Below are 114,021 nucleotides of genomic sequence, written 5' to 3'. Positions count from 1 at the left end.
CTGGCAGAAGGCGCGAAGCAGGAGGCCGGCGAGGGACGGTCGGTCCTCATCACCTTCCACTCGCCCTCCCTCGTCGACTTCTTCGGTCCGCGGATCGAGGGCAGGAACATCGACCTCGTTCCGTTCGCGGACCTGTCCGGCGACAAGCAGTACGACGTCGTCTTCGTCGACGAGGCACAGGACCTCATGAACGCCGAGGGCATGGACGCGCTGGACGCCGTGATCCGCGGCGGTCGCGAGGGCGGCCGGTGGCGGATGTTCCTCGACCCCAACAACCAGGCCCACGTCGACGGCGAGTTCGACCCGGACGTCTGCGAACTGGTCCGGCAGGAGGCGCTCCAGTACGACCTGGACCTGAACGTCCGCAACACCCGGGCGATCGTCCACGTCGTGCAGGAGTACCTCGGCGCCGACATCGGGGACCCGGGCATCGTCCACGGCGACCGGGTGGAATGGCGGTGGTCCGAGGGGCCGGCCGACGTCGCCGCAGCCGAGGCCGTGGCCCAGGACCTCGTCGCGAACGGGGCCCGCCGCCGGGACGTCTGGATCATCAGTGTCTCCGAGGACGCCGAGCCGCGCAGGAGCAGGGCCGGGTTCCTCGTGACGAGCCCGCGGTTCGCCAAGGGGCTGGAGGCGGAGCACGTCGTCGTCTGCAACCTTCCCCAGGAGTACGACGACCGGGGGCTGGCCGCGTTCTACGTGGCCGTCACAAGGGCACGGGTCACGCTCCACGTGGTCGCTTCCAAGGAGGACAAGAAGCGGCTTCAGGATCTTCTTCGAAAGCAGGTTGGCAAGTGAACCTCACAGCGGCCCAGAAAGAGGCTCTGCACCACCTCCGAGCCTCCTACATGGGACCCGAGGAAGGGGACGAGGAGGTCACGGCGAATCTGCCTCACCGGCAGTACGCCGTCGGCATGCTGTTCCCGGTCGAGGCCGTGGATCGCGGTCCTCGTGACGACAAGGACGCGGACGAGGAGATCTCCGCCGACGTCCCCGAGGGCGACGTCGAGGAGGAGGGCACCGGGATCCCCCTGGCCGAGGACTGGAGACCCTCGTCCGTCGCGATCTCCTTCGTCACCGACGGCGACTCCGTCGGGGTCGACTTCTCGTGCGGCACGTACGCCCCCGTCGAGGGGGACGGACCTCCGAGGTGGCGACGCACACCTTTCTCCGCCGACGACCTCGTCCTCCGGCGGGGGGAGGGCCCCGTGCCTCTGACCGCGGGCGACGTCCTGGTCGAGATCGGGGCACGATGGCGCGACTTCCGGGGCGACGCGTTGGTCACCGTGCACGCACGGGTCCTGACCGAGTCCACGGGGGACGACCGACTCGACATCCCCCGGATGCTCTTCCAGGTCCGCCTTGCCGTCACTCCCGCTGCCGGCGCGGAGATCCTGGAGTACGACACGACGCGCTCGTTCGACACCGATCCGGAGGCCGCCGAGCTGCGTCTGCGCTATCGCAACCGAAGGGTCTATGCGGTCGGGCACGGGATGGCCGCGGACTGGGAGTTCACGGAGGGCCGTTGCACCAAGGTCTTCCTCGATCCCGTACCGGCCTTCGTGGTGCCCGCCGTCGAGACCACGGGGTTCGACGAGGGGACGGCCGAGGCCAGTGCCCTGGAGCTGAGGCATCTCGAGCGGATCGACACGGACCCCGAGGCGGTCCTCCGGTCGCTGGACGCCTTCGTCGATGCATTCGCCGGCTGGACCGCCCGACAGATGGAACGTACGGAGGCCTTCGGCGACGACAAGGCCGTGGCCGTCCGAATCGTCAAGCGTTCGCAGGACGCCGTCGACCGGATGAGAGAGAGCGTCGACCTCCTTCGGGCCCCGGGACGGCAGGATCTTCGAACGGCCTTCTCGCTCGGCATGGCCGCCATGCGTCTCCAGATGAGGCAGAAGTCGCTCAACGAGGGAAAGCCGGAGGACCAGGTGACGGAGCCGCGGTGGCGCCCGTTCCAGCTCGGCTTTCTTCTTGTGGCGCTGGCGTCCACCGTCGAGGAGAGGCACAAGGACCGGAACCTCGTCGATCTCATCTGGTTTCCGACCGGTGGCGGCAAGACCGAGGCGTACCTGGGCCTTGCTGCGATCGAGATCTTCCGGCGACGGCTCGTTCATGGCCTGGCCGGCGGAGGAACCGCCGTCATCACCCGCTACACCCTGCGGCTCCTGACCGCCCAGCAGTTCCAGCGTGCTGCGGCGCTGATCTGCGCGATGGAGAGGCTGCGGGCCACGGACGACCGGGCGAGGGGGATGGCGCCGTTCTCGATCGGCCTGTGGGTGGGCAACGACGTCACCCCCGGCACGCGCGCAGAGGCACGCAACGCGCTCGACCGTCTTCGGAAGGCCGCGCGTCCGGAGGAGGCGAACGAGTTCCAGGTCGAGAGCTGCCCGTGGTGCTGGACGCCGCTGGTGCCGAGGCTCAGGAGCGACAAGCCCCGGGACTACGGCATGCGGCTGGTGGGCAAGGACGTCGTGCTCCATTGCGTCGACGAGACGTGCGAGTTCGCCGACGAGCTTCCGCTCGCGGTCGTCGACGAGGTGCTGTACGACGAACCGCCCACGATCCTGCTGGCCACCGTCGACAAGTTCGCACGTCTGCAGTTCAAGCCGGACGCCGGCAAGCTGCTCGGTATCGGGACCACCTTCAAACAGCCGTCCATGGTCATTCAGGACGAGCTGCACCTGCTCTCGGGGCCGCTCGGGACCACCGTCGCCGTCTTCGACGCAGTGATCCAGCTCCTGCTGAGCCGATCGGGCCCCAGCCCCAAGATCGTGGCTTCGACGGCGACCATCCGTGCGTCCGAGGAACAGGTGAAGGGACTGTACGGGCGTGAGGTCGCCCTGTATCCCCCGTCGGGGCTCGACGACGACCGGACGTTCTTCTCCCGTCCTGTGGAGAGCGGGGAAGGACGTCTCTACATCGGCCTGATGCCGCAGTCGGTCTCGCAGCCGTCGGCCGTCATCGCCGCCGTCACCCCCATGGTGGAGCTGCCGGAGGCTCTCGCCGCCCGTGCTCCGTCCGCCGCGTCACGGGACGCCTACTGGACGCTGGTGATGTACCACAACAGTCTCCGTGAGCTCGGGCGCACCGGGGCGCTGGTCGTCGACGACGTCAACGGCCGTCTGGAGCCCCGCGCCGAAAGGCTCGGCCTCCCCCTGCGCCCCGTCAGGGCGGGGAAGGTCCTGGAACTGACGAGTCGCCGCGGGGCCGAGGAACTGCCGAACGATCTTCGTGCGCTCCGGGTCAGGGCCGACGAGTCCCCGGAGGCCGTCGACGTGGTCCTCTCGTCGAACATGCTCTCCGTGGGCATCGACATCCCGAGGCTCGCGCTGATGCTCATGGTGGGGCAGCCGAAGACCACGGCCGAGTACATCCAGGCCACCAGCCGCGTCGGACGTGGGGACACGAAGGGCGTCGTCGTCACACTGTTCCGGTCGAGCAGGGCCCGTGACCGGTCGCACTTCGAGACCTTCCGCGGCTACCACGAGGCTCTCTATCGAAGCGTGGAGCCCACGAGTGTCACGCCGTGGTCGTTGGCCTCGCGCGACCGATCGCTGGCCGGCGCGCTCGTGGCGCTGATCAGGCAGTCGTTCGCCCAGCTCGCCCCGAACGACGCGGCAGGCCGGCTCGACCTCGGGAACGACAGGATCCGCGAGGCGGTCGAGCGACTCGTGGACAGGTTCCTCGACTACGTGGCGCGGGCCGACCGTCCCGAGGCGGAGGAGACGCGCTCCGCGGTGTGGAGCCTCCTGAAGGACTGGGACCGTCGGGCGGCACTGGCACGCGAGTCGGACGAATCTCTGTACTACCGGAGCACGAAGAAGGGGCAGGCAGCTCTGTTGAAGGAATTCGGTCAGTCCGGCGAGGGGTGGTCCGTCGGGGACTCGATGAGGTCCGTGGAGCCCAACGTGGCAGTCGAGGTCCAGGAGCCGCAGGAGGAGGTGCGCCGTGGAGAAGATCAGGCATGACCTGCGCCTCTCCGAGACGATCTCACCGTTCGGCGTGGGAGCGATCGTCGACGTCCGAGGCGAGTCCCTCATGGCGCCGGACACGTCCTGGTGGGACAAGAAGTACGCCCATGAGATCAGCTGCGAGCGTCTGGTGGCCCGCCTCCGGGGCGGTGTCCTCAGGCAGCCGCCGGCGCATGCGGGCCATGCCGGCAAGGAGACGCCCGCGCTGCCGTACTGGCGCTTTCCCGCCTGGCGGTTCTGCGAGCGCTGCGACAGGCTCTCGAAGCTGACCGGGAGGAAAAGAGGCAAGTGGAGCAACAGCTGCGAGTGCGGTGGCGCACTCGTACCGATGCGCTACATCGCCGTCTGCGAAAAGGGCAGCCACGCCCAGGACATCAACTGGTTCCAGTGGGCGCACAGGGGACGAGCGGTGATTCGGAACGAGTCGGTCCGCCACTGCCGTGACTACAAGTCGCTCAGGTTCCACAAGCTGGCGACCCGCGGTGAAGGTCTCGCTGCACTGGTGGTGAAGTGCTACGGATGCGGGAACGAACGCAAGCTCTCGGAACTCGTGACGAAGGGGGCCCTGCAGCGGGACGGGATCCGTTGCGCGGGGCGGCAGCCCTGGCAGCCGGAGGATTCTGTCACGGAGGCCTGCCCGTACGAGTTGGTCGCCGTGCAGCGCGGTGCCACGGGCAACTACATCGCCGACAGGATCTCGGCCCTCGACATACCGGAAGAACGTCCGCAGTCCGTGGAAGCAGCCGACAAGATCCGTAGTCACGATCTCTTCGGCAGAGTCGTGGCGGACAACGGCGGCCCTCAGTCCGAGATGTTGGCACAGTTGATCGCCCAAGAACTCGGGGTGACGACGGAAACCGTCCTCGGTGTCGCGGCAGGAGAGGAAACCCCTGCGAGCAAGATGTTGCTCGACCTCAAGGACGGCGAGTGGGCGGCGTTCCTGAAGAAACTCCAGGCAGGGCGCGATCGCACGGGAAGCGACTTCGTCGTCGACGGGCGAAGCCTCGAAGGCGTTGCAGGACCACGAAGCCTGCTCGACAAGATCAGTGGGGTCGGGCAGGTGCACCGCGTGAGGGAGGTCCGCGCTTTGCGGGGTTTCCGGCGCCACAGCCTGGAAGCGGCACTGATCGACGCCGATCTGGGAGCGAACCGGCGGTACCGGCCCACCTATCCGGCGATCGAACTGTTCGGTGAAGGGATCTTCCTGCGGTTCGACGAGGAGAGGATCGCCGCATGGGAGGCACGGCCGGAGGTACGGGCACGCGCCGACATCCTCAGGACACGCAGGGCCGAATCTCCCTGGGCCGGTCGTCTCGACGCGCCGGAGCCCAGGTACATCGCCCTGCACACACTGGCGCACCTGCTCATCCGACGGCTGGCGTTCGCAAGCGGCTACGCGTCCGCCGCGCTGCAGGAAAGGATCTACGCGAACTCCGACCGTGCGGACAGGACCGCCGGCATCCTGATCTACACCGCGGCAGGAGACGCCCAGGGGACCCTCGGAGGTCTTGTCAGGCTCGGCGAGCCCAGGAAATTGATTCCGCTCCTGGTGGCGGCCCTGGACGACGCGGACTTCTGCTCCAACGACCCAGTCTGCATCGAGAGCGACCGTCAGAGGGTCTCGCAGCTCAACCTCTCGGCCTGCCACGGATGTGCGTTGGTGAGCGAGACGTCCTGCGAAACCGGAAATCGACTGCTGGATCGACAACTGGTCCTGGGAGGAAGCGACGTGAGAGGACTGCTGGACGACGTCCTGCCGGAGGTCCGGCGGTCCGGGTGACGACTCCCGACGGCCGTTCCGTGGTCCGGAGCCGGACCGCTCCGGACCACGGAACGGCCGTTCCCGGCCGACGAATGGCACGATGGCCGCCTTTGTCCGAGGAGCGGGAACGGGCGGTCGAAGCACACGAGGGAGCGGATCCACGGAACTCCCACGCGGAGGACCTTCTCGTCGCGATCGCGGGCTCTCCCTTCGACCGAATCGTCCACGCGCGTCACGTCCATGGACCGGAACTCCTCGTGGGACGGGGAGTCATGGGGAGCCCGATGCCAGGGGCTTTTCCGGTGACAAACAAAATTGTCGTGATCTTCAGTCGTCAAATCGGTGATGTTAGCCTTGGCGCCCCGTGCGCACATTTGATCAAGGGGGCAGGGTTCGGCAGTGGGCGCAGGAGAGGACTTCGGTCCCTGGCTGACGAGTCAGTTGCAACGCGCGAACATGAACCAGGCCGACTTGGCGAAGCGCATCGGGCTCACCCGTGCCGCCGTCTCCGCCTGGACGGCCGGGCGAGCGGTTCCCCGGGACGAGACGATGCGTGCCATCGCCGAGGTTTTCGGTGTGGAGTACACGACCATGCACACCCGCACGACGGACATCGTGAACAGCGGTCGCCCTGTGAGCTGGTACCACCGCCCCGCCTACGTCGACGGCGGCCGTGACTTCGGCAACGCCGCGACGTTCGCCTTCGAGGCGGACATGGAGGTCCTGGCCCGCGAGGCCACGCAGAACAGCCTCGACGAACGGCTCGACCGCAGCAGCCCCGTGCGCGTCCGTTACACCGTCCATGAGCTGACCGGAGAGGCCCTCGCCCGATTCCGCGAGGCCATCCGCTGGGACGGCCTCCTCCCGCACTACGAGGCGGCTGCGGCGCAGGAGCAGAAGGTCGGACGTGTCATCGCCGAGGGACTGCGGGACATGTACGAGCGCGACCGTCTCGTGCTGTTGCGAGTCGACGACTACAACGCCTCGGGCCTCACCGGCGACGACTACGAGGACGGCCGCTTCGCCGCCGTCGTACGGCGGCAGCTCGACAGCCGGAAGTCCGACATGAGCGCGGGCGGTTCGTACGGCCTGGGCAAGGCCACCCTCTGGGCAACCAGTCGACTCGGCATGGTGCTCATCAACTCCACGCTTTCCGCACCGCACGAGGGGAGGACCGAGCGACGTCTCATAGGACGGCTGGACCTTCCGTGGCGGGTCGTGGACGGAAAGGCGTTCGCCGGACCGGCCTGGTTCGGTGAACCCGACACCGCACCCGGCAGCGAAGGAGTCGCCAGGTCGTGGTGGGCCGACGAGGACACGGTGGCACGGCTCCACCTCACTCGTGAAAGCCCCGAGCCGGGCACCTCCTTCCTGATCGTCGGGGCGTACGACGTGGCGAGCAGGGCGACCGATCCCGCGCAAGGTGCCGACGAGGCCGACGACGAGGAGACGGCGCAGGCGATGCACGAACGTCTCGTCGACGCGCTGGGGCGCAATTTCTGGGCAGCCATGACGGCCGGTCGCAACGCGACTCCCCTCCTCGAGGCCTCCGTGCGGACACTGCGCAACGGCCGTGTGCTGATCGACGAGGAACGCGTGGACCCCTACCGCGCGCAACCGTCCCGTACCAGGGCGCTCAAGGCGTACCTCGACGGAGAGACCGTCGACCGCCTGACGGAGACCGGGCAGGTCGCCCATGTGCGCGTGCCGTTGACCGTCCCCGCGCGGCGCGGGCAGCGCGGCACGGTCGAGCACGAGGCCGTGCTTCTCGTCACCTCGGCCGAGGACAGGGACGGCAAGCCCAACCAGATGGTCATGATGCGCGGCAACCGCATGGTGATCCGACAGGCACGGGTGCCGGACCTGCCGCTCGGCACCAATCCGTTCCAGGCCGTTCTGCTGGCCGGTCGCGCCGCGGGCGAGCATGCTCCCCATGCGGAGTCGGCGGAGGCGTTCCTCCGGGCGTCGGAGCCTCCGGAGCACGACAAGTGGGGGCAGACGGACGAACTGCGTGCGGTCTACTCGGCCGGAGCCCACCGCAGGATCCAGGAGTTCACGAGCGCGGCGTACCGGTCCGTGCGCGAACTCGTCGGTCGTTCCCAGGTGAAGAGCAAGGAAGGCCCGCAAGCGTTGCGCGATCTGCTGCGGCTCGACGGCGGACCGAGCCCGGGCGCACGGGGCGGAGGAGTACCGACGATCCGGGGGCTGGACGCTCGACTCGACGAGACGGGCGCCTGGCACGTGACGGCGGAGGTGCGGCTTCCCGCCGGTCGGGACCCCTGGCTCCTCGGCCCGGTGGCCAAGTTCGACGTCCGCTCCGGGCCACGGCCCTCCGTGGACTGGTCGGAGATCGTCGCAGGGAAGAACTGCAGGGTCGTGGGTGACAAGCTGCTCTTCGAGGCAGGTGCTCGCAGCGCGTCGTTCAGCGCAATCACCGATGTGTCCACCCACCCGGTTCGAGCGGAGCTCGCGGGACTGATCGTCGAGTTGCAGAAGGCCAGGGGGACCTCCGAGTGAAGATCTATCCGTACAAGAGGATCACAGGAGAGATCGACTTCGAGGTCACGAGCGTCCGGCAGGAGCGCGAGGGCTTCTATCAGCACGACCTGGAGACCTGGGCGTTCTCCACCCAGGAGCGGGTCGTCGCGCTGCACCAGGTGGAGCGCGACGACTGGGAGAGCGTGCGCCTCGGCCTCTCCGCGACCTTGCCCGCCAGGGAACTTGCCGAAGGGCCCTGGACCGACCTCTCGGTGATCGCCGTGCTCACCGAGAAGGCGACCAACTCCCGTACCACCGCTCGACTCGATCCGGTGGAGGGGAGGGACGGTGCGTGGAGCGGCCACCTGCGGTTCTGGAGGTCGTCCTATCGCAGTCGGGCCGACCTGTCCGTGGTCGTCGTCGCCACCGTCGACGGAGTGCGGGGCAGGATGATCGGCAGGGCGGAGGAGCCCTGGATCGTGGACCTGACTGCCCGTGCACCCGTACGGCAACGGGAAATGATCGTCAATCAGGTCGACTTCACCACCGGTCCCGAGTGGCTGCGCCCCTTCCGGGACGCACCTTGGCTCGTGGAGACATCGGGCGACCTCCCGACCGTGCACCTCAACACCGGGTTCGAGGGCGTGTCGGAACTCCTCGACTCGTCCGGAGGCCCGTTGGAGCGAGCCGTACGGGACATGCTTGCCGCCCAGATCGCGACCGATGTGTGGACGGCCGTCTTCCACTCCGCGGTCGGCGACCTGGAGGTGGACGAGCACGGGGATCCGCAGTGGCCGGGCGGATGGCGGGACGCGGTGTTGCGCGGAATGCTCGCCGACGTCCTGCCGGACCACTCGGAGGCCGACGCGCTGCGCGAGATCGACGCCCGGCGCAGGGAAGGCGCCGGATGGAACGAACTGCAGTCGCGCATCAACTACGCAGCCGGGAGGCGGGCGAAGGTGGCCAAGAACCTGGGTACGGCGATCCGGGCCCTCGACGCGGTGCAGAGGGAGAGCCGAGCATGACCGACAAGCCGGAGCATCTGCCGGAGCGTCTGGCCCTGCTCGCCGACGTCAATGCGGCGAGGTTTCTGACCACGGGAGTTCTCTCCGGGCACGAGGCGCCCCCCTGCGTCGCGTTGAACAGGATCACTGAGCCGGTGACCGCCACGGGTGCGCGTGCCGAGGTCGCCCCGATACGGGATCTCGTCGACCACGCGATGCACCTTTTCCGGGACGACGTCCGCACCAAGGCGGACGCATGGCTCGCGCCACGACTGCACGCCGCACTGCGGCTGAGTCGACGGGAGGCGGCCGACAGCAGGCTGTGGAACTTCCTGGCCCTGGCCGTCGCTCCGGACTACGTGGTGTGGCGTCACCTGCCGACCAAGGGCCGAAACGGGCTGCCTCCCATGGTCGCGGCGAGCAGATTCTCCGGTGCCCACTACACGCAGGTCTTCTCACGACTGTGGTGGGCCGCCGAGCTGTTCCGGGACGGCAGCGACTACGGGCCGGTGGAGGTGGCCTGCGGGAACCAGGACGTCCTGAACACCGTTCTGCGCCTCGACATCATCGATCACCGGCCCACGGCACAGGCGCTGATACGACTCGTGGCCAAAGGGACGGTGACCACGGGCCGCGAGGTCAACGCCCTCGCGGTGGTGGCGAACGCGGCTGCGAGCACGCTGATGTACGACGTGCTCGCCGAGGACGAGGACTGGGACGGCGGTGCATTCGACGCGTGGGTCGAGGAGGCGGACTCGGCTCCGCCGGTGCCGCGCACCGCTCTTCCGACAGGACCGGACGACGGTCCCGTGCCGCAGGCGGCCGTCGACGTCCTGGTCGATCTCTTCGAGGAACTTTTCAAGGAAGCCCGGGTCCGGGGCAGGGACGAGGACACGGAACGGTCCGAGGACTGACCCCGGGCGGACCGACCCGTGTCCGTTCGAAGCCGCGTCTTCACCGAAGAGGAGCCACAGGCGGATGCGGCGGCCTGGTCGGGCATTTGTCCTTGTCGCCGCAACCGATCTTGCGCAGACGCTCCCTTTCTTCCTCCGAGATCCTCGGCCACTCGTCCATTTTGTCGAGTGCCTCCGCCACACGGGCCTCTCCGAGGCCGAGTGCGGCTGCGAGCAGGTGCACGCCGAAGCGGGGCGGAACGGCGTTGCCCACCTGTTGCGCCTGGTCCCGTCCTCCCCACGGGAAGTTCGCGGGGAAAGTCTGGAGAATCCCTGCCTCGGGGATGGTGAACCGGGGAAGAGGACGGCCATCGGGGGTTTCCACGACGTTCCGTGAAATCTTTCCGGTGACGGTGAAGGCCGGTTGATCCGAAGTGCGGCGACCCCGGTTCTTCGGGTCTCCACCGGAACCGTAGTTCGAGACGACCACGTAGGGCTCGGGGCGTCCCAGTTCCCTGCTGGTCCCTCGCAGTGCCTCACCCATGGACACCCAGGGTTCACGCTCTTTTCTGCCCGAATGGGGTTTCTCGACGTGCCCGGCTTCTTCGCGGAGGGCCTCGTCGAAAGTGATCAGGCCGGCGGGTGCGATTTCGCCCTTCTGTCGGGTGAACGCCTTGTGGGTCTTCTGAGGCAGCGACACCTGACCGAATTCCGCGAGGCGTGCAATGAGCACCGCACGGCGGCGGGTCTGGGGGACTCCGTACTCCTCCGTGTGAAGCACCTTGCACTCGGCCCGGTACTTGATCCTCCCGGGAAGAACGCCGCTCTCCAGTACTTCCTTGTAGGCATTCCAGACGGGAAGAACCGCAGGGACCTGTTCGAGGACGATCGCCTCGTAGGGCTTGCCGTTCTCGATCGCCGCCATGACCCACCTGAGCGGTTCCAGCACCAGGGCGGTGCGCGGGTCTCCCAGGGCGGCCAGCTCTCTGTCGATCTCCTCGGAGCTCTCCTCGCGGGCCACCAGTCGTTTGATGAAGCTCTCCACCTCGGTCAAAGCACGGCGCCCGGCTCCGTTGCCCGCCACCGAGAACGTCTGGCACGGCGGGCCGCCGACCAGGACGTTGATGTCGTCCGGGAGTTCGTCGAAGCGTTCGGTGCGCATGGTGCGCACATCGGCGTGGATCGTCGGAAGGCCGGCCGAGTAGCGAGTCTCGCACGCGTTGGCGTCCCACTCGATGCCGATGCTCTCCCATCCGAGGAAGTGTGCGGCCACATCGAGCCCACCCGGCCCGGCGAAAAGGTCCAGGACATGTATTTTCTCCGTGTCACGAGAGCTGTTCGTGAATGCGGAGTCGGGTGTTGCCGGGCTGGTCATGGGGTCGAAGTGTAGCCGGCCGGGGACTTGTGCTCACTCTCCGAGTGCCTTGCGGACGGAGAGGCCCAGGGCCTTGCCGACCGGGGGCGGCGATGCATGGCCGATCTGGCGATAACGGGCGGTCTTGCCGCCGGCGAATCGCCAGTCCTCGGGAAAAGATTGGAGCAGGGCCGCCTGGCTGTTGGTGATCTTGACCATGCCCGCCGGGCCCAGCGACGGATCCCACACGAAGTCGGGGCCGGGGACGTCGTCACCGAGCGACCCTGCGTTGACCCCGATCCGAGCCCAGGCCTTCTTCGTTCCCGTCGGCCCCAGATCCGCTCCGCCCCGGTTCTCCGAGCCGCCGACCAGAGTCGGCGCGACGACGGCCGCCTGTTCTGCCCACGCATCCGCCTGGGGCCAGCCGCGTGACGCCATCGAGTCCCGCAGGGCCTGCCCCACGGTCACATGTTCGTGGACGGTGGGCGACGGAGGGCGGAAGGCGTCGAAACAGCGGCTCTTCAGTGCCACCAGAACACCCTGCCTGCGCTCCTGGGGGACGCCGAAGTCGGCCGCGTTGAGCACGAACCAGCAGAAACGGTACCCGAGATGCTCCAACTCGCTGCGGACGAAGCCTCTCACGTCCTCGAAGTCCGGGTGGTCGACCAGCTCGGGAACGTTCTCGATCAGCAGGGCGCGCGGCTGTACGGCGTGGACCAGATACACCGTTGCCCGAATCAGCTCGCATTCCTTGTCGCTGTCCGTCCGCTTGTGCGTCGCGGAGGACCGGACCCGGGGCAGGCCCGCCGACAGCAGGTCGACGTCGTAGCTCTCCGGGTGCTCGATCGGATCGAAGTCCCGCAGATCGGTGTTCAGGACGTTCCACCCGGGACGGTTCAGGCGGAGCGTCTCACATGCCACCGCCTTGTTGTCCAGGAGCAGGGTCGGTTCGAAACCCGCCTGTTCCAGACCCAGTGCCAGGCCGCCCGCGCCCGCGCACACGTCGACGAACCTGAGTGTCCTCATGGAGCCGTGCTCTTCCTCCGTCGAGCAGCGTGCTCGGCCTGCTTGCTCGCGACGACCTCCTGCACGCGCAGGGCGACCTTCAGCGGGTCCTCGTGCTCCCAGAAGCGCAGCACGGTCCAACCCGCTTCCGTGAGATGCCCGGTGGTCTCGATGTCCCGGCGCATGTTGCGGTCGAGCTTCCTTCGCCACCATTCCGAGTTCGCCTTGGGGTGCGTGGCGTGCTCGGGGCAGCCGTGCCAGAAGCAGCCGTCCATGAAGATCGCGACCCTGTACTTGCCGAAAGCGATGTCGATGGTGCGGCGGGACATCCCCGGCACCGGCACGTTCACGCGGTACCGCAGGCCTGCGGCGTGCAGGAGCCGCCGAACCGCGATCTCCGGAGCGGTGTCGCGGGAGCCCTGTCGGCTCATGCGGGCGGAGACGGCGGCGGAGGACGGGACGGCTTCGGACACGCTGCCATTCTGCCGGCGCGCTGCGTGACAAGGACCAAGTCCTTGCAGTCCTGTCGGAGCGACCCGCAGTCCTGTCGGAGCGACCCGGCGTCGGACACGAGCCACAGCGCTCCCGGCTTCGATTCACCTGCCCCGTCGCCCCTGCGAGGTCCGGCGCCTGGGCCTGTCCGACGGCTTCGAGATCAGCTCGGGCACCACTGCCCTTGTTCTCGCCGGCGTCGTCTGGGACGTGGTGACGACCCTGCTGCTGCCCGCCGGACTTGCCCTCAACCGGCACTGCAAGGCCAAGTACTCCTCCCTTCTGCAGGCCGTCGGATACACGCTGGTGACCGACCGGACGGGACGGATGCGGTATGTGCCGCCGGACGGGCGGCTTCCCGGGCACGGCAATCCGTTCGCCGGAGGGATGTAGAGCGCGGTGCGGGGTGCGTCTGCCACCGAGCTGTACGGGGGTTTCCAGCCGTTCCCGCTCTCGGCGGCACCTCTGGTCAGGGAGCCCGCCAGACCGTCAGGTCCGCCATGACGAAGCCGGCCTCCGGCAGCGCGGTCGACTTTGTCTCGATGACGAGCAGCGCGATGTCCCCCGAGGGGTGCTTGACACAGATCTCGCTGCCGCTTGCCGCTGCGGCCAGCTCGATGCGGTGGTCATCGGTGTGGGTGAGGGCGGAGCGGCACGAATCGAGGGTGGCTCCTGGCTTGTCGAACAGCAGGGCCATCACGCTGGTGTCGCTCTCCAGCTCGCAGCCGGTCAGCTTGCAGCCGAAACGGATGTCCCCCTTGCGGTCCTTGCGTGTGGCTCCCTCCTTGATGTCCAGGGAGTTCTCCCTGTCCAGGAACTGGGCGGGGTACGGCTCAGCCGGTGGCGGCTTGGGCGCGGTGGAGGAGGGGCGCGACGTTCCCAGTGCCTCGTCATCGGTCCCTGCGGTCGGCGATGAGGACGCCGACGACCGTGCGGACGCTTCCGGGCCGGACGTCGAGGGCGAGGCCGCGCTTCGGTGGCGGAGCCGGTCCGCTGTTTCCAGGACCGTCCACGTCAGGCCCGTCAGCAGCAGCCCGCCCGCTGCCACGGCGGCGGCCGTGATCAGCGCGATGCGTCGTCTGCGGGCCCGTCGTTCCTCCGGCCCCATCGGTTGCGGCTGCGGCGGCTGTGGCCACCCCGGTTGCAGCGGCGCGGGCTGGTGCCCCGCCGGCTGCGGCCATGTGGCCATCGGCAGGGTGTATGCCGGGGTGGGATCGGGCACCGGGGGCGGAACCTTCACCTCCGGTCCTGCGATCTCCCGCCAGACGGCCGGTCCTCCGCCTGCGTCGGCCTCCCCGCCCAGGCGCTGCCGGCACCACCTGACGACTTCCGCCGGGGTGGCGCGCTCCTCCGGGTCGGCGGCCAGGCACCGGGTGAGCAACGGACGGAGCTGTTCCGGCAGAAGGGACAGGTCGGGTTCGGAGTTCACGATCCGGTACAGCACACTGACCGCGGGGCCGTCCCCGTACAGCGGCTCGCCCAGCGCCGCGAACGCCGCTGTCTGACCGAGCGCGAAGATGTCGGTCGCCGCGGTGATCTCGCCCCCGGACGCCTGCTCGGGAGCCATGAACGAGGGCGTGCCGATGGTGGCGCCCGTGGCCGTGTGCGAGGTGACGTCGGAGGCCAGCGCGATGCCGAAGTCGATCACACGCGGACCGTCGGCGGCCAGCAGGACGTTCGACGGCTTCAGATCCCGGTGCACGACTCCCGCGTCGTGAATGGCCTGCAGCGCCTCGGCCACCCCCGCCATCAGCCACAGCACCGCCGGAACCGGCAGCGGTCCGCGCCGGGCGACGACCTCGGCCAGGGAGGGCCCGGGCACGTACACCGTGGCCAGCCAGGGCGGTACGCCGTCCACATCGGCGTCGATCAGCTCGGCGGTGTAGGCGCCCCGGACCCGCCGGGCTGCAGTGACCTCCCGGCGGAACCGCCGCCGGAAGTCCGGGTCGTCGGCCAGCTCCGGCCGTACCACCTTGATCGCCACCGGTCGGCCGCCCTGCGTGTGCGACAAGTAGACCCGGCCCATGCCCCCCGCGCCGAGCCGGGCGGCGAGACGGTAACCGCCCACCACAGGCGGATCGTCCGCCTGCAGCGGCTTGAACACCTCCGTCGCATCCGCGTTGTTCACCGGTCTCTGCCCCCTGATTCCCGACCCCGTGCTCTGACTGGTTGCCGACAAGCAGCACCCTAAAGGGTGTTGAAGAGGACATGATCATGCGGTCCGGAGTGAACGGCCGGTCCGGGCGGTCATGTTCCTCGTCTTCCGGTTCCTCTCCTTCCGGCGGCGGTCGTCAGGTCGGTCGGGAAAGAGGTGCGGTTTCTGCGTGTCTCAGTGATTCTCGCCCCAGCAGGTTGTCGATCCCATCGAATACGACGGCCCGTCAGGCGGCCTCGCCCGCGCGCAGGATGGTGGTGCGGAACTCCGCCACCAGGGGACGCAGGTCGACCCGGTGCCATGCGGCCCACAGTTGGACGCGGGTCTCGTGCCAGGGGAGTTCGCGCACCGCGACCTCCTCGGTGGTGGCGTGGGCCATGCTCTTTTGCACAAGGGCGAAGCCGAGTCCGGAGGCGACCAGGCCGAGCGCGGTCAGGGGCTCGGCGGCCTCCAGGCGGATGTCGGGCGTGAAGCCGGCGGCCGTGCAGGTGGCGATGAACGTGTCCCGCCAGGCGGGGTCCTGGGTGTTCTCGATGGCGATCCAGGGCCGGCCGTCGAGATCGCCGGGGGTCACCTTCTCCTGGTCGGCGAGTGGATGTCCCGCGGGCAGGGCGAGGAGCAGCGGGTCCTCGAGCAGGGGTGCGGCCAGCAGATCGGGGTCGTCCGCGCCCGGGGGCTCGTGGACGAGCGCGATGTCGAGGCTGCGCTGCCGCAGGCCCTCGAACTGCTCGGCGGGCGGAAGGTTGTACAGGGCGATGTGGACGCCGGGGCGTTCGCCGTGCAGGGTGCGCAGCGCGCTGGGCAGGATGCCGGTGTGCATGGCGTCCGCGACATAGCCGATGCACAGACCGCCTTCCTCTCCGCGGCCCAGTCGGCGGCCCAGGTTCTCCAGACGGTCCGCGTGCCGCAGCAGCGCGCGGGCCTCGGCCAGGAAGACCTAGCCGTCCCGGGTGAGCCGGATTCTCTGCTGACTGCGTTCGAACAGGGTGAGGCCCAGCTTCTGTTCGAGCTGCGCGATCTGCCGGCTGAGCGGCGACTGGGAGATGTGCAGCCGTTCGGCGGCCCGGCCGACGTGCTCGGTCTCGGCGACGGTGACGAAGTAGTGGAGTTGCCGCAGGTCAAGCATGGTAAGACCTTTGATGACTCAAGTATGTCCAAGTAAGTCTTGGACAGTCTCAACTGTAGCTCCTAGCGTCGAAGGCGTCAGGGCGACGGAGTGCGCGTAAGGCGCATAAGCCATGTAAGTCGCGCACGACCCAAAGAGGTCGCAGGTCATGTCCGTCGTCATCCGTACAGCAAGGAGCTGCACCCCATGTCCATTACGTCCTTCCTGCCCGGCCGTCTGGGCTTCGGTACCGCACCGCTGGGCAACATGTTCCGGGCCATCCCCGAGGAGGAGGCCGCGGCCACCGTGGAGGCCGCCTGGGACAAGGGCATCCGCTACTTCGACACCGCGCCCTTCTACGGTGCGGGCCTGTCCGAGATCCGGCTGGGCAAGGTACTGGCCGACCGCCCCCGCGACGAGTTCGTCCTGAGCACGAAGGTCGGCCGGGTCATCCTCGACGAGATCGAGGATCCCTCCGCCCGCGACCTGGGCGAGAAGGGCGGGCTCTTCGCGCACGGACGCCCCAACAAGATCGTCAACGACTACTCGGCCGACGCCACGCTGCGCTCCATCGAGGACAGCCTCAAGCGGCTGGGGACGGACCGTCTCGACATCGTGTGGGTGCACGACGTCGCGCAGGACTTCTACGGCGACGAGTGGCTTGCCGCGTACGAAAGCGCCCGCACCGGTGCGTTCCGGGTGCTGCAGCGGCTCCGTGACGAAGGCGTCATCAAGGCCTGGGGTCTTGGGGTCAACCGGGTCGAGCCCCTGGAGGTGACGCTGGACCTCGACGAGCCGAAGCCGGACGCGTTCCTCCTCGCCGGCCGCTACACCCTGCTCGACCACGAGCGCGCGCTGCAGCGGCTGCTGCCGGCCGCGCGGGAGCAGAACGTCGACATCGTCGTCGGCGGACCGTACAGCTCCGGTGTGCTGGCCGGGGGACAGCACTTCGAGTACCAGAAGGCCCCCGCGGAGGTCGTGACCAAGGTGGAGCGCGTCAAGGCGCTCGCACGGCAGCACGGCGTCGGCGTCAAGGCGGCAGCGCTGCAGTTCTCCCTGGCGCACCCCGCGGTCGCCGCGGTCATTCCCGGTGCCTCCCGGCCGAGCCGCATCGCGGAGGACGTCGCCGCACTCGAGGAGAAGATCCCGGCGGCCTTCTGGGCGGCTCTGCGGACGGAGGGGCTGATTGCTCAGGACGCTCCCGTACCCGGCGTCTGACTCCTGCCCCTGCCCTTCCTCCTCGGGTACCTCGCCCTACCTCTTCGGGTACCTCATCCCCCCTTTCCTTCATTTCCTTCAGGAGACGACAACCATGGCGACCACGACCGCGACCCTCGACATCCCCGTGCCCGCCGAGCGCGTCTGGGACCTCATCGGCGGCTTCGACTCCCTGCCCGACTGGCTGCCCTACATTCCCCAGAGCACCCTCAGCGAGGGCGGCCGTGTCCGCAGCCTCACGAACGAGGAGGGCGAGGTCATCGTCGAACGCCTCGAAGCCTTCGACAACCAGGCGCGCTCCTACAGCTACTCCATCCTCAAGGCGCCGTTCCCCGTCACCGGCTACCGTTCCACCCTCACCGTGCACGAGGTGTCCGACGGACACAGCCGTGTGGAGTGGACCGGCAGCTTCACCCCGGCAGGGGCGAGCGAAGAGGAAGTGATCGCCCTGTTCCACGGTATTTACACCGATGGACTGGCCGCGCTGAAGAAGACGCTCGGGGCGTGAGCACGGATCCGGGATGCCCGGTGACGCCGCCCGATTGGCCCGGTTGTGCATGACGGCGGCGACCGGCCCCACGGGGACGGCGGCGACCAACCCACGGGACGGGGCCTCGCAGGCTCCGTCCCGCTGGTCTCTTTGTTCTTGTGTCCCTGTGTTCCTGTGTCCCTGTGTTCCTCGGTGTCAGGGGTGGGCGAGCCGGTCGATCTCGGTGAGCACCGCCTCCACGTAGGGGCGCACCTGCGCCTTCAGTTCCCGGCTCCAGTGCTCCTCGGAGTAACGGCAGGTGAGGTACAGCGTTCTGGCGTGTTCCAGGACGGGGCGCCGTTGCGGGGGAAGCCGGGGGAGTGCCCAGTCGGCGGCGGCGTCCTTCGGCCGGATCTCGCCGGTGGCGAGCGTGGTCCAGACGCGTGCCAGGGTCAGGACGACATTGCGGGTGTCGCCGTCCAGGTCCTCGAGCAGGCCGGGGATGCCGGCCGCACTCGACCGGGCCAGGTCGGCGGGCGGGACGCGGTCCAGCACCTCGGCCGGAGGCGGGCCGCTGACGGGGCGGTCGCCGGCCAGCACCGTCGTGATCAGAAGCGCCAGGTCCGGCATCGGCTCCGGCTGCGGGAGCCCGCCCGCCTCGAACCGGTCGCGCAGCCACTCGCCGTAGAGGAAGTCACCGGTCGGGGGGAACCGCCACGGGCGGACGTCGGACTGGACGACGACCGTGAGCTCGACCGGGCGGGCCGCCTCCGTGGAACCGGAGCCGGAGATGCTCAGCAGCCCGTCGAGGAGCGCCCGTCGCTCCCGGCCGTTCATACGCCGCCGGGAGACGACCAGGACGTCCACGTCGCTGGCCGGTTTGAGGCCGCCGAGGACGAAGGACCCGTGGAGGTACGTTCCGATCGCGGTGGCCCCCAGCACCTCGTCGACCAGCTCCGCCACCTTCTGCACCTGATCCATCGCAGCAGCATGCCCTCCCGGTTCGTCCGGCCGCATTCGCGTTGCGCGGGCGGACGGCGGTTGTCGTCGCAGGGGACTCGCGAGTGAGCCGCAGGTGAACGGGAGGCGCCCGTCAGAGGGTTCCGGAGGGGTCGGCCGTTCCGTGGCACTCCCCGTACGTCCGGCCGGAGCCGCACCAGCACTCCGCTCCCCGCTGCGGCGGCCAGGCCACCGCCCGTCCGCGGGCCGCCAGCGTCGTCGCGTACTGCGGCAGCAGCGTCGCGTCGGACGGGCTCGCGCCCTCCGAGGCGGCGAAGGCCTCGTAGGAGGGGACCGTGCCGGTGACGATGCCCAGGTTCGAGGTGCCGGAGGAGGCCAGCTCGCGCAGGGAGGCCTCTGTCGTCGCCAGATGGATCTCGTGGGAGGGGTACTCCGCGGTCAGCTCGGGATAGGACGCGAGGAGTTCGGTCAGTTCCGCCTTCGGCCAGTGGAGGACCGCCACGGGGAAGGGGCGGGAGAGGGCGGCGCGGTAGGCGCCCAGTTCGGCGCGGAGGCGGGTGATCTCCGCTGCCAGTTCGTCCGGGTTCTCCGAGCCCAGGGACCAGACCCGTTTCGGGTCGTGCAGTTCGTCCAGGGAGACCGGGGAGGTGTGGAGGGTGTCGGCCAGCAGGTCCCAGGCGTCGTGGCCGGCGCCCAGCATGCGGCGTACGCGGTGACGGCCGAAGAGGAGGGGGTGGGTGTCGTACGGGGGGTCCGTGGCGTCCGTGCTGTCCTTCAGCAGCAGCTCCACTCCCTCCGTGAATGTCTCGTGGGCCGCCTCCAGCTCGTCGTGGGACTCCAGGGACTCCGCCACGATCACCCAGGGAGCCGGGTCCCGGGGCGCCGCGGAACGGATGCCCTCGATGATCGCTCTCGCCTCCGCCTCGTGCCCGTACTCCCAGAGGTTGGAGGCCTTCAGGGCCCGGACCAGGCAGGGGTTCTCCAGGGAGCCGGGGGAGGACAGCAGACGGTCGTAGAGGGCGGCCGCGGCGGGGCGGTCGCCGGACAGTTCCAGATGGGCCGCGGCGCGGAGGAGGAGGGCCTCGGCGTCCTCGGGATACAGGTCGGCGATCCGGCGGAGGCGGGCTGCCTCGGCGGCGTGGTCGACGTTCTCGGCGGGGGTGTCGGGGCGCATGGGGGACACCGTACTGCCCGACGACGGCCCACGGGATGGCTTCTCGCCTCGGTTTCCCCAGGGCCGGGCGGTTCTCCTCCCGTCGGCCCCCAAGGGGGTGAGCCGATCGAACGGCCCTGATATAACCGGAAGTCCACAGCCGTGCGCAGAGCAGTGAGGGAGGGGAGCCGGCATGACCCGCCGCCGGGTTGGTCCGCATCTCCTCGCCCCGCTGCTGCTTCTGCTGCTGCCGGCCGTTCTGCTCGACACCGGTGGTCTCTTCGCGACCGTCGCCGTCGCTCTCGCCACGACCGCCGCCGCCGGAGCCGCGCTGGTGGCCTGTGCGGCGCTGGCCGCGCGCTCCGTACCGGTCGTGACGCCCACTCGGGTGCGTACGGCCATACGTGACCGGGCCCTTCGTACGGCCTTCCTGCCGCAACGGGACCCCGACGCCGCGGGACGGCGCCGGCCCAGAGCGCCCGGACGTGCCCTTCCGGCGATCGCCGCGTAGGGCACACCACTCCATCCCCACCACGTCGTGTGACCCTGCGCGGGTCGTCATGCCGCCATCCCTGTACGCCACGCCGTACGTCCGGCACGACAAGACCCCCCGGAGGGCTCACCCATGTCCGTTTTCGCCCGTCTGGTGGAGCTGCTCGCCGAGCTGCTCCAGCCGCTGTTCCACGCTTCCGCGGCCGCCGCCGCGATCGTGCTGTTCACCGCGCTTGTACGCCTGCTCCTCCTTCCCCTCTCCCTGGCCGCCGCGCGCGGGCAGAAGGCGCGGGCCGCGCTCCAGCCGCAGGTCGACGCACTGCGGAGGAAGTACCGGAGGGACCCCGAGAGACTGCAGAAGGCCGTGCTGGAACTGCACGCCCGGGAGAAGGTGTCGCCGCTGTCGGGCTGCCTGCCCAGCCTGCTGCAACTGCCCGCCTTCTTCCTGCTCTACCACCTGTTCTCGAGCACGCCGGCGGACGGCGGGGGCGGGCTGCTCAGCCACCGGCTGCTGGCCGCGCCGCTCGACGGGCGGTGGACCGACGCCCTCGCGCAGGGCGGGGTGTTCGGGGCCGCGGGGACGGTGTATCTGGGGCTGTTCGCGGTCGTGGGCCTGGTGGCCGCCTTCGGTTTCCTTCAGTCGAGGCGGAGCCTGGCCGCTGCGGGGGCCGTCGGCAGGGTCGCACCGTTCCTGTCCTTCTTCACCCTGGTCACCGTGGCCGTGGTGCCGCTGGCCGCCGCTTTGTACGTGGTGACCAGTACGGCATGGAGTGTGGCCGAACGGGCCGTGCTCCACCGGTGAGCCGGCCGGCCCGGACCGCTCCTGCCGGCCGCCGGCAGGAGCGGGGCCACCGGGCGGGGGCCAGGAGCGGCACCACCAGGCGGGATCAGTCTCCGGAGGTCACTTCGAGGTCACCTCCAGCAGGGACGCCAGCCTGCGCCACTCCTGCCGCGGCAGGGCGTCACGGGGGCCGTCGGTGATCACCTGGAGGGCCACATGGTCCGCGCCCGCCGCATGGAACTCCTCGATGCGGTCGCGGATGCGGGACTCCTCGCCCCAGGCGAACAGCGCGTCGATCAGACGGTCGCTGCCGCCGCCGGCGAGGTCGGACTCGGTGAAGCCGAGACGCAGGAAGTTGGTGGTGTAGTTCGGCAGCTCGAGGTAGGGGGCGAGGGAGGAGCGGGCCACCGTGCGGGCGCGGGCCGGATCGGTCTCCAGGACGACCTTGAACTCCGGGGCCAGCAGGGTGGCCTCGCCCAGGAGGGTGCGGGCCCGCGCGGTGTGGTCCGGCGTGACCAGGTACGGGATCGCACCGGCCGCCCGGTCCCGGGACAGCTCCAGCATCCTCGGGCCGAGGGCGGCGAGCACCCGGCGCCCGGCGGGCACGCCGCCCCCGCCCGACCGGTCGAGCTCGTCGAGCCGGTCCAGGTAGCCGACCATCGACGCGTACGGCTTGTGGTACTGCTGCACGCGCGGACCGTGGCTCACGCCCAGGCCCAGCACGAAGCGGCCGGGGTGGGCGGCTTCCAGCTCGGTGAACTCCGCCGCGGTGGCGGCGGGATCCTGCTGCCAGATGTTCTGGATGCTGGTGGCGACGACGATCCGCCCGGTCGCCTCGATCAGCGGGGCGGCGTTGCGGGCGGTGCTGTTGCCGCCCAGCCAGACGGCTCCGTAGCCGAGCTCCTCTAACTCGGACGCGGCCTCGGCGAGTTCGCCGCGCCGGGCCGCGTCCTCCGAGCGGAGTCCGATGCTCCAGATGCCGTACCGGCCGATGGTCTCCCGCAGACGGCCCGTGGTGTCGCTCATCGGTTCGATCCCTCCGGACGGGGGTGGGTGCTGTCCTTGATCGTCACATGGTCCTTGATCACCACGCGTACGGCACCTTCCCACCGGAGGGCGTCCGGGAACCGGTCTCCGGCTTCCCTCGGGAGCACTAACGCCGTCGTGCCAGGAACCGCTCCAGCGCCTCGACCACCATCCGGTGGTCCTCCAGCTGCGGCAGGCCGGACACCGTCACCGCGCCGATCACGCCCGCGCCCTCGACATGGAGCGGGAACGAGCCGCCGTGGGCCGCGTAGCGGTCCGGGTCCAGGCGGGAGGACTCCTCGAAGGTCGTGCCCTTGGCGCGGAAACGGGCGCCCACCAGATAGGAGGAGGAGCCGTAGCGCTCCACCACCCGGCGTTTGCGGGCGATCCAGGCGTCGTTGTCGGGGGTGGAGCCGGGGAGGGCCGCGTGGAAGAGCTGCTGGCCGGCGCGATGGATGTCGACGGCGACCGGGGCCTGGCGCTCGCGGGCCATCTCCACCAGCAGACAGCCCAGCTCCCAGGCGTCGTCGTGGGTGAAGCGGGGGAGGACCAGGCGGCGTTCCTGGGCCTCCAGCTCCTCGATGCCCGGGGCCGGCCGGGGGGCGTCGGCCGTCGTGGTGCCGTCGGTCGTCACAGCGTCACCACCACACCGTCGCGGGCCGAGCGGCGGGCCGCCTCCAGGACGTCGAGCGCGGCAGCCGCCTCCAGGGCGGTCACCGGGTTCGGGGCGCCCTCGCGCAGGGCGGCGGCCACGGCCGCGTAGTACGCCGGGTAGTCGCCGGGCAGGGTCGGCACGGGACGGCCGCCGCCGGTCACCGGGGACTCGCCGGAGCCGATGCGGCCCCACAGTGCCTCGTCCTCCGTGCCCCAGCCCTCGGGCCCCGGGAGCTTCCCCTCCCGCAGCGCGTCCTCCTGCGGGTCCAGGCCGTACTTCACATAGCCCGCCTGTGAGCCCAGCACCCTGAAGCGCGGGCCGAGCTGGGCGGCCGTCGCGGAGACGTACAGGTGGGAGCGGACGCCGTTCGCGTGCGTGAGCGCGATGAACGTGTCGTCGTCGGTCTTTGCGCCCTCACGGCGGACCACCGTCTCGGCGTACACCCGGGTGACCGGACCGAACAGGACCAGGGCCTGGTCGACCACATGACTGCCGAGGTCGTACAGAAGGCCCCCGAGCTCCGCGGGGTCGCCCGACTCCCGCCAGCCGCCCTTCGGCTTCGGCCGCCAGCGCTCGAAGCGGGACTCGAACCGCCACACATCGCCCAGCTCGCCCTCGGCGATCAGCTTGCGGAGGGTGAGGAAGTCGTTGTCCCAGCGGCGGTTCTGGAAGACGGACAGCAGCAGGCCGCGCTCCTCGGCCAGGGCCGCGAGGTCCCGCGCCTCGGCCGCCGTACCGGAGACCGGCTTGTCCACGACCACCGGCAGACCCGCCTTCAGGGCGGTCGTGGCGAGCGGGACGTGGGTCTTGTTCGGGGAGGCGACGACGATCAGGTCCAGCTCGTCGGCGCGGGCGAACAGCTCGTCGGCGGTGGCGACGATCCGGGCGTCCGGGAACTGCGCCCGGGCCTGTTCCTGGCGCTGCGGGTTCGAGGTGACGACCGTGTCGAGGGTCAGACCCTCGGTCGTGGCGATCAGCGGGGCGTGGAAGACGGAGCCGGCGAGACCGTAGCCGACCAGGCCCACGCGGAGGGAGGTACCAGTCATGGCCCCTACTTTCGCAACGCTGTTGCTGAAGTGCAAGCGTGGGGTCAGAATGGGGACGTGAGCACGAGGACCAGCAAGACGGGCACAGTGACGGTCCCGAGAGGCACGGGCCGTGGAACCGCCGGGGCGAATCTGCTCGCCCTGCGCAGCCACAACACCGCGCTGGTGCTCGATCTGCTGCGCGAGGCGGGCACGGAGGGGATCAGCCGGCTGGAGCTCGCCGAGCGGACCGGGCTCACCCCGCAGGCGGTCAGCAAGATCACCGCGCGGGTGCGGGAGCAGGGGCTCGCCGCGGAGGCGGGGCGGCGGGCGTCCACCGGGGGAAAGCCGCGCACGGTGCTGCGCCTGGTGCCGGAGGCGGGGCACGCGGTGGGGGTGCGCATCGACCGGGACGAGGTACGGACGGTCGTCGTCGACCTGAACGGCACCGTGGTCGGGGAACGGAGCCGCCCGCTGGACCTGGGAGCGGGCGCGCAGGACGTCGTCGAGGCGGTGGCGCTGGAGGTGGAGGGGCTGGTGGAGGAGGTGTCCGGGGCGTTCGGCCACGGTTTCCTCGAGTCCCTCATCGGCGTCGGGATCGCGCTGCCCGGACCGCTCGACCACGGGCGCGGAGTGCTGCACCGGGTGACCGGATTCCCCGAGTGGGACGGATTTCCGCTGCGGGACGCGCTCGCACGGCGGCTCGGCCTGCCCGTGGTGGTCGACAAGGACACGAACGCCGCAGCCCTGGGGCTGTCGGTCGCGGGGGAGGGCGGGTCGTTCGCGTATCTGCATCTGGGCACCGGCCTGGGAGCCGGGCTCGTGATCGGGGGCCATGTGCACCGGGGGGCGCGGACCGGGGCCGGGGAGTTCGGGCACCAGGTGATCCAGCTGGACGGACCCGTGTGCGGGTGCGGGGACCGGGGGTGCATCGAGGTGCTGTGCCTGACGGCCGTGGAACGGGGGGAGCTGGGAGAGGCGGCACGGGTGCTGGGAGCCGGGGCCGCGAACCTCGTGGGACTGCTGGACATCGAGCTGGTGCTGCTCGGGGGACGGACGGTGGCCGCCGCTCCGGAGGTGTTCGTGAACGGGGTGAGCGCGATGGTCGCCGCACGGGCCCGGCGGGAGGGCATGCCGGGCGGAGCGGTGCCGGTGCGGGTCGCGCCGGGCGGGGAGCGGGGAGTCGCGGAGGGAGCGGCCCAGCTGCTTCTCGCGCCGATGTTCGGACGAGGGGACGGGTGACGACGGGCCCGCGTGCGCACCGGCTGCCCGCAGCGGTGCCGCGGGCGGTCGAGGTCAGAGGCCCGAAACCGGAGGACCGCCGTCGGCCGCGGTACATGCCCCACCCACACAGTGGCCCTTGTGCCATAGTGCGGACATGGGCCGATGAAGGCAGATGGGAGGGCATCCCATGAAGTTCGCGGTCATCGGCGGTACCGGGCTGATCGGATCGAAAGTCGTCAGGAAACTGAACGCCGCCGGGCACGAGGCGGTACCGCACGCGCAGTCCACCGGAGTCGACGTCATCGGCGGCCAGGGACTGGACGAGGCGATGGCGGAGGCCGGTGTCGTCGTCAACCTGACGAACTCCCCGACCTTCGACGAGGCCTCCGCGGCCTTCTTCCGGACCTCCATGGACAACCTCCTGGCCGCGGCCCGCAGGGGCGGCGCGGGCCACTTCGTCATCCTCTCGATCGTCGGCGCGGACCAGGTGCCGGAGCTGGACTACTACCGGGCCAAGGTGCTCCAGGAGCGCATCCTCGCGGCCGGGCCGATCCCCTACTCGATCGTCCGGGCGACGCAGTTCATGGAGTTCATGGACGCCGCTCTGTCCTGGACCACCGAAGGCGACACCGTCCGGCTGCCCGCCACGCCGATCCAACCGATCGCCGCCGAGGACGTGGCCGAGGCGGTGGCGGAGGTCGCCGCGGGCGCCCCGCTGAACGGTGTGCGCAATGTCGCCGGCCCCGAGGTCTTCCCCCTGGACGAGCTGGGCCGTATGACCCTGTCCCGCAGGGGCGACCGCCGTACCGTCGTCACCGACCCCACCGCCGGCATGTTCGCCCTCGTCAAGGGCGATGTCCTCACCGACCGGCACGCTCACCTCGCCCCCACTCGCTACGCCGACTGGCTCTCCTGAGAGCGGACGGGCTCTTTCCTGAGAGCACCTGTCGCTCTCCAAGCGGGAAGCCGAGCGCAGGCACTGTCCGCCGAACCGTTTCGGCAAGATCCGGACACTGGTTAGGCTGAGGATCGCCCACGCCCGCGCACGGCAGGAGACGCGCACATGGCAGACCGCAAGCCGATCGAGTCGTGGCTCACCGACATGGACGGCGTCCTCATCCACGAGGGCGTTCCGATCCCTGGTGCCGACGCCTTCCTGAAGAAGCTGCGGGAGTCGGGCCGGCCGTTCCTGGTGCTCACCAACAACTCCATCTACACCCCGCGCGATCTGCGCGCCCGGCTGGTGCGCATGGGGCTGGACGTGCCGGAGAAGAACATCTGGACCTCCGCCCTGGCCACGGCGCAGTTCCTCGACGACCAGCGGCCCGGCGGCAGCGCCTACGTCATCGGCGAGGCCGGTCTGACCACCGCTCTGCACGAGATCGGCTACGTCCTGACCGACCAGGACCCCGACTTCGTGATCCTCGGGGAGACCCGGACGTACTCCTTCGAGGCCATGACGAAGGCCGTGCGCCTGATCAACGACGGTGCCCGGTTCATCGCCACCAACCCGGACAACGTGGGTCCCTCCGCCGAGGGCGCCCTGCCCGCCACCGGCTCGGTCGCCGCCCTGATCACCGCGGCGACCCGCAAGAAGCCGTACTTCATCGGCAAGCCCAACCCGCTGATGATGCGCGCCGGACTGAACGCGATCGGCGCCCACTCGGAGACCTCCGCCATGATCGGCGACCGCATGGACACCGATGTGCTCGCGGGCCTGGAGGCCGGGATGCGGACGTTCCTGGTCCTGACCGGTGTCACTCAGGCGAAGGACATCGACAGCTATCCGTTCCGGCCCTCCCGCGTGGTCGACTCGATCGCGGATCTCGTCGAGCACATCTGACACTTCTGTCACATCTGACCGGACACACCGACCGGACACATCCGACCGGACACATCCGACCGGCCGGAGCGCGTCCGGCCGACGGAGGATCCCCGGTCCCTCGGCGCTCTGTTCACCCGTTCGGAGCAGTAGCGGGGCTGCAATGAGTGCGGGGCCGGGCCGCCGGGCGTCTCCTGGTGAACGGAGGTGTCACGATGGGTCCAGTACGTCTCACCCTGTGTGCGGGACTTCTGGTGGGGACCCTCCTGGTTCCCACGGCCGAGACCGCGAGAGGGCACACCGAGGTGTCCGGTCCCGCTCCCGCCGCCCTGGAGGCCCCCGCCGCCCCCGCCGGTCCCGGCACCGAGCACGCCGTGACCGGGCTGCTTCTCGCCGGTGCCGCCGCAGCGGCCGTCGCCCGCCGGAGCCGCAGGCCGGCCGCCGACCGAGGACGTGATCACCATGACCGGCCCTGACCCCGCCCCCGACCGTGTCCCCTCCCCCTCTTCCCGCCCCTCTCCCTCCTCCCATGGCACCGGCCGTCTCCTGGCCGGCCTGGCCTGGGCCGTGCTGCTGCTCGGGGCGTGGCTGTGGGGGAGCAGCGGCCCGAGCGAGGTGCAGCAGCCGCCGGCCGCCCCGGTCACCGGGGACATGGCCGCGGCCGGCCGGCCCACCGGAACCGGCCGCTGAGCCCGCTGAACAACCTCCCGGGTCCCGCCGAACCATCTCCCGGGCCTCGTCGCACCGGGCGATCGGCCGGCTTCGCCACAGTGCGTGAGCGCCGCACCACACTGTGACAGCATGGGGCGTGGCGTGGCTCGACGCACCAGGGGGGAAGATGTACGGCAAGAAGGGGGCTCTCTCGCGTGCCCGTGCGGCGGGAGTCCGGGCGTGTGCGGCGGTGCTGGGGGCGGCGTTGCTGACCGCCGGGTGTTCCCTGGGAGGAGGGGACGACCGGGACGACGGCGCCGGGACCGTCCGCCGGTCCCAGGACGTCACCCCGTTCTGGGTCAACCCGGACAGCCAGGCGGCCCGGCAGGTCGCCGCGTACGTCAAGGCCGGGAGGAAGGCCGACGCCGAGCTGATCCGGAGGATCGCCGAGCAGCCGACCGGCGAGTGGATCGGGCCGGAGAACCCCGAGCAGGAGGTCCGCGCTCTCACCGAGGCCGCCGACAAGGCGGACCGCATTGCGCTGCTCGTCCTCTACAACATCCCGCACCGCGACTGCGGCCAGTACTCCCAGGGAGGCGCCGCCGACGGTGCCGCCTACCGGGCGTGGGTGGACGGCGTCGCCCGGGGCATCGGGGACCGCGCGGCCGTGGTGATCCTGGAGCCGGACGCCGTGCTGCACCTGGTGGACGGCTGCACCCCCGAGGAGTTCCGGGACGAGCGCTACGAGCTGCTCAAGGGCGCGATCGAACGGCTCACGTCCCTGAAGAACACCAAGGTCTACCTGGACGCGGGCAACGCCGGCTGGGGCGACCCCGACCAGATCTTCGAGCCGCTGCGGAGGGCGGGCGTGGACCGGGCCGACGGCTTCGCGGTGAACGTCTCCAACTTCTACTCCACCCAGGACTCCATCGCCTACGGAAAGCGGCTGTCCGAGAAGATCGGCAACAAGCACTTCGTCATCGACACCAGCCGCAACGGCAACGGCCCCTACCACGGCGGCGATCCGGACGAGCGCTGGTGCAACCCGCCCGGCCGGGCGCTCGGCGAGACCCCCACGACCAGAACCGCCGACCCCCTGGTCGACGCCTATCTGTGGATCAAGCGGCCCGGCGAGTCCGACGGCACCTGCAAGGGCGGGCCCAAGGCGGGCGACTGGTGGCCCGAGTACGCGCTCGGGCTCGCCAAGGCCGGCACGTAGCCGGGGACGGAAGCGATGCGGGGCGCCCTCCCCAGCGATACGGGGCGCCCCCCGCCGCAGGGCGGAGGAGGACGCCCCCTGAAGCTGTCGGGCTACGGCACCTTCACCCACTGGGCCTTGCTCGGCGTCCCCTGGTCGTCGACCACGAAGAGCATGTACCACCCGGACTGCACCAGGTTCCGGTTCTTCGGCATCGTCACCGTGATCCTGTCACCGGAGGCGGTGAAGTCCAGCGCGATCGAGCGCTGGTCGACGTCCGTGACATGCGTCGAGGCGCTCGGCCGTATCAGCCGGACCTTTCTGATCGCCCCGGCGTGCTGCGAGGTGAAGGTGCCGGAGGCGCCCCGGGCGATGGTCTTCGGGCCGCCCGACAGGGAGGGCCGCGAGTCCCGGTAGAGGTACGGCGGCGAGTAGATCTCGATGCGCTGCTCGAACTTCCCGGGTTTGGTGTTGGCCTTGTCGCCGAAGAGCGAGTCGGAGCCGAAGAACATCACCCGGCCGTCCGGCAGGAGGATCGAGCCGGCGTGGTAGTTGCGGCCCACCAGGGGGTCGGCGACCCGTTGGAAGGTGTCGGTCCTCGGGTCGTAGAGCCGGGCCTGGAGGATGTCGGAGTCGCTGCGGCCCCGGTAGTCCTCCGAGCCGCCGGAGATCAGGACGGTGTCGTCGGGCAGGATCGAGGACTGCGGGTAGCGGGTGCCCTTCTCCAGCGACGGGCCGTCCCTGAAGCGCGGGTTCTCAGCCTTCAGGTCGATGATCCGGGTCTTCTTGCTGGACCGCCTGGACTCGCCGACCCCGCCGCCGCCGATCACCATGAACCGCTCGTCCTGCGCGGGCGGCAGCATGACCGTGCCGGAGGTCTCCATCAGATCGGGGTCGCTCAGACCGGGCAGCTTGGTGAACTCATTGGTGTCCACGTCCCAGATGCCCGGGTCGCGGCCCTTGTCGGCGGGGCCGTAGCCCGCGTTGGAGCCCGAGTAGAACAGCTTGCCGTTCTGCAGCAGGAACAGCGCCGGGTAGGTGGGGAACTGACGGATCTTCGGCGTGTACGACCACTTCTTGGTCCTGGGGTCGTAGATCTCGTTCTTGCCCGGGACCAGCTGGCCGATGTCGTCGAGGCCGGAGACGCTGAGGATCCTGCCGTCGCTCAGGGTGGCGAGCGTCGGGTACCAGCGGGCCTCGTGCATCGGGTCGACCTTGATGTACTTCTCGGCGACCGGGTCGAACTCGTAGGCGTCCCGGATCCCCTGGAAGTCCTTCTTGTCCAGGGCGAGCTTCTCCGCGATGCCGTAGGTGTTGCGGGCGTCGAGGCCGGTCAGGCCCTGGATCCGGTAGTTGTCCTGGGTGCCGGTCTCGTACGCGGCACCGCTCTTCTGCGCCTCGACGTAGACACGGCCCAGCCCCGGGGTGTTGCCGATGAACCGGCCGGTTTTGTCGAAGTTCTTCTTGGCGCGCGGCACCAGCACCGGGTCCTTGGAGACGAACGTCTTGCCGTTCTCCCGGCCGGTGAACTTCGTGCCCGCGGGCAGGGTGACCGGCTTGTCCGGATTCTCGTTGTGGACGATCATCAGGCCGCCGGCCTTGGTGACGTCGCCCTTGAGCTTCTCGTATCGCTTGGTGCCGCCGGCGATCAGGATCTTGCCGTCGGCGAGCTGGGTGTGCCCCGTGCAGAACAGGTCCTCGGGCGTGGGCACCTTCTTGATGGTGCCCTTGACCGGGTCCCACAGGCGGGTGTCGAACCGCCGGGCGTCGAAGTTCTTCTTGTTGTTGCCCGAGCCGGCGACCAGCAGCACCTTGCCGGTGTGCAGCAGTACGGCGTGGATGGTGTTCTGCCGGTACTTCTCCGGGAACTCGACGATCTCCCAGTGGCCGTTCTCGGCCTTGTACTCGGGTCTGTTGATCTTGTAGTGGTGGTAGCGCTCCGTGCCGAAGCGGTAGAGCCACGGTCCGTTCATCGCGGCCAGAGCGACTGCCACCACCGCGCCGACTCCGAGCCGTCGGGCGCGGCGGAGGCCGGCCTGGTCCCTCATTCCTTGTGTCCCCCCAGTCCACCGAGGGCGATCTGCAGGGTGTGCTCGCCCGTCGTGTCGTCCGTCGTGTCGTCCGTCATGTCGTCCGTCGGGCCGGCCGTCGGGCCGGCCATCGTGCTGGTTGTCGTACCGGCTGTCGCCGCGGTCGCTGTGCCGTGCGTGGTGCCGGCCGTCGTCTCAGCCGTCGTCGCGGTGGCCGTCGCGGTGGCCGTCCCGTCCATCGCGCGGTGTGCGGTGACGCCCGCCGCGGCCCATGCGGGGCGCCGTGACGCGGGGGCCGGGGCGGCGTCCTGCGGCTTCGGTGCGGCGGCCGGGCGCGCGCTCGCCTTCCGCTCCTGCCGCAGCGTCCACCGCCAGGCGAAGATCGGTGCGGCCGTGATGAGCAGGGCGAGCGCGGCCCAGGTGATCATCGCCGGGTGGGAGTGCCCGAGGACGAACCCGGCGGCGAGCGAGCCGCCGAAGACCGCGATGAAGAACCAGTGGACGCGGAACGTGCCGAACAGGGTGTCGGGGCTCGCCGACTCGCCCTTCGGGGTCACCACGAACCTGCTCTTGCGGCGCAGGACGGCGTCCATCAGTGAGCGCGCGTAGATCGGTGCCGACAGCGCCGACATCACCATGCCGGCCACCCCGCCGGAGCCCTCCGGCTCGTGCGGGGAGACGTTGTGCCGGCGGTTCCAGACGTACAGGCCGATCTGGAGCGCGGAGGCGTTGCCGTAGAGCATCAGCCAGACGGTCGGGTCGATGTTCACCCCCGAGGCGCCCAGGCCCAGGAACAGGGCGCAGCTCAGCGCCGCCAGGATCCAGTTGAGGGCGGACATCGGGTAGAAGATGATCATCATGGTGTAGTTGAAGAGCCGGCCCGGCGGCAGCGAGTACCAGCCCTTCCAGTACTGCTTGAGGATCGTCTCGTAGGTCCCCCGCGACCAGCGCAGCTGCTGGGTGAAGAAGTCCGTCCAGGCGCTCGGGCCCTCGCCCACCGCGAGCACGTCGGGGGTGTAGACCGACTTCCATCGGCGGCCGGTGGCCGGGTTCCTGGCCCGGTGCATCTCGAAGCCGGTGGCCATGTCCTCGGTGATCGAGTCGTACAGGCCGCCGATCTGCTGGAGCGCCTTGACGCGTACGGCGTTGGAGGTGCCGACGAACATGGGGGCGCCGTAGCGGTTGCCGGCGCGCTGGATGAGGGCGTGGAAGAGGAACTGCTGCGACTCGGCCGCCTTGGTGACGAAGGTGTCGTAGTTGCCGTAGACCTGCGGGCCGATGACGAAGCCGACGTCCGGGTCGCGGAAGTAGCCCAGCATCCGCTCCAGATAGTTGGGCAGCGGCACATGGTCGGTGTCGACGGAGGCGAAGAAGTCGTAGTCGTCGCCGTGCGCCTGGAGCCAGGCGTTGTAGTTGCCGTGCTTGGTCCTGGCGCGGTACGGGCCCTTGGGCTGGTTCCAGCGCTCGACGCCCTTGCGGCTGAAGTGGTGGACGCCCAGACGTGCGCAGACCGCCTTCACCTCGGGGTCGTCGCCCTCGTCGAGCAGCCAGACGTGCAGCAGGCCCCGGTGGCGCAGCCGGACGGCGGCCTCCAGGGTCCTGGTCACCATCTCCAGGGGTTCCTTGCCGGGGACGAAGGAGGTCAGGAAGGCGACCCTCGTGCCGGCCTCGGGCACCACGGGTACGGGATCGCGGGCGACCAGGGTGGCGTGCGCGTTGGACAGCACGTTCAGGCAGCGGAACAACTCGATCAGGCCGATCGAGACCAGCATCACCACGTCGAGGGCCGGCAGGAAGTCGTAGGCCGGGTGATCGCGCTCGGTCCAGTGGTCGGGCTGCAGCAGCCAGGCCAGCAGGACCAGCGACAGCAGCGGCGCGGCGGCCAGCATCAGGGCGACCCGGACACGGTGCGGCTCCTGGGAGAGCAGCGAGCGGTACCGCACCCGGTACGGCTTGTCCGGGTCGGGCCGGGTGAGGGGGCCGGCCAGCCGGCTGTAGTGCTCGTAGTCGTATCTCGGCAGCGTCCTCTTGATTCTGCTCAGGGCATCGGTGTCGCCGTCATGGTCCGCCGGCCTTCGGAGTCGAGTCGTCTGCGAAGGGCCGGAATGCTGCCGGACACCCTTCGACGCGGACGTCATGCGTCATCCCCCCCATGCGCACAGGTGCGCGGTGTATCGGTTCTCCCGCCCGCTTCAGACCCCCCTCGGCCTTCCGCGGGCGTATGCGTGCCGGGCCGCGGGCACCGCGTCGTCCCCCCCTGTGGACCCAGGGACACGGCACCGCGGCCGGCCGGTTGCACGACCGCCCCCTTGCAGGGCCGCTTTCCCGGCGGTATCGACGCCCAGGCCCCTCTTCCCCGTGGAGCGGGCAACCGGCCGCTCTGCCCCCCATCACCCCCAATGGCCTCAAGAACAGCGAACTGCCGCCCATGGGCAGCAGTTCGGCATACAGGGTTCTACGGTGCTCGGCATGATCGCAAGATGCGGCGAAAGCCGGAAAAATGGCGTGAAAGAAGCGGGAAGAGGCTGAGACGGAGGCCGGAGGAAACCGAGGCGGAAGCCGGAGGGAGCCGGGAGCCGGAGGAAACAGCGAGGGCGAGCCCGGTCCGCGCTTCCGCGGGCCTGGCTCGCCCTCGTCGTCGTACGCCGCCAGGGACTCGAACCCCGGACCCGCTGATTAAGAGTCAGCTGCTCTAACCAACTGAGCTAGCGGCGCCTGTCGACTCCTCCACTGTACCTGACGTCCGGGGGTGCTCCGGTCACCCCGGGGCTTCGGAGCCCGAGGGGCGTGGGGCCGGGAATCGGATTCGCGATTGGTATGGACATGTTCAACTAACGCCCATAGGCTGAGACTTGGTCTAGACCTGCACAGCTCACTTTCCCCCACACCTCCAGGAGCGGCAGTATGCGCGCCAGGACCAAGCTGCACGCGGCCGTGATCGGCCTGACGACCGTCGGAGCTCTCGTGCTCTCCACCGGCGGCGCCAGCAGCCATGGCTACACCGATCTCCCCATCAGCCGGCAGAAGCTCTGCGCCAATGGCACCGTGCCCAACTGCGGCGACATCCAGTGGGAGCCGCAGAGCGTCGAGGGCCCCAAGGGCTTCCCGGCGTCCGGCCCGGCCGACGGACGGATCTGTTCCGGCAACAACGCCCGGTTCAGCCAGCTCGACAGCCCCAGAACCCCCTCGGGCGCGGCCTGGCCGGCCACCAAGGTCAACGGCGGACAGAGCTACACCTTCCGGTGGCAGTTCACGGCCGCGCACGCCACGACCGACTTCAAGTACTACGTGACCAAGCAGGGCTGGAACCAGAACCGCGCCCTGACCCGCGCCGACTTCAACACGACTCCGTTCCTGACGGTCCCGTACAACGGTCAGCGCCCGCCGTCCACCCTCAGCCACAGCGGCACCCTGCCGACCGGGCTGAGCGGCCGCCATGTGATTCTCGCGGTCTGGACGATCGCCGACACGAACAACGCGTTCTACGCCTGCTCGGACGTCACGTTCTGAGCACCCCGGGCCACCGGGCCGGCCGGCGCGGGATCCGCCCCGTCGGCCGGCCCGGCACCACATCCGGCCACATGCCGAAGGGCCCCTCGTGATCACGAGAGGCCCTTCACCGGTACGCCGCCAGGGACTCGAACCCCGGACCCGCTGATTAAGAGTCAGCTGCTCTAACCAACTGAGCTAGCGGCGCATGATTCCCGCCGTCCGCCTTCCACGTCCGGCGACAGGGAAAATATTACCTGCTTTTCCGGGGTGCTTCCGACCACCCCGACGTGATACTCCCCACCATGACGGCCGGCCCCGGTGGCCGGTCCCGGTGGCCGGTCCCGGTGGCCGGTCCCGGTGGCCGGTCCCGGTGGCCGGTCCCGGTGGCCGGTCCCGGTGGCCGGTCCCGGTGGCCGGTCCTGGGGGCCGGTCCTGGGGGCCGGTCTGGTGGCCGGTCTGGTGGCCGATCCCGGTGGTCGGCCCGGTGACCGGCCCCTCAGAGCACCGAGCGCAGGCACTCCTGGGTGAGCTCGTGGTCCGGGTCGCCGAAGAGCTTCTCCGGCGGACCGGACTCGGTGATCCGGCCCGCGCCGGACATCAGCACCTGGTCGGAGATGTCCCGGGCGAACCCCGTCCCATGGGTCACGCACAGCAGGGTGATGCCGGTGCTGCGGACGATGTCCCGCAGCAGATCGAGCACGCCCGCGACCAGCTCCGGGGCCAGTGCCGAGGCCACCTCGTCCGGCAGCAGCACCCGTGGCCGCCTCCCACTGGCCGGATGGCACGGCGAGGACGAAGTGCACGACGAGGACCACCGTGCAGACGGGGGCGCTCCGGCCGGTGGCGCTGCGCACCAGCCGGGCCGCGAAGGTGAGGTCGCCCACTCCGGGCACGGACACCAGGGCAGTGCCTTTGAGCAGCTCGGTCAGCAGGTTGTTGAACGGCGGAACCATCTCCGGCCAGGCCTGCGGCGGCACGATCATGCGCAGCCGCCGGGCCGGGATGAAGCCCAGGGTGGCACCGGCCTCGCGCTGTGCCCGCGGCACCGCGGCTACCGCACCCCGGACGACTTCCGAGCCGCAGGCGCCGTAGGTGCACCCCAGCGTCAGTACGGCCGCCCATATCGGGTCCACCAGTGCACCGCCGCGGACACGGGCGAGGTCCGGTCCCGGCAGGCCCGGGCACAAGAGGGGCCGCGCCGCGCCGACGGGGTACCCGGACCGTGGGCGTGGGCCCAACCGGCCGCTCCCTTCGACCGCGGCGCAGCAGGGAGGCTGGACATGACCGCACTCGGACTCCTCTACCCGGGCCACTTCGCCGAGGACGACTACCCGCGCATCGAGCAGCTCCTGGGCAGCGACATCCGAGTGGACCTGGTCCACACCGACCCCGGCGAGGACATCCGCCGGGTGGGCACGCTGCTCGAGCTCGGTCTGCTCGAGCGGCTCGTCCAGGGCACGGAGCGGCTGCGCCTGGCCGGGGCGGAGACGGTGGTGTGGGCGTGCGACGGCGGCAGCTTCGTACGCGGCTGGCAGGGCGCGCACGAACAGGTCCGCGAGCTGGCCCTGGCCGCGGGCATGCCGGCCTCCTCCACCTCCTTCGGCTTTGTGCACGCGGCGGCCGAGATCGGTGTGCGCCGGGTGGCTCTCGCCGCGACCTACCCCGAGGACGTCACCGGCCTGCTCGTGGACTTCCTGCGCGTCGGAGAGATCGAGACGGTCGCCGCCCGCAGCGCCGGGGCCGTCACGGCGGCCGAGGTGGCCGGCTGGGGCGAGGCGGAGGTCCTGGCCCTGGCCCGGGAGGCGGACGTCTCCCGGGCGGAGGCGGTCCTGCTGCCCGACACCGCCCTGCACACCGCGGCCCACATCCCGGCCCTGGAGAAGGACCTGGGCAAGCCGGTCCTCACGGCGAACCAGGTGAGCGTGTGGGAGGCCCTGCGCCTCGCCGACCGCCGGGTCAACGCCCCCGCGCTGGGCGCGCTGTTCACCCGGGAGCCGATTGTGCAGGTGTGAGCCGCCGCGGTTGCGGACCCTCTCGGGCGGGCTTTCCCTGGAAGTAGCGGCGGAGCAGCGAGAACGCCCGGGCCCACGGCACGGGGCGACCGACCTCGCCTGCGTGTACGTCCCTGGGAACGGCCCGTCGTTCCCGCCGTCCAGCGTCCGACGCGGAGGTGACCCAGGTGAAAGCCGTCGTCTATCAGAAGCCCTTCAACGTAGCGGTGAAGGAGGTCGACGATCCACAGATCCAGCACCCGAACGATGTGATCGTACGGGTCACGTCGACCGCGATCTGCGGATCCGACCTGCACATGTACGAGGGCCGTACGGCCGCCAAGCCGGGGATCGTCTTCGGTCACGAGAACCTCGGCATCATCGAGGAGGTCGGCAGCGGCGTGACCTCGCTGGCCGAGGGCGACCGGGTCGTGATGCCGTTCAATGTGGCCTGCGGGTTCTGCAAGAACTGCCTCGCCGGGAAGACCGGGTTCTGTCTGACGGTCAACCCCGGCTTCGCGGGCGGAGCCTACGGATACGTGGCCATGGGCCCGTACACCGGAGGCCAGGCGGAGCGACTGCGCGTGCCCTACGCCGACTTCAACTGTCTGAAGCTGCCGCCGGGCGACGAGTTCGAGAACGACTTCGTGCTGCTTGCCGACATCTTCCCGACCGGCTACCACGGCTGTGAACTCGCCCAGGTGAAGCCGGGCGAGTCCGTCGCCGTCTTCGGCGCGGGACCGGTGGGCCTGATGGCCGCCTACTCGGCGCTGCTGCGCGGCGCCTCCAAGGTGTTCTCGGTCGACCGGGTGCCCGAGCGGCTCGCCAAGGCGGAGGAGATCGGGGCCATCCCGATCGACTTCACCCAGGGCGACCCGGCCGAGCAGATCAAGGAGCAGACGAACGGAGAAGGCACCGACAAGGGTGTGGACGCCGTCGGCTACCAGGCCACGTCCCACAAGGACACCAGCCACGAGGAGCCCGCCGTCGTCCTGAACACGCTCGTCAACACGGTGCGGCCCACCGGCATGCTCGGTGTGCCGGGCCTGTACGTGCCCTCCGACCCGGGCGGCCCCGACGAGCACGCCAAGCACGGCCAACTGCTGGTCTCCATCGGCAAGATGTTCGAGAAGGGCCAGCAGATGGGCACCGGTCAGTGCAACGTCAAGCAGTACAACCGCCAGCTGCGCGATCTGATCATCGCCGGCCGCGCCAAGCCCAGCTTCGTGGTCTCCCACACCCTTCCGCTGGAGCAGGCGCCTCAGGCGTACGAGAAGTTCGACAAGCGGATCGAGGGCTACACCAAGGTGGTGCTGCGTCCGGGCCACGCACTGGCGGCGTGACGGAGCACTCATGACCGGACGTCCGTGACCGGACGCCCGTGACCGGTCACCGAGGGGAGCCGCCGTCCGGGGCGGCTCCCCTCGGCTGTCCGGGGCAGGAGGGCGGGCGGGAACCGGGCGGCCGGTGAGAAGGACGAGCGGGAAAAGAAACAAAAGCAAAAGGAACAAAAAGCAACGGTGCCCTGTTGACGCCGGTCGGAGAAGCGAACGGCGAGAACAGGAGGCACCGGTGACGGGAGACGAGATCAGGGGCAAGGCCCAGGGAACCGCCCCCGTACCCCTCTCCGTACTGGACCTGGTCACCGTGGGCGCGGGCCACACCGCGACCGACGCCCTCAGAACCAGCGTCGCCCTGTCGACCCTCGCGGAGTCCCGCGGCTATCACCGCTACTGGGTGGCCGAACACCACTCCATGCCCGGTGTGGCCTCCTCCTCACCGGCGGTGATCCTCGCCCACCTCGCCGCCCACACCCACCGCATCCGCCTCGGCTCCGGCGGCGTCATGCTCCCCAACCACGCGCCCCTGGTCGTCGCGGAGCAGTTCGGCACCCTGGAGGCCATGGCCCCCGGCCGCATCGACCTCGGCCTCGGCCGCGCCCCCGGAACGGACGGCGCCACCGCCGCCGCCCTGCGCCGCACGGACCGGCTGAACGAGAGCGTCGACGACTTCCCCCGGCAGCTCGTCGAGCTGATCCATTTCCTCGACGACGACTTCCCCGAGGGCCACCCCTACCACCGTGTCCACGCCGTCCCCGGCCCGGTCCAGGGCACCTCCCCGGGCGGGGTGCAGTCCCCGCACCGCCCGCCGATCTGGCTTTTGGGCTCCTCCGACTTCAGTGCCCGCCTCGCCGGCAGACTCGGTCTGCCCTTCGCCTTCGCCCACCACTTCTCCGCGCGGAACACCATCCCCGCGCTCGAGCTGTACCGCGAGTCCTTCCGGCCGAGCGAGGTGCTCGACGCCCCGTACACCCTGATCGGTGTCGCCGCACTCGCCGCCGACGAGGAGAGGGAGGCCCGCCGCCAGGTGCTGGCCGCCGCGCTGAGCATGATCCGGCTGCGCACCGGCCGCCCCGGCCTCGTGCCCACTCCGGAGGAGGCGGAGGCATACGAATTCAGCCCGATGGAGCGGGAGTTCGTCGAGTCCTGGAACGCCGACGTCGTGTACGGCACCCCCGACGAGGTCCGCGCCGGCCTCGACGAGCTGCACAAGCGCACCGGCGCCGACGAGTTGATGATCACAAGCACCGCGCCCAGCGGCGCCATACGCCTGCGCAGCTACGAACTCATCGCGGACGCCTACGGTTTCCCGAGGAACTGAGCGCGGCTCAGCACCGGCTGCCCAGCAGCTCGGAGATACGGTCCGGCGACACCGGCCGGGAGTACAGCCATCCCTGCCCGGTGTCGCAGCCGATCCGGCGCAGCCGGCTGGCCTGGTCGCAGGTCTCCACGCACTCGGCGGTGACGGTGAGCCCCAGCCGGTGGGCGAGCTGGACCATCGCCTCCACGATGACCTCGTCCGCGGGGCTCGGCCGTCCCGCCGCACCGTCGTGCTCCTCGTCGTGCTCCTCGCCGTGTTCCCCGGCGTTCTCCTTGGTGTTCCCCTCGTTCTGGAAGCCCCGTACGAAGGAGCCGTCCAGCTTCAGCGCCGACACCGGCAGCCGGCTGAGATAGGCGAGGTTGGAGTAGCCGGTGCCGAAGTCGTCGATGGCGATGCGCACGCCCATGTCGCTCAGCGCCCGCAGGGACTGGAGCGGCCGGCCGGCCGAGCCCATCACCGCCGACTCGGTCAGCTCCAGTTGCAGCAGATGCGGCGCCAGCCCGGTCTCGGCCAGCACTTCGGCCACGTCCGCGACCAGGTCGGAGTCCCAGACCTGACGGACCGCGACATTGACGCTGACGAAGATCGGCGGCTCGTCCGGGTGGTCCAGCTGCCAACGGCGGGCCTGGCGGCAGGCGGTGGCCAGGATCCAGCGGCCCAGCGGCACGATCGAGCCGTCCTCCTCCGCCAGCGCGATGAACCGATTCGGCGTCAGCGTGCCGAACTGCGGGTGCCGCCAGCGGACCAGGGCCTCCACTCCGCGCAGCCGGCCGTCGTCCATGCCGACCAGCGGCTGGTACTCCAGGGTGAACTCACCGCGTTCGACGGCCGTGCGCAGTGAGGAGACCAGGGCCTGGCGGGTCATGCGGTGCGCGTTGCGCTCCGGGTCGAACAGGGTCCAGCGGGCCTTGCCGTCCGCCTTCGCCCAGTACAGCGTCGTGTCGGCCGCCTGCATCAGCGCGGTGGCCGACGTACCGGCCGCGTGCCGCTCCACCACGCCGATGGACGCCGACACCGACAGCTGCCGGCCGGAGATCTCGAACGGTGCCTGCAGGGCCGTGAGCACCGACTCGGCCAGCTCCGCGAGCTGCTCGGTGCCGGTCGAGCCCTCCACGAGCAGTGCGAACTCGTCGCCGCCGAGCCGGGCCACCAGCGGGGCGCTCGTGCGGCCCTGGCCGGCCTCGTTCGCGCACCGGGTCAGCCGTTCGGCCACGGCCGCGAGCAGCCGGTCGCCGATCCGGTGGCCGAGGGTGTCGTTGACCGCCTTGAAACCGTCCAGGTCCAGGTAGCACAGCCCGATCCGGCCGCTTCCGCCGCTCTCGTACGACTCCGCCTCCAGCGCGGCCGACAGCCGCTCGAAGAACAGGGTGCGGTTGGGCAGCCGGGTCACCGGGTCGTGGTTCTGCAAGTGCCGCAGCCGGTCCTGGAGTTCGCGCCGGGCGCTGATGTCGGCGACGGACAGCAGCACATTCGGGGACTCCGGTGCCAGGGGAGCGACGGTGATCTGGACCCACAGGCGGTGGCCGTCGGGATGTTTGAGGCGGCGGGCGCAGCGCAGCCGGGCCCGCCGGCCCTCCAGCACCTGGTGGTAGGCGTGCCGGATCCGGGCGTCGGAGGTCAGGTCCACCAGGTCGGCGGCGACCTGCCCGGTGAACTCCTCGGGGCCGCCGCCGAGCAGCGCGCCGAAGGTGTCGTTGGCGCTGACCACCAGGCCGTCGCGGTCCACGACGGCCATGGCCAGCGGCGCGGCGGAGAAGGCGGAGCGGAAGGGGGGGTCCGCGAGGGGACGCTTCAAGGCGGCGGCGGACGGCTGTTGGTCCATGTCGGTGAATCCGGCGGGAGCGGGCGCGGACTCCGCCATCGGAGTGGGGCCGGCCGCGGGGAGGGGGTCGTCGGAGCCGCTGCCGGACGGCGCGGACGGGGCGGTGGCGACGGTCCGCCCGGCCGCGGGGACCACGACCGGCTCGGTGCCCGGACACGGCGTTGCGTCACTGTGCGTGACATTCGGCTGGATGAGGTCTGTCGCGGGCGTCGGCCCTTCGGACGTTCCGCTCACCGCTCGCTCCCGCAGTGCACTCGGTCTTCGTATCGGTCTCGTCGGGGGCCGGCCGGGGGACGAACGGCCCTGCGGCCCGTGTCCGCGCAGGGAAGTGCAAGGAAAGTGTGCCGATCATAGAGGCCGCCGGCGGACCCCTTCCAGCCACTTGCCGGCCTCGCCCCACGACCGACCCCGCGGGTGGATCGCTTCTGTCCACACCTGGACGGGTTCTTCAGTCGGCCGATCACTTGTGACGTTCCGTGAGCAGTCCGGGGCTGTCGCCTCCCCGGAGCCCGCGCCGGGCTGTCGCGTCGCGGTCTCAGGCCTCTCACCCTTCCGATGCAGGTAAACAGGACGTATGCCTACAAATTGGCACAAGCTGGGTTTGGTGTCCTGTGAACCGCCCGGAGGTCCTCGTGCCGCGTCAGCTCCCCCTGAAGGCGCTCGGCCACGACGCCCTCAGGGCGCTCGGCCGGGCGGGAGTGCGCGGGGCGGGCCCCCGACTGCGCAGCACCGCGGCCGTGTTCACCACCCTGTCGGCGGTCGCCGCCACCTCGATCCTGACCGGGCCGTCCGCCGCCGAACCGTTCGCGGCCTCCCCCTGCGCCCTGCGCCGCACGGACGTGCACCACTCGGAGGGCCTGGACACCTGGAACACCGCCTATCCGAGGCCCGTCCGGCCGCTCGACGCCGTCCTGGTGTTCCTGTCCTTCCCCGACTCGCCACCGCTCACCACCCCGGCCGAACTCGCCGCCGACCACTTCCCGGCCACCAGCCGGTTCTACGAGCAGGCGTCGTACGGCAGGTTCACCCTGCGCCCGCATCCGCTGCGGCACTGGGTCCAGATGCCCAAGCCCTCCACGGCGTACGGCCTGCACCGGGACTGGAGCGCCCGGGAACGGGCCGCCTATCTGGACGACGCGCTCGCCGCGGCCGACCCCGAGGTCGACTTCTCGCGCTACGACATCGTCTACTTCGTCGCCGACCCGGACGCGCCCGGCGTCGACTCGGACGCGACGAAGGTCGTCAATCTGGAAGCCCCGATGGGGGCCGACGGCACGGGGATCCGGCGGGTGGTGACGGTGTTCGAACGGCATCCGCCGGACCGGCTGGTGCTCGCCCATGAGACCGGACATGTCTTCGACCTGCCCGACCTGTACCGCCGGCCGGCGGACGGCAAGGGCGACTGGGACACCCATGTCGGGGACTGGGACCTGATGGGCAGCCAGTTCGCGCTCTCACCGGACCTGTTCGCCTGGCACAAGTGGAAGCTCGGGTGGCTGGAGCCGCGCCAGGTGACCTGTGTGCGGAGCATGGGGCCGACCCGGCTGACGCTGGAGCCGGTGGAGGCGGGGCCGGCGGGGGCGACGGGCGACGCCGGGGGGACACCGTTCGGGCTGGGCGGTGGGACGAAGCTGGCGGTGGTGCGCACCGGGAGCGACAGTGTGCTGGCCGTCGAGGCGCGGGCACAGCTCGGCAACGACGTGACCGGATGCCGGGCGGGGGTGCTGGTGTACCGGGTGCGCAACGGGGTGGAGTCGGGGCGCGGCCCCATCCAGGTGATCGACGCCCACCCGCGGACCGAGGCCTGCACGGCGACCTCCGTCCATCCGCCGCTCGCCGACGCTCCGATCGACGTCGGTGAGACCTTCACCGTGCCGGGGGACGGGGTCCGGGTGAAGGTGGAGGACCGCACGGCGTCCGGTGCCTACACGGTCGAGATCACACTCGGCTGACACCTCGATACGCAGGGTTGCGGGAGCAAAGGGAGGGTAAAGGGCAGAGTGAAGGGAAGAGCAAAGGGAGGCGCGGGGGCGGAGCTCCGGCACACGCGGTGAAGCCGCACGGAACGTCGTACAGGAACGTCGCACAGGAACAAGGAGCAGGAACAAGAAGGGCGAGCCTGGTCCACGTTCCCGCAGACCTGGACTCGCCCTCGTCGCTGTACGCCGCCAGGGACTCGAACCCCGGACCCGCTGATTAAGAGTCAGCTGCTCTAACCAACTGAGCTAGCGGCGCCCGCTGACGTCGTAGACCTTAGCACCCCGGTCGGCGGGAGGAGAAATCGATACCCGCGCGGCCGCCCGGGCCGCCCGTACGGCCGCCCACAGCAGGACGTCCGGGCCCGGCAGCCAGGGCTGACGGGTGTCCGGAGCGACCAGCCAGCGGGAGTCGGACCGGCCGGAGGAGGCGTCGTCGGCCAGGGGAGGGAGGGTCACCACATCGCCGTTGCCATGGCACAGCAGCGGCGGGATGCCCTCACCCCGGCCGGCCGTCCGGCCGCGGGAACCCCACTCCTCCCACTCCAGCAGCGAGGGCAGCCGGTGCGCGGTGCCCGGCGCGGCGAAGAGCAGCATCCGCCCCCGGTGGACGGCCACCGGACCCGAACCCGGGCCCTCCTCCCACAGCCGGTCCAGCATCCGGCGGCCGAAGACTGCGGGTGCGTTCACCACGTCGAAGGCGGTGCCGCAGGGCAGGACGACCGGTGACGCCGGCCGCTCCCACCACGGTGCACAGGTGCCGTACGGACGCGTCCCCGCCGAAGCGAGCCAGGCGGCACCGTCGGGGGTGACGCCGGAGGGGTGCGGATGGTCGAGAAGCGGCTCGTTCCCTGGACAACTCAGACGGCTCATGGCAGATACACCTACCGAACGTGATGATCTGCTCTCGCAGAGTTGTGAAAATCCGGGACAGGGACGGCGGGAGAGGGGTATCGTGCGCCCCCGGCATATGCCGGGCCGGTGCGGGCGGGCCGGAGGACCGGGGCGGGCCGATCAGAGCCGATCAGAGCCGATCAGAACGGAGCGTCCGGGTTGGCGTGTGCGCCGCCCTCGGCCCCCCTGAGCAGATCCCGGCCGAACTCCACCATCTTCTTGGCGTAGTCCTCGGTCCACTGGGCCCGCTCGGCGATGTCCGCCACGGTCAGCCGGTCGAAGCGCCGCGGGTCGGCGAGCTGCGCCGCCGCGATCGCCTGGAACTCCATCGCCCGGTCGGCTGCCGCGCGGAACGCCTGGGCCAGCTCCGTCGCCCGCGTGAGCAGCACGCGCGGGTCCTCGATCGACTCCAGGTCGAAGAAGTGCTCGGGGTCGGCACTCGCCGCGGCGGGCTCGAACAGCAGGGGCGCGGGGCGCAGCCGCGGTTCCTGGGGACGCGGCGTCGGCTCCGCCATGGTGTGTCCTCCTTGTAGGGTTCGGGGCGTAGGGTTCGGGGCCTCGGTCCTCGGGAGGACCACCTTTCATTGTCGCGCGCGCACGCAAGAGGGCGGCGGGGCGGCGACCGCCCGGAGTTCTCCCAGGGTTCTCAAGGTCTCCAGGCCACCCGGTGTTCCTGAAGCCGCGCGAGCACGGCGTGGTTCGCCTCCCAGCCGTCGGGAAACTTCACCGTCACCCCCAGCTGGACCGGCTCCGTCGACGGATGGTCGTCCAGGAGCTCGCTCACCCCGGCGCGGCAGATCACGATGCAGGCGTGGCGATGACGGGAGGTGAGGACGCACAGGCGGCCGGCCTCCAGGTGGAAGGCGGTGGCGTCGGGACGGCCGGAGAGGGGGTGGAGGACCACCGTGACATCGAACTCGCGGCCCTGGAGCCGGTTCGCCGTGTCCACGGTCACCTCCGTGACGCCCAGGCCGGCCAGGGCCGCCCGTACCGCCGCCGCCTGGTCGCGGTGCGCCGTGCCCACGGCGATCCGGTCGGCGGTCAGCGGCACCGGATCCGGTGACCGCTCCGAGACGGTGACGCCGCCCCGCTCCAGCAGCCGCCGGACGACCGCCGCCAGCGCGCGCACCGCCTCCGGATCCGTGCGCGGGGTGTACCGCGCGGGCAGCTCCAGCAGGCCCCAGCCGGACTCGGCGGCCTCGTCGATCACCCGGTCGGGGGCCGAGCCGTCGGAGGGGACGGCGAAGGCGAGCCGCCGGTCCTCGGCCTGTGTGCCGCTGCGGAACGGCGTGTACGGGTAGAACGCGTCCGACACCAGGGGCGCCGCCGAGGCCGGGAGCCGCCAGGACACCGGCAGCCGGTGCTGGGGCAGCCCGGGGTTGTGGGCCAGCAGGGTCGTCACCGCGGACGCCGACGGGTCGTAGGACAGGCCCGCCCACTGCTCGCCGCCGACGATCGAGAACGGGTCGAGCTGGCCCGGGTCGCCCACGAACAGCGCCCGTTCGAACAGCCCGGCCACCGCCAGCAGGGCGTCCGAGCGCATCTGGTACGCCTCGTCGACGATCGCGTGCCGCCACGGCTCGTCGGTGCGCACATGGGCCCACTTCGCGGCGGTCGACAGCACCACGTCCAGACCGGCGAGGTCGGCGGCCTTCGCGGAGGTGCGCACGTTCGGCAGGGCGTCGAGCGCCTTGTCGTACGGGTCGGCGTCACTGCTGTGCAGCCGGCCGACGGGCAGGTCGGGGTTCTTCTCCGCGAGCCGCACCACCAGGTCGTCGACCTGCGCGTTGGTCTGCGCGACCACCATGAGCGGCCGTCCGGCGGCGGCCAGCTCCAGCGCGGCGCGGACGACCAGCGTCGACTTGCCCGCGCCGGGCGGGGAGTCGACGACGACACCGCGGTGCGGGCCGTGCAGGGTGTCGCGGAGGATCGCGTCGGTGGCGCGGGCGGCGGCCTCCCGCGGGTCGAAGGCGGCCTTCCGGGCGGGGGCGGTCACAGCAGGTCCTCCTCGGTCACCGGGTCGGGGGCCTCCGGCACGCTCTCCTCGTCCGGCGGGCCGCCGTGCGTCCAGGGGGTCCGTTCCGGCTCGGGCAGCCTGGCGCCGCCGCGCGGCTCGTGCTCGAAGAGCGTGAAGCACACACGGTCGCCCTTCTCCGGGACGGAGCCGGCCGCCGGTTCCCTGCCGCGGCCCATCCGGTCCAGGATCCGGAGCACGATCAGCGTCCCCTCGGCCCCGCCCTCCTCGAGGGCGACGCACTCGGCCGTCTGCGGCTTGCCGTCCAGCGAGCGGTACACCCGGGTCCGCTCGTCCAGGTGCGGCAGGTCGTCCGTGCGGACGGTGACCAGCGGGCGCGGAGCGGGCCGCTTGCCCTCGCCGTACGCCATGACGACGTCCGTGACCTCGCCGGCGAACGCCTCCCCGGCCAGCCGCCGCCCCGCCATGACCAGCGGGTCGTCCAGCGCCTCCTGGGCCTCCAGGCGGGCCTGCTCGCGCTCGCGTGCGGCCAGCTTGTTCGCCGCGGTGACCGCGTCGTCGTGGCGCGGCTGCGGCGGCTCGCCCGCGCGCACCCGGTCGCGGTGGGAGGTGAACGACCAGCGGTCGCGCGTCCACCGCTCCTCCACATGCGCGCCCTCGGGCAGCGCCCGCAGCAGGTCCAGGCCCTGCCAGACCTTCTCCCAGGTGGGCAGGGCGCATCTCTCGATCAGTGTGCGGATCTCGTGCTCGGCGGCGGCGAGGGCGCCCAGCCGTGCGTCGGCCTGCAGACCGTCCTCCGCGGCGGCGAGGGCCGCACGCGCGCGGTCGTAGCGTTCGATGGCCGGCGCCAGCAGCCTGTTGTCGAACGCCGGATCGGTCGCCGGACCGGCCGGGGGGCACTCCAGCTGGCCGTCGGCGTCCCGTGCCAGCTCGGCCCGCAGCGCGGCCTGGGCACCCGAGACGCCCTCCGGCGGACTGATCCACGCCAGCAGTGCCCCCAGGTGCTGGTCCTCCAGGCTGGACTGGCCCGTGATCCAGTGCCGGGCCAGCAGATCGGTCAGCGCCAGCAGCAGCGAGGAGCCGGGCACCCGCGCCCGCTCCCCGAAGTGGGTCAGCCACCGCCCGAGCAGCGGCACCCTCGGCGGCGCCGGGTGCGGGGCCTGGGGGTCCTGCTCGGCGGTGCGCCGAAAACGCATGGAACGCCCGAGCAGCCGTACGAAGTGGATGCCCGCGCGGCTCGGCACGATCAGCTGGGGCGCGTCCGCGCACAGCTCCACCTCGACCTTGACCCGCTTGCCGGTCTCCGGGTCGGCCTCGGTGCGCTCGACGGTCTCCACGACGTCGGCGAAGGAGTCGATGTACGGCAGGATCACATCGGCCAGTTCGGCGAGGAACGCGAACCGCAGCTCCCGGTCGCGCGGCTGCGGCACGGTCAGCAGCCGGGGCGCGTGCCGGTCCGTGCCGACCAGCGCGCCGAGCGGGGCGCCCGCCTCACCGGCGGTGGTGAGCGGGACGAACACCAGGGGCCGCTCGGACAGATGCCGGTGCCGTACGGTCGTGGCGGGCTGGGCCCGCCCGGCGCGCACCGCCTCGAGCCGGGCGAGGGTGGTGATCAGCGACATGCCGCCTCCCGGCCGGCGAGCGCCAGGGCCTCGGCCCGCAGCGCGGCGGCCCTGCGCAGGGCCGCCACCGCCGGGTCGTCCGGGTCGCCCGCCTCGCCGTGGGCCGCCGCCAGCACCTCCTCGACCGTCGACAGTCCGCCCAGTTCGGCGCGCACCGAGCGGCCCAGTGCGGTCACCGAGCCCTGCGCCCGGGAGCGCGCCCGGCAGTGGAAGGCCAGCTCGCACGCGGCCAGGCACTCCGGCGCATACGCCGCCGGGACCGCCTCGACCGCCGCCGTCAGCTCCTCACGGGGCAGCTCGGGGGAGAAGCACACGCCCTCGGGGAGCGCGTCGGCGATGTCCTGGACACGGGTCAGCCGCGTCAGCTGCCGGGCGGTCGCCGCGCGCTGTCTGCGGATGTCGACGGCGGAGGCGGTGGGCAGGTTGGAGAAGTCCTTGGGACACACCAGAAGCATCCGGTGCCGCACCCGCGGGGCGGGGTCCAGACGGGCGGCGACCTCCTCCAGCGCCAGCACGTACACCGCCGCCTGCCGGGCCGCCGCGCCCACCTTCGCCGGATCCGCGGAACCGTCCAGCACCGGGAAGGACTTGATCTCCACGACCGTCCAGCTGCCGTCCGGGTGCACCACCACCGCGTCCGGCTCCAGGAAGGCGGGCGAGCCGGCCACCTCCAGGGCGAGCATCGGATGGTCCAGCAGGGTCCAGCCGCCCGCCTGGACGGCCTCGCGCAGCGCCAGTGCCGTACGCGCCGTACGCCCGTCGGGGCCCTGGGCGGTCAGGTCGGGAACGCAGGCCCGCTGCGGCGGCTCGGCGCCGGGATCCAGCGTCCGGTGCGCCAGCCGCAGCAGTTCCGCGCCGCCGTCCGCCTTGACCCGTGCCTCGAACGCGTTGCCCCGGGTGAGGGCGAACTGGGACTGGCCGAAGACCGGGGGTGCGCCCAGCGCGTTCGCGAGGGCCGCCTTGTCCACGCCCGCGCCGTCCAGGATCGCGCGCCGCCGGCAGCCCGGGTTCGCGGCGAGGGCCGCGAGGGCGCGGGCGTCCAGTGCCTTCGCCGGTACGCCGGGCCCGCGGAGTTCAGCGAGCCTTCCCCAGGCTCTCGACTTCGTCCGGGCGGGAAAGGCCCCGACCGGGAGCGCCGTTTCCCGCTTCGCCGGAAACGGCGTCTGGCGCGGCTGTGGAACCGAACCGCGCTGCGCGCTGCCGTGGAATTCGCTCACCCGCCGAAGTCTGACATCCGCTGCCGACAATGGGGGAACCCGCGTCGCCCGATTGCCTCTTGACTGTCGTGCCGGCTGTCGTGCCGGCTGTCGTGTCACGGACCGTCAGCAGCGCCCGGGCCCGGTCCGCACCGCGCATCACACGGGGAGTGAGCAGCAGTCCGGCGCCCATCACGGCCGTGCCCGCGACCGCGTCCAGGAGGTAGTGGTTCGCGGTGCCCAGCACCACCACGGCGGTCACCAGCGGATGGAGCACGGCGGCGGCCCTGGCCGTACGCGTGCCGCCGTGCCGCCACAGCATCACTCCGCACCACAGGGCCCAGCCCACATGCAGACTCGGCATGGCCGCGTACTGGTTGGTCAGCCCGCCGAGCCCGCGCGGCGCACTGGCCTCGCCGCCCCACCAGCCGTACGAGCTGTAGTGGGCCATCGTGTCCACGAAGCCGTGCTCCGGGGAGAGCAGGCGGGGCGGGCAGGTGGGCAGCAGGGTGAAGCCGATCAGGCCGATGAAGGTGGACGTCATCAGCCAGGTGCGGGCCGCCCGGTAGAACGTGGCGCGCGCCCGGAACAGCCACACCAGGATCGCCGGGGTCACCAGGTAGTGCAGGGACGCGTACCAGAAGTCCGCCGGGACACCGAGCCAGGGCTCGCGCGTGAAGAGGCGGTTGAGGGGATGCTCGGCGTTCAGGTGCAGCGCCTGCTCGACGCGGAGGATCGCCAGGCCGTGGTCGACGGCGGTGGAGACGTCCCCGCGGGCCAGCAGGCGGCCCGCCGAGTAGCAGCCGTACACCAGCAGGACCAGGGGCAGCTCGGTCCACCAGCGCGGCCGGGAATCCGAGGGTGCCTCGGTGCGCGGCGCCGGTGCTGATGCCTCGGTCTGCGGCATCCGATGCCCCTCCCCCTGTGACGTCGCTGCGGTGCCCTGTACCGGGCCGGGCCACCTTACGGTGTGCGTTCCGGTTTCCTCCAGGGCACCCCCGGCCCTGAGAGACGCGGGGGCCACTGTGAGGGTTGCGTCACAGGTGAGCACGGGGAGCGTCCCTCTGTTCGAGGCGCTCGTGTGCGAGGGGCTCGGAAAAGGACCTGCGTGATCTCTGTCTCACACCGCGCGCAGAGTGTCGGCGTGTCTTTCGAGGAAGGCCGACACCCCGCTCTCCCGCCGGTGCGGCAGCAGCACACGTGCCGTGCCCGCCAGCATCGTCTGGACCCGGGAGGACTGGACCTGCCCCAGAAGGTCCAGCACCCGCATGCCCGCGGCGGCGGCCTCGTCGGGCTGCCCCCCGCGCGCGAGGTCGTCGGCCAGCTCGGCCGTGTACAGCGCGATGTTCCGGGCGAAGTGCGGGTCCTGCAGCTGTGCGGCCCGCCGTGCGTGCCGGGCCGCCCGCGACCAGTCGCCCAGCGCCGACCAGCACTGCGCCTCCAGCCCCTCCAGCTCCGCCTCGCCGTAGAAGCTCATCCACTCGGGGTCGGCGTCCGAGGGCCCCCGCTCGTACAAGGCCTGCGCCCGGGCGAGCGCCTGCTCGCAGCCGGCGCGGTCGGCGAGCCCCGCCCAGCCGCCCGCCTCGCGCAGCGCCAGCAGCGACATCAGCCGTGCCGAGCCCAGCCCGCGCCCCACGCGCTGCGCGGCCTGCGCGGCCCGTACCGCCTCCCGCGGCCGTCCCGCGTCCCGTGCGAGGAACGCCGTGTTGCAGAAGGCGTGCGCCTCCAGGGCCGGGTCCCCGGTCATGCGCGCGGTGGCCAGCGCCTCCGCGTAGTGCGAGCGGGCGTCGTCGAAGCGCCCGGAGTCGTGGGCCAGCCAGCCCACCGAGATGGCCAGTTCACCGACGCCCGAGTACAGCCGGTCGGCGGTGGCCTGCCGGGTCGCGCCGGCGTCGAGCAACGCGTAGGCGGCGCGCAGCGGAGCCGCCGCGCGGCGGTAGAGGCTGTCCGCTCCGTGCCGGTCGTCGAGCAGCCGGATCCTGCGGACGGCTTCCTCGACGGCGTCGGCGTCACGCGCGTCGGCACGGTGCACGGGACGGTGTGCGGCCGGCGTGTCGAAGGCGAGCCCCAGAGGGCCCAGCGAGGCGGCGGCCACGGTGACGCCTCCACGGGTCATGAATGCGCGACGCAGCACGTCGCTCTCCTCGTCGTCCTTGTGATCTTCGTGATCTTCGTGCGGGTGGTACGGGGTCTGCGCGGGGACCTGCACGGCGGGGGACCGGTACGGCCGGTCCGTCTCCTGGGTCTTGCGGTCCGTCTCCTGTGTCTCGCGCCGTGTCTCGTGCGGGGGGCGGCGTGCCGCGCGTCCGCGGACGGCCGACCGGGGGACGAACCCCAGATCGGTGAGCGTCCGGCCGGGGAACATGTGCCTGAACACGCGTTCGTAGGCGTAGTTGGGACAGCGGATCTCGCCTGCCTCCACCCGGCCGATGTAGCGGGCGTCACAGCTGACCCGCTCGCCGATCTCCTCGGCGGCTCGCCGGACCATCGCGGCGAACTCGGCCGGCGAGTGCTGTCCGCGCAGTTGTCGGAAGATGAGATTCGGCCGTGGCGGCCGGGGGGATGGGGACGAGGTCACCGTCGACGACGTCATGGCCGGGCCCTCTCGTGCGAACCGTCGAACCATGCCGGGCTCAGGGAGAGTTGTCCGAGTCATCCATGTGACTCCCTGTTTCCGACGTGCAAGAAAGTACCGGTTGTGCCCGGTCCGCCACGCTGTGGTTGACCACAAAACGGATATCTCGTTCGTGATCTGCCATGAAGTGCCATCCTTTGCGGCGGACTTCGACCGTGCCCGTTGACACGTTGTCGCGTTGAACCCCGTGGACCGGGAGCCGCCCGACTCCCGGCCTGCTCGTCCACGAGAAGGGTGTTCACGATGGAGGCCGGGATGGAGATCCCGCAAGAACGCGATCCGTGTACGCAGCCGCCGCAGTCCTCGCCGGCCTCACCGTCTTCGCCGGCTTCGTCGGCCACGACGTCTCCGTTGTCCCCGTCGGCTCCGTTGGCTCCGTGCGACCTGGTGACGGTGCCGGCCCGTCAGGGACTGGAGGCGGTCGACATCCTGCGCCGCGGCGCGGAGGACGCGGTGGGGCCCGTTCTGCACGACGACGAGGACGACACCCTGGGCTTCGTGGTGCCGGCCGGCACGGCCGCGGCCTGGGACGTGCCCGGGAGCACCTGCACCAAGACCGACGGGCGGGGCCTGCGGCTCACCCCGGAGCCGCCCGTGGAGGGCGCCGACTGGCTGGTCCCGCCCGGCGAGGCCGGCCTCGCGACCGATCCCGCGGTGCTGCGCCGGGCGCTGGGGGAGGCGGCCCGGATCATCGAGGCGGCGGACAACTGCTGCTGACGCCGGCCGGTCGGGCACCCGTGGCCCGGCACACGCGTGCGTGCGGCCGTGCACGCCTTGCGACAATGAGCGCATGGGAAGGTCCACAAGGCCCCGCCGCGGACGAGGAGCCGCCGAGACCGTCGCCGAGCGGGTCGACGGCGGGCTCGCGCAGCTCGTGCCCGACCGGGAACGGGCGCGGGGCTGGACCCTGCTGATCGACGGGGCCCCGCAGTCGTACGTCGACCTCGACGACCCGGAGTACCTCTCCTTCGAGTACCAGCGAAGGCTCGGCCATGTGATCGACCTCGTCGCGCCGGCCGGCAGACCGGTGCACGCCGTGCACCTCGGCGGCGGGGCGCTCACGCTCGCCCGGTACGTCGCCGCCACCCGGCCCCGCTCCACCCAGCAGGTCGTCGAGCGGGACGCGGCTCTGGTCCAGCTGGTGCGGCGCGAGCTGCCGTGGGAGAAGAACGCCCGTATACGGGTGCGGTCGGCGGACGCACGCGAAGGGCTCGCCAAGATCCCGGACGGCTGGGCCGACCTGGTCGTCGTGGACGTCTTCAGCGACACCCGCACCCCCGCCCACCTCACCTCCACGGAGTTCCTCGACGAGGTCCGCAGAGCCCTGAAGCCGGGCGGGGTCTGCGCCGCCAACCTCGCCGACGGCCCGCCGCTGGCCCATCTGCGCGGTCAGATCGCCACCGCCGCCGCCCGGTTCGCCCACCTCGCGCTGATCGCCGACCCGGCCGTGCTGCGCGGCAAGCGGTTCGGCAACGCCGTGCTCGTCGCCGCCGACCTTCCGCTGCCGATCGCCGAACTGACCCGCCGGGCCGCCTCCGACCCCTACCCGGGCCGGGTCGAACACGGCCGCGCCCTCATCGACTTCACCGGAGGAGCCGCACCGGTCACGGACGCCGTGGCCGTCGCCTCACCGGCGCCACCGCCCTCGGTCTTCCGCTGAACTTTTCGCTGAACCTTTTGCTGGACCTTCCACTGAACCTTCCGCTGAACCGGACGCCCGACGGAGGGGTCCGGGCCGGAGGGGTGCGCCGGGAGGGGCGCCGGAAGACCTCAGCCCGAAGACGTCAGTAGGTGCCGATGTCCACGTGCGGCGGACCGTCGTGCCAGGCGCAGATGACCGACACCCGGTCGGTGTCCGAGGTGAACTCCACACGGATCCAGGTCTCGGTCTTCCACACCTGCATCGACCAGCCGGTGCTCGGAGTGGCGGAGACCAGGTTCGCCGAGGACTCGCCGAGGGAGAGGACCACCCGGCCGCCCCGGGTGTCATAGCTCTTGACCTGGCCGGAGGACGCGGGGGCGGGGGAGGGGGCGGGCGAGGAGGCCGGAGTGTTCGCGGGGGACGCCGGTGCGGAGGAGCCGGAGGTGGCCGGCCGTGTGCGGGGGGTGCGGCTCGGCGTGGGCGACGGGCTCGCGGACGGGGGCGGCCGGTAGGTGGAGGAGGCCTGCGGCCTCGGCTCCTGCGTGGTCGCGCCGGCCGCCGTGATGGGCAGGGCGCGGGGCGGGTCGTAGGCCGTGCCCGCCATCACCGTGTGGACACCCCACCACGACAACGTGGTCGCCGCACCGGTGGCGAGCGACCACGCCAGTACGTGAACGAGTCCTCTGTGCATCGCGGTCATACTGTCTCACTCGCGCCCTCTCTGTCGTCCCTGTCGCCCGGACGGGACCGGAGTGAGGTTGTCCACAGCAGGCGGCGGGACCGGGCCGAAGTTGTCCACAGGCGCGCACCGCTGGTGTGTCCATGGCGTACGGTGCGGCGCATGGCAAGTGTGCTCGTGGTCGAGGACGATCAGTTCGTACGATCGGCGCTCATCCGGCATCTGACCGAGGCTTCGCACACCGTGCGCAGTGTCGGTACGGCGCTGGAGGCACTGCGCGAGGTCGCTCATCACCGCTTCGACTTGGTGGTCCTGGATCTCGGACTGCCCGACTTGGACGGCTCCGAGGCTCTGAAGATGCTGCGCGGCATCACCGATGTGCCCGTCATCATCGCCACCGCCCGGGACGACGAGGCGGAGATCGTCCGGCTGCTCAACGCCGGGGCGGACGACTATCTGACCAAGCCGTTCTCGGTCGAGCATCTGTCGGCGCGCATGGCCGCCGTCCTGCGCCGGGCCCGCTCCGGCGCGGGGGAGGACACCTCGTCCACCGTGCTCCGCGTCGGCGGCCTGACCGTCGATCCGCTGCGCCGCCAGGCCGAACTGGACGGCGTGCGGCTGGACCTGACCCGGCGTGAGTTCGATCTGCTCGCCTTCCTCGCCCGGCGGCCCGGTGTGGTCGTGTCGCGCAGGGAGCTGCTGGCCGAGGTGTGGCAGCAGTCCTACGGCGACGACCAGACCATAGACGTCCATCTGTCCTGGCTGCGGCGCAAGCTGGGCGAGACGGCCGCCCGGCCCCGCTATCTGCACACCCTGCGGGGTGTGGGCGTGAAGCTGGAGCCGCCCGGGGCGGAGCCGCCGCGATGAGATGGGCCCTGGTCAAGGTCTGCCTGGCGGTCACCACCATGGTCGTGGTCGCCTTCGCCGTCCCGCTCGGGCTGGTCGTCAAGGAGATGGCCCGCGACCGCGCCTTCTCCAACGCCGAACGCCAGGCCGCGGCGGTCGCTCCCGCGCTGTCCATCACCACCGAGCGCGAGCAGCTGGAGCGGGTGGTCGCCTCGGCCGGCTCGGAGGCACGCATGGCCGTGCACATACCGGAGGCCGAGGGCACGGCGGCCGTCGACATCGGCCGCGGCCGGGCCGCCGGCGAGGACATCGCGACCGTACGGAGGGTGGGCCGTGTCTCCACCACCGAGGTGGACGGCGGGTTCGCGCTGCTTCAGCCGGTCGCGCTGAGCTCCGGCGCCATCGCGGTCGTCGAGGTCTACGTCCCCGAGGCCGAGGTCAGCAACGGCGTCGGCACGGCCTGGGCGGTGCTCGCCGGGGTGGGCGCGGCGCTCGTCGTCGGCTCGGTCGCCGTCGCCGACCGGCTCGGTGTGCGGATGGTGCAGCCCGCGCAGCGGCTCGTCGAGAGTGCGCGCGAACTGGGGGAGGGCCGGCTGGGCGCCCGGGTGCCCGAGGAGGGGCCGACCGAACTGCGGCTCGCCGCGGCCGCGTTCAACTCCATGGCCAATCAGGTCGTACAACTCCTGGCGAACGAGCGTGAGCTGGCGGCCGATCTGTCCCACCGGCTGCGGACGCCCCTGACCGTGCTGCGGCTGAACGCGGCCTCGCTCGGCGACGGACCGGCCGCCGAGCAGACCAGGGAGGCCGTCGCCCAGCTGGAGCGCGAGGTCGACACCATCATCCGTACCGCGCGGGAGGCCAAGCCGCAGACCGCGGCCGCCGGTCCGGGCGCCGGGTGCGACGCGGCCGAAGTGGTCCGTGAGCGGATGGAGTTCTGGTCGGCGCTCGCCGAGGACGAGGGCCGCACCTGGCGGCTGGCCGGTGTGGAGAAGCCGGCGCGCGTCCCCGTGGCCCGGGCCGACCTCGCCGCCGCGCTGGACGCCCTGCTCGGCAATGTCTTCCGGCACACCCCCGAGGGCACGGCCTTCTCGGTCGACGTGCACCACGCCGACGACGCGGTGATCGTGCTCGTCTCCGACGCGGGCCCCGGCATACCCGACCCCGAGGCGGCCATGGCGCGCGGCCGGGGCTCCGGCACCGAAGGCTCCACGGGGCTCGGCCTGGACATCGTGCGCCGGCTCGCGGAGTCGACCGGCGGGGACGTGAGGATCGGCTCCTCCGTGCTCGGCGGCACGGAGGTGCGCATCTGGCTCCAGCTCGACGGCCGCAAACCGGTGCGCAGGGGCCACCGGGGGGCCGTGCGCCGCCGCCGTGCGGGCGCACTGGTCTCGATCTTTAACCGTTCCCGATCCCTTCCTTAAGCGGACCCTAAGATTCCCAACGCCCGCCCGGATCAAGCGTTTTGCCGGATTCCGGATCGCTAGCGTGCTGCCGCACCCCTTTCCGCGACATCCCATTCCGCGAGCAGCAAAAGGCGGACGACAGCATGAGTACGCACCGGCGCAGGATCAGTGGCAGGAACAAGGCGATAGGCGGTCTGGTCGCCGCGGCCGTGGCCGGCGGCGGGGCACTGGTGTTCACCGGCATCGCGCAGGCCGCCGGTGTCGGCGCCGCCTACACCAAGACCACCGACTGGTCCACCGGGTACAGCGCGCAGTACGTCGTCACCAACAACAGCGGCCAGACGAAGAAGGACTGGAAGCTGGAGTTCGACCTGCTCGCCGGGGCGAAGCTCAGCTCGCTGTGGAACGCCGAGTCCCGGGTCAGCGGACAGCATGTCACCGTGACGCCGGCGAAGTGGGACACCGACGGGCTCGCCCCCGGAGAGTCGGTCACCGTCGGCTTCGTCGTCAACGGCACCGGCGACCCGACGGGCTGCCGCATCGACAACGGCAGCTGCTCGACGGACAACTCCGCCACCCCGGAGCCCGAGGGCCGCCCCACCGAGACCGCGACATCGGCCCCCACCGCGACGCCGACCGAGTCCAGGACGGCCGCTCCCACCGCGACGCCGACCACCACGGCCCCCCGGGACACCGGCAGCGGCGGCGGCACCGGCACCGGTACGAAGGCGAGCGCCGGCTTCGCACCGTACGTCGACACCTCCCTCTTCCCGGCCTTCGACCTGCTCGCCGCCGCGGACGCGACCGGTGTGAAGAACTACAACCTCGCCTTCGTCACCGACGGTGGCGGCTGCACCCCCAAGTGGGGCGGTGTCGGCGACCTCGCAAGCAACGGCGTGGCCTCCCAGATCGGCGCGCTGCGCGCCAAGGGCGGCGATGTGCGTGTCTCCTTCGGCGGTGCCGCCGGCTCCGAACTCGCCACCGCCTGCTCCTCGGTGGACGCGCTGGCCGCGGCGTACGGCAAGGTCGTCGACCAGTTCAAGCTCACCAAGGTCGACTTCGACGTCGAGGGCGGCGCGCTGCCCGACAAGGCCGCCAACACCCGTCGCGCCCAGGCCATCGCCAAGCTCCAGCAGAGCCACCCGGACCTGGACGTCTCCTTCACCCTGCCCGTCATGCCCGAGGGGCTGACCCAGGACGGCGTGAACCTGCTCGCCGACGCCAAGGCCAACGGGGTGAAGATCTCCACGGTCAACATCATGGCGATGGACTACGGCCCCGCGTTCAGCGACGACATGGGCGACTACGCCGAGCAGGCCGCCACCGCGACCCAGGCCCAGATCAAGGGCATCCTCGGGCTGTCCGAGAGCGAGGCCTGGAAGACGGTCGCCGTCACTCCGATGATCGGGGTCAACGACGTCGTCACCGAGGTCTTCAAGGTCGAGGACGCCACCCAGCTGGTGAACTTCGCCAAGTCCAAGGGAATCGGCTGGCTGTCCATGTGGTCCGCCACCCGTGACAAGCAGTGCCCCGGTGGCCCCAAGCAGGCCGCCGACGCGACCTGCAGCTCCATCAACCAGGGCGACTTCGCCTTCTCCAAGGCTTTCGCGGCCTTCAACTGATCCGACCGATCCGACTGATCCGACCGATCCGACTGGTCCGGCTGGTCCGACTGGTCCGGCTGATCCAGGCGGGTCCGTCCCGACAGACCATCATCGAACAACGGGGAACGCGCCCCGGCCGGCTTCACCCCCCACCCGGCCGGGGCGCACTGTTGTGCCCGTCCGTCCATGGACGCCGTCCGGCGGGCGGGCGGCGCGCGGTGCCGCGGATCCACGGGGCCGGACGGCTCGAGGCGGTGGGCGTCCTCGCGTCTCCTCCGCCGCTGCGCACACCGCGCCCGCAGCGACGGAATTCAGCCAATCGGCATGTGCGAAAGGCCGTTTCCCGTTGGCTGATTGACATGTAACCAGTCAGTTGGGCACGGTTCCGGGAGCGCTCCCATCACTGTTTGGCACCACCCCGTCTCCCTGCGAAGCGCTCCGTTCTTCGTTCGCCGATTCGGAAAGCGACGGCACCATGCCCGACAGCACGTCAGCTCAGTCCAGCACTTCTCTCGGCACCGCATTCGTGGAGCGCAATCTCGACCTGGTGGGCAAGCTCTACCAGCGTTCCGTGTACCCCTCCGTCCTCGACGTCGCCCACGGCAAGCGCCTGTCCGCGCCGCTCGTGGTCGATCTGGACCCCACGACCGTGTGCGACCTCGCCTGCCCGGAGTGCATCAGCTCCCAGGTGCTGCACCATGGCCAGATAGGCCAGGACCGCATCGTCCGCCTGGCGCACGAACTGGCCGAATCCGATGTGCGCGCGGTGATCCTCATCGGTGGCGGAGAACCGTTGCTGCACCGCTCCGTCGGAGAGATCATCGAGGTTCTGCACGGGGCCGGCATCAAGCTGGGCCTGGTCACCAACGGCACCCAGATCCACCGCCACCTCGACCGGCTCGCCGAGATGCTGTCCTGGGTGCGGGTCTCGCTCGACGCGGCCAGCGCCGAGACCTACCGGATCTTCCGCCCCAGCCGGGGCAAGCGCAGCGTCTTCCCGCAGGTCGTCGAGAACATGCGGCTGCTCGCCGCGCGCAAGAGGGGGCGGCTCGGCTACTCGTTCCTGCTGATGCAGCGCTTCGACGAGGCCGGGGAGGTCACCGCCTCCAACTACCACGAGGTGTACCAGGCCGGTGTGCTGGCCCGGGACATCGGCTGCGACTACTTCGAGGTCAAGGCGATGCTGGACCAGGACCACTACACGGTCAACCAGCGCGCCGAGCACATCGAGCTCGTCGAGGAGCAGATCGCCCGGCTGCGCGCCCTGGAGGACGACTCCTTCCACGTCCTGCACTCCTCCAACTGGCAGGCCGTGCGCCACCACGTCGACTCCGTGCAGCCGAAGGACTACCACCGCTGCGCGGTCGCCGAACTGCGGACCACCATCACCCCCACCGGCGTCTTCGTCTGCCCGTACCACAGGGGCAACCCCAAGGGCCGGATCGGCGACATCCGGGAGACGAGTTTCTCCGAGCTGTGGGCGTCGGCCGACACCACGGTGATCGACCCCAGCGAGGACTGCCGTTTCGTATGCGCCCGGCACGCCACCAACCAGGAGATCCGTCTGCTTCCCCGGCGCCCCGGACCGCCGGACCTGACGGAGGACTTCGACCCCTTCATCTGACGCCGCCCGATGCCCGCCCGCCCCGCCGGCGGCGTCCGCCCGACCCTTCGCCCTCTGCCCGACCAAGGCCAGGAGTCCGTCCATGCGTTTGGCTGTGATCGGAGCCGGTCCCGCGGGACTCACCTGCGTCAAGCAGGCCCTCGCGGACGGCCACGACGTCGTCTGCTTCGAGAAGCACCAGGCTCTCGGAGGCATCTGGAACCCCGCATCGGGCGGCGCGTACACCGGAGTCCGGATGCAGAGCTCACGGATGAGCATGCCGTTCTCCGACCACGCACCCGCCTTCACGGCCGACTTTCCCACGCAGACCGAGGTGCAGGAGTACCTCGTCTCGTACGCCGAGGCGTTCGGCCTGCTGGAGTCGGTGCGCTTCGGACAGGAGGTCGTCGGTGTCACGAAGGACGGCGCGCACTGGCGGGTGACGGCCCGTGACACCCACGACGGGACGACGTGTTCCGAGCAGGTCGAGGCGGTTCTCGTCGCCAACGGCGAACTGTGGCGGCCCCGGATGCCGGAGGGCGGCCTCCCGTCGCCCGACCGCGGCGTCCGGGTGCTCACCTCCCCCGAGTACCGCGGCCCGGACGAGTTCCGCGGCAAGCGCGTCCTGGTCGTCGGCGGCGGGGTGAGCGGCGCCGACATCGCCGCCGACCTCGCACCGCACGCCGCCCGGGTGGACTGGTCGATACGCCGCAAGGTGCTGTTCCTGCCCCGCAGGGTCGGCGACGCGTACAACGACGCGCTGTTCTCGTACGCCGGCCGGGTCGCCGTCGAGGACGTGCCGTACGCCGAGTACCTGGGCTGGCTGACCGAGTGGCTGCCGGAGTACATGGAGATGTACCGGGCCACCGGACTGCTGCCCGAGGACGGCTTCCACGGGGCGGTGCACATCAACGGGGAGATCATCCCGGCGGTCCACGGCGGAAGGGTGCACCCCGTGGCGGCCTTCTCCCGGTTCACCCCGGACGGCGGGACCGTCCTCACGGACGGCACGACCGGCCGGTACGACGCCGTGGTGCTGTGCCTCGGCTACGAGCCGCCCGACTACGGGTTCATCGACGGCCTGCGCCGCGAGGACCTGTACGAGCACCACTTCTGGCGGCACGACCCGACCCTGGCCGTGGTCAACACCCCTGTGGACACCGAGGCGTTCGGCACCGCCTGCCCGTACTTCGAGACGATCGCGGGCTGGGTGCTGAGCGTGCTCGGCGGCAAGACCGCGCTGCCGGGGCCCGAGGAGCGCGCCGAATGGTGCGCCCGCCACATGTCCGCGCTGCACGACCGGCGTTACCTCGACTGCTGGCTGGAGACGATCCGCCTCGGCCTGCTCAGCGGCGCGCTGCCCGACCCGGCGACCCGCTTCCGCGACTACTGGACCCTGGTCTCCAGCCAGGTCGACCCCGCCAACCTGCGCCCGGGACACATCCGTCCGATCCCCGCCGTCCACGACGGGCGCCTGGACCTGGCGGGCCTGCGGCACCGCGTCCTGGCCTCGCTGCCGGCCGAGGCCCGGGAGAGTCTGCTGGCCCGCGGCGAGATCGACGAGGCCGACCTGGCGGCCGCCGAGCGCGTCCCCGAGGACCGGGTCCTGCCGGCATGGCTGCCGTACCGGCAGCGCGAGACCGCGCCGGCACCGGGCGGAGCCGCGTGAACGCCCGGGGGACGAGCGGGAACAGGACCGGCGGCCGGTGGCGCCTGCTCCTCGACCCCGCGGTGCTCAACCTGATGGCCGCCACCGCGGCGGTCGGGCTGGCCGGTGCGTTCGTGGTGCCCACCACCAGCCTGTTCCTGAGGGAGGCGGTCACCGCCACTCCCCTGATGGTGGGGCTGTTCTTCGCCGCCCGGTCGATCGCGGAGATCGGTACGGACGTGGTGGTCGGCGCGGTCTCCGACCGGCTGCGCAGCCGCCGCGCCATCCTGGTCCTGACCGCGCTCTTCAACGCGGCCGGAGCGCTGTGCTACACGCTCCTGCGCGACTACTACCTGCTGCTCCTGGCGGGCATGGTCTGCTTCGGGCTCGGCGGCGCGTGCTTCGGGCAGCTCTTCGCCTACACCCGGGAACTCGCCGACGCGCGCGGTGTGGACGCCCCGTTCTTCAACGGCTTCCTGCGCTCGGTCACCTCACTGGCGTGGGTGGTGGGTCCCCCGCTCGCCTTCTGGGTGATCGCCGACTGGTCCTTCACCGCCCTGTACGCGACGACTGCCGCCCTGTCGTTGCTGGCGGCGGCACTGTGCGGGTGGGGGCTGCCCGATCCTCTGAAGCCCGGGGCCCGGAAGCCCGGCCCTCGTGGCTCCGCGGCCGTCGGGGCCGGCTCCGCGGGGGCCACCGCCGACGAGCCGGCCGACGAGCCCGCCGCCGGGTCCGCCTCCTCGGAGCCCTCCGCCGGGTCCGATCGTGCCGCGTCCGCCGCACCGGAGCCCGCCGACGGGCCGCCTCCCGGGCTGCTCGGCATGTTCAGGGGACTCGGCCCGCGGACGGTGCTGGTGCTGGGGGCGGTGGTGCTGCTGCTCGGCGCGAACTCGATGTACCAGATCGACCTCCCCCTCCACATCACCGAAGAGCTGGGCATGAGCCCGCGGTTCGCCGGGCTGCTGCTCGGGGTGAGCGCCGCCCTGGAGGTCCCGCTGATGGTGCTCGTCGGTGTCTGGGCGGACCGGGTCGGCAAGCAGCGGATGATGGTCGCGGCCACCGTCTGCGCCACCGTGTTCTTCGGCCTTCTCCCCCTCACGGACAGCCGGCTGCTTCTGCTCGCGCTGCAGCTGCTCAACGCGGCCTGGGTGGCGGTGGCCCTGAACATCCCCGTGGTCGTGCTCCAGGACAGCCTGCCCGGCCGGTTCGGCACCGCCTCCGCCCTGTACTCCAGCGCCTTCAAGGCCGGCATGTTCCTGGGCGGTCTGGCCGTCGGCACGGTGGCCACCTGGACGGGCTACCGCCAGGTCTTCTGGGTGTGTGCCGGGCTGACCGCCGTGGCCGGCGTGCTCGCGCTCCTGCTGCGCGCCGTCCCGCGGCCCCCCTCTCCCGCGCCCGTCCCGGTCCCCGCCCCCCACCCCCTGACCGACCCTCGTGAAGGGAGCAACCCGTGACCACGCCGGTCTGCACCGTCGTCGTCCCCACCTACAACCGGTCGGCGCTGCTCAGGCACACCCTCGACTCACTGTGCCGTCAGCGGCTGGACGGCTTTGACACCTTCGAGGTGATCGTCGCGGACGACGGTTCCCAGGACGACACCGCGCAGGTCGTCGCCGGCTACCGCGACCGGCTCGACGTGCGCTACTTCTTCCAGGAGGACGAGGGGTACCGCGTCGCGAAGGCCCGCAACACCGGCATCGAGCACGCCCGTGCCGGCGTCTGCGTGTTCGTGGACTCCGGTGTGATCCTGCGGTCGGGCGCGCTCGCCGCACACCTGGCCGCGCACCGGGAGACGTCCGCGCCCACGGCGGTCGTCGGCTATGTGCTCTGCTTCAACGAGGGCAACGAGGACGGCGAGGAGATCACCGCGGCCCTCGACTTCGCGAACCCCGAGGCGTCGTTCGCCGAGTTCCTCGCACAGGGCCGCTGGCCGGACATCCGCGAGGACTACTACGAGCGCTACGGCGAGGACCTCACCGCCCTGACGGCGCCCTGGCTGATGTGGTGGACGTGCAACGCGTCGGCGCACACCGGTCTGCTGCGCGAGGTCGGCGGCTTCGACGAGGCCTACCGCTCCTGGGGCGCGGAGGACGTCGACCTCGGCTACCGGCTGCACACGGCGGGCGCCCGCTTCGTGCTGCGCCGCGACGCCACCGCGATCCATGTGCCGCACCCCAAGAGCTACGAGGACAACATGCGGTCGGCCGCCGGCAACTACGCCTACTTCGCCGCGAAGTACGACACCCCGGTCGCCCGTCTGGTGGTCGACCACCACTTCCACGAGATCGAGGACATCCTGCGCTCCCGCGGACTGGCCGACGGCGAGGTCACCGACCGGTTCGGCACACAGAAGCGCCCCATCGACCTGATGAACGACACCGCGCGGACGGCCGGGGAGCCGGCCGGCACCGGATCCGAAGGAGACCCGACCATGACTCCGCCCGTGCTCGGCGTGTGGACCTGGAAGGACCGCGAGGCGCGCCGCGAAGCGCCCCGGGTGCTGGTCTTCTCCCCGCATCCGGACGACGAGGTGATCGCCTGCGGCGGCACCATCGCACGGTTCGCCGCCGAGGGCGCCCGGGTGCGGGTGGTGTTCGCCACCGACGGGGCGATGTCCCACTCGGCGGTGCTGGGCATCCACACCGACCCGACCCCCGCCGAACTGCGCGAGACACGCCGTGAGGAGGCGCGCTCGGCCGCCAAGGCGATGGGACTGGACAAGGACGCGGCGCTGTTCCTCGACTACCCCGACACCGCCCTCGCCGACCATCTGCCGGCGTTCCGCGAGGACGTGCTGAAGGTGCTGCGCGAGCACCGTGACGTCACCCATGTGTACCTCCCCCACGAGGTGCGCGAGCTCAACGCCGACCACCGGCTGACCGGCGAGACGGTGGTGTCCTGCCTGGCCGAACTGGGGCTCACCCCGCGGCTGTTCCGGTACGTGGTGTGGGACGAGCGCACCGAGGAGGAGTTCGGCTTCGTCAACCGCAACCCGGCGGCCGGCCGGGAGGCGGTCACCGAGCGGCTCGTGTCCTTCGACATCAGCGCCTACGCGGAGCGCAAGCACGCGGCGTTCCGCGAGCACCGCACCCAGGTCGAGCTGTACTCCAGGAGCCAGACGCGGCCGGTGGTGCCGCTGCCGTTCCAGGAACGGGTGTTCGCGGCACGGACGGAGGAATTCTGGGTCAGCGAACCGGCCGGCGACGGCGTCGACGGCCCGTCCGGCAACCCCCGTACGGAACCGGCCACCGCGACCGGCACGGAACCGGCCACCGCGTCCCCCACCGGTCCGAAGTCCCCCACCGGCACGAAGGAGTGACGACCGCCATGACGACCGTGACGGACGGCGGCCGAAAGCCCCCAGGCACCCCTCTGCCCGCCCTGCGGCCGCTGACCGAGTGGCCCCGCCTCGCCTCCGCGATCCCCCGCGACGCGGAGGTGGAGCGCCGGGTGGCCGAGATCCTCGGGCAGCTCACCCTGGAAGAGAAGGTCGGCCAGATGATCCAGCCCGAGCTGGCCGAGCTGACCTGCGAGGACGTGCGCGAGTACCGGATCGGCTCCGCGCTCAACGGCGCCGGGATCTGGCCCGGCGGCAAACGGCACGCGAGCGTGGCGGACTGGGTGGACACGGTCGACCGCTTCTGGACGGCGGCGGAGGAGACCTGGCGGGACCGGCCCTTCCGCATCCCGTTCATGTGGGCGACCGACGCGGTGCACGGGCACAACAACGTGCACGGCGCCACCATCTTCCCGCACAACATCGGCCTCGGCGCGGCCGGTGACCCGGACCTGGTGCGGCGCATCGGCGAGGCCACCGCCCGCGAGGTCGCCGCGACCGGCATGGACTGGATCTTCGCCCCCACCGTCACCACACCGCGCGACCGCCGCTGGGGCCGCTACTACGAGGGCTACAGCGAGGACCCGGTCGTGGTGCACGCCTACGGGCGTGCCATGGTCGAGGGTCTCCAGGGCGACGTGGCGGCGCTGCGCACCGACGGAAAGGTGCTGGCCACCCTCAAGCACTGGATCGCGGACGGCGGCACCGAGAACGGCAGCGACCGGGGGATCGCACGCTGCTCCGAGGACGTGCTGAGGAACATCCACGCCCAGGGCTTCCTGGCCGGCATCGAGGCCGGGGCGCAGTGCGTGATGGGCTCCTTCAGCAGCTGGGAGAACCCCGCCAACTACGACCACACCCCGGGCCGTGCGCAGCCGTACAACCACAAGGTGCACGGCAGCCGTTACCTGATCACCGATGTGCTCAAGAACGCCCTCGGCTTCGACGGCGTCGTGATCAGCGACTGGGACGCGCACGCCGAGGTCGCCGGCTGCTCCCCCGGGGACGCCGGATACGCGATCAACGCCGGGCTGGACGTGCTGATGATCGCCGGGCGCGAGGACTGGCAGAGCGTGTACCGCACCACCATCCGGCAGGTGCGCGACGGGGTCGTCCCGACGGCACGCGTCGACGACGCCGTCACCCGGATCCTGCGCGTGAAGATGCGCGCCGGTCTGTGGGACAAGCCCCGTCCCCGGGACCGCGCGCTCACGGCCCCGGGAACGGGGATCGTCGGCTGCGCCGAGCACCGGGCCCTCGCACGCGAGGCCGCCCGCGCCTCCCTGGTCCTGCTCAAGAACAGCCCCGGCCTGCTGCCGCTGCCGCGCACCGCGCGGGTGCTGGTGACCGGCAGCGCGGCCGACGACCTGAGCAAGCAGTGCGGCGGCTGGACCCTGAGCTGGCAGGGCGACGACGTGGACCGCGCCGACCTGCCGGACGGCACCACCCTGGCGGACGCGGTCCGCCTGGTCGTCGGTGCCGAACGGTGCGTGGTGGACCCGGCGCTGGAACACGCCGACCCCGCCGGTTTCGACGTGGCCCTGGTCGCCCTGGGCGAGGACGCGTACGCGGAGATGCGCGGCACGATCAAGCCCTGGCGGTCGATCGGCTACGCCGACCTGAAGCTCTCCTACGCCCGCGACCTCGAAGTGCTGCGCCGGCTGGACGCCGCGAACCTTCCCGTCGTCTCGGTCCTCTTTACCGGCCGTCCGCTCTACTGCACGGAGGAGATCAACCTCTCCGACGCCTTCGTCGTCGCCTGGCTGCCGGGCCCGTACGCACAGGGCCTGACCGATGTGCTGTTCGCCGCCGAACCCGGCGCGCCCTCCTACGACTTCCAGGGCCGGCTGCCGTCCTCCTGGCCGCGGACACGGGACTCCGCCGCCGTCAACCGGATCCCCCCGCACCTGCCGGACTACCGGGTACCCGCCGAGGAGACGGCGCCCGAGGGCCGCTGCACCCCGCTGTTCGAGGTGGGGTACGGCCTGTCGCTGCGGGACGAGGCCCCGGCCACCGGACCCCTGCCGCTCGACGAACCCCCGGCGCCCCCTCCCGCGCCCGCGGTGGACGGCCCGCTCCGTGTGCTGGACGCGGCGGGCACGCCGTACCGGCTGCGGGTGGGCGGTCACAACACCTGGTCGCGCAGGGACGTCCCGCTCACCGGGCCGATGCGGTGCCTCGTCCTGCACTCGGACCCGGTGCCCGCACCCTCCGGCGCCGGCCACGCCCCGGACGGGAGCACCCGGAAGAGCGGGGACGGCACCGGGCTGCGGCTGCGTTTTTGGGGCCATCCGGCCTTCTTCTACGCGGAGTCGCCCACCGGTGAGCCCGCCGACCTGCGCGGTCACCTGGAGGCCGGGGCCCATGTGCGGTTCCTCGCGCGGGTGATCGAGCCGCCGTCGTCCGCGTTGTACCTGGCGTGCCACGACGACTATCCCGCCCAGCCGGGCGTGGATCTGGCACCGCTGCTCCGTCAGGCACCGCCACAGCAGTGGACGGTGGTGTCCGTGCCGCTGGCCGAACTGGACGCGGCGGGGATGGACCTGCGCCACGTCGATGTGCCGTTCATGCTGTACACCGAGGGAACGGCGCTGCTGGAGATCGCCGACATCGGCTGGCGCGTTCCCTGACACGCGAAGGTCCGGCGCCCGCCCCGCGGCCGGGGCGGGCGCCGGACCCCGGTGCGCACGACACCCCTCAGGGGGGGCGCCGCGCGGCGCCTCAGACGGCTTCGTCGAGGACCTCGCGCAGCTCCTCGGGAAGCTCCAGGTCGGCGGCGGCGAGGCACTCGTCCAGCTGGGCCACCGAGCTGACGCCGATGACCGGCACCACGGCGGGCTCACCGCCGGTCAGCCAGGCCAGGACCGTCTGCAGGGGGGTGACGCCCAGTTCGCCGGAGACCTTCGCCAGCGCCTGGAGCCGGCGCTCGGTGCCGGGGTGCGCGTAGTGCTCCGGCAGCGGCTTGTCCGGGCGGTTGTAGGCGCCCCACAGGAGACTGGTGTACGCGAACAGGGTCAGGCCGCGGCTGCTCACATAGTCCAGCAGCTCGTCGCTCGCGTGGACATGGCCGCCCTCGGGCAGCACGGTCTTCGGCCGGGGCTGGAGATAGGAGTAGCGCTGCTGCACCGCGGTGTACGGCGTCCAGCCGCGCTGCTCGGCCAGAGCACGGGTCTCGGCCAGCCGCCATGCGGTGTGGTTGCTCGCGCCCAGCACCCGGACCTTCCCGTCGGTCACCGCCTGGTGGAAGGCGGCGAGGGTCTCCTCGTCGGGAGTGGACCGGTCCTCGCGGTGGGCGTAGTACAGGTCCAGGTGGTCGGTGCCGAGCCTGCGCAGGCTTCCCTCCAGCTGCTCCCTGATCACGGCCGGCGCGAGCCCCTCCGCCTGTCCGTCGGGTCCCGGCCCCGAACCGACCTTGGAGGCGAGGGTCACACGGTCCCGTGTCCTCCGGGCCTTCAGCCAGCGGCCCAGCACGGTCTCGCTCTCGCCGCCGGAGCCGCCCGGCACCCAGAACGAGTAGCAGTTGGCGGTGTCGATCGTGGTCCCGCCGGCCTCCACGAACCGGTCCAGGATGGCGAACGAGGTCTTCTCGTCGACCGTGGTGCCGAACGGCAGGGCGCCCAGACACAGCGTGCTGACCTTGGTTCCGGTGGCGGCGTCGAGCGTGCGCTGCTGCATCGTTCCTCCGAACTCGTGTGTCGTGGGCAGGCAGTCGTGGGGGACAGCCGTGGGCAGGGGAGAGCGCACACCCCCGTGGCCCGTGGCGGACTCTCCCTCGCGGCCGTGGACGAACGGGGGTGCGGAGCGGGGCACTTCGCGGTGAGCCGTGCGCTTCGGACAGGCCGTCGTACGGCGCGAGCCGTACGCGCCGGTCGTGCGCGCCGGTTCCGGACCGGCGCCGGGAACCGCTCGCCGGTGTGCGCGAGGACTCCCGGCCGGCGCGGCACGGGCACGGCACCCCCTCGAGGCGCCGTGCCCGCGCCGTGCCCGGGTCAGGCCGCCGGCACCTCGGGAAGGACGCCGGTCCGCGCCACCTGCCCGTACCACCGCGCGCTCGACTTGAGCGTCCGCTTCAGGGTCGCGTAGTCGATGTGGATCACGCCGAACCGCTTGGCATAGCCGTACGCCCACTCGAAGTTGTCCATCAGCGACCACAGGAAGTACCCGCGGACGTCCGCCCCGTCCGCGATGGCCCGGTGCACCGCCGTCAGATGGCTGTGCAGATAGGCGATGCGCTCCGGGTCGTGCACCCGGCCGTCCGCGTCCACCTTGTCCTCGTAGGCCGCGCCGTTCTCCGTGATGTACAGCGGCAGCCCCGGCGCCTCCCGGGAATACCGCATGATCAGCTCGTGCATGCCGTCCGGGTCGACCGTCCAGCCCATGCGCGTGCGCTCGCCCGGCGTCTGGTGGAACGCCACGTCGTCCGCCCCGGGCCACGGCGAGTACTCGCTCTCCCCGTGACCGTCGGCGCGGGGACCCTTCACCGCCCCGTCCGCCGCCGACACCAGCGTCGATGTGTAGTAGTTGAGCCCGAGCGCGTCCAGCCGCTGGTTGATGGTCCGCAGATCGCCGTCGAGGACGTACGACCAGTCGGTGATCGACGAGGTCGCCTCCAGCAGCGTGGCCGGGTACTCCCCGTGCAGCATGGGGCCGTGGAAGACGCCGTTGGCCAGGTCGTCGATCTTCTGTGCGGCCGCCAGGTCCGCCGGGTCCTGCGACACCGTGCGGACCACCGAGGAGTTGAGGCTGACGGCGATCGTGTTGCGGGCGGGCATCACCGACCGCAGTGCCTGGATGCCCAGCCCGTGCGCCAGGTTCAGGTGGTGGGCCGCGCGCAGCGAGGCCAGGTGGTCGGTACGGCCCGGGGCGTGCACACCGGAGCCGTAGCCGAGGAAGGCGCAGCACCACGGCTCGTTGAGCGTGATCCAGTGCTCCACCCGGTCGCCGAGCGCCTCGCCGACGATCCGGGCGTACTCCGCGAAACGCAGCGCGGTGTCCCGCTCCGGCCAGCCGCCCGCGTCCTCCAGCTCCTGCGGCAGGTCCCAGTGGTACAGGGTGACCACCGGCTTGATGCCGTGGGACAGCAGCTCGTCGACCAGGCGGCGGTAGAAGTCCAGGCCCACCTGGACGGCGGGGCCCCGGCCGGTCGGCTGCACACGCGGCCAGGAGACCGAGAAGCGGTAGGCGTTCAGGCCCAGGTCCGCCATCAGGGCCACGTCGTCGCGGTAGCGGTGGTAGTGGTCGACGGCGATGTCACCGGTGTCGCCGTCGGCCGTCTTGCCGGGGGTGTGGCTGAAGGTGTCCCAGATCGAGGGTGTACGGCCGCCCTCCCGCACCGCTCCCTCGATCTGATACGCGGAGGTCGCGGTGCCCCAGAGGAAGGAGGACGGGAAGGTCACCGGGGTCACCGGCTGTGCGGACTCGGACATGGAAGCGCTCCCATGAGACGTTGAGAAGACCGACGGACAGATGAGAGGGATCAGCAGGAAAACAGCAAGGGGAGGGCCGGAACGGCGGTGGTCCGGCCCCCCGCAGGACATGCGCCGGCGTGCACCGGCGTCCGAGGGCGGGTTCGGGGATCAGCCCTTGACCGCGCCCTGCATGATGCCGCCCACGATCTGCTTGCCGAAGATCGCGAAGACCAGCAGCAGCGGCAGCGTGCCGAGCAGCGCTCCCGCCATGATCAGGGATTGATCGGGAGTGTAACCGCGGCCCAGGCCCGCGATCGCGACCTGCACGGTCGGGTTGCCGGTCTGGGTCAGCACCAGGAACGGCCACAGGAAGTCGTTCCAGGCCTGCACGAACATCAGCATGCCCAGCACGGCCATCGCGGGCCGCGCGGCCGGGAACACCACGTGCCAGACCACGCGCCAGCTGCTCGCGCCGTCCACCCGGGCCGCCTCGATGAGCTCGTCCGGCAGGGCCTGGAGCAGGTACTGCCGCATGAAGAACACGCCGAACGCGCTGACCAGCGACGGCAGGATCACCGCCTGCAGCTGGTCGGTCCAGTCCAGCTTGGCGACCATCATGTACAGCGGGATCACACTGAGCTGCGGCGGCACCATCATCGTGCCGACCACCACCAGCATCAGGATGTTGCGGCCCTTGAAGCGCAGCTTGGCGAAGGCGAATCCGGCGATGGTGGACAGGAACACGATGGTCAGCGCGGACACACCCGCCACGATGGTGGTGTTGAGGAACGCCTTGCCCAGGTTGGCGTCCTTCCAGGCGACCTCGATGTTGTGCGGGAGGTTCGAGCCGAACCAGAACGGCGGCGGCGTCTGCGCCAGCCGGTTGTTGTTGCGGGACGCGGCGATCGCCGTCCACACCAGGGGGAACAGCGAACCGATGGTGAACAGGACCAGGATCGCGTAGGCGACCGGGCCGCCGTGCAACTGCCCGCCCGCCCGCGCGGACCGGGGCCGGCGCGTACGCCGGGACTTCTCGGTGTCCGGGTCGGCGGGCGCCGTCAGGGTTGTCGTCGTCACGGCCGGAACTCCTTACTGACTGGCGCGCAGCCGGCGCGAGATGACGTAGTTGACCACGCCGATCAGGATCAGGATCAGGAACATCGTCCAGGCGATCGCCGAGGCCCGGCCGAGGTGCTGGTTCACCCAGCCCTGCTCGTACAGGTACAGGCCCAGCGTCTGGAACTGGTGCTCGGCGCCGCCGGAGGCACCGCGGTTGGCGTCGAACAGCAGCGGCTCGCCGAAGACCTGACTGGCGCCGATGGTCGACACGACGCAGGTGAACAGGATGGTCGGCCGCAGCGACGGCAGTGTCACATGGAAGAACTGCTGCCACCGGTTGGCCCCGTCCAGGGCCGCCGACTCGTACAGGTCGTGCGGGATGGCCTGCATCGCCGCCAGGTAGATCAGCGCGTTGTAGCCGGTCCAGCGCCAGATGATGATGGTCGAGACGGCGATCTGCGACGGCCACTTGTCGTTCTGCCAGTCGACCTTGTCGATGCCGACCTGGTCCAGCACCCAGTTGATCATCCCGTAGTCGCGGCCGAAGAGCAGGGCGAACACCAGCGAGGCCGCGGCGATCGACGTCGCGTACGGGGCGAGCATCACGACCCGGTAGAAGGTCGAGGCGCGCAGCTTGTAGTTGAGGATGTGGGCCAGGCCCAGCGCCGTCAGCAGCTGCGGGACCGTGGAGATGATGCCGATGGTCAGGGTGTTCTTCGCCGCGTTCCAGAAGAAGTCGTCGTCGAAGAGACGGGTGTAGTTGCGCAGCCCGACCCAGTTCATGTCGGTGGGCGCCGTCAGTTCCACCTGGTGCAGCGAGGCCCAGCCCGTGTAGAGCAGCGGGAACAGGCCGAAGGCCAGGAACAGCAGGAAGAACGGCGAGACGAAGGCATACGGGCTCCAGCGCATGTCCCGCTGCCAGCGGCGGGACAGCCGGGCCCGGCGGCGCTCGTCCGCGGGGGCGGACGCCTTGCGCGCGGTCGGACGGGCCGGGGCCGCGCCCCCCTCCTCGGCGGGGGGCGCGGCGGTGTCGTGCCGGGTGGCCATGCTGGTCACTGTCCCAGGTTGTTGTCGATGGTCTTGGTGGCCGTCTCCCAGGCCTTCTCGGGCGACCGGCCCTTGGTGACGAGGATGAGACCGTTGTCGTTCAGGGTCGACCCGATGATCTGGTCCTTGGGGCCGATGATCTGGACCGGGCTCTCCTTGGCCGCCTTGGCGAAGATCTCACCGATCGGGGCGTCCGCGGTCATCTTGTTCTTCGCGTTCTTCACCGCGGGCGTGTCGTAGGCGGCGGGCGTGCTGGGGAAGCTGCCGCGCTTCTCGAACAGCTTCGCCTGCTGCTCCGGCGCGGTCAGCCAGGCGGCCAGCTTCGCGGCCTCCTTCACGTGCTTGCCGCTCTTCGGCACGGTGAGGAAGGAGCCGCCCCAGTTGCCGGCCTTGGGCGCGGGGGCCACGTCCCACTTGCCCGCGGCCTCCGGCTTCGACTTGCTCTCGATGTACCCGAGCATCCACGGCGGGCAGGACATCGCCGCGAACTTGCTGTTGGCGATCATCGAGTCCCAGGCCGGCTGGAACTGGGTCTGGGAACCGACCAGGCCCTCCTGGGCGGCCTTCGCGGTCATCATGAAGGCGTCCTTGACGACCGGGTTCGTCTTGTAGATGACCTTGCCGGACTCGTCGTAGAACCGTACCCGCTCACTGCCGAGGACGGCGCTCATCAAGCCGCCGGGGGAGTCCAGGAAGGTGGTGCCCGCGGGGGCCTTCTTCTGGTACTGCCGGCCCACGTCGATGAACTTCTTCCAGTCGCCCGCCCACATCTTCGCCAGCGTGTCCCGGTCGGTGGGCAGCCCGGCCTTCTGGAAGAGGTCCTTGCGGTAACAGATCGCCATCGGGCCCACGTCGGTGCCGAGGCCGATGGTGCGGCCGTCCTTCGTGGTGGCCTGCTGCCACTTCCAGGGCAGCCAGTCGCTCTTGTTCACGCCCGGAACCTTCGAGAGGTCCTCGAGCTTGTCCGCCTGGGTGTTCACGATTTCGGCGATGTTGCCCACCTCCACGCCCTGAATGTCCATCAGGCCGCTGTTGGTGGTGAGGTGGTTGACGAGCGCCGGGTAGTAGTTCTCGTTCCGCTCGGTGACGTTCTCCTGGATCTTGATGTTCGGGTGCAGCTTCTCGTACTCGGCGTACAGGCCGGCCTCCTTGAAGCCGAACGTGCCGAAGAGACCGAGCGTGATGACGATCTTGCCGTCGGAGCCGCCCGACGAATCGGACCGGTCGTTGCCGTCGTCGGCGCAGCCGGTCAGCAGCCCGGCGCCCAGCGATACGGCTGCCGCCAGGACCGCCGCCTTGCGGGCGGTGGAAACTCGTGCTCGCATTGCGTCCTCCTGTTGCCCTGACGTGCCGACCCCCGGCCAACGTGCGTGGTTGGGCTCGTTGTGTGTGCGCTGCGGCTCGGGTGGGGAACGTGCGGGTTGTGTAGTGTCAGATAGTGTGGGAGCGCTCCCACGGATGGTGTGTTGAAGGGTTGCGGCTCCGGGCAGGGGTGTCAAGGGCATGAGCAAGGACAAATTCGTTCGGTTATCGGCCTGTTAACTAATACGGCGAATCGGGAAGTTGTCGTTCCGGAAGAGGGACCGGCCCGTCCGGACGGCCGCGCGAGGCCGTCCGCCGGGGCGGGGCGACGGTGCCCCGGAGGAAGGCGGCACCCGTTCCGGGAGGACTGTTAGATTCCAGGCCAAGGTGGTGCGACAGCGGAAGGGCGGAGCCAATGGCAGGCCACGGAACTCGGGGTCGGAGCGGCGGTCGGCCGACTCTGGAGGAGGTCGCCGCACGGGCCGGTGTCGGTCGCGGCACCGTCTCCCGGGTGATCAACGGCTCGCCCCGGGTCAGCGATGCCACCCGCGCCGCGGTGGAGGCGGCGGTCGCCGAACTCGGCTACGTCCCCAACACGGCCGCCCGCGCCCTGGCCGCCAACCGCACCGACGCGGTCGCCCTCGTCGTCCCCGAGCCGGAGACCCGCTTCTTCGCCGAGCCGTACTTCTCGGACATGCTGCGCGGTGTGGGCGCCGGGCTCTCCGACACCGAGATGCAGCTGCTGCTGATCTTCGCCGGCAACGACCGGAAGCGGCAGCGGCTGGCCCAGTACCTGGCGGCCCACCGGGTGGACGGGGTCCTGCTGGTCTCGGTGCACGCGGACGACCCCCTGCCGGACATGCTGACCCAGCTGGACATCCCGGCGGTGATCAGCGGCCCGCGCTCGGCGGACGAGCCCCTGCCCTCGGTGGACTCCGACAACTACGGCGGCGCCCGCTCGGCGGTGGAGCATCTGCTGGCCCAGGGGCGCCGGACCATCGCCCACATCACCGGCCGCATGGACGTCTACGGCGCCCAGCGCCGTGTGGACGGCTACCGCGACGCGCTCCGGGCCGCGGGCCGGGAGGCCGACGACCTTCTCGTGGCCGAGGGCGACTTCACCGAGGAGGGCGGCCGTCGCGCGATGACCCGTCTGCTCGCCCACCGTCCCGACCTGGACGCCGTCTTCGCCGCCTCGGACGTCACGGCGGCCGGTGCCCGCCAGGTGCTGCGCGAGGCCGGCCGCCGCATCCCCGACGACGTGTCCCTCGTCGGGTACGACGACTCCGTCATCGCCCGCCACATGGAACCGCCCCTGACCAGCGTCCGCCAGCCCATCGAGGAGATGGGCCGCACGATGATCGACCTTCTTCTGGCGGAGATCGCGGACCGCCGCCCCGCGGCGTCCCGGAAGCCTGAGCGGCGGAAGATGGTGCTGCCCACGGAACTGGTGGTGCGGTCCTCGTCGTGACGGACCCCGGCCCGCCGCCCGGGCCCCGGCCGGGCCGGACCTCGACGGGCGCGTGCCGCCGGTGCGACGGATGCGCGTACCGGACCCCGCTCGACCCGCGGCGGGATCCGCACGGGGCCCCGCTTGATCCTTATTTCTTGATCTTTGTTCCCTGAGCTTCATTCCGTGCGGCCGGTGCCGCCGCGCTGTGCCGCCGGGGGCGACTGCGGCAGATGGCGGGCCGCCCAGGTGGTCAGTTCGCTCAGGATGGGGGTCAGGGCCTTTCCTGCCGGAGTGAGGCGGTAGCGGACCGTGACGGGCGGGCCGGACTCCACCTCACGCAGGACGAGCCCGGCGGTGGACAGTTCGGAGAGCCGCTCCGAGAGAACCGAGTCGCTGATGCCCTCCACCGCGCGCCGCAGCTCGGCGAAGCCCAGCGGGCCGTGCTGAAGGGTGGCCAGGATGATGCCGTTCCACCGCTTGCCGAGGAAGCGGAAAGCGCGGGTGAGCGCGCTGTCGCAGGCCGCCGGGTGATGCCGTCCGGCACAGTCGTCGCCCTGGCCGGCCGCTCGCCTCCCCGCTGCTTCCCTCATGACTCCAGGATAGCCGGGTGCTACGCTGCGAGATGTCACTAGGTTTTTCGAAGCGGCATTGACTTGCCTAGTAACTGCGTCTTCACAAGGAGAATCCTCATGTCCGCTGCGCCTGCCGCGCCCGGAACCCTCCCCCGCGTCGACGACGAGGCCCGTGCGGCGCTCTTCACCGACGCGCGCACCGTGTACTCGTTCGCCGACACCCCCGTCGACGACAAGACGCTGAACGGCATCTGGGAACTGACCCGCTGGGCCCCCACCGCAGTCAACTCGCAGCCCCTGCGCGTCCTGTACATCCGTACGCCCGAGGCCAAGGAGCGCCTGCTCCCGCACCTCGACGAGGGCAACCGGCCGAAGGCGGCCTCCGCGCCGGTCGTCGCGGTCCTCGCCGTGGACGGCCGCTTCCACGAGCACATTCCCCGGCTCTTCCCGGTCCGTCCGGAGCTGAAGGACCACTTCGATGCGGACCCGGCCCTCCGCGACCGCATCACGTCCTTCAACGGGCCGCTCCAGGCGGGCTACTTCATCCTCGCGGTCCGTGCCTTCGGCCTGGCCGCCGGGCCGATGGGCGGCTTCGACGCCGCCGGGATCGACAAGGAGTTCTTCCCGGAGAGCGACTGGCGCTCCCTCCTCGTCGTCAACATCGGTCACCCCGCCGGGGCCCCGGAGTTCGACCGTCTGCCGCGTCTGGGGCACGAGGACGTCCTCGCCTGGACCTGACACCCACGGCGCACCCGCTGTCCGGCACGCACCCCCGGCACCCGGCGTGCGCGTCCACAGGATCCGGGGCGGCCGTCGGCGCGGAGGCGGCGGACACACAGAGAGGCCGGTGACCCCGTGAGGGTCACCGGCCTCTGCGACGAGGGTGAGTGACGGGACTCGAACCCGCGACATCCTGGACCACAACCAGGTGCTCTACCAGCTGAGCTACACCCACCACGACCGGTCGGAAGGAGGGATTCGTGATGTCCCCGACCAGCCGAGAAAGAGTGTACAGGGTCGGGCGGGATGCTCGCGCACGGGTTTCGCGTCGCTTCGCCGTAAGCCCTGGTCAGCCCCTCTGGGCAGGCAGGACGTGTTTCGCGGCGATCGCCTTGGCGGTGTCGGAGTCGGGGCCGGGCGGCGGGACGAAGATGGCCTCGCGGTAGTAGCGCAGTTCCGCGATGGACTCGCGGATGTCGGCGAGGGCGCGGTGGTTGCCGTTCTTCTCGGGGCTGTTGTAGTACGCCTTCGGGTACCAGCGCCGGGCCAGCTCCTTGATCGAGGACACGTCGATGATCCGGTAGTGGAGGTAGGACTCCAGCGTCGGCATGTCGCGCAGCAGGAAGCCGCGGTCGGTGCTGACCGAGTTGCCGCACAGGGGAGCCTTGCCGGGTTCCTTGACGTACTCCCGCACATAGGCCAGGACCTGCTCCTCGGCGTCCTGCAGCGTGGTGCCGTCGGCCAGCTGGGCGAGCAGGCCGGACGCGGTGTGCATCTCGCGCACCACCTCGGGCATCGTCTCCAGCGCGGAGTCCGGCGGCCGGATGACGATGTCGACGCCCTCGCCGAGGACGTTCAGCTCGGCGTCGGTGACGAGGGCGGCCACCTCGATGAGCGCGTCGTCGGACAGCGAGAGGCCGGTCATCTCGCAGTCGATCCACACCATGCGATCGTTCATGTGTCTCACCTTACGGCGCGCCGTCGCGCACCGGACCGGCCGTGCGGACCTCTCGCCTCTGCCGGGACCGCCGGGCGGGGAGGCGTCCCGCCCGCCCGGCGCCCGGCTGTCAGCTCCGCTGACCCGGCACGCTCGCCGACAGGGCCGCCGGAGTGCGGCGGGTCTGGTGCGGGACATGGCCCTCCGCGCGGTGCACGGTGGGAGCGGGCGGGGAGGCCGGGGAGGCCAGGGAGCCCGTGGAAGCCGGCGGGGTCGCCGGGCCGCTGGGGGCGTTGCCGTCCGCCGACCGCTCGGCCTGCGGGCGCCGCGCCCGGTAGGCCGCCCGGTAGGCCGCCGGCGACGAGCCCAGCTGGCGCCGGAAGTGGCCGCGCAGCGCGACGGGGGAACGGAAGCCGCAGCGGCTGGCGACCTCGTCCACCGAGTAGTCCGAGGTCTCCAGCAGCCGCTGTGCCTGCAGCACCCGCTGGGTGATCAGCCACTGCAACGGCGCGCTGCCGGTCAGCGAGCGGAAGCGGCGGTCGAACGTACGCCGGCTCATGTACGCGCGCGCCGCCAGCGTCTCCACGTCGAACTGCTCGTGGAGGTGCTCCAGCGCCCAGGCGACGACCTCCGCGAGCGGGTCGGCGCCGATCTCCTCCGGTAAAGAGCGGTCCAGGTAGCGTTCCTGGCCTCCGCTCCGGCGCGGCGGGACCACCAGCCGCCGGGCCAGCGCGCCCGCCGCCTCGCTGCCGTGGTCCGAGCGCACGATGTGCAGGCACAGATCGATCCCGGCGGCCGTTCCCGCCGACGTCAGCACATCGCCGTCGTCGACGAACAGTTCCCGCGGATCGACGTGCACCGACGGATAGCGCTTGGCCAGGGTCGGTGCGTACATCCAGTGTGTGGTCGCCGGACGGCCGTCCAGCAGGCCGGCCGCGGCCAGGACGAAGGCCCCGGTGCACAGGCCCACGATGCGGGCGCCCTCTTCGTGCGCCTGGCGCAGCGCGTTGAGCGATTCCTCCGGTGGCGGAGAGGTGATCGAGCGCCAGGCCGGCACGACGACCGTGCCCGCGCGCGAGATCGCCTCCAGGCCGTGCGGTGCGGTGAGCTCCAGACCCCCCGTGGTCCGCAGGGGGCCTTCCTCACCGGCGCACACCAGAAGTCGGTAGCGCGGTACGCCGGCGTCCTGGCGGTCGACCCCGAACACCGACAGCGGTATGGAACTCTCGAAAATGGGGCCGCCGCTGAACAGCAGCACCGCGACAATCTCCTTGCGGCGTCGCCCGGACAGCTTCCGGGTGACGTTTTCCGACGCGGCAGTGGAGTCGTGGCTCATCCTGCTAAGCCCCCCTCGGTGGTCGCGGCTCCTCGGTTGTGTCGCTCCTGCACGTTTCCCCTCGGTCCTGCACGAGTCCCCCGCCGTAAGACAGTCAAGATCGAATCTACCTGTGTCACGCCGTGCCACGGTGGCCGGTTCGCCACGCGGCCCATTGTCGACATGGCAACTTGGCGCGAAGCATTCGATCACGAAGCGTTGCACTCGGGGAGGGCGCAGGGAAGTGCGCCTCGTCGCGGTGGCTAAACCGTGTAGGGTGCGCAAACCCCCTGAGACCCTTTCCGTGCAGGTCAAACGGAGGGTGGAAGGCACCTGGACCACGGAATGCACAGGTGCGAGAAGTTGGCTGAAAACATGCGCTCGTGTGCGCAGAAACCGGTCAGTCGACCGGTCTGTTGACGGGTGTCGCGCCGCCCGGGCGCCGACCGCCCCGGTGAACCCCCGTCCCGGCTCTGTGGTGACGGCCGCGGTGCGGGGCGTGCCTCGCTCCGCGCATCCGGACGGTCCCGCGCTCCGCCCGGCGCAGCAGGGCCCGGCAGGTTCCGGTGACGGCCGCGAGCCCTAGCGCGACGCCGGCGGCGCCGGCGGGCGGGGCACCGCACCAGAGCAGGACGAGCGGGACGACGACGCAGCTGAAGGCGGACCAGCGGATCACCTCGCCCACGCCGTCGCCCCTCGCGCCGGCCTCCGCGTCCCGCTGCGGCGACGGGCGGTGCTCGAAGGCGGCGGGGGCGGTACGGGGTCCGGACACGACGTGCTCCCTGCGGCGGCGGTTCTTCCGGGTTCAACGGCTGCTCGACCGGTCGGTCACGTCGCCGGCCGGCCGGTGGGTCACGCCGTGGCCCCCGCCGCCTCGGTCCCTCCCCGGCCCGGCCGCGCGGCGGCACTCAGTGCCGGATCGGCGGTTTGTACCGCACCGTACGGCCACCGGCGCGTGAGTCCCGTGCAAACCGCCTGTATGAGGCAGCAACCGTTGCGTCACGGGCCGTCGCTCGTGCATTCTCCGGAGAAACCGCCACGTCGGGGCCCGGATCACCCAGGGCTCGGGGTGCGCGGGACGGGCCGGGTCCCACAGGACAGCTCAGGGCCACAAAGAGGCGTGCGGCCGTACCCTTGGGGGTATGGGGACGGGAAGACGATTCCCGGACACTGCTCCGCCGTACACTGTCGTCCCCGAAAAGGATCACATCGCCGAGACAGCCATGGCCGGTCACGAATTCTTCGACCCCGCGGACCGCAAGCGGCCGGTCGCCGATCCCACGGCGGCCGATCCCCTGGCGGCGGAAGAGTCACGTCACTCCTGTGATCCAGCGTTCAAGCACGGCGTCGTCGTCGGCTTCGACGGTTCCCTCTCCAGTGAGCGCGCCCTCGCCTATGCGATCGGCATGGCGCGGCGCACCAACTCGGGCCTGATCATCGTGCACGTCGCCAACCGGCTGCCCACCACGGTGTGGGCCGGCTGCGAGCCGCCCGTCTTCGTCGACGTGCCGGACCACCGCACCGAGGTCCTCGGCCTGGAACTCGCCTGCGCGGACCACCTCGCGGACGTGCCGTGGATCCTGGTGGAGCGCGGCGGCGACATCTGCCACGAACTCGAGGAAGTCGGCAAGGAGTACGAGGCGGACGCGATCGTGGTCGGCTCCACGCACGGGATTGTCGGCCGGCTGTTCGGCTCGGTCGCCGGGCGGCTCGCCAAGCGCGCGCAGCGGCCGGTTGTCGTCATTCCTTGATGATCCTTTGAATCCTTGATTTTTTGACGTTCTGACGCCCTTGGTGTTCTTGATGCCCAAGGTGTTCTCGGCGTGCGGTCGTACGGCCGTGCGGGCCGGGAGTTTCCCGCCGGCTTCGGGGAAATGAGCGGGAAAACGAGAAATGAGGAGAGAAATGAGGAGAGAAATGGGGCGAGAAATGAGGACGGCCCCCGCGTGAGAGACACGCGGGGGCCGTCCTTTTCCGCTCTGCTTCTGCTCTGCTTCCACTCCGCTTCTGTTCTGCTTCTGCTCCGCCTTTGTCCCGCCTGTGCGGACGCCTTACTCCACCGTCACCGACTTGGCGAGGTTCCTCGGCTTGTCGATGTCCCGGCCCAGGGCCAGCGCCGTGTAGTAGGCGAAGAGCTGGAGCGGGATGCCCATGAGGATCGGGTCCAGTTCGTCCTCGTTCTTCGGGACGACGATCGTCCGGTCGGCCTTCTCCTGCTCCTGGTGGGCGACGGCGATGATCCTGCCGTGGCGGGCCCTGATCTCCTCCATGGCCGCGCGGTTCTTCTCCAGCAGATCGTCGTCGGGCACGATCGCGACCGTCGGCAGGGCGGGCTCGATCAGGGCGAGCGGGCCGTGCTTGAGCTCGGAGGCCGGGTAGGCCTCGGCGTGGATGTAGGAGACCTCCTTGAGCTTCAGGGAGGCCTCACGGGCCACCGGGTAGCCCCGGACACGGCCGATGAAGAGCATCGAGCGGGCGTCGGCGTAGCTCTCCGCCAGCTTCTTGATCTCCTCCTCCTGCTTCATGATCTCGGAGATCTGCGCCGGGAGTCTGCGCAGGCCCTCGATGATCCGCTTGCCGTCGCGCACCGACAGGTCACGGATACGGCCCAGGTGCAGTGCCAGCAGCGCGAAGGCGACGCAGGTGTTGGTGAAGCACTTGGTGGACACCACGCACACCTCGGGGCCGGCGTGCACATAGATGCCGCCGTCCGCCTCGCGGGCGATCGCGGAGCCGACGACGTTGACGACGCCGAGCACCCGGGCGCCCTTGCGCTTGAGCTCCTGCACGGCCGCCAGCACGTCGTAGGTCTCACCGGACTGCGACACCGCGATGTACAGCGTGTCGGGGTCCACCACCGCGTTGCGGTACCGGAACTCGGAGGCCGGCTCGGCGTCGGCCGGGATACGGGCCAGCTCCTCGATCATCTGGGCGCCGATCATGCCCGCGTGGTACGAGGTGCCGCAGCCGAGGATCTTCACCCGGCGCACCGCACGCGCCTCACGGGTGTCGAGGTTGATGCCGCCGAGGTGCACGGTGGCGAACCGGTCGTCGATCCGGCCGCGCAGCACCCGGTCCACGGCCTCGGCCTGCTCGTGGATCTCCTTGTGCATGTACGTGTCGTGGCCGCCCATGTCGTACGACTCGGCCTCCCACTCCACGGTGGTCGGCTCGGCGGTCGTCCGGGTGCCCTCGGTGGTGTACGTGCGGAAGTCGTCGGCCGTGAGGGTGGCCATCTCGCCGTCGTCGAGGGTGACTATCTGCCGGGTGTGGGCGACCAGTGCGGCGACGTCGGAGGCGACGAACATCTCCTTCTCGCCGATGCCGAGCACGACCGGCGAGCCGTTGCGGGCCACCACGATCCGGTCGGGGAAGTCGGCGTGCAGCACGGCGATGCCGTAGGTGCCCTCGACCAGACGGAGGGCCTGGCGGACCTTCTCCTCCAGCGTCTCGGCCTCGGAGCGGGCGATGAGGTGGGTGAGGACCTCGGTGTCGGTCTCGGAGAGGAACTCCACGCCGTCCGCCTCGAGCTTGCGGCGCAGCTCGGAGGCGTTGTCGATGATGCCGTTGTGCACGACGGCGACCTTGTTGTCGGCCGACATGTGCGGATGGGCGTTCACATCGGACGGGGCGCCATGGGTGGCCCAGCGGGTGTGGGCGATGCCGATGGTGCCCTTGAAGCGGGCCGGCACCTTCGCCTGGAGGTCGCGGACCCGGCCCTTGGCCTTGACCATCCTCAGGCCTGGCGTCTTCGGCGAGGTGACGACAAGCCCCGCCGAGTCGTAGCCGCGGTACTCGAGGCGCTGCAGACCCTCCAGGAGCAGCGGGGCGACATCACGCTTCCCGATGTATCCGACGATTCCGCACATATATAGGTATTCCTCAGCCGTAGACGATCCGCCGCAGCTGCCGGAGGGAGAGGTCCGGCGGTGCCACCGTGCGGTACTTCAGTTCCGCCTTGATCTGCTCGAAGATCTCCGCGTTCACCAGGCCCCGGGCCTGCAGCTCGCGGTGGCGGCGGCGGACGAACTCCTCGGTCGTCTCGTCGAAGTAGGCGAGCACGTCCTGCACCACCCGCAGTGCCTCGCCCCGGTTCAGGGGCGTGGACCGCGCGAGGTGATCAACAAGTTCGTCGTGCACCCGGAGGATTTTGGAGTACGGAGGCCGCTCACGCAAGAATCTTGCCCGATTCCGGGCAGGATCAGCGCGTCCGCATGTGGGTCGGCGAGGGATACCCGCGTCCAGCTGACAACGGGAGGCGTACGCCCCTCACTGTCGGCGGCCCAGGTGAGGGCGGCGCTCAGGACGCGCACTGCGGCGAGCGTACGGCGGCGGAACGGTCCAGGGAGCCGGTGAGGGATACGAGCTCGGATTCGGGGTCCGTGCTGGCCGACAGGGGCCGCAGCAGGTCGGCGGCGCGGTCGGGGTCCTCCAGGGGCATGGCGGCAGCCGCTGGTGAGCCCGCTCCGTACAGTGTTCCGGCCTGGGCGCTGACATCGGCTGCGGCCAGGGCAATGGGGCGTCCGTCGAGAACTGGGGTCGGCACAGTCAGGTTCCTCCCGGCGGCGATACATCAGAGCGTGGCCGAGCGTCCACGCCTGGCCGCTGTATGGACGGAATGGCCGCGCCTGGCGTTACACCATCTGCCGGACTTTCCGGTCTGCCGGCGGTCACTGCCCGAGGAGCGCCTCGCGTGCGGCGCGAGCCCAGATGGCTTGCTGGCGGGTGTTGAAGCCCATGCGGTTCCAGTGGAAGAGGACGTGCCGGGCCAGGACGGCACGCAGGCCGAGCGTGAGGCGGCCGTCGTGCGCAGCGTCCTTCAGTTCCTGGCCGCTGTGTTCCATGCCGATGATCCAGCGGCGGAGTGGTGTGAGCGGTCCGTTGGTGAGGGCCGGTCCGGCGTCCCTGGTGAGGAGTGTCCGCATCGGGAGCACCATGGCGGTGACCCTTTCGGGGGGCACAGCGGGCGGGAGCGGGCGGAGGGCTTCGACCTGGCCCCACACGTCGCCCTGTTCTCCCCATTCCAGTCCGGCGGCTCGCAGGAGCAGGGTGAGGACGAGCAGGGAGGTGGTTTTGGCGTCGGGGAGGCCGTCGGTGCCTGCGTCGGCTGCTCGGTGGTAGGTGAGGACGCCCCTGCTGTCGGTGTGGAACAGGTGGTGGGCGGTGGTCATGCCGTCCGGGCCGCCGAAGGCGATGGTTTCCGGTTCGTACAGGGTGGGCCGCCACCGGCGTACAGTGCCGTGGGACACCGCGGTGTCAAGGGCCTGCGCGATGCTGGTGGCGATCTCTCCGGTGGGTGTTCCGGGTGCCGGCTTGATGCGGAGTCGCCAGTGCGGGTGTTTCCTGATGAACCACCACAACCCGATGGTCTTCTCGCTCAGGACGGGGAGGAGGCAGTCACCGAAGGCCGTGGCCGCGGTGGTGTAGTCGGTGAACTCGATGTTCACCTGGTACCAGGTTCCGGGCTGCTGGTCGAGGGCGGCCCGGCCGGCGGCGCGGTAGCGCTCGACGGCCAGGGCCAGGAGGACGGGGGATGTTCCGGCCTGCCGGGCCGCTTCGTCCACGGGCGTGCCCGCGAGGACGGACAGGACCGCTTCCTCGGTCGGTGCGATGTCGTGGCTGTGCACCGGTCTTGGTCTCCTCAGATCAGAAGCAGGCAGGCGTCCCAGTCGGTGACACTGGTGGCGCCGGGTTCGGCGCTGCCGAAGGCGAGGGCGGCTCCGGCTGTGCCGTTGAGGAAGCCCGGTGTGTGCGGGGCCGGAACGGTGAGGAAGCGGTGGTGTGCTTCCTTGAGCCAGGTGTGGAAGGGGCCGGGGTCCTGGGCGTCTTGGGCGACGCGCTGCACGGTGCGGATCAGTCCTGCGAGCCCGTGGCACAGGCCGCGGCTGCTGAGCCGGTCGAGTTGCCGGGTGTCGGCCAGGCAGTAGAGCAGGGCCCGCTCCGCCATGCGCCGGCGGTCGTCGTCGCCGAAGGCGATGGCGGCGAGCTGCTGGGCGCGGGCGATGCCGGGGGTGCCGTAGCACCAGGACGGGACAGGGGTGCGGGTGTCCGCCGGGCCGGTGCTGCTGACCCAGCGGGGCCAGCGGGTTCCGTTCCGGTCGATCTGCTGGATGCCGTCGAGCCAGCGCAGGATGCGTGTCATGGCCTGTTCGTGGCCGTCGACGGTGATGCCGTGACGCTTGGCCAGGGCCAGCAGGGCGAGGGGGCCGGTGATGCCGTGGGCGAGGCCGGCGTTGGCGTGCCCACCGGGGGTGGCGGCCTGGTTGCCGGCGGGCGCGTGGCCGACCCACCATCCGGGCCGGGGGCGGCCGTCGGGGGCGGATACCGGTTCGGTGAGGCGGACCAGGTACTCCAGGACGTGCCGCAGCTCCTGCCCATCGGGCCGGCGGCGCAGGAGGAGGGCGCCGATGCCGGTCAGGCCGCGGAAGAGGTCGTACTCGGCGAAGGCCGCATAGTGGCCGTGGTCGATGCGGGTGTGGGCTGCGGCGAGACGGCGCCGGGTGTGCGCGGCGACCGCGTCGTCCAGGGTGCGCAGGGCTGTGGCGTAGCGGGCGGTTCCGACGCTGGCCAGGTGCAGGACGTAGGCCATGGCCGGGGCGCCGAGGAACAGACTGGCGTCGTCCCCGTCGATGAGGGGGCCGGTCACGGCGAGTTTCTGGTGCACGGTGTGCCAGTCGGCCAGGCCGCGGTGGGCGCGCTCGATGTCGAGGAGGGCGGTGCCGAGCGGGCCGTGCGCGAGGGACTGCCGGGTGGCGGGATGGGGTGCGGGCGGGGCGGTGGTCACCGCGGGACTCCTTGGGTGCGGGTGGTCCAGGACAGGGCGGCCGTGCGGGCGAGGCGGCGGCAGGTCGCTTCGGCGTCGGGGTCGATGCCCGCGATCCGGTTGTGGTGCATGTGCAGCAGCGACGGCAGGACGTCGGCGGGGGCCATGGCTGCTTCTTCGAGGGCGTGCCGGTACGCGGTCAGGTGTCTGCCCCGCGCCGCCCAGGCGTCGGCGACCTGGTCCCCGCGGGGCAGCGCCCGCAGGGCGGCGGCCGTCTCATCGGGGGCGGCGAGGCGTACGGCCAGGGCCTGCACGTCGCGGGGGCAGGCGTCGCCGTCGGTCTTGAGGAAGTTCTCCGTCAGCCAGGCCCGGCCGACGTGTGGTGTGCCGAGGAGACGAGTGGCGATGTCCACCATGCTGGCGGCGGTGACGGCGAGGCGAGTGCCGGGAGCGGCAGGCATGGCGAGCTGGGCGAGGGCTGCGGCGGAGTCGGCGGTGAAACAGCGCTCCGCGGCGTCCAGGAGAGCGCCGGTGCCGTAGCGGCCGGTCTCCGGGGTGTCGGTATCCCACTGCACACGCTGGATCAGGCCCTCGTCGCGCAGTGCTGCCGCCCATTCCGCTGTGCGGACGGCTGCGTCGCCGAAAGCGCGGGCTGAGGGCAGGCGCAGGCGGAGCCGCAGGTGCGGGTCGGGGTCGGCGTACCGGATGAACCACACATCGAGAGCGGTGTCGCCGAAGTCGAGCAGAAGTCGGGGCAGATGGACGGTCAGTACCTCGGTGGCCCGGTCGGCGTGGCCGTACAGCTTCAGGCAGGCCCATGGGGAGGCGCCCGGCAGGCGGCCTGAGTCGCGCCGGACCAGGGCTGCTGTGGGGCGGGCGGGGGCGGTGGCTTGGGGTTGTTCGGCGGCGAATGGGATGGTCACTTCGTGGGCGCGTCCGATCCAGCCGAAGGCGGATTCCGGCGGGGCCTCGTGCAGGACGACCGATCCGTGCCGTTCAAGCTCGGTGCGCAGCAGGTGCACATGGGCCGGCTCGTCGAGGTCGAGACGCAGGCGCTGGTCGTCGCGTCCGACGTAGACGCCGGCGGGGACGTTGTTGCGGTCGCGCCAGTCGGTGAAGCGGACCGGCCAGGGCGCGGTGCCGTCGAGGTCGTGGGGGCGTAGCCGCCAGCAGGCGGCGGACAGGATGGTCCGGCCGACGCGGACTTCGGGGAGGAACGGCAGCTGTGCGGCGGCGCCCCAGGCGAAGGGGAGCATGACCGCGGTGTGCGAGCGGTGCAGTTCGCACACGAAGCGGACCAGCGGGTGGGTGGCGTTGCTCAGCTCGACGGCGTTCATGACCGAGGGTTCGACCGGCCGGCCGGTGGTCAGGGACACCAGGTAGAGCTGCCGGGCGTCGGCGACGACGCCGAGGTCGTCGATGCTGAGGGCGGCGTCGGAGTTGTGCTCGCTCACGGGCAGCACCTGGGGCACGACGGCGGGGGCGCGGCCGACGTTGTAGGTTGCCCGGCGCAGGGGCGGGCTGGAGACCTGGGCTCGGGCGGCGCCCGCGGTGAGCGTGGGCATGGCGGCGTAGGCGGCAGTCATCCTGTCGCGGTCGTCGCGCTCCAGCAGGGGCAGGAAGCGGCCGGTGGTGGTGCCGGCGCCGTTGGACAGTCCTGCCGTCATCAGCGCGAAGTCGCCGCTCTCCAACGCCTGGAGGGAGGGGGAGAGCACGGTGAAGCACAGCTCGATGTGGGCGGGTACCTGTGCGGGGGTGCCGAGGCTGAGGGCGTCGATGTCGTCCTCGCCGAGGGTGATCCGGCGCTGGTTGTCGAGTGCGGCGCGCTGGGCGAGCGCGAGAAGGTGCGCGTCGCGGCGGCTGGTGGCGATGACGGGTCGTTTCAGGACGGTTCCGCGGTAGCCGGCGGGGAAGCCGAGGCCGGTGTCCGGGTCGGTCAGCTCCCGCAGCGGGATGACGGCGCCCATGCTGTAGCGCTCCAGGAACCGGGTGCGGTAGTCCTTCCAGGCCGGGGAGCCGTGCGGGTAGGGCGTGGTGCGTGCCATGACGTCCAGGGCGCGCTCGGCCTCGCGGGTCACGGCGTGGGGCAGGACGATGTCGCAATCCGGCCCCAGGTTGACGACCAGGCTGGGGTGCGTCAGGCCGGTGAGGGCGGCCATGCTCTCGGTGGCCTGGGCACGCAAGGCCGGCTGCTGGTCGAGGGGGCCGCTGTCGTGCCAGGCGAGCAGGGTGCGAATGCGGCGGAGCCTGCCCGCCGCTGCGGTCGCGACCCCGGTGTCTTCGAGCTGACCGACCAGATGGCCGAGTGCGTCGTCGCAGGTCATCGGGGCATGGAGGCTGCTGATGAGGACCCGGTGCAGCACGAGGTCACGCAGCATGTCCTCGATCACCGTGCGCGGCGTGCCGGGGTAGTCGGCGGACAGCTTGTCCGCCAGGTCACCGAAGAGGACCGGTGTGCGGGCGTGCTCCACAACGGTGTCCACGGCGGGGGTGCGCCGCAGGGTGGTGTCCGTGGGGCCGGTCTCGCCCGGCTGGTGCTGCACACGGACGTGGGTCCCGCGCGCGGTACACGTCGGGTCGGCGATCACTCTGACGTGGCGTAAGACCTGCGGGTCACGTTCGAGCGCGGTGACGACGTCGTGCAGCCATCGGGCGTCGGCGCTCGCGAAGGCCCTGTGGCCGCTGCCCCATCGCACATGGGGGCGAGGGCCGAGGCGCAGCGCCGCGGGGCCGGCGAACAGGCCGAACGGTGTGGCGCGGTAGCGCATGCGCAGCAGATAGCGGGCGAGCGAGACCACCGTGCGCCGGACAGTCCTGGGCTGCCGCCGCGTGGCGTTGAGCACCTGGCGGACACAGTCGGCGAGGGCCGGGCTGGCGACCTCGATCGCGCAGGCCGTGGCGTCGTCCGACCACACCTGTGCGATCCACTCGCACCAGCGGGCGACATTGGCATCCGTGCCGCCGTCCAGGTCCGGCCATTCAGGCGGCGGCACTGTCATCGCAAAAGCCGACGCTCTGATCATGCCTGCGTCAACCGCGTGGTACATCCCTGTGCCTCCTCAGTGATCACGGCTTAGGGGGTGTTGTTTGGATCAGGCCGGCTCCGATGGGCGGTGCTTGTGACCGAGGTGAGCGGGGTTCGGTGCGTGCAGATGCAAGGCGGAGGAGGGAGTCGACGCGGAGCGTCGGCGAGTGACGACAACGCGGCAGATGGGCGTGCCGAACCCCGCGACCTGCGGCATGATCCAAACGACACCCCCAGGGGGGTCGGGCTGCCCCGCAGAACAGCCCGACCCCTTGCGCCCAGCGGGTGTCAGCCGCCGATGCAGGTGCTGTTGGAACAGGCGGACTGGCAGGTGGAGCCGCAGTTGTCGCTGGTGTCGTTCAGCAGGGAACCGAGCACCGGCGCGGAGCTGATCGTCGTGATGTCCAGGTCGAAGTCCGCATCGGCCCCGAAGTCCGTGACGGCCTTCAACGTGGTGTGCTGCTGTGCCATCGCGTTCTCCTCAGTCGGTGAGGTGGGTGGATGTGCATTGCCGACCTGACCGCGCGCCGGGGCGTCACGGCCAGGAGATGACGACCCGCGTGTGCCGGCGCTCGATGACGCGGCCCGCGGGAAGCTGAGAGTCCGGCGTGCCCGCCGGGTAGACCTCGATGTGTGCGCGGTGCCCGCGGTGGTCGCGGTCCCAGGCCCGGATCTCTGCGGCCAGGCGCTCGGCGACCGCCTTGCCCTGGGGGCCGTGGCCGATGGCGCCCAGTTCGAACCGGTCGGGGTGGTCCGTGCGGCGGGAGGTGCGGTAGGCGAAGCTGGCGCCGTCCACGAGGGTCGGCACACCGATGGGGGAGGCGCTGGCGACCAGGCCGCGCTCGCGGGCGGCCGGCTTCGCGGCCATCAGGGGCAGGTTGTCGAGCGCGGTCGCCAGCCACAGGTCCAGGTGCTCCAGGGACTCCTCGCCTGCGACCGTCACGCCGGACCACGCCTGTGCGCGGGGGGTGCTGAGCGCGTCGCGCAGGGCCCGGGTGTCGGGGTCGGGGTGGTCGTCCAGGCGGAGCGCGATCTCCTCGCCCGCCGCATCGTGCAGGACGGCCAGACGCATCCGGTTCTCTCCTGCGCCCTGCATGGGGACGAACCCGCACAGCTCCACCCCGTCGCTGACCAGCCGCGTACCGTCCCGCACGAAGGCGATCGAGCGGGTCATGCCGCGCATCCTCAGCGGCACCACGAGCCGGCCGCCCTCGGCGAGCTGGGAGATCCAGGCGGGCGGGATGTCCGCGGCCTGCACGGTGACCACGATGCGGTCGTACGGGGCGTACTCGGGGGCGCCGAGTTCACCGTCGGCGGTGACCACGGTGACGGTACGGTCGTAGCCGGTCGTCTTCAGGAAATCGGCCGCCCGCCGGGTCACATCGCCGTCGATGTCCATGGTGACGACGCGGCCCTCGCCGCCCGTCATCTCGGCCAGGTAGGCAGCGTTCACGCCGCCGGAGCCGATCTCCAGCACGCTCATGCCCGGCTCGATGCCGGCCTGCTCGATCTGCATGGCCTGCACACGGGGAGCGGAGACGGAGCTGATATCCACGCCCGTGGCGTCCTTCTTCGTCACCGCCGCGTACTCGGCGTCGTACGCCCTCTCCAGAGGCACGTCGGGCGTGGCCAGGTGACGGGGAACGGTGCGGAACGCGGCCACAACGCGGGGGCTGCGGGCAGCGTCCAGCTCGATGAGGCGTTGCACCATCTGGTCGCGCAGCCGCTGCTCCGCGCTGTCTGCGTCGGTGTTCTGTGGTGTCGTGCTGGGGACGTTTTTCACGAGCGGTCTGTCTCCTTCCCCGGCTCGCGCCGAGGGAGTCTGGCTGATGCTGGGGTTGCTGGTGCAGGACGGCCCTGAACCGGTTGGAGAACCGCCCGGCGGTCCGGTCCGTCACGCCCGGACGGCCGGGCGGTCGTCTACGGTGCGAGATCGTCCAGGTGGACGATGTCGTACTCTCGCAGTTCGCGGACGAGCTGGGAGACGAGGAACCAGCCGATCTGCGGATGGTTGTGGGGGAGGGCGTCTTCGGTGCCCACGAGGGCCTGGAGGCCGTTTTCGCCATACCTGTACCGGGTGCCGATCACCCCATAGAGCGGGTACCTGGTGGCCCGCAGCGCGATGTACCCGTGGCGCCTGAGGTGGGGGCAGCGCTCGGCTGCCATCCGGGCATGCTCCCGGCAGACCGGTGGCTGCGCGGTCCTCAGCGGACCAGGGCCCTCGATACGGCTGGCTGTCTCCAGGAACAACACGCCGCCACGGCGCGGGACCGGCTCCGCGCACACCTGGCAGCGCAGCAGATGCATCGTCACGCGCTGCCGCAGCGGGTGCACCAGCCGCCACTGCGGGCGTCCCGCCGGATTGCCGAAGGCGTCGAGCGACATGGAGTAGCGCGCCCACAGCACGCCCTTGTGGTCCCGGTCCCGGGGGTCCTCGTCCACGTAGGCGAGCCGCTGCTGCCGGTCCGGGCCCTGGCGCACGCACAGGTGGGACAGCAGGTCGGCTTCCTCGCCGGCGCGGGCGGTGATGTACGGGATGACCAGGTCGGCCGCGGTGGTCACTGCTGCCTCCCGGAAGCGGAGTCGGGGCCCTCTTCGGCGCGCTGCGACGCCGTGGGGGAACTCGGCTCGGAGATGGCCGGAGAGGGAGTCTGAGAGCTGGGTGCGAGGGTGGCGCGGACGGTTTTGCCGGTCCGCTCGTGGTGCAGGAACCACGTGACGCGGGCGCCGAGGGAGGCGACCTCCCACAGGCCCCGGCCCTTCTCACCCCGCGCGGCGGCTTCGAAGCACGGGAAGGCCGGGTCCAGGTCGGTCACGTCGATCAGCAGCGCGCCGGCCTCGTCGATGGCGACGCTCAAGGTGAGCTGCCGCTCGACCGAGGGCCTGGTACTGGGTATGCCGTGGCGCACGCCGTTGTCCACGAGCCTGCTGGCGACCTCGACGGCCGTCTGGACGTCGCCGGACCAGCGCAGGACAGTGACCATCTGCCGCATCCAGGCGCGCGCGGTGATCAGGGCCCTCGGGGCGCCGGGCAGCTGCGTGGTGAAGCTGCGGACGATGGCCGCGGGCTCCGGAAGGCAGGCTGCTGTCTCGACAGTCATCGAGAGGTCTCCAGGAGAGGGATCGTGGTGGGCAGGTCGGGTCACGGTGTGCTCTGGAAGAGGGATGCGGGCTGCGGTGGTTCGTTCAGAGAGTCCGGTCCCTTGATGACGTGCTGTTCGACCAGGAGGTCGTGCAACTCGTTCACGGCCCGGCCCAGCCTCCGCAGGTGGACCACGCCCTGGTGGTAGTCGCCGGGCGGCTTCTCTGCGCGTAGGGCTCGGGCCCGCGCGACAGGGTCCATGGTGCGCGAGTCCTGCGCCTCGGTGCCGCTGTTGACGGCGTAGTTCACGAGCTGCGTGAGGTAGCCGCGCAGCCGCTGCGCGAGTTCGTCCACGCGGTCCTCGGCCGGCGGTACAGAGTCGAGGGCATCGCCCACGTCGTCCAGCCAGGCATTCCCGTCGTACGGCTGCCAGGCACGGATCGCGGCGGGCGCCGCTTTCACGGTCTCCCGCTCCGGGAGACAAGCGCGCTGTACCGGGCGGTCCCAGCGCGGCACATCACCGCAGTTGCGGCGGCCCAAGGCAAGGGAGGTCGCAGGCGCTCGCTCTGCGCGGGAGGGCAGCACCAGCGCGCTCACGATGCAGTCTCCTGGGGTAGAGCGAGGGTGCACCAGGTCGCGGTGCCGTCCTCGGTTGCGCTCCACTCGCCCCCGTGCTCCTTCGCAAGAGCGTCCACCAGGGCCAGGCCGCGTCCGGACAGCGCCTCCTCGTCAGCGGCTTTGGAGACGGGGAAGCCGGGCATGCCGTCGTCCACGATGATGTGGAGGAACCCGTCCTGCACCTTGATGCTCAGGGTGATCTCGCTGGTACCGCTGTGCAGAAGGGCGTTTGTCCACAGTTCGGAGACGATGAGCATGACGTCATCGACCAGGGCATCAAGCCCGCAGTACCTGAGCTTGGCTGCTGTGATTCGGCGCAGGGAGCCTGCCCGAAGGGCGTCCTCAGCGCGTGGGTGGGTTCCGCGGCGGGAAACGACGGAGATCCGTTGATGCAGCACTTCCCCGTCGCGGTGAGCCGGGCGAGGTGCCCGTAAGGCTGTCGTCGTCATCACGTCCTCTGGGGGGATGGCAGGACCGGCCTCACGGCCGACACAGCCCTGCTGAGGGGGGTGCGCTCTCTGGTGCGCGGCGCAAGGGCGGCATGGGCCTCGGTGAGGCACCGGGCCAATGGGACGGGGCTCGTCAGCAGCGGGACGCCGCCGATGGTCTGCTCGTCGTCAGGGGGCACGAGCCACCGCACGAGACCTGCCGTCGGCCGCGGCGCAAGCGCGGGGATGAGGATGGCGTGGCCCCGTCCCAGGCAGGCAGGCTGAGAAACCCGTCCGGGCCACTGGGCGGCGGTCATCAGGCCGGGCCACCGGGCACTGGTGCCACGCGGCACCAGCACTGCGGCCGAACGGATGTTGGTGAACGTCACCGCGGGGCCGAGCGGCTGTTCGTACCGGGCGAGGAGTCGATAGGCCGACTCGATGAGGGAACGGCCGGCCAGCACGATGTCGAAGGTCACACCGCACGCGAGGCGCCGCGGGAGGTGGGGGTTGTTCCGCCACAGGCTCACAGACGTGTCCGGGTACGGAGTAGCTGCGGAGAACCAGGCGGACATGGGTGCGCTCTCGGCGATCTCGCGGGTCTCCATGAGCCCTCCCACCATCACGACGGAACACAGGGTGTTTGCGACGTGACCCAGTGCAGCGAACGCCGTGGAAGGTGACCAGGTCTTTTACCCGGAACTCTGCCCGTCTCCTACCCGCCCTTTGGCCGCCCTTTCGACGGCCCTTTCCGCCTGACCTGCGCTTTGGATTGACGACCCTTCACGCAGGGCAGGCAACAGCCGCTACGGTGAGGCGAACCCGGGACGGCGAGGGAGGTGGGCCATGAGCGAACTCAAGCGGTTACGCACAAGGGCGAACCGGACGCAGCAGAAAGTGGTCCAGGACCTGACGGACCTTGCTGCGCGCCTCCATGCGGAAGGACGGATCGCCAAGCCGCCGACATTCAGCATCCGTCAGCTCTCCAAGTGGGAAGGATCGTCTCCTCCCTGGCCCCATCCGGAGGCCCGCGAGGTTCTGGCCGCCTACTGGGGACGGCCTGTCGAAGAGCTGGGATTCCGCCCCCCGCGAGCACGTGAGCCGGACAGCCTCCCGGTCCTCACACCGGTCCCTCTGACCAGCCGGACTCCCGTCCGGTCTCCGGCCCTGGCCGGCGCTGGGTCCAGCCCGCTCACGGACCAGGCGCCGCCTCCGTGGCTGGCCGAGACCGTCACCGGCTCCGATGACTGGCGGATCGGCACGGACGAGGTAGCGCTGTTGCGTGAAGCCGCGGACGACATGGACGCCATCGACCAGCAGTTCGGAGGCAACAGGCTCTGGCGGCCGACCCGCGCGCATCTGTACTGGGTGCACCACATGATCGACCACGGCATCTACGACGACGCTCTCGGCAAGCAGCTCCATGCCGTCGCGGGAAAGTTCACCACCTCTCTCGGCTGGTTCTGCTACGACGCCGGCTTGCAGGCGCAGGCCCGCCAGTACTTCGCCGAAGCACTGAACGCCGCGCACTTCACCGGCGACGACGAGTTGGCCAGCCGCACCCTCAGCAACATGGCCAGACAGGCGGTCGACCTCAACAAGGGCCGCGAAGCCGTACGGTTCGCCCGCCTCGCCCAGACGCACGCAGAACTCTGGCAGGCACCGCGCCGAGTCACCGCGCTCCTTGCCATCCGCGAGGCACAAGGGCACGCCCGGGTGGGAGACGCCTTCACCTGCGAGGCCGCGATCAAGCGGGCGTGGCGGGAGTGGGAACGCGGTGATGACGAACGTGACCCCGGCTGGACCACGTTCCTGAACCTGGCAGAGCTGACCTGTCTGGAAGGCATGTGCCGTCTCGATCTCGGCCAGACAGCACGCGCCCAGAAACTGCTCGCCGCGTCTGAAGCGCTCCAGGACGTCGCGCACTCCCGCAACCGGGGCATGTGCCTCGGCCGGCTGTCCATCGCGGCTCTCCAGAACGGCGATATCGACCACAGCGTCGCCGCCACCAAGGAAGCCCTGCGTCTCATCCAGGGCGGTATGTCCTCCACCCGTGCCGCCCAGCAGTTGAAGATCGTCCACGACGGACTGATTCCCCACCAGCGCGCCAGCGGAGTCCGGGATCTGCTCGAACAGATCCGCGCCCATGTCGCCTGAGCGCAGCCCAGAAGGAGAGAGCACACCGTGGATGCGGAGTACCAGCGATACGACGGGAGATCTGCCAAGGGCATCGCTGACGAACTGGTCGACGTGTACGCCCGGGTGTACGACGTTCCGCCCTACGTCGGTGACCCGTTCTTCTCCGTCGACTCGTTCCGCGCCCGCCTGGAAGCCGCGTTCGACACCGAGGGGTTCGAGACGGTGACGGCCCGGCAGGACGGACGGATCGTGGGCTATGTGCACGGCGCCACCCTGCCCGCGGACAAGCCGTGGTGGACATCCCTGGGTGACCGGCGGCCGGCGTGGCTGCGCGACCTGGCGGAAGCCAGGGGCGTTTTCTGGCTGCGGGAGCTGATGGTCCTTCCCGAGCTGCAGAACCGCGGCCTGGGACGGCAGATCCACGACACGGTCATCGCCGGCCGGGCGGAAAGCGTCACCACCCTGACGTGCATCGTCGACAACCAGCCCGCCCACGACGCCTATCTTCGGTGGGGGTACACGATCATGGGGCGGATCAAGCACGCCCCGGAGTCGCCCGTCTATGACGCGATGTACCTCCCCTCTCGCTGACACATGGAATGTGCATGACACAGATGCTCAACCAGCGCGCCGCGGTCCCCGAGACCTCTGGTTGCCGGGACCGACTTTCACAGTGCCCAGACGTGCTGTTCTGCTACGGCACCCTCCAGTTGCCCGAAGTCCTCGAAGCCCTGCTGGGGCGAATACCCGCCCGTACACCCGCCTCCGCGCCCGGCTGGCGCGCCGCCGCGCTCGAAGGGCGGGTCTACCCCGGACTCGTCGCCGATGCCCTCGGCGGCGCGGCAACCGGCCTGCTGCTCACCGACCTCAGTACCGAGGAATGGAGAATCCTCGACGCGTTCGAGGACGACCGCTATGAGCTGCGCCAGGTGACGCTCTCCACCGGAGACCGTGGCTGGGCGTACATATGGCCGGGCGGCGATGTTCTGTCCCATGACTGGAGCGTTGAGGAGTTCAGAACACGGCACCTGGACGCGTACGCCGCCCGGTGTGCGCGGATCGCCGCGGAGCTGACCGCGGGCCTGCGGCGCAGCAGTACCCAGTAAGCGAAGCGGCGGTGTTCGCGGAACGGAGTGCTCCTCGAACACCGTCGCTTCGCGGACATTGTCAGCCGGAAGTCTCGTCCGTGCTGCCCTGGGCTCGCGGGCATGCGCAACCGCGGCGTGGGCGGGGCCGCCGTACAGCGGGATCGCGTTGAGCGGGTCGCGCGTGCCCACGCCGTGGCGCCGGTCGTAAACGGTGTCCGCGGTGTGCGAGCCGTCTGCCCACCGCCCGGCCTTCTCTTCGGTCAGCCAGAAGTCCTCGTCGGACCAGGCCGGCACCTGCCCGGCGTGCAGTGGCAGCTCGCCGGGGGGCGAGCACGGTGTGCTGGGTGATGATGTAGCGCGGCTGCGGCGAGGCGGCCGGGGCGGCCGCGTCCGGACCGTCCGATCGTTCCCGCTCATCCGTTCCTCTCCCCGCCAGGTACTGGTTGTTCCGGGCAGAACTCCTGGTGGATCCCGGCATCCGCTTGACAGGGCACCGGCGTATGTTTCGTGCCCTCCTTCCGGATGATTTCCGCCATGCGGGGACGGTTTCCCCGCGGCTGCGGGAGAGTGGTCCATACCATCGGGGCTTCACCGAGCGAGCGAAGGGAGCGCATGTGAGACGGCACCCCGGCACGACTCCCCGTACGACCCGTACGATGCGCGCGACCCGCACCACCCGCACGACCCGACCGACCCGACTGACCCGACCGACTCGACCGGTCCGGCCGATTCGGCTGACCCGGACCCTGGGGGCGCTGCTGCTGGTGGCGGCGACCGGGGCTTTCACCATGGGCGTCGCGTCCGCTGGGCACGCGGAACCCCGGCGGGCGGCGACCCCCCTGGACCAGGTGATTCCCGCCCCCGCCTCGGTGAAGGCCGGCGGAACCCCGTACCGCATCACCTCCGGCACCCGCATCCGCGTCGACGACTCCCCCGAGGTCCGCCGGATCGGCACCTATCTCGCGGACATCCTGCGTCCCTCGACCGGCTACCGTCTGCCCCTCACCACCCAGGGCGACGGAGGCATCCGACTCCGGCTGGCCAAGGGCCCGTTCGGCGCCGAGGGCTACCGCCTCGACAGCGGGGCCGAGGGCGTGACCATCACCGCCCAGGAGCCGGCCGGACTTTTCCACGGGGTGCAGACCCTGCGTCAGCTGCTGCCCGCCGCCGTCGAGAAGAAGTCCGTGCAGCCGGGGCCGTGGCTGGTCGCGGGCGGCACCATCCAGGACAGGCCGCGCTTCGCGTACCGCGGCGCCATGCTCGACGTCGCCCGGCACTTCTTCACCGTGGAGCAGGTCAAGCGCTACATCGACGAACTCGCCCTCTACAAGATCAACAAGCTGCATCTGCACCTCAGCGACGACCAGGGCTGGCGCATCGCCGTCGACTCCTGGCCGCGCCTGGCCACCTACGGTGGCTCCACCCAGGTCGGCGGCGGCCCGGGCGGCCACTACACCAAGGCCGACTACCAGGAGATCGTCCGCTACGCCGCCTCCCGTCATCTGGAGGTCGTCCCCGAGATCGACATGCCCGGCCACACCAACGCGGCCCTGGCCTCCTACGCCGAGCTGAACTGCGACGGCGTGGCACCCCCGCTCTACACCGGCACCAAGGTCGGCTTCAGCTCGCTGTGCGTGAACAAGGAGATCACCTACGACTTCGTGGACGACGTGATCCGCGAGGTGGCCGCCCTCACCCCCGGCCGCCATCTGCACATCGGCGGTGACGAGGCGCACTCCACGAGCCCTGAGGACTATGCGGCGTTCATGAACCGGGTGCAGCCCGTCGTCGCCCGGTACGGCAAGACGGTCATCGGCTGGCACCAGCTGACCGGCGCCGGCCCGGCCAAGGGCGCCCTCGCCCAGTACTGGGGCCTGGACTCCACCAGCGCGGCGGAGAAGGCCCAGGTCGCACGGGCCGCCCGGAACGGCACCAAGCTGATCCTGTCCCCGGCCGACCGGGTGTACCTGGACATGAAGTACACCAAGGACACCCCGCTGGGACTGGCCTGGGCCGGTTATGTCGAGGTCCAGCGGTCGTACGACTGGAACCCGGGCGGCTATCTGCCCGACGTGCCCGAGTCCGCCGTGCTCGGGGTCGAGGCCCCGCTGTGGACGGAGACCCTGTCCACCTCCGCGCACCTCGACACCATGGCCTTCCCCCGGCTGCCCGGTGCCGCCGAGCTCGGCTGGTCGCCGGCGGCCACGCACGACTGGGACACCTACAAGGTGCGGCTCGCGGCGCAGGCACCGCGCTGGGACGCCCTGGGGATCGGGTACTACCGGTCGCCGCAGGTCCCCTGGCCCGCCGCGTAGACAGCGGACGGCGGACAGAAGACGGCAGACAGCAGACGGCGGACACGGCACACCGCCGACGGGCGCCCCGGAGGACCGTACTTTGGGGCGCCCGTCCGCTGTCGTGGCGGGCCGGGTCAGAACGCCGCGATGGGGTTCTTCAGGGTCCCGACCAGCTGCAGTGCGCCCGACGGGTCCGTCAGGTCCACCATCTGCCGGTTGTTCCGCAGCTGGAGCCGGTTGAGGCAGCTCAGCGCGAACTCGGGGGCGAACATGTCGTACTGCCGGAACTTCTCGGCGAGTTCGGGCACCGACTCCTGGTACGCGCGGACCGTCTCGGCGACCGTCCGCCAGAAGTCGTCCTCCTCGAGGACGCCCTCGGTGGCGAGCTGTGCGGCCAGGAAGCGGAAGAAGCAGTCGAAGACGTCCGTGAAGACCGACAGCAGCCTCTTGTCCTCCGGGACCTCCATCCGGATCCGCCGGACCTCGGGCGGCAGGACGGCGTCCGGGTCCATCACCACGATCTCCTCGGCGATGTCCTTGAAGATCGCCCGCCGCACCACGCCGTCCTCCAGGACCAGGATCACGTTCTCCCCGTGCGGCATGAACGCCAGGTCGTAGGCGTAGAAGCTGTGCAGAAGAGGCGTGAGGTAGGCCCGCAGATAGTGCCGCAGCCACTGCACGGGCGTCAGCCCCGAGCGCTCGATCAGCGCGCCCGCGAAGGACGCGCCCTCATGGTCCGCATGGAGCAGGCAGGCCATGGTCGCCAGGGACTCGCCCTCGCGGAGCGAGGGCACCGGGCTCTCCCGCCAGAGCGCGGCCAGCATCTTCCGGTACGGCGAGGAGCGGTCCGTGGCCGCCTCGTACTCCAGGTGCCGGTAGCCGACCGCCGCCCGCTCGCGCAGGATCGTCAGCCCCGTCGACTTCAGCACCGGATCGTTGTCGATCAGCCGTGCCAGCCAGTCGTTGATGGCCGGGGTGGCCTCCATGTAGGCGGCGGACAGCCCCCGCATGAAGCCCATGTTGAGGACGGAGAGCGCGGTCTTGACGTAGTGCTTCTCAGGGCGGGAGGTGTTGAAGAAGGTCCGTATGGACTGCTGGGCCAGGTACTCGTCCTCGCTCTCGCCCAGGAGGACCAGATGGCGGCGGGCGATCTCGGCGGCGAAGGTGACGGCGATCTTGTTCCGCCACTGCCAGGGATGGACGGGGACGAGAAGGTAGTCGGCGGGGTCGAGGCCCTGCCCACGCAGCTGCTTCCCGAACCGCTCGACGGTGGCCTCGCCCAGCTCCTCCCGGATGAACGCCTCGTACGTGATGCCGGCGCCCGCCGAGAACGCGGCCCGTGAGCGGTGCGCGGCCAGCCACACCAGCCGGACGGGACGCGCGGCCTCGGGGGCGTAGGCGAGGTACTCCTGGATGCCGAAGCCGAGCCGGCCGTTGTTGGCCACGAAGCAGGGGTGGCCCTCGGTCATGCCGGTCTCGATCTCCTGGAAGCCGCGGCGCGCGAGCTCGGCGGAGGTCACCCGCGGCTTGGTGAGCTTGTAGCAGGTGCTCGCCAGGGTGGAGGAGATCTCCTCCAGGTAGACCGGCAGGATCTCGTCGCTCAGCCCGAGGGACTGCTTCAGTTCGATGAAGAAGTCCAGGGCGTTGAGGGGGAGTTCGGCGCCGTCACGGTGGCGGGACAGGGACGCGGGGTCCACCTGCCAGTGGTCGAGGGCGCGGCGGACGGCGGTGAAGCGGTAGCGGGTCAGACCGTCGTCGCTGCGGACGACGTAGTGGTCGCCGTCCTGCTCGGGGGCGATCAGCCGCTCATGGGCGAACTCGGCGAGGGCCTTGCGTATCAGAAGGCGGTTGGCTCTCTCCCAGTGCTCGGGGGAGAGGTGGGCCACGGCACCGGCGAGAGTCATGCGCGCCGCACCGCCTTCTCGAACTGCTCCCGGGTGCAGAAGCTCAGCAGCGCCCTCTTCTCCGGCTTCTGGATCTCCCGCTCCGGAACGAAACCGACGGCCTCGTTCAGAGCGTGCACGGCGGTGTTGCGCACATCGGGCTCGACCACCACTCTGTTCGTCCCCGGGTCCTCGAAGAGGTGGGCCATGATGGCGGTGATCACGGCCCGGGTGAACCCGTGCACGGGGGTGTCGGTGGGCGCGACCAGGAAGTGCATGCCGACGTCGCCGGGCTCGGGCTCGTACAGCCCGACCAGCTCCCGGTGGGCGGGGTCGTACCGCTCCATCAGGAAGACGGGCTCCCCGTGGTGCAGGCCGAGGAACGCGTGGTGGTGCTCGTCGGCGGCGATCGCCATATAGGTGCGCTCGACGTCCTCCGGCTTCGCGTCCTGCATCATCCAGAACCTGGCCTTGGGGTGGGTGACCCAGCCGTGCAGCAGCTCGGCGTCCTTGAGCGGATCGAGCGGGCGGAAGGTGAAGTTCATGCGGCGAACTCCTGGAAGGCGATCGTCTTCTCGATCGGGTAGTACTCGACGCCGAGCATCTCCCGGATGATGCAGCTGTTGCGGTACGGGCCCATGCCCAGGTCGGGGCTGGTGACGCTGTGGGCGTGCACGCCGGCGTTCTGGAGGAAGACACCGCGGCCGGTGATGTCGATGGCGTAGTTGCGGCCGATGTCGAAGTTGCCGTGGGAGTCACGGCGCAGCCGGTCGTGGACGGGCCGCAGGAACTCCGGTTCGGCGTACCGGTAGCCGGTCGCCAGGATCAGGCCCTCGCTGCGCAGCTCGAAGTCCTTGCCCTGCTCCTCCTGGCGGAAGGTGAGGGTGTAGGTGCCCTGGTCGTGGGAGGCGGCGGTGAGCGCGGAGTTGGTGAGCAGACGGGTGGGGGCCGGGCCGGTGAGCTTCTTCTGGTAGAGCAGGTCGAAGATGTCGTTGATCAGGTCCCCGTTGATGCCCTTGTACAGGCCCTTCTGCTGCTCGGCGAGGCGGTAGCGGGTCGCCTCCGGCAGCGCGTGGTAGTAGTCGACGTACTCCGGAGAGGTCATCTCCAGGGTGAGCTTGGTGTACTCCAGCGGGAAGAAGCGCGGGGAGCGTGTGACCCAGTTCAGCTGGTAGCCGTGGACGTCGATCTCGCCGAGCAGGTCGTAGTAGATCTCGGCGGCGGACTGGCCGCTGCCGACCAGGGTGATCGACTTCTTGCGCTGGAGCCGTTCCTTGTGCCCCATGTAGTCGGCGGTGTGGATGAAGTCGCCGTCCAGGTCGCGGCAGGCGTCCGGGATGTGCGGCGAGGTGCCGGTGCCGAGGACGAGGTGGCGGGCGCGGAACGTTTCCCCGGTGTCGGTGCGGACGACGTAGAGGCCGTCCTCGTCCTCGTACGTCACCTCGGTGACCGTCGTGCTGAAGCGGATGCTGTTCAGCCGGGCCGCCGCCCAGCGGCAGTAGTCGTTGTACTCGACCCGGAGGGGGAAGAAGTTCTCCCGGATGTAGAACGAGTACAGACGGCCCTTCTCCTTCAGGTAGTTGAGGAAGGAGTACGGGGACGTCGGGTCGGCCAGGGTCACCAGGTCCGACATGAACGGGGTCTGCAGATGGGCGCCGTCGAGGAACATCCCCGAGTGCCAGTCGAAGTCGGGCTTGGACTCCAGGAAGACACCGTTCAGCTCGGCGATCGGCTCGGTGAGGCAGGCGAGGCCGAGGTTGAAGGGGCCGAGCCCGATCCCCACGAAGTCGTAGGGAGCGGCGGGGGCTTCAGGACGCGCGGTCAAGGGACTCTCCCAGGTACTGCTCGACGTGGTCGGCGATCAGATCGAGGACGGCGGCGAGGTCGTCCGGTGTGGTTTCGGGGTTGAGCAGGGTGAACTTCAGGTAGTGGCGGCCGGCGACCTTGGTGCCGGCGATCACGGCGTCGCCGGAGGCGAACAGGGCCTTGCGGGCGTGGAGGTTGGCGCGGTCGATCTCGGCCGGGTCGGTGACGGCGGCCGGGACGCAGCGGAAGACCAGGGTGGACAGGGCGGGCTCGACGACGACCTCGAAGCGCGGGTCTGCGGCGAGCATCCGGAAGCCCTCGGCCGCCAGGTCGCACACCTCGTCGAAGAGCCGGCCGATGCCGTCGGCGCCCATCACGCGCAGCGTCATCCACAGCTTGAGGGCGTCGAAACGGCGGGTGGTCTGGAGGGACTTGTCGACCTGGTTGGGGATGCGCTCGAGGACCGCGCGGCGCGGATTGAGATAGTCCGCGTGGTAGGTGACATGGCGCAGGGTGGAGGCGTCCCGGACCAGTACGGCGGACGAGCTCACCGGCTGGAAGAAGGACTTGTGGTAGTCGACGGTGACCGAGTCGGCGTGCTCGATGCCGGCGAGCAGATGACGGCGGGTGGGGGAGACCAGCAGACCGCAGCCGTAGGCCGCGTCGACGTGCAGCCAGGCGCCGTGCTGCGCGCACAGCTCGGCGATCTCGGGCAGCGGGTCGATGGAGCCGAAGTCGGTGGTGCCGGCGGTGGCGACCACGGCCATGGGGACCAGGCCGTCGCGCCGGCAGCGCTCCAGCTCGTGGGCGAGACAGACCGTCCGCATCCGTTTGCCGGGGTCGGCGGGCACGGAGATCACCGCGTCCGGGCCCAGGCCCAGCAGTGTGGCCGACTTCCGCACACTGAAGTGGCTGACCTCGGAGGTGAGGATCCGCAGCCGTGCGAGGTCGTCCGTCTTGGCCTCCTCACGGGCGAGCAGCAGCGCCTGGAGGTTGGACTGGGTGCCGCCGGAGGTGAACACGCCGTCGGCGGCCGGGCCGAGGCCGATCCGGGCGGTCGTCCAGTCGATGAGTCTGCGCTCGATCAGGGTGCCGCCCACCGACTGGTCCCAGGTGTCCAGGGAGGAGTTGACGGCGGACAGGACGGCCTCGCCGAGCACCGCGGGGATGACGACCGGGCAGTTGAGATGGGCGATGTAGCGGGGGTGGTGGAAGTAGACCGCGTCCCGCAGATAGACCTCCTCCAGCTCGTCGAGAGCCGCCGTGGTGTCGCCGAGCGGCCGGTCGAGGTCGATCCGGTCGATCCGGGGGGCGAGCTCGTCGACCGTGATCCCGGTGAAGGGCCGGTCGGCGGCGGCGATCCTGGCGGCCACCCGCTCCACTCCTTCTTTCACGGAGCGGCAGTAGTGCTCCGCGGTGAGGTCATTGAGCAGGTGTGAGCGCATGTGGGGGTCCTCCGGTAGATGGGTACGTCCGCGGGGACGCGCTGAGGGGCGGAGTCGCGCGACAGAAACTTAGGTTAGCCTAACCTGAGTTTTGTTTCGGCGAAACGCCGCCCCTCCCCTGACCGGTGTCACTCCATCACGCTGCTTCGGGTGTCCTTTCCAAGGCTCAGCTGACCTTCTTGGCCGTCTCGATGGCCTTCGCCAGGTCCTCCAGGAGCGGGGCGCACTTGTCGTAGGACAGGATCGGCTCGGCGGTGCGCGGGATGACCTGGCCGGCCTTGACGGCGGGGAGCTTCTTCCAGGTCGCCTCGGTGATGTCGGCGGGCTGGATGGCCGAGGTGCGGTTGTCCATCATGATGATGTCCGCCGGGTACTTGTCGACGTTCTCCCAGCTCAGCGACTCGAACCAGCCGCCGCCCTGCTTCTTGGCGCTCTCCGGGGGCTCGACGAAGTTCACGCCGAGGGCCTTGAAGTACTCCAGGTCGATCGAGAGGTTGGTGCCGGAGACGTAGAACAGGTCCTGGCTGGCCGACCCCGCCATGACCTTGATGTCCGGCTTGGCCTTGGCGGCGGCGCGCAGCCGGGCGGCCGCGTCCTCGAAGCGCTTCTTCGCCTGCTTGACCTTGTCGGCGGTGACGTCCGCGCCGAGGGACTCGGCGAACGCGAGCATGCTCTCCAGCGACTTGGGCATCTGCCGGTCGTAGACGGAGATGCCGACGGTGGGGGCGCCGACGGCGAGGATCTTCTTCTTCGACTCCTCCGGGACGTACCAGAGGGTGCCCGCGTCGTCGAACATGGTGGAGACCAGGAGGTCGGGGGCGAGGGAGGCGTACTTCTCGATGTTGAACTGGCCCCACTCGTTGCCGAGGATCGTCACCTTGTCGACGTCCATGTCGCCGGCCTGCACATCGGCCTTGCCGTCCTTGGTCTTCGTCGGGCCGAAGACGCCCTTGACCTGGATGCCGTAGTCGTGCAGCGCGGCGGCCACACCGACGAAGGCCACGATGTTCGACGGGGTCTTGTCGGCCTTGACGGTCTCTCCCCGGTCGTCCTTGAAGGACCAGGGGCCGGATGTGGCGGCAGCCGTGTCGCTGCCCGACCCACCGCTTTTCTTGTCGTCGCTGCCGCAGGCTGCGAGCACGGCACCAAGGCCGAGGGCGCCGCCCGCGGCGAGGATGCCGCGGCGGGAGAGAGAGGTGGCACGGGCGTTGGGCATGGGTGTGACTGCTTTCGAACGGGGGCGAGCGCCCGCCGGACAATTCCGGAGGTAGGTTAGCCTAACCTCATTTGATGTCCAGAGGGCGGGGTTGCCGTACCCGTGCCCGCCGGCGGCCCGTGCCCGGTGGGCGCCGGCGGGCGGTGGGATGTCAGCTCGTCAGACCCAGCTCCCTCGCGATCAGCATCCGCTGCACCTCGCTCGTGCCCTCGCCGATCTCCAGGATCTTGGAGTCGCGCCACATACGGGCGACCGGGTACTCGTTCATGAAGCCGTAGCCGCCGTGGATCTGGGTGGCGTCGCGGGCGTTGTCGACGGCGACCGTGGAGGAGTGGAGCTTGGCCAGGGCCGCCTCCTTCTTGAAGGGCTCGCCGGCGACCAGCCGGTACGCCGCGTCACGCCAGGCGAGACGGGCCGTGTGGGCCCTCGTCTCCATGTCGGCGATCTTGAACTGGATGGCCTGGTTGGCGGCGATCGGCCTGCCGAAGGCGTGACGCTCCTTGGCGTACTTCACCGACTCGTCCACACAGCCCTGGGCGAGCCCCGTCGCCAGAGCCGCGATGGCGACCCGGCCCTCGTCGAGGATCTGCAGGAACTGCGCGTAGCCGCGGCCCTCCTCGCCCAGGAGGTTCGCCTTCGGCACCCGCACGTCACTGAAGGACAGCTCACGGGTGTCCGAGGCGTTCCAGCCGACCTTCGAGTAGGGAGGCGCCACCGTGAAGCCGGGGGTGCCGGAGGGGACGATGATCGCGGAGATCAGCGGACGGCCGTCGGGCCGGTGGCCGGTGACCGCCGTCACCGTCACCAGGCCCGTGATGTCCGTGCCCGAGTTGGTGATGAAGCACTTGGTGCCGTTGATCACCCACTCGTCGGTCTCCGGGTCCAGACGGGCCGTCGTCCGGGTCGCCCCCGCGTCCGAGCCGCCGTCCGGTTCGGTCAGGCCGAAGGCGCCCAGCATCTCGCCCGAGCACAGCTTAGGCAGCCACTGCCGCTTCTGCTCCTCGGTGCCGAACCGGTACAGCGGCATGGCGCCGAGCGACACACCGGCCTCCAGGGTGATGGCGACCGAGGAGTCCACCCGGGCCAGCTCCTCCAGCGCGACGCCGAGGGCCAGGTAGTCGCCGCCCATGCCGCCGTACTCCTCCGGGAACGGCAGCCCGAACAGGCCCATACGGCCCATCTCCCGCACGATCTCGTACGGGAACTCGTGCCGCTCGTAGAAGTCACCGATCTTGGGGGCCACGACGTCGTGCGCGAACTCCTCGACGGTGCGGCGGAGTTCCTCCAGCTCGGGGGTCAGACGGTGGTTCATCGTCGATCACTGCTCCTTGTGGGAGAGGGCGCGGAGGGTGCGGGAAGGGCTGGGGCGGCCCAGCCGGTCGGCCATCCACTCGCTCGTGGCGACGAGGCGGCCGAGGTCGACTCCGGTGTCGATGCCGAGGCCGTGCAGCATCCACACCAGGTCCTCGGTGGCGAGATTGCCGGTGGCGGACTTGGCGTACGGGCAGCCGCCGAGGCCGCCCGCGGAGGCGTCGACGGTGGTGACGCCGTACTGGAGCGCGGCCAGGGTGTTGGCGAGGGCCTGGCCGTAGGTGTCGTGGAAGTGCACACCGAGCGCGGAGACCGGCACCTGCCGCTCGGTGAGGGCGGCCAGCAGCTCCCGTACATGACCGGGGGTCGCCACCCCGATCGTGTCCCCGAGGCTCAGCTCGTCGCAGCCCATGTCCAGCAGGGCCCGGCAGACCCCGACGACCTGCTGGACGGGGACCGGTCCCTCCCAGGGGTCGCCGAAGCACATGGAGACATAGCCGCGGACATGGAGGCCCTCGTCCTTGGCGCGGGCCACGACCGGTTCGAAGATCGCGAGGGACTCCTCCACCGTGCGGTTGAGGTTGGCCTTGGCGAAGGACTCGGTGGCGCTGGCGAACACGGCGATGCGGTCCGCCCCGAGGGCGAGCGCGCGCTCCAGACCGCGCGCATTGGGCACCAGGACCGGCAGGTGCACTCCCTGCAGATCCCTGACCTGGGGGAACAGCGCCTCCGCGTCGGCCAGTTGGGGCACCCACTTCGGGTGGACGAAGCTGGTGGCCTCGACGGTCGTCAGGCCCGCGCCGGCGAGGCGGCGGATGAACTCCGCCTTGACCTCGGTCGGCACGGTCGTCTTCTCGTTCTGCAGCCCGTCGCGGGGGCCGACCTCATGGATCCTGACCCGGGCGGGCAGGCCGGGGGCCGGGACGACCATGGGCAGACCGGATCCGGGAACGCTCATGCCGTCTCCTCCTTCGCGTGCGCGCCGTCCTCGTCGTCAGGGGCGATCACGGCCAGCACCTGGTCCATGGCGACCGTCGTGCCCGGCGTGACGTCCAATTCGGTGACGGTGCCGGCGTGCGGGGCGGAGATGACGTGCTCCATCTTCATCGCCTCGACCACCAGCAGGCTCTGACCCGCGGTCACCTTGTCGCCGACGGCGACCTTCACCACCGTGACCGTCCCCGGCATGGGCGCCGTGAGGGAGTCGGCGCCACAGTGGGCCGCACGGGTGAGGGACGCGGCCACCGGGTCGTGGTCGCGCACGTGCCAGACGTCGCCGTCGCGGCCCAGCCAGTCGGCGGCGCGGTGGAAGGTGTGACGGACGCCGTCCAGGGTGACCGCGACCGTGTCGTCGGTGACGGTGTGGGTGCCGCGCACCGGGTGGGTGACGGGGTCGTGTCCCGGCACACGCAGCGGGAACGCCACCGGCTTCGGCTCCCCGCCCAGCCGCCAGCCGTTCGGCACCGAGAACGGGTCGGTCCAGCCCCCGCCCTTGGGGCGCAGCGCCTCGAGCCGTACGGCCGCGGCGGCCTCGTAGACCTCCTCCGGCACCTCGGTGACGGTCAGCTCGTCGGCCACCCGCTCCACCAGCCCGGTGTCCAGCTCGCCCGCCACGACGGCCGGGTGGGCCAGCAGCCGGCGCAGGAACCCGGTGTTGGTCTGCACGCCCAGGATCACCGTGCGGGCCAGGGCCGCTTGGAGTCTGCGCAGCGCGGTCGCCCGGTCCGGGCCGTGGGCGATCACCTTGGACAGCATCGGGTCGTACAGGCTGCCGACCTCGGTGCCCTCGCTCAGCCCGGAGTCGGTGCGCACCCCCTCGCCCCGCGGCTCGCGCAGTCTGAGCACCGTGCCGCCCGAGGGCAGGAACCCGCGTGCCGGGTCCTCCGCGCACAGACGGGCCTCGATCGCATGGCCGGTCAGCCGGATGTCCTTCTGCGTGAACGGCAGCGGTTCGCCCGCCGCCACCCGCAGTTGCCACTCCACCAGGTCGATCCCCGTGACCATCTCGGTGACCGGGTGCTCCACCTGGAGACGGGTGTTCATCTCCATGAAGCAGTACGCCGTCGGGTCCCCGCCGGGCACGATGAACTCCACCGTGCCCGCGCCCCGGTAGCCGCAGGAGCGGGCGGCCCGCACCGCGGCCTCGCCCATCGCGGCCCGGATCTCCTCGTCGAGGAGCACGCTCGGCGCCTCCTCGACGATCTTCTGGTGGCGGCGCTGGAGGGAGCACTCGCGCTCGCCGAGGTGCACGACGTTGCCGTGGCCGTCGGCCAGGACCTGGATCTCGATGTGCCGGGGCCGGTCGATCCAGCGCTCGACGAGGAGGGTGTCGTCACCGAAGGAGGCGCGGGCCTCGCGGCGGGCGGCGGCGATCTCCTCGGCGAGCCGGTCCGCCTCCCGCACCAGCCGCATGCCCTTGCCGCCGCCCCCGGCGGAGGGCTTGAGCAGCACCGGCAGGCCGATGCGGCGGGCGGCCTCGGCGAGCCGGTCGTCGGTGAGCCCAACGCCGCTGGAGCCGGGAACCACCGGAACCCCGGCCGCCGCGACCGTCTCCTTGGCGCGGATCTTGTCGCCCATCAGGGAGATCGCCTCCGCGGGAGGGCCGATGAAGACCAGCCCGGCCTCCTCGCACGCACGCGCGAAGCCGGCGTTCTCCGCGAGGAAGCCGTACCCGGGGTGGACGGCCTGGGCGCCGGTGCGGGCGGCGGCCTCCAGCAGCCGGTCGGCGCACAGATAGCTCTCGGCCGCGGGCGCCGGCCCGATCCGCACCGCCGTGTCGGCCTCCCGGACGTGCCGGGCGTCGGCATCGGCGTCGGAGAAGACGGCCACCGAGCGCACCCCGAGGGCGCGCAGGGTGCGGATGACACGGACGGCGATCTCGCCGCGGTTGGCCACCAGAACTGTTTCGAACATCTCTGTGATCTCCCCCTCACATCCGGAAGACGCCGAACTGGGGGTCGCCCAGCGGGGCGTTGGCGCATGCGGTCAGGGCCAGGCCCAGCACCTGACGGGTCTCCAGCGGATCGATCACGCCGTCGTCCCAGAGGCGGGCGGTGGCGTAGTAGGCGTTGCCCTGGCGCTCGTACTGGGCGCGGATGGGGGCCTTGAAGGCCTCTTCCTCCTCCGGCGGCCACTCCTCCCCGCGGGCCTCGAGCTGGTCGCGCTTGACGGTGGCGAGGACGGAGGCGGCCTGCTCGCCGCCCATGACCGAGATCTTGGCGTTCGGCCACATCCACAGAAAGCGCGGGGAGTACGCCCTGCCGCACATGGAGTAGTTCCCCGCGCCGTAGGACCCGCCGACGACCACCGTCAGCTTGGGCACGCGGGTGCAGGCGACGGCCGTGACCATCTTGGCGCCGTGCTTGGCGATGCCGCCCGCCTCATAGGCCTTGCCCACCATGAAGCCGGAGATGTTCTGCAGGAACACCAGCGGGATGCCCCGCTGGTCGCACAGCTCGATGAAGTGGGCGCCCTTCTGGGCGGACTCGGAGAACAGGATGCCGTTGTTGGCGACGATCCCGACCGGGTGGCCGTGGATCCGGGCGAAGCCGGTGACCAGGGTCTGCCCGAACTCGGCCTTGAACTCGGCGAAGCGGGAGCCGTCCACCACGCGCGCGATGATCTCGCGGACGTCGTAGGGGATGCGGGGATCGACCGGGACGGCGCCGTAGAGCCCGTGGGGGTCGACCTTCGGCTCGACCGACTCGGTGACCTCCCAGGGAAGGGGGCCGCGCGCGGGGAGGGTGGAGACGATCGTGCGGACGATCCGCAGGGCGTGGGCGTCGTCCTCCGCGAGGTGGTCGGTGACGCCGGAGACGCGCGCGTGCACCTCGCCGCCGCCCAGCTCCTCGGCGGTGACGACCTCGCCGGTGGCCGCCTTCACCAGCGGGGGGCCGCCCAGGAAGATCGTGCCCTGGTTGCGGACGATCACGGCCTCGTCGCTCATCGCCGGGACGTACGCCCCGCCGGCCGTGCAGGAGCCGAGGACGGCCGCGATCTGCGGAATCCCGGCGGCCGACATACGGGCCTGGTTGTAGAAGATCCGGCCGAAGTGCTCGCGGTCGGGGAAGACCTCGTCCTGCAGGGGCAGGAAGGCGCCGCCGGAGTCGACCAGGTAGAGGCACGGCAGGCGGTTCTCCAGGGCCACCTCCTGCGCGCGCAGATGCTTCTTCACCGTCATCGGGTAGTACGTGCCGCCCTTGACGGTGGCGTCGTTGGCGACGATCACGCACTCGCGTCCGCTGACCCTGCCGATCCCGGCGATGATCCCGGCGGCCGGGGCCTGTCCGTCGTACATCCCGTCGGCGGCCAGCGGGGCCAGCTCCAGGAAGGGCGAGCCGGGGTCGAGCAGCGTGTCCACACGATCGCGCGGCAGCAGTTTCCCGCGCGCGGTGTGCCGCGCGCGTGCCTTCTCACCGCCGCCGAGCCGGGCTGCGGCGAGCTTGCCGCGCAGCTCCTCGACGAGTGCGCGGTGAGCCTCCTCGTTGGCCCGCCAGGCCTCCGACGCGGGGTCGGCCGCGCTCGTCAGCTCCGGTGCCTGATGCATCCTGCGGTCCCCTCACGTGTTAATGAGCGTTAACGCTCCCTTCAGGTTAACGACCGCTAACCTCGCTGTCTAGAATTGTTCCCATGACCATGCGAACCGACGCCCCCACCCGCCGCGAGCAGATCCTGAAGGAGGCGGCGCGGCTCTTCGCCGAACGCGGTTTCCACGGCGTCGGTGTCGACGAGATAGGCGCCGCGGTGGGCATCAGCGGACCGGGGCTCTACCGGCACTTCCCGGGCAAGGACGCGATGCTCGCGGAGCTGCTGGTCGGCATCAGCGGACGGCTGCTGACGGGGGCGAAGCGGCGGCTGGCGGAGGCGGACGGACAGGCCGGCCGGGCCGGTGCGGAGGCGGTGCTCGACTCGCTGATCGAGGGGCACATCGACTTCGCGCTCGACGACCGTCCCCTCATCACCCTGCACGACCGGGAGCTGGACCGGCTGCGGGAGAGCGACCGCAAGCTGGTGCGGCAGCTTCAGCGGCAGTACGTGGAGCTGTGGGTGGAGGTGGTGCGGAAGGTGCACCCGGAGCTCTCGGAGCCGGCCGCGCGGTCGGCCGTGCACTCGGTGTTCGGCTTGCTGAACTCGACACCCCACCTGGGACGGGCCGGCACGCTGCCGGGGCGGGGGGACACGGCGCAGCTGCTGCACCGGATGGCCCGGGGGGCCTTCGCGGCGGCGGCGGACTCCGCCGCGGATCTCGCGGCGGGCTGAGCGGAAGCGGGTGCGGACCTGGGTCTGCGCCCCTGGAGGAGCGGTCACTCCGTCCCGGGCCCTGCTGTCCGGTTTCGGTCCGTGGGCGCGTGAGGGGCCGGTGGCGCGGTTCGCCGCAGATCAGGGCGGAGCACTCGTGCGCCGTCCTCCCGGCCTTCCTTGCCCCTCCCTTCCCTTTTCTTCTTTTCGTCCCTCCCCTTCTTGCCTTTTCTCACCTTCCTCTCCCCTTCCTCTCCCCTTGCTCTCCCCCTTCGCTCCTCCGCTCCGCTCGGCGCGTGACCAGCGTTACTGCCGGCGGTCTTTGCGTGGGCGGCTACCCACCGGTACGTTTATGTGAGCAAGCGCTTAGCCATCGGGGTGCGGCCGCCGGCCGAGGACCCTGACGACCCCCGATGGCGGGCAGCCAGGTACGCGAGAGCGGCGCCGGTTCAGGCGCATGAAAGGGCGGTGGCAGCGTGCGTCGTACGGTGTTCAACGAGGATCACGAGGCGTTCCGGCAAACCCTTCGTGCCTTCATCGAGGCCGAGGTCGTACCGGTGTACGACGAATGGTTTCAGCAGGGCATCGTGCCCCGTGAGTTCTACTACAAGCTCGCCGAGCTGGGTCTCTTCGGCATCAACGTGCCCGAGGAGTACGGCGGGGCGGGCCTCGAGACGCACAAGTTCGAGGCCGTCCAGTACGAGGAGACCGCCCGCGCGGGTGTGACCTTCGGCGGCTCCAACGTGCACGTCCTGCTCGCGCTGCCCTACATCAAGATGCTCGCCACCGAGGAGCAGAAGAAGCGGTACCTGCCCAAGTTCGTCTCCGGCGAGGAGATGTGGGCCATCGCGATGACCGAGCCCGGCACCGGCTCCGACCTCGCGGGCATGAAGACCACCGCCAAGCTGAGCGAGGACGGGACGCACTACGTCCTCAACGGCGCCAAGACCTTCATCACCGGTGGTGTGCACGCCGACCGGGTCATCGTCTGCGCCCGTACCGCCCCGCCCTCGGCCGAGGACCGCCGCCACGGCATCTCCCTGTTCGCCGTGGACACCAAGTCCGAGGGCTACTCGGTGGGCCGCAAGCTCGACAAGCTGGGGCTCAGGACCTCCGACACCGCCGAACTCGCCTTCGTCGACGTCAAGGTGCCCGTCGAGGACCTGCTCGGCGAGGAGAACAAGGGCTTCTCCTACCTCGGCGCCAACCTGCCCTCCGAGCGCTGGGGCATCGCCTTCGGCGCCTATGCGCAGGCCAAGGCCGCCGTCCGGTTCACCAAGCAGTACGTGAAGGAGCGCACCGTCTTCGGCAAGCCGGTCGCCCACTTCCAGAACACCAAGTTCGAGCTGGCCGCCTGTCAGGCCGAGGTGGACGCGGCGGAGGCCGTCGCCGACCGGGCGCTCGAGGCGCTCGACGCCGGCGAGCTGACTCCCGCCGAGGCAGCTTCCGCGAAGCTGTTCTGCACCGAGGTCGCCCACCGCGTCATCGACCGCTGTCTGCAACTGCACGGCGGCTACGGGTACATGAACGAGTACCCGATCGCCCGCCTGTACGCGGACAACCGTGTCAACCGCATCTACGGCGGTACCAGCGAGATCATGAAGACGATCATCGCAAAGGACATGGGTCTCTGAGACAAGCATGAGTCAGGCACTTCAGTCTCTCCTCGATCTCCTCGACCTCGAGCAGATCGAGGAGAACATCTTCCGCGGCCAGTCGCGCTTCGTGGTCGTCCCGCGGGTCTTCGGCGGACAGGTCGCGGCACAGGCGCTGGTCGCCGCCGGGCGCACGGTCCCCGAGGACCGGCACGCCCACTCGCTGCACGCGTACTTCCTGCGTCCCGGCGACCCGGGTGCGCCCATCGTCTACTCGGTGGACCGCATCCGCGACGGCCGTTCCTTCACCACCCGCCGGGTGGTCGCCGTCCAGCACGGGCAGCCGATCTTCCATCTCTCGGCGTCCTTCCAGGTGCCGGAGGACGGACTCGACCACCAGGCTCCCATGCCGCCCACCACCGACCCGGCGCTCCTGCCTCCCTCCGAGGAGCGGCTGCGGAGCTACAAGCACCTTCCGGCCGAGGTCGTGGAGCGTCTGCTGGAGGCCCGTGAGGCGGTCGACCTGCGCTATGTGGACGATCCGCCGTTCGGCAGGTTCGGCGAGCCGCGCGAGCCGCACTCCCAGGTGTGGTTCCGCACCAACGGCAAGCTCGACGACGACCCGTTGCTGCATGTCGTCCTCGCCACCTATGTGTCCGACATGACCCTGCTCGACTCGGTGCTGCTCGCCCACGGGCGCGGCGGCTGGGCGGTCGGGGACGTCGTCGGGGCCTCACTGGACCACGCGATGTGGTTCCACCGGCCGTTCCGGGCCGACGAGTGGCTGCTGTACGACCAGGAGTCGCCCTCCGCGTACGGCGGGCGGGGCCTTGGACAGGCCCGTATCTACACGCAGGACGGCCGGCTGGCCATCTCGGTGATCCAGGAGGGCGTGGTCCGCGTTCCCTGGGACGCCGGGAAGTCCCGGGAACGCTGAGAAGTCCCGGGAGCGCCGAGAAGCCCGGCGGACACTGCGGGAAACCGTCCGGAGAACGCGGGCGGCGGCGGGAGCACCCTCACGGTGACCGCCGCCGCCCGCGTGCCGTCTTCTCCGCGTTCTTTGTGTTCTTGCCTCTGTGCTCTTGGCGTTCCTGGTGTTCTTGGTGCCCGCCGGGCACCCGGCCGCGGAAGGCCGGGATCTTCAGCAGGCCGTCAGGTCCGCCCGGTCCCGTGCCGTCAGGCCCGCCGGTCCTGTGCCGTCAGGCCCGCCCGGTCCAGCAGATACGCCGTCATGGGGTCGTAGTACCGGGGGCTGGCCACGTGGTCGTCGAGCGGCACCGCCACCTGGAGCGTCCCCTCGGCCTCGGCGAGGAAGAGCGCCGGGTCGTTGCAGTCGGCGTAGCCGACGGCGTCCACGCCGTGCTGACCGGCGTAGCCCGCCCAGCCGTGGTCGGCGACGACCAGGTCCGGCAGCGGGCGGCCCTCGCGCTCCAGAGCGGTGAGGATGGCGCGCATCGGCTCGCCGGAGTGGGTGTGCCACAGTGTGGCGCCGTGCTCCAGGACGGCCACGTCCGCGAACTGCATGACATACCCCTCGTCCGTCTGCAGCCCGTCCGGGATGACGACGATCTCGCAGCCGGCGGCGCGCAGGGCGGCGGCCGTGGCGCGGTGCACGTCGAGCAGACCGCCGGGGTGCCCGGTGGCGAGCAGCACCCGCTGCTGTCCGTCGGCCGCCTTGCGCAGCCGGCCGGCCATCCGCTCCAGGGCGTCGACGGTCAGCTCGGGGTCGATGGTGTCCTGGCCGTAGCGATGCTCCGGGTCGTCGCTGACGCCGACGCGCTCGGCCATCACCGCGAGCACGTCCTGCTCGTCGCTCCAGCGGTCGCCGAACTCCAGCCCGAACCAGAAGTGACGGTCGCCGTTGGCGAGTTTGCGGTAGTGGGAGAGGTTGTTCTCACGAGGGGTGGCGACGTTCCCGGCGATACGGGTCCTCACGAGGTGGTCGACGAGTTCGGCGCGGCTGGGTGTCCCGGATATCGACATGGCTTCCATTGTGGTGTCATGCCCGTCGCAGGGCGAACCACAGTTCCATGCGGACGTCCGGGTCGTCCAGGTCGGCGTCGAGCAGGGCGGCGCAGCGGGCGATGCGCTGGCGGACGGTGTTGCGGTGCACGGACAGGGCGACCGCGGTGCGGTCCCAACTGCCGTGCAGGGAAAGCCAGGTGCGCAGTGTCTCGATGAGCGCCGGCGTCGCGCTGATCGGGGCGAGCAGCGCGCGGGCGTGCGCGTCGGCCTCGTCGGCGGGGACCAGGTCGGCGAGGCCGGGGCGGTCGCCGTGGCGGACCAGGGCGGTGCGGGCGGCGCGGGCGCGGGCCAGAC

The 114,021-nt window shown here is 70.8% G+C and carries 96 protein-coding genes, 4 tRNA genes and 3 pseudogenes (1 of these 103 only partly in view); 42 read left to right on the top strand and 61 right to left on the bottom strand.

Annotated elements, in window-relative coordinates:
• From ABD224_RS06250 to ABD224_RS06225, 6 genes are all read left to right on the top strand, one after another.
• A protein-coding gene (locus ABD224_RS06250) for a nuclease-related domain-containing DEAD/DEAH box helicase (RefSeq protein ID WP_344047662.1) crosses the window boundary here: on the top strand, positions 1 to 798 show its 3' portion. The gene continues 720 nt to the left of window position 1, outside the view; only the last 798 of its 1,518 coding nucleotides appear in the window; its start codon lies off the left edge, out of view; its stop codon occupies positions 796 to 798.
• On the top strand, positions 795 to 3,974 hold the full coding sequence (locus tag ABD224_RS06245; protein WP_344047660.1) for a helicase-related protein: 3,180 nt from the start codon (positions 795 to 797) through the stop codon (positions 3,972 to 3,974). Before ABD224_RS06250 ends, ABD224_RS06245 begins: the two co-directional genes overlap by 4 nt.
• Positions 3,955 to 5,757 (top strand): DrmB family protein, encoded by a 1,803-nt coding sequence (gene drmB, locus ABD224_RS06240; protein ID WP_344047658.1) that lies wholly within the window; start codon positions 3,955 to 3,957, stop codon positions 5,755 to 5,757. The genes ABD224_RS06245 and drmB overlap by 20 nt, the downstream gene beginning before the upstream one ends.
• Before the next feature lie 381 nt (positions 5,758 to 6,138).
• Positions 6,139 to 8,256 (top strand): helix-turn-helix transcriptional regulator, encoded by a 2,118-nt coding sequence (locus ABD224_RS06235; protein ID WP_344047654.1) that lies wholly within the window; start codon positions 6,139 to 6,141, stop codon positions 8,254 to 8,256.
• A complete protein-coding gene (locus ABD224_RS06230; RefSeq protein WP_344047652.1) occupies positions 8,253 to 9,242 on the top strand; it encodes a hypothetical protein in 990 nt (329 codons plus the stop codon). The genes ABD224_RS06235 and ABD224_RS06230 overlap by 4 nt, the downstream gene beginning before the upstream one ends.
• Complete coding sequence (locus tag ABD224_RS06225) at positions 9,239 to 10,135, top strand: DUF6339 family protein (RefSeq protein ID WP_344047650.1); 897 nt, start codon at positions 9,239 to 9,241, stop codon at positions 10,133 to 10,135. The genes ABD224_RS06230 and ABD224_RS06225 overlap by 4 nt, the downstream gene beginning before the upstream one ends.
• Before the next feature lie 40 nt (positions 10,136 to 10,175).
• On the opposite strand, the gene ABD224_RS06220 is transcribed toward ABD224_RS06225, so the two are convergent.
• Genes ABD224_RS06220 through ABD224_RS06210 form a run of 3 tightly spaced genes read right to left on the bottom strand, consistent with a single transcriptional unit; the run spans position 10,176 to position 12,946 of the window.
• Positions 10,176 to 11,489 (bottom strand): DNA cytosine methyltransferase, encoded by a 1,314-nt coding sequence (locus tag ABD224_RS06220; RefSeq protein ID WP_344047648.1) that lies wholly within the window; start codon positions 11,487 to 11,489, stop codon positions 10,176 to 10,178.
• Positions 11,490 to 11,522: 33 nt separating this feature from the next.
• Positions 11,523 to 12,494: a DNA cytosine methyltransferase gene (locus ABD224_RS06215; RefSeq protein ID WP_344047646.1), complete on the bottom strand. Its 972-nt coding sequence runs from the start codon at positions 12,492 to 12,494 to the stop codon at positions 11,523 to 11,525.
• Positions 12,491 to 12,946, bottom strand: a complete 456-nt coding sequence (locus ABD224_RS06210) for a very short patch repair endonuclease (protein ID WP_344047644.1) — start codon at positions 12,944 to 12,946, stop codon at positions 12,491 to 12,493. The genes ABD224_RS06215 and ABD224_RS06210 overlap by 4 nt, the downstream gene beginning before the upstream one ends.
• Before the next feature lie 229 nt (positions 12,947 to 13,175).
• Here ABD224_RS06210 and ABD224_RS06205 point away from each other — a divergent pair, with 229 nt between their 5' ends.
• The gene (locus tag ABD224_RS06205; RefSeq protein ID WP_344047642.1) at positions 13,176 to 13,358 is read left to right on the top strand and encodes a hypothetical protein; all 183 of its coding nucleotides are present in this window, start codon (positions 13,176 to 13,178) and stop codon (positions 13,356 to 13,358) included.
• Positions 13,359 to 13,434: 76 nt separating this feature from the next.
• Here ABD224_RS06205 and ABD224_RS06200 read toward each other — a convergent pair whose 3' ends face one another.
• The 3 genes from ABD224_RS06200 to ABD224_RS06190 all read right to left on the bottom strand — a co-directional run bounded on the left by ABD224_RS06200 (position 13,435) and on the right by ABD224_RS06190 (position 16,246).
• Positions 13,435 to 15,093, bottom strand: coding sequence for a serine/threonine-protein kinase (locus tag ABD224_RS06200; protein WP_344047640.1), 1,659 nt, complete (start codon positions 15,091 to 15,093; stop codon positions 13,435 to 13,437).
• Positions 15,094 to 15,346: 253 nt separating this feature from the next.
• Positions 15,347 to 15,940 carry a LysR family substrate-binding domain-containing protein gene (locus tag ABD224_RS06195; protein ID WP_344047638.1) on the bottom strand — a complete coding sequence of 198 codons (594 nt, stop codon included), beginning with the start codon at positions 15,938 to 15,940 and terminating at the stop codon, positions 15,347 to 15,349.
• A 117-nt stretch (positions 15,941 to 16,057) separates the two neighbouring features.
• Positions 16,058 to 16,246, bottom strand: a complete 189-nt coding sequence (locus ABD224_RS06190; RefSeq protein ID WP_344047636.1) for a LysR family transcriptional regulator — start codon at positions 16,244 to 16,246, stop codon at positions 16,058 to 16,060.
• Positions 16,247 to 16,432: 186 nt separating this feature from the next.
• Between ABD224_RS06190 and ABD224_RS06185 the strand changes: the two genes are divergently transcribed.
• Positions 16,433 to 17,443 carry an aldo/keto reductase gene (locus tag ABD224_RS06185; protein WP_344047634.1) on the top strand — a complete coding sequence of 337 codons (1,011 nt, stop codon included), beginning with the start codon at positions 16,433 to 16,435 and terminating at the stop codon, positions 17,441 to 17,443.
• Positions 17,444 to 17,537: 94 nt separating this feature from the next.
• Entirely contained in the window at positions 17,538 to 17,951 is a 414-nt protein-coding gene (locus ABD224_RS06180) for an SRPBCC family protein (RefSeq protein ID WP_344047631.1), read from the top strand.
• 177 nt (positions 17,952 to 18,128) lie between these two features.
• Here ABD224_RS06180 and ABD224_RS06175 read toward each other — a convergent pair whose 3' ends face one another.
• On the bottom strand, positions 18,129 to 18,893 hold the full coding sequence (locus ABD224_RS06175) for an aminoglycoside adenylyltransferase family protein (RefSeq protein ID WP_344047629.1): 765 nt from the start codon (positions 18,891 to 18,893) through the stop codon (positions 18,129 to 18,131).
• 112 nt (positions 18,894 to 19,005) lie between these two features.
• The gene (locus ABD224_RS06170; protein ID WP_344047627.1) at positions 19,006 to 20,046 is read right to left on the bottom strand and encodes an SEC-C metal-binding domain-containing protein; all 1,041 of its coding nucleotides are present in this window, start codon (positions 20,044 to 20,046) and stop codon (positions 19,006 to 19,008) included.
• Positions 20,047 to 20,218: 172 nt separating this feature from the next.
• Here ABD224_RS06170 and ABD224_RS06165 point away from each other — a divergent pair, with 172 nt between their 5' ends.
• Positions 20,219 to 20,536: a DUF6412 domain-containing protein gene (locus tag ABD224_RS06165; protein WP_344047625.1), complete on the top strand. Its 318-nt coding sequence runs from the start codon at positions 20,219 to 20,221 to the stop codon at positions 20,534 to 20,536.
• Positions 20,537 to 20,650: 114 nt separating this feature from the next.
• Positions 20,651 to 21,319, top strand: coding sequence for a YidC/Oxa1 family membrane protein insertase (locus ABD224_RS06160; RefSeq protein ID WP_344047623.1), 669 nt, complete (start codon positions 20,651 to 20,653; stop codon positions 21,317 to 21,319).
• 99 nt (positions 21,320 to 21,418) lie between these two features.
• Here the strand turns inward: ABD224_RS06160 and ABD224_RS06155 are convergent, their stop codons facing one another.
• From ABD224_RS06155 to ABD224_RS06145, 3 genes are all read right to left on the bottom strand, one after another.
• Positions 21,419 to 22,324 carry an LLM class F420-dependent oxidoreductase gene (locus tag ABD224_RS06155; protein WP_344047621.1) on the bottom strand — a complete coding sequence of 302 codons (906 nt, stop codon included), beginning with the start codon at positions 22,322 to 22,324 and terminating at the stop codon, positions 21,419 to 21,421.
• A gap of 127 nt (positions 22,325 to 22,451) precedes the next feature.
• Complete coding sequence (locus tag ABD224_RS06150; RefSeq protein ID WP_344047619.1) at positions 22,452 to 22,958, bottom strand: heme-degrading domain-containing protein; 507 nt, start codon at positions 22,956 to 22,958, stop codon at positions 22,452 to 22,454.
• On the bottom strand, positions 22,955 to 24,025 hold the full coding sequence (locus ABD224_RS06145) for a Gfo/Idh/MocA family oxidoreductase (RefSeq protein WP_344047617.1): 1,071 nt from the start codon (positions 24,023 to 24,025) through the stop codon (positions 22,955 to 22,957). The genes ABD224_RS06150 and ABD224_RS06145 overlap by 4 nt, the downstream gene beginning before the upstream one ends.
• A 57-nt stretch (positions 24,026 to 24,082) precedes the next feature.
• Between ABD224_RS06145 and ABD224_RS06140 the strand changes: the two genes are divergently transcribed.
• The 6 genes from ABD224_RS06140 (at position 24,083) to ABD224_RS06115 (ending at position 28,920) form a co-directional block, all read left to right on the top strand.
• The gene (locus ABD224_RS06140; RefSeq protein ID WP_425580921.1) at positions 24,083 to 25,246 is read left to right on the top strand and encodes an ROK family transcriptional regulator; all 1,164 of its coding nucleotides are present in this window, start codon (positions 24,083 to 24,085) and stop codon (positions 25,244 to 25,246) included.
• Between the two features lie 169 nt (positions 25,247 to 25,415).
• Positions 25,416 to 26,144 (top strand): SDR family oxidoreductase, encoded by a 729-nt coding sequence (locus tag ABD224_RS06135; protein WP_344047615.1) that lies wholly within the window; start codon positions 25,416 to 25,418, stop codon positions 26,142 to 26,144.
• Positions 26,145 to 26,291: 147 nt separating this feature from the next.
• The gene (locus tag ABD224_RS06130; RefSeq protein ID WP_344047613.1) at positions 26,292 to 27,071 is read left to right on the top strand and encodes an HAD-IIA family hydrolase; all 780 of its coding nucleotides are present in this window, start codon (positions 26,292 to 26,294) and stop codon (positions 27,069 to 27,071) included.
• 194 nt (positions 27,072 to 27,265) lie between these two features.
• A complete protein-coding gene (locus ABD224_RS06125; RefSeq protein WP_344047610.1) occupies positions 27,266 to 27,526 on the top strand; it encodes a hypothetical protein in 261 nt (86 codons plus the stop codon).
• Positions 27,513 to 27,740, top strand: coding sequence for a hypothetical protein (locus ABD224_RS06120; protein WP_344047608.1), 228 nt, complete (start codon positions 27,513 to 27,515; stop codon positions 27,738 to 27,740). Before ABD224_RS06125 ends, ABD224_RS06120 begins: the two co-directional genes overlap by 14 nt.
• 148 nt (positions 27,741 to 27,888) lie before the next feature.
• The gene (locus ABD224_RS06115; RefSeq protein ID WP_344047606.1) at positions 27,889 to 28,920 is read left to right on the top strand and encodes a glycoside hydrolase family 6 protein; all 1,032 of its coding nucleotides are present in this window, start codon (positions 27,889 to 27,891) and stop codon (positions 28,918 to 28,920) included.
• Between the two features lie 92 nt (positions 28,921 to 29,012).
• Here the strand turns inward: ABD224_RS06115 and glxA are convergent, their stop codons facing one another.
• The 3 genes from glxA to ABD224_RS06100 form a co-directional block, all read right to left on the bottom strand.
• Positions 29,013 to 30,947, bottom strand: coding sequence for a radical copper oxidase GlxA (glxA, locus tag ABD224_RS06110; RefSeq protein ID WP_344047604.1), 1,935 nt, complete (start codon positions 30,945 to 30,947; stop codon positions 29,013 to 29,015).
• Complete coding sequence (locus ABD224_RS06105) at positions 30,944 to 33,067, bottom strand: glycosyltransferase family 2 protein (RefSeq protein ID WP_344047602.1); 2,124 nt, start codon at positions 33,065 to 33,067, stop codon at positions 30,944 to 30,946. The genes glxA and ABD224_RS06105 overlap by 4 nt, the downstream gene beginning before the upstream one ends.
• Before the next feature lie 503 nt (positions 33,068 to 33,570).
• Positions 33,571 to 33,644, bottom strand: a tRNA-Lys gene (locus ABD224_RS06100).
• Between the two features lie 189 nt (positions 33,645 to 33,833).
• Between ABD224_RS06100 and ABD224_RS06095 the strand changes: the two genes are divergently transcribed.
• Positions 33,834 to 34,439: a lytic polysaccharide monooxygenase auxiliary activity family 9 protein gene (locus ABD224_RS06095; protein ID WP_344047600.1), complete on the top strand. Its 606-nt coding sequence runs from the start codon at positions 33,834 to 33,836 to the stop codon at positions 34,437 to 34,439.
• Positions 34,440 to 34,552: 113 nt separating this feature from the next.
• Here ABD224_RS06095 and ABD224_RS06090 read toward each other — a convergent pair.
• The 3 genes and pseudogenes from ABD224_RS06090 to ABD224_RS06080 form a co-directional block, all read right to left on the bottom strand.
• A tRNA-Lys gene (locus ABD224_RS06090) sits at positions 34,553 to 34,626 on the bottom strand.
• 291 nt (positions 34,627 to 34,917) lie between these two features.
• Positions 34,918 to 35,196: pseudogene (locus ABD224_RS06085) on the bottom strand (ATP-binding cassette domain-containing protein); the annotation flags it as partial.
• A 9-nt stretch (positions 35,197 to 35,205) separates the two neighbouring features.
• Positions 35,206 to 35,548 (bottom strand): annotated as a pseudogene (locus ABD224_RS06080) (ABC transporter permease subunit); the annotation flags it as partial.
• 153 nt (positions 35,549 to 35,701) lie between these two features.
• Between ABD224_RS06080 and ABD224_RS06075 the strand changes: the two are divergent.
• The 3 genes from ABD224_RS06075 to ABD224_RS06065 all read left to right on the top strand — a co-directional run bounded on the left by ABD224_RS06075 (position 35,702) and on the right by ABD224_RS06065 (position 39,073).
• Complete coding sequence (locus ABD224_RS06075; protein ID WP_344047598.1) at positions 35,702 to 36,433, top strand: maleate cis-trans isomerase family protein; 732 nt, start codon at positions 35,702 to 35,704, stop codon at positions 36,431 to 36,433.
• Between the two features lie 167 nt (positions 36,434 to 36,600).
• Entirely contained in the window at positions 36,601 to 37,755 is a 1,155-nt protein-coding gene (locus ABD224_RS06070) for a glutathione-independent formaldehyde dehydrogenase (protein WP_344047774.1), read from the top strand.
• A 229-nt stretch (positions 37,756 to 37,984) separates the two neighbouring features.
• On the top strand, positions 37,985 to 39,073 hold the full coding sequence (locus ABD224_RS06065; protein WP_344047596.1) for an LLM class flavin-dependent oxidoreductase: 1,089 nt from the start codon (positions 37,985 to 37,987) through the stop codon (positions 39,071 to 39,073).
• A gap of 7 nt (positions 39,074 to 39,080) precedes the next feature.
• Here ABD224_RS06065 and ABD224_RS06060 read toward each other — a convergent pair whose 3' ends face one another.
• Positions 39,081 to 41,129: a putative bifunctional diguanylate cyclase/phosphodiesterase gene (locus tag ABD224_RS06060; RefSeq protein WP_344047594.1), complete on the bottom strand. Its 2,049-nt coding sequence runs from the start codon at positions 41,127 to 41,129 to the stop codon at positions 39,081 to 39,083.
• Positions 41,130 to 41,527: 398 nt separating this feature from the next.
• Between ABD224_RS06060 and ABD224_RS06055 the strand changes: the two genes are divergently transcribed.
• Entirely contained in the window at positions 41,528 to 42,847 is a 1,320-nt protein-coding gene (locus tag ABD224_RS06055; protein ID WP_344047592.1) for a M6 family metalloprotease domain-containing protein, read from the top strand.
• Positions 42,848 to 43,056: 209 nt separating this feature from the next.
• On the opposite strand, the gene ABD224_RS06050 is transcribed toward ABD224_RS06055, so the two are convergent.
• The 8 genes and pseudogenes from ABD224_RS06050 to ABD224_RS06015 form a co-directional block, all read right to left on the bottom strand.
• Positions 43,057 to 43,130 (bottom strand) — tRNA-Lys (locus tag ABD224_RS06050).
• Positions 43,121 to 43,744 carry a bifunctional DNA primase/polymerase gene (locus ABD224_RS06045; protein WP_344047590.1) on the bottom strand — a complete coding sequence of 208 codons (624 nt, stop codon included), beginning with the start codon at positions 43,742 to 43,744 and terminating at the stop codon, positions 43,121 to 43,123. The genes ABD224_RS06050 and ABD224_RS06045 overlap by 10 nt, the downstream gene beginning before the upstream one ends.
• Before the next feature lie 161 nt (positions 43,745 to 43,905).
• On the bottom strand, positions 43,906 to 44,280 hold the full coding sequence (locus ABD224_RS06040; RefSeq protein ID WP_344047588.1) for a hypothetical protein: 375 nt from the start codon (positions 44,278 to 44,280) through the stop codon (positions 43,906 to 43,908).
• 131 nt (positions 44,281 to 44,411) lie between these two features.
• The gene (locus ABD224_RS06035; protein WP_344047585.1) at positions 44,412 to 45,761 is read right to left on the bottom strand and encodes an AAA family ATPase; all 1,350 of its coding nucleotides are present in this window, start codon (positions 45,759 to 45,761) and stop codon (positions 44,412 to 44,414) included.
• Positions 45,758 to 47,362: a hypothetical protein gene (locus tag ABD224_RS06030; protein WP_344047583.1), complete on the bottom strand. Its 1,605-nt coding sequence runs from the start codon at positions 47,360 to 47,362 to the stop codon at positions 45,758 to 45,760. The genes ABD224_RS06035 and ABD224_RS06030 overlap by 4 nt, the downstream gene beginning before the upstream one ends.
• On the bottom strand, positions 47,353 to 48,579 hold the full coding sequence (locus tag ABD224_RS06025) for a hypothetical protein (RefSeq protein WP_344047581.1): 1,227 nt from the start codon (positions 48,577 to 48,579) through the stop codon (positions 47,353 to 47,355). Before ABD224_RS06025 ends, ABD224_RS06030 begins: the two co-directional genes overlap by 10 nt.
• Positions 48,491 to 49,465, bottom strand: a pseudogene (locus tag ABD224_RS06020) (phosphatase PAP2 family protein); the annotation flags it as partial. The gene ABD224_RS06025 and the pseudogene ABD224_RS06020, both read right to left, overlap by 89 nt.
• A gap of 213 nt (positions 49,466 to 49,678) precedes the next feature.
• A complete protein-coding gene (locus tag ABD224_RS06015) occupies positions 49,679 to 51,151 on the bottom strand; it encodes an NsdA family TPR-like regulatory protein (RefSeq protein ID WP_344047579.1) in 1,473 nt (490 codons plus the stop codon).
• Positions 51,152 to 51,562: 411 nt separating this feature from the next.
• Here ABD224_RS06015 and ABD224_RS06010 point away from each other — a divergent pair, with 411 nt between their 5' ends.
• Together ABD224_RS06010 and ABD224_RS06005 are read left to right on the top strand one after the other, a co-directional pair.
• Positions 51,563 to 51,910 (top strand): hypothetical protein, encoded by a 348-nt coding sequence (locus tag ABD224_RS06010; protein ID WP_344047577.1) that lies wholly within the window; start codon positions 51,563 to 51,565, stop codon positions 51,908 to 51,910.
• Between the two features lie 73 nt (positions 51,911 to 51,983).
• Positions 51,984 to 52,853, top strand: coding sequence for a spermidine synthase (locus tag ABD224_RS06005; protein WP_344047574.1), 870 nt, complete (start codon positions 51,984 to 51,986; stop codon positions 52,851 to 52,853).
• 124 nt (positions 52,854 to 52,977) lie between these two features.
• Here ABD224_RS06005 and ABD224_RS06000 read toward each other — a convergent pair whose 3' ends face one another.
• The gene (locus ABD224_RS06000) at positions 52,978 to 53,526 is read right to left on the bottom strand and encodes a hypothetical protein (protein ID WP_344047772.1); all 549 of its coding nucleotides are present in this window, start codon (positions 53,524 to 53,526) and stop codon (positions 52,978 to 52,980) included.
• Between the two features lie 150 nt (positions 53,527 to 53,676).
• Here ABD224_RS06000 and ABD224_RS05995 point away from each other — a divergent pair, with 150 nt between their 5' ends.
• The 8 genes from ABD224_RS05995 (at position 53,677) to ABD224_RS05960 (ending at position 66,585) form a co-directional block, all read left to right on the top strand.
• Positions 53,677 to 54,381: a response regulator transcription factor gene (locus ABD224_RS05995; protein WP_344047572.1), complete on the top strand. Its 705-nt coding sequence runs from the start codon at positions 53,677 to 53,679 to the stop codon at positions 54,379 to 54,381.
• The gene (locus ABD224_RS05990; RefSeq protein WP_344047570.1) at positions 54,378 to 55,781 is read left to right on the top strand and encodes a sensor histidine kinase; all 1,404 of its coding nucleotides are present in this window, start codon (positions 54,378 to 54,380) and stop codon (positions 55,779 to 55,781) included. Before ABD224_RS05995 ends, ABD224_RS05990 begins: the two co-directional genes overlap by 4 nt.
• A 125-nt stretch (positions 55,782 to 55,906) precedes the next feature.
• Positions 55,907 to 57,385 (top strand): glycoside hydrolase family 18 protein, encoded by a 1,479-nt coding sequence (locus ABD224_RS05985; RefSeq protein WP_344047568.1) that lies wholly within the window; start codon positions 55,907 to 55,909, stop codon positions 57,383 to 57,385.
• Positions 57,386 to 57,842: 457 nt separating this feature from the next.
• Positions 57,843 to 58,991, top strand: coding sequence for a radical SAM protein (locus tag ABD224_RS05980; protein WP_344047566.1), 1,149 nt, complete (start codon positions 57,843 to 57,845; stop codon positions 58,989 to 58,991).
• A gap of 82 nt (positions 58,992 to 59,073) precedes the next feature.
• Complete coding sequence (locus ABD224_RS05975) at positions 59,074 to 60,639, top strand: FAD-dependent oxidoreductase (protein WP_344047564.1); 1,566 nt, start codon at positions 59,074 to 59,076, stop codon at positions 60,637 to 60,639.
• Positions 60,636 to 62,072 (top strand): sugar efflux transporter, encoded by a 1,437-nt coding sequence (locus tag ABD224_RS05970; RefSeq protein WP_344047561.1) that lies wholly within the window; start codon positions 60,636 to 60,638, stop codon positions 62,070 to 62,072. The genes ABD224_RS05975 and ABD224_RS05970 overlap by 4 nt, the downstream gene beginning before the upstream one ends.
• Positions 62,069 to 63,937 carry a PIG-L family deacetylase gene (locus tag ABD224_RS05965; RefSeq protein ID WP_344047559.1) on the top strand — a complete coding sequence of 623 codons (1,869 nt, stop codon included), beginning with the start codon at positions 62,069 to 62,071 and terminating at the stop codon, positions 63,935 to 63,937. Before ABD224_RS05970 ends, ABD224_RS05965 begins: the two co-directional genes overlap by 4 nt.
• A gap of 8 nt (positions 63,938 to 63,945) precedes the next feature.
• On the top strand, positions 63,946 to 66,585 hold the full coding sequence (locus ABD224_RS05960) for a glycoside hydrolase family 3 protein (RefSeq protein WP_344047555.1): 2,640 nt from the start codon (positions 63,946 to 63,948) through the stop codon (positions 66,583 to 66,585).
• 91 nt (positions 66,586 to 66,676) lie between these two features.
• Here ABD224_RS05960 and ABD224_RS05955 read toward each other — a convergent pair whose 3' ends face one another.
• The 5 genes from ABD224_RS05955 to ABD224_RS05935 form a co-directional block, all read right to left on the bottom strand.
• The gene (locus ABD224_RS05955) at positions 66,677 to 67,630 is read right to left on the bottom strand and encodes an aldo/keto reductase (RefSeq protein WP_344047554.1); all 954 of its coding nucleotides are present in this window, start codon (positions 67,628 to 67,630) and stop codon (positions 66,677 to 66,679) included.
• Positions 67,631 to 67,944: 314 nt separating this feature from the next.
• Complete coding sequence (locus ABD224_RS05950) at positions 67,945 to 69,381, bottom strand: GH1 family beta-glucosidase (protein WP_344047553.1); 1,437 nt, start codon at positions 69,379 to 69,381, stop codon at positions 67,945 to 67,947.
• A 150-nt stretch (positions 69,382 to 69,531) separates the two neighbouring features.
• Positions 69,532 to 70,440: a carbohydrate ABC transporter permease gene (locus ABD224_RS05945; protein WP_344047552.1), complete on the bottom strand. Its 909-nt coding sequence runs from the start codon at positions 70,438 to 70,440 to the stop codon at positions 69,532 to 69,534.
• A gap of 12 nt (positions 70,441 to 70,452) precedes the next feature.
• Complete coding sequence (locus tag ABD224_RS05940) at positions 70,453 to 71,469, bottom strand: carbohydrate ABC transporter permease (RefSeq protein ID WP_344047550.1); 1,017 nt, start codon at positions 71,467 to 71,469, stop codon at positions 70,453 to 70,455.
• Positions 71,470 to 71,474: 5 nt separating this feature from the next.
• Positions 71,475 to 72,794 carry an ABC transporter substrate-binding protein gene (locus ABD224_RS05935; RefSeq protein WP_344047548.1) on the bottom strand — a complete coding sequence of 440 codons (1,320 nt, stop codon included), beginning with the start codon at positions 72,792 to 72,794 and terminating at the stop codon, positions 71,475 to 71,477.
• A gap of 392 nt (positions 72,795 to 73,186) precedes the next feature.
• On the opposite strand from ABD224_RS05935, the gene ABD224_RS05930 reads away from it, so the two are divergent.
• Entirely contained in the window at positions 73,187 to 74,242 is a 1,056-nt protein-coding gene (locus tag ABD224_RS05930) for a LacI family DNA-binding transcriptional regulator (protein ID WP_344047546.1), read from the top strand.
• Positions 74,243 to 74,400: 158 nt separating this feature from the next.
• Here the strand turns inward: ABD224_RS05930 and ABD224_RS05925 are convergent, their stop codons facing one another.
• The gene (locus ABD224_RS05925) at positions 74,401 to 74,814 is read right to left on the bottom strand and encodes a winged helix-turn-helix transcriptional regulator (RefSeq protein ID WP_344047545.1); all 414 of its coding nucleotides are present in this window, start codon (positions 74,812 to 74,814) and stop codon (positions 74,401 to 74,403) included.
• Between the two features lie 99 nt (positions 74,815 to 74,913).
• On the opposite strand from ABD224_RS05925, the gene ABD224_RS05920 reads away from it, so the two are divergent.
• Positions 74,914 to 75,534, top strand: coding sequence for a malonic semialdehyde reductase (locus ABD224_RS05920; RefSeq protein WP_344047544.1), 621 nt, complete (start codon positions 74,914 to 74,916; stop codon positions 75,532 to 75,534).
• 144 nt (positions 75,535 to 75,678) lie between these two features.
• Here ABD224_RS05920 and ABD224_RS05915 read toward each other — a convergent pair.
• From ABD224_RS05915 to ABD224_RS05900, 4 genes are all read right to left on the bottom strand, one after another.
• Positions 75,679 to 75,751, bottom strand: a tRNA-His gene (locus ABD224_RS05915).
• A gap of 114 nt (positions 75,752 to 75,865) precedes the next feature.
• Positions 75,866 to 76,474, bottom strand: coding sequence for an oligoribonuclease (gene orn, locus ABD224_RS05910; RefSeq protein WP_344047542.1), 609 nt, complete (start codon positions 76,472 to 76,474; stop codon positions 75,866 to 75,868).
• Between the two features lie 109 nt (positions 76,475 to 76,583).
• Positions 76,584 to 77,789, bottom strand: a complete 1,206-nt coding sequence (locus ABD224_RS05905; protein ID WP_344047540.1) for a helix-turn-helix domain-containing protein — start codon at positions 77,787 to 77,789, stop codon at positions 76,584 to 76,586.
• Positions 77,790 to 78,168: 379 nt separating this feature from the next.
• On the bottom strand, positions 78,169 to 78,540 hold the full coding sequence (locus ABD224_RS05900; RefSeq protein ID WP_425580919.1) for a hypothetical protein: 372 nt from the start codon (positions 78,538 to 78,540) through the stop codon (positions 78,169 to 78,171).
• 451 nt (positions 78,541 to 78,991) lie between these two features.
• On the opposite strand from ABD224_RS05900, the gene ABD224_RS05895 reads away from it, so the two are divergent.
• Positions 78,992 to 79,519 (top strand): universal stress protein, encoded by a 528-nt coding sequence (locus ABD224_RS05895; RefSeq protein ID WP_344047538.1) that lies wholly within the window; start codon positions 78,992 to 78,994, stop codon positions 79,517 to 79,519.
• Between the two features lie 300 nt (positions 79,520 to 79,819).
• On the opposite strand, the gene glmS is transcribed toward ABD224_RS05895, so the two are convergent.
• The 13 genes from glmS to ABD224_RS05830 form a co-directional block, all read right to left on the bottom strand.
• Positions 79,820 to 81,637, bottom strand: a complete 1,818-nt coding sequence (gene glmS / locus ABD224_RS05890; RefSeq protein WP_344047536.1) for a glutamine--fructose-6-phosphate transaminase (isomerizing) — start codon at positions 81,635 to 81,637, stop codon at positions 79,820 to 79,822.
• 13 nt (positions 81,638 to 81,650) lie between these two features.
• Positions 81,651 to 81,908 (bottom strand): hypothetical protein, encoded by a 258-nt coding sequence (locus ABD224_RS05885; RefSeq protein ID WP_344047534.1) that lies wholly within the window; start codon positions 81,906 to 81,908, stop codon positions 81,651 to 81,653.
• A gap of 160 nt (positions 81,909 to 82,068) precedes the next feature.
• Positions 82,069 to 82,314, bottom strand: coding sequence for a hypothetical protein (locus ABD224_RS05880; protein ID WP_344047532.1), 246 nt, complete (start codon positions 82,312 to 82,314; stop codon positions 82,069 to 82,071).
• Positions 82,315 to 82,438: 124 nt separating this feature from the next.
• Positions 82,439 to 83,395 carry a thiopeptide-type bacteriocin biosynthesis protein gene (locus ABD224_RS05875; RefSeq protein ID WP_344047530.1) on the bottom strand — a complete coding sequence of 319 codons (957 nt, stop codon included), beginning with the start codon at positions 83,393 to 83,395 and terminating at the stop codon, positions 82,439 to 82,441.
• 14 nt (positions 83,396 to 83,409) lie between these two features.
• On the bottom strand, positions 83,410 to 84,552 hold the full coding sequence (locus tag ABD224_RS05870) for a lanthionine synthetase C family protein (RefSeq protein WP_344047528.1): 1,143 nt from the start codon (positions 84,550 to 84,552) through the stop codon (positions 83,410 to 83,412).
• Entirely contained in the window at positions 84,549 to 87,530 is a 2,982-nt protein-coding gene (locus ABD224_RS05865; RefSeq protein ID WP_344047526.1) for a lantibiotic dehydratase, read from the bottom strand. The genes ABD224_RS05870 and ABD224_RS05865 overlap by 4 nt, the downstream gene beginning before the upstream one ends.
• A gap of 314 nt (positions 87,531 to 87,844) precedes the next feature.
• Entirely contained in the window at positions 87,845 to 88,027 is a 183-nt protein-coding gene (locus tag ABD224_RS05860) for an FxLD family lanthipeptide (RefSeq protein WP_344047523.1), read from the bottom strand.
• A 64-nt stretch (positions 88,028 to 88,091) separates the two neighbouring features.
• A complete protein-coding gene (gene fxlM, locus ABD224_RS05855) occupies positions 88,092 to 89,339 on the bottom strand; it encodes a methyltransferase, FxLD system (protein ID WP_344047520.1) in 1,248 nt (415 codons plus the stop codon).
• Positions 89,340 to 89,476: 137 nt separating this feature from the next.
• Positions 89,477 to 90,118, bottom strand: coding sequence for a hypothetical protein (locus ABD224_RS05850; RefSeq protein WP_344047518.1), 642 nt, complete (start codon positions 90,116 to 90,118; stop codon positions 89,477 to 89,479).
• Positions 90,115 to 90,657, bottom strand: a complete 543-nt coding sequence (locus ABD224_RS05845) for an ATP-binding protein (RefSeq protein WP_344047516.1) — start codon at positions 90,655 to 90,657, stop codon at positions 90,115 to 90,117. The genes ABD224_RS05850 and ABD224_RS05845 overlap by 4 nt, the downstream gene beginning before the upstream one ends.
• 41 nt (positions 90,658 to 90,698) lie before the next feature.
• Positions 90,699 to 91,100, bottom strand: a complete 402-nt coding sequence (locus ABD224_RS05840; protein WP_344047514.1) for a DUF6415 family natural product biosynthesis protein — start codon at positions 91,098 to 91,100, stop codon at positions 90,699 to 90,701.
• A gap of 131 nt (positions 91,101 to 91,231) precedes the next feature.
• The gene (locus ABD224_RS05835) at positions 91,232 to 91,705 is read right to left on the bottom strand and encodes an ATP-binding protein (RefSeq protein WP_344047512.1); all 474 of its coding nucleotides are present in this window, start codon (positions 91,703 to 91,705) and stop codon (positions 91,232 to 91,234) included.
• Positions 91,705 to 92,292 (bottom strand): hypothetical protein, encoded by a 588-nt coding sequence (locus tag ABD224_RS05830; RefSeq protein ID WP_344047510.1) that lies wholly within the window; start codon positions 92,290 to 92,292, stop codon positions 91,705 to 91,707. Before ABD224_RS05830 ends, ABD224_RS05835 begins: the two co-directional genes overlap by 1 nt.
• 238 nt (positions 92,293 to 92,530) lie before the next feature.
• Here ABD224_RS05830 and ABD224_RS05825 point away from each other — a divergent pair, with 238 nt between their 5' ends.
• The 4 genes from ABD224_RS05825 (at position 92,531) to ABD224_RS05810 (ending at position 97,226) form a co-directional block, all read left to right on the top strand.
• Complete coding sequence (locus ABD224_RS05825) at positions 92,531 to 93,841, top strand: NsdA family TPR-like regulatory protein (protein ID WP_344047508.1); 1,311 nt, start codon at positions 92,531 to 92,533, stop codon at positions 93,839 to 93,841.
• Positions 93,842 to 93,868: 27 nt separating this feature from the next.
• Complete coding sequence (locus ABD224_RS05820; RefSeq protein WP_344047506.1) at positions 93,869 to 94,414, top strand: GNAT family N-acetyltransferase; 546 nt, start codon at positions 93,869 to 93,871, stop codon at positions 94,412 to 94,414.
• Positions 94,415 to 94,506: 92 nt separating this feature from the next.
• On the top strand, positions 94,507 to 94,929 hold the full coding sequence (locus ABD224_RS05815; protein ID WP_344047504.1) for a gamma-glutamylcyclotransferase family protein: 423 nt from the start codon (positions 94,507 to 94,509) through the stop codon (positions 94,927 to 94,929).
• A gap of 770 nt (positions 94,930 to 95,699) precedes the next feature.
• The gene (locus ABD224_RS05810; protein WP_344047768.1) at positions 95,700 to 97,226 is read left to right on the top strand and encodes a beta-N-acetylhexosaminidase; all 1,527 of its coding nucleotides are present in this window, start codon (positions 95,700 to 95,702) and stop codon (positions 97,224 to 97,226) included.
• A gap of 116 nt (positions 97,227 to 97,342) precedes the next feature.
• Here ABD224_RS05810 and ABD224_RS05805 read toward each other — a convergent pair whose 3' ends face one another.
• From ABD224_RS05805 to ABD224_RS05765, 9 genes are all read right to left on the bottom strand, one after another.
• On the bottom strand, positions 97,343 to 99,112 hold the full coding sequence (locus ABD224_RS05805; protein ID WP_344047502.1) for an IucA/IucC family protein: 1,770 nt from the start codon (positions 99,110 to 99,112) through the stop codon (positions 97,343 to 97,345).
• Entirely contained in the window at positions 99,109 to 99,636 is a 528-nt protein-coding gene (locus ABD224_RS05800) for a GNAT family N-acetyltransferase (protein ID WP_344047500.1), read from the bottom strand. Before ABD224_RS05800 ends, ABD224_RS05805 begins: the two co-directional genes overlap by 4 nt.
• Entirely contained in the window at positions 99,633 to 100,916 is a 1,284-nt protein-coding gene (locus ABD224_RS05795; protein WP_344047498.1) for a lysine N(6)-hydroxylase/L-ornithine N(5)-oxygenase family protein, read from the bottom strand. The genes ABD224_RS05800 and ABD224_RS05795 overlap by 4 nt, the downstream gene beginning before the upstream one ends.
• Positions 100,900 to 102,342: a pyridoxal phosphate-dependent decarboxylase family protein gene (locus tag ABD224_RS05790; protein WP_344047496.1), complete on the bottom strand. Its 1,443-nt coding sequence runs from the start codon at positions 102,340 to 102,342 to the stop codon at positions 100,900 to 100,902. The genes ABD224_RS05795 and ABD224_RS05790 overlap by 17 nt, the downstream gene beginning before the upstream one ends.
• Positions 102,343 to 102,508: 166 nt before the next feature.
• Entirely contained in the window at positions 102,509 to 103,558 is a 1,050-nt protein-coding gene (locus ABD224_RS05785; protein ID WP_344047494.1) for an ABC transporter substrate-binding protein, read from the bottom strand.
• A 151-nt stretch (positions 103,559 to 103,709) separates the two neighbouring features.
• Positions 103,710 to 104,870 (bottom strand): acyl-CoA dehydrogenase family protein, encoded by a 1,161-nt coding sequence (locus tag ABD224_RS05780; protein ID WP_344047492.1) that lies wholly within the window; start codon positions 104,868 to 104,870, stop codon positions 103,710 to 103,712.
• Between the two features lie 6 nt (positions 104,871 to 104,876).
• Complete coding sequence (locus ABD224_RS05775) at positions 104,877 to 105,827, bottom strand: hydroxymethylglutaryl-CoA lyase (RefSeq protein ID WP_344047490.1); 951 nt, start codon at positions 105,825 to 105,827, stop codon at positions 104,877 to 104,879.
• Positions 105,824 to 107,782, bottom strand: a complete 1,959-nt coding sequence (locus tag ABD224_RS05770) for an acetyl-CoA carboxylase biotin carboxylase subunit (protein ID WP_344047488.1) — start codon at positions 107,780 to 107,782, stop codon at positions 105,824 to 105,826. Before ABD224_RS05770 ends, ABD224_RS05775 begins: the two co-directional genes overlap by 4 nt.
• A gap of 16 nt (positions 107,783 to 107,798) precedes the next feature.
• On the bottom strand, positions 107,799 to 109,415 hold the full coding sequence (locus ABD224_RS05765) for a carboxyl transferase domain-containing protein (RefSeq protein WP_344047486.1): 1,617 nt from the start codon (positions 109,413 to 109,415) through the stop codon (positions 107,799 to 107,801).
• 83 nt (positions 109,416 to 109,498) lie between these two features.
• Between ABD224_RS05765 and ABD224_RS05760 the strand changes: the two genes are divergently transcribed.
• The 3 genes from ABD224_RS05760 (at position 109,499) to ABD224_RS05750 (ending at position 112,639) form a co-directional block, all read left to right on the top strand.
• Positions 109,499 to 110,128 carry an SACE_7040 family transcriptional regulator gene (locus tag ABD224_RS05760; protein ID WP_344047484.1) on the top strand — a complete coding sequence of 210 codons (630 nt, stop codon included), beginning with the start codon at positions 109,499 to 109,501 and terminating at the stop codon, positions 110,126 to 110,128.
• 455 nt (positions 110,129 to 110,583) lie between these two features.
• A complete protein-coding gene (locus tag ABD224_RS05755) occupies positions 110,584 to 111,741 on the top strand; it encodes an acyl-CoA dehydrogenase family protein (RefSeq protein WP_344047482.1) in 1,158 nt (385 codons plus the stop codon).
• A gap of 7 nt (positions 111,742 to 111,748) precedes the next feature.
• Entirely contained in the window at positions 111,749 to 112,639 is an 891-nt protein-coding gene (locus ABD224_RS05750) for an acyl-CoA thioesterase (RefSeq protein ID WP_344047480.1), read from the top strand.
• Positions 112,640 to 112,878: 239 nt separating this feature from the next.
• Here the strand turns inward: ABD224_RS05750 and ABD224_RS05745 are convergent, their stop codons facing one another.
• Together ABD224_RS05745 and ABD224_RS05740 are read right to left on the bottom strand one after the other, a co-directional pair.
• The gene (locus ABD224_RS05745; protein ID WP_344047478.1) at positions 112,879 to 113,685 is read right to left on the bottom strand and encodes a phosphatase; all 807 of its coding nucleotides are present in this window, start codon (positions 113,683 to 113,685) and stop codon (positions 112,879 to 112,881) included.
• A 16-nt stretch (positions 113,686 to 113,701) separates the two neighbouring features.
• The coding region (locus ABD224_RS05740) for a helix-turn-helix domain-containing protein (protein WP_344047475.1) at positions 113,702 to 114,021 on the bottom strand (320 nt) is incomplete at its 5' end.

The sequence above is a fragment of the Streptomyces thermoalcalitolerans genome (genome assembly GCF_039525155.1).
Taxonomy (GTDB): Bacteria; Actinomycetota; Actinomycetes; order Streptomycetales; family Streptomycetaceae; genus Streptomyces; species Streptomyces thermovulgaris.
The sequence above is the reverse complement of the archived record's forward strand: the minus strand, read 5'-3'. Positions and strand labels throughout refer to the sequence as shown.

Excerpts from the sequence above, each read along its gene's own strand:
- ABD224_RS06225 (WP_344047650.1), top strand. The coding sequence starts at position 9,239 with ATGACCGACAAGCCGGAGCATCTGCCGGAGCGTCTGGCCCTGCTCGCC.
- ABD224_RS06220 (WP_344047648.1), bottom strand. The coding sequence starts at position 11,489 with ATGACCAGCCCGGCAACACCCGACTCCGCATTCACGAACAGCTCTCGT.
- ABD224_RS06215 (WP_344047646.1), bottom strand. The coding sequence starts at position 12,494 with ATGAGGACACTCAGGTTCGTCGACGTGTGCGCGGGCGCGGGCGGCCTG.
- ABD224_RS06195 (WP_344047638.1), bottom strand. The coding sequence starts at position 15,940 with ATGCACACCGGCATCCTGCCCAGCGCGCTGCGCACCCTGCACGGCGAA.
- ABD224_RS06190 (WP_344047636.1), bottom strand. The coding sequence starts at position 16,246 with ATGCTTGACCTGCGGCAACTCCACTACTTCGTCACCGTCGCCGAGACC.
- ABD224_RS06185 (WP_344047634.1), top strand. The coding sequence starts at position 16,433 with ATGTCCATTACGTCCTTCCTGCCCGGCCGTCTGGGCTTCGGTACCGCA.
- ABD224_RS06180 (WP_344047631.1), top strand. The coding sequence starts at position 17,538 with ATGGCGACCACGACCGCGACCCTCGACATCCCCGTGCCCGCCGAGCGC.
- ABD224_RS06175 (WP_344047629.1), bottom strand. The coding sequence starts at position 18,893 with ATGGATCAGGTGCAGAAGGTGGCGGAGCTGGTCGACGAGGTGCTGGGG.
- ABD224_RS06170 (WP_344047627.1), bottom strand. The coding sequence starts at position 20,046 with ATGCGCCCCGACACCCCCGCCGAGAACGTCGACCACGCCGCCGAGGCA.
- ABD224_RS06165 (WP_344047625.1), top strand. The coding sequence starts at position 20,219 with ATGACCCGCCGCCGGGTTGGTCCGCATCTCCTCGCCCCGCTGCTGCTT.
- ABD224_RS06160 (WP_344047623.1), top strand. The coding sequence starts at position 20,651 with ATGTCCGTTTTCGCCCGTCTGGTGGAGCTGCTCGCCGAGCTGCTCCAG.
- ABD224_RS06155 (WP_344047621.1), bottom strand. The coding sequence starts at position 22,324 with ATGAGCGACACCACGGGCCGTCTGCGGGAGACCATCGGCCGGTACGGC.
- ABD224_RS06145 (WP_344047617.1), bottom strand. The coding sequence starts at position 24,025 with ATGACTGGTACCTCCCTCCGCGTGGGCCTGGTCGGCTACGGTCTCGCC.
- ABD224_RS06135 (WP_344047615.1), top strand. The coding sequence starts at position 25,416 with ATGAAGTTCGCGGTCATCGGCGGTACCGGGCTGATCGGATCGAAAGTC.
- ABD224_RS06130 (WP_344047613.1), top strand. The coding sequence starts at position 26,292 with ATGGCAGACCGCAAGCCGATCGAGTCGTGGCTCACCGACATGGACGGC.
- ABD224_RS06125 (WP_344047610.1), top strand. The coding sequence starts at position 27,266 with ATGGGTCCAGTACGTCTCACCCTGTGTGCGGGACTTCTGGTGGGGACC.
- ABD224_RS06120 (WP_344047608.1), top strand. The coding sequence starts at position 27,513 with ATGACCGGCCCTGACCCCGCCCCCGACCGTGTCCCCTCCCCCTCTTCC.
- ABD224_RS06115 (WP_344047606.1), top strand. The coding sequence starts at position 27,889 with ATGTACGGCAAGAAGGGGGCTCTCTCGCGTGCCCGTGCGGCGGGAGTC.
- glxA (WP_344047604.1), bottom strand. The coding sequence starts at position 30,947 with ATGAGGGACCAGGCCGGCCTCCGCCGCGCCCGACGGCTCGGAGTCGGC.
- ABD224_RS06105 (WP_344047602.1), bottom strand. The coding sequence starts at position 33,067 with ATGACGTCCGCGTCGAAGGGTGTCCGGCAGCATTCCGGCCCTTCGCAG.
- ABD224_RS06095 (WP_344047600.1), top strand. The coding sequence starts at position 33,834 with ATGCGCGCCAGGACCAAGCTGCACGCGGCCGTGATCGGCCTGACGACC.
- ABD224_RS06075 (WP_344047598.1), top strand. The coding sequence starts at position 35,702 with ATGACCGCACTCGGACTCCTCTACCCGGGCCACTTCGCCGAGGACGAC.
- ABD224_RS06045 (WP_344047590.1), bottom strand. The coding sequence starts at position 43,744 with ATGAGCCGTCTGAGTTGTCCAGGGAACGAGCCGCTTCTCGACCATCCG.
- ABD224_RS06040 (WP_344047588.1), bottom strand. The coding sequence starts at position 44,280 with ATGGCGGAGCCGACGCCGCGTCCCCAGGAACCGCGGCTGCGCCCCGCG.
- ABD224_RS06030 (WP_344047583.1), bottom strand. The coding sequence starts at position 47,362 with ATGTCGCTGATCACCACCCTCGCCCGGCTCGAGGCGGTGCGCGCCGGG.
- ABD224_RS06015 (WP_344047579.1), bottom strand. The coding sequence starts at position 51,151 with ATGACGTCGTCGACGGTGACCTCGTCCCCATCCCCCCGGCCGCCACGG.
- ABD224_RS06005 (WP_344047574.1), top strand. The coding sequence starts at position 51,984 with ATGGGAAGGTCCACAAGGCCCCGCCGCGGACGAGGAGCCGCCGAGACC.
- ABD224_RS06000 (WP_344047772.1), bottom strand. The coding sequence starts at position 53,526 with ATGCACAGAGGACTCGTTCACGTACTGGCGTGGTCGCTCGCCACCGGT.
- ABD224_RS05995 (WP_344047572.1), top strand. The coding sequence starts at position 53,677 with ATGGCAAGTGTGCTCGTGGTCGAGGACGATCAGTTCGTACGATCGGCG.
- ABD224_RS05990 (WP_344047570.1), top strand. The coding sequence starts at position 54,378 with ATGAGATGGGCCCTGGTCAAGGTCTGCCTGGCGGTCACCACCATGGTC.
- ABD224_RS05985 (WP_344047568.1), top strand. The coding sequence starts at position 55,907 with ATGAGTACGCACCGGCGCAGGATCAGTGGCAGGAACAAGGCGATAGGC.
- ABD224_RS05980 (WP_344047566.1), top strand. The coding sequence starts at position 57,843 with ATGCCCGACAGCACGTCAGCTCAGTCCAGCACTTCTCTCGGCACCGCA.
- ABD224_RS05975 (WP_344047564.1), top strand. The coding sequence starts at position 59,074 with ATGCGTTTGGCTGTGATCGGAGCCGGTCCCGCGGGACTCACCTGCGTC.
- ABD224_RS05960 (WP_344047555.1), top strand. The coding sequence starts at position 63,946 with ATGACGACCGTGACGGACGGCGGCCGAAAGCCCCCAGGCACCCCTCTG.
- ABD224_RS05955 (WP_344047554.1), bottom strand. The coding sequence starts at position 67,630 with ATGCAGCAGCGCACGCTCGACGCCGCCACCGGAACCAAGGTCAGCACG.
- ABD224_RS05950 (WP_344047553.1), bottom strand. The coding sequence starts at position 69,381 with ATGTCCGAGTCCGCACAGCCGGTGACCCCGGTGACCTTCCCGTCCTCC.
- ABD224_RS05940 (WP_344047550.1), bottom strand. The coding sequence starts at position 71,469 with ATGGCCACCCGGCACGACACCGCCGCGCCCCCCGCCGAGGAGGGGGGC.
- ABD224_RS05935 (WP_344047548.1), bottom strand. The coding sequence starts at position 72,794 with ATGCGAGCACGAGTTTCCACCGCCCGCAAGGCGGCGGTCCTGGCGGCA.
- ABD224_RS05930 (WP_344047546.1), top strand. The coding sequence starts at position 73,187 with ATGGCAGGCCACGGAACTCGGGGTCGGAGCGGCGGTCGGCCGACTCTG.
- ABD224_RS05925 (WP_344047545.1), bottom strand. The coding sequence starts at position 74,814 with ATGAGGGAAGCAGCGGGGAGGCGAGCGGCCGGCCAGGGCGACGACTGT.
- ABD224_RS05920 (WP_344047544.1), top strand. The coding sequence starts at position 74,914 with ATGTCCGCTGCGCCTGCCGCGCCCGGAACCCTCCCCCGCGTCGACGAC.
- orn (WP_344047542.1), bottom strand. The coding sequence starts at position 76,474 with ATGAACGATCGCATGGTGTGGATCGACTGCGAGATGACCGGCCTCTCG.
- ABD224_RS05905 (WP_344047540.1), bottom strand. The coding sequence starts at position 77,789 with ATGAGCCACGACTCCACTGCCGCGTCGGAAAACGTCACCCGGAAGCTG.
- ABD224_RS05895 (WP_344047538.1), top strand. The coding sequence starts at position 78,992 with ATGGCCGGTCACGAATTCTTCGACCCCGCGGACCGCAAGCGGCCGGTC.
- glmS (WP_344047536.1), bottom strand. The coding sequence starts at position 81,637 with ATGTGCGGAATCGTCGGATACATCGGGAAGCGTGATGTCGCCCCGCTG.
- ABD224_RS05865 (WP_344047526.1), bottom strand. The coding sequence starts at position 87,530 with ATGACAGTGCCGCCGCCTGAATGGCCGGACCTGGACGGCGGCACGGAT.
- ABD224_RS05860 (WP_344047523.1), bottom strand. The coding sequence starts at position 88,027 with ATGGCACAGCAGCACACCACGTTGAAGGCCGTCACGGACTTCGGGGCC.
- ABD224_RS05845 (WP_344047516.1), bottom strand. The coding sequence starts at position 90,657 with ATGACTGTCGAGACAGCAGCCTGCCTTCCGGAGCCCGCGGCCATCGTC.
- ABD224_RS05835 (WP_344047512.1), bottom strand. The coding sequence starts at position 91,705 with ATGACGACGACAGCCTTACGGGCACCTCGCCCGGCTCACCGCGACGGG.
- ABD224_RS05830 (WP_344047510.1), bottom strand. The coding sequence starts at position 92,292 with ATGGAGACCCGCGAGATCGCCGAGAGCGCACCCATGTCCGCCTGGTTC.
- ABD224_RS05825 (WP_344047508.1), top strand. The coding sequence starts at position 92,531 with ATGAGCGAACTCAAGCGGTTACGCACAAGGGCGAACCGGACGCAGCAG.
- ABD224_RS05810 (WP_344047768.1), top strand. The coding sequence starts at position 95,700 with ATGGGCGTCGCGTCCGCTGGGCACGCGGAACCCCGGCGGGCGGCGACC.
- ABD224_RS05805 (WP_344047502.1), bottom strand. The coding sequence starts at position 99,112 with ATGACTCTCGCCGGTGCCGTGGCCCACCTCTCCCCCGAGCACTGGGAG.
- ABD224_RS05800 (WP_344047500.1), bottom strand. The coding sequence starts at position 99,636 with ATGAACTTCACCTTCCGCCCGCTCGATCCGCTCAAGGACGCCGAGCTG.
- ABD224_RS05790 (WP_344047496.1), bottom strand. The coding sequence starts at position 102,342 with ATGCGCTCACACCTGCTCAATGACCTCACCGCGGAGCACTACTGCCGC.
- ABD224_RS05785 (WP_344047494.1), bottom strand. The coding sequence starts at position 103,558 with ATGCCCAACGCCCGTGCCACCTCTCTCTCCCGCCGCGGCATCCTCGCC.
- ABD224_RS05780 (WP_344047492.1), bottom strand. The coding sequence starts at position 104,870 with ATGAACCACCGTCTGACCCCCGAGCTGGAGGAACTCCGCCGCACCGTC.
- ABD224_RS05775 (WP_344047490.1), bottom strand. The coding sequence starts at position 105,827 with ATGAGCGTTCCCGGATCCGGTCTGCCCATGGTCGTCCCGGCCCCCGGC.
- ABD224_RS05770 (WP_344047488.1), bottom strand. The coding sequence starts at position 107,782 with ATGTTCGAAACAGTTCTGGTGGCCAACCGCGGCGAGATCGCCGTCCGT.
- ABD224_RS05765 (WP_344047486.1), bottom strand. The coding sequence starts at position 109,415 with ATGCATCAGGCACCGGAGCTGACGAGCGCGGCCGACCCCGCGTCGGAG.
- ABD224_RS05760 (WP_344047484.1), top strand. The coding sequence starts at position 109,499 with ATGACCATGCGAACCGACGCCCCCACCCGCCGCGAGCAGATCCTGAAG.
- ABD224_RS05750 (WP_344047480.1), top strand. The coding sequence starts at position 111,749 with ATGAGTCAGGCACTTCAGTCTCTCCTCGATCTCCTCGACCTCGAGCAG.
- ABD224_RS05745 (WP_344047478.1), bottom strand. The coding sequence starts at position 113,685 with ATGTCGATATCCGGGACACCCAGCCGCGCCGAACTCGTCGACCACCTC.